This is a genomic window from Cupriavidus sp. DL-D2 (assembly GCF_039710735.1).
In the GTDB taxonomy this organism is placed as follows: Bacteria; Pseudomonadota; Gammaproteobacteria; order Burkholderiales; family Burkholderiaceae; genus Cupriavidus.
The window spans coordinates 1-91,279 of the sequence record NZ_JBDKXK010000036.1 but is presented as its reverse complement, the minus strand read 5'-3'; the positions used below and the strand labels follow the sequence as shown (position 1 = coordinate 91,279).

The 91,279-nt window shown below is 64.0% G+C and carries 74 protein-coding genes, 1 tRNA gene and 2 riboswitches; of the genes, 21 read left to right on the top strand and 54 right to left on the bottom strand.

Features of this window, described 5'->3' with window-relative positions:
- Positions 1-299: 299 nt before the first annotated feature.
- Both ABDB81_RS19380 and ABDB81_RS19375 read right to left on the bottom strand, forming a co-directional pair.
- Positions 300-1,550: a M20/M25/M40 family metallo-hydrolase gene (locus tag ABDB81_RS19380; protein ID WP_249359756.1), complete on the bottom strand. Its 1,251-nt coding sequence runs from the start codon at positions 1,548-1,550 to the stop codon at positions 300-302.
- Between the two features lie 48 nt (positions 1,551-1,598).
- Entirely contained in the window at positions 1,599-2,855 is a 1,257-nt protein-coding gene (locus ABDB81_RS19375; protein WP_346812946.1) for an allantoate amidohydrolase, read from the bottom strand.
- Positions 2,856-3,271: 416 nt separating this feature from the next.
- Here ABDB81_RS19375 and ABDB81_RS19370 point away from each other — a divergent pair, with 416 nt between their 5' ends.
- Both ABDB81_RS19370 and ABDB81_RS19365 read left to right on the top strand, forming a co-directional pair.
- The gene (locus ABDB81_RS19370) at positions 3,272-4,675 is read left to right on the top strand and encodes a C4-dicarboxylate transporter DctA (protein WP_346812945.1); all 1,404 of its coding nucleotides are present in this window, start codon (positions 3,272-3,274) and stop codon (positions 4,673-4,675) included.
- Positions 4,676-4,727: 52 nt separating this feature from the next.
- The gene (locus ABDB81_RS19365; protein WP_137928359.1) at positions 4,728-5,420 is read left to right on the top strand and encodes a GntR family transcriptional regulator; all 693 of its coding nucleotides are present in this window, start codon (positions 4,728-4,730) and stop codon (positions 5,418-5,420) included.
- Positions 5,421-5,634: 214 nt separating this feature from the next.
- Here the strand turns inward: ABDB81_RS19365 and ABDB81_RS19360 are convergent, their stop codons facing one another.
- A complete protein-coding gene (locus ABDB81_RS19360; RefSeq protein ID WP_346812944.1) occupies positions 5,635-6,546 on the bottom strand; it encodes a LysR family transcriptional regulator in 912 nt (303 codons plus the stop codon).
- 112 nt (positions 6,547-6,658) lie between these two features.
- Complete coding sequence (locus tag ABDB81_RS19355) at positions 6,659-7,339, bottom strand: hypothetical protein (RefSeq protein WP_346812943.1); 681 nt, start codon at positions 7,337-7,339, stop codon at positions 6,659-6,661.
- A 305-nt stretch (positions 7,340-7,644) separates the two neighbouring features.
- Between ABDB81_RS19355 and gcl the strand changes: the two genes are divergently transcribed.
- The 6 genes from gcl (at position 7,645) to ABDB81_RS19325 (ending at position 15,494) form a co-directional block, all read left to right on the top strand.
- Positions 7,645-9,429, top strand: a complete 1,785-nt coding sequence (gene gcl, locus ABDB81_RS19350) for a glyoxylate carboligase (RefSeq protein ID WP_346812942.1) — start codon at positions 7,645-7,647, stop codon at positions 9,427-9,429.
- Positions 9,430-9,540: 111 nt separating this feature from the next.
- Positions 9,541-10,320, top strand: a complete 780-nt coding sequence (gene hyi / locus ABDB81_RS19345; protein ID WP_346812941.1) for a hydroxypyruvate isomerase — start codon at positions 9,541-9,543, stop codon at positions 10,318-10,320.
- 195 nt (positions 10,321-10,515) lie between these two features.
- On the top strand, positions 10,516-11,439 hold the full coding sequence (glxR, locus tag ABDB81_RS19340; protein WP_137928354.1) for a 2-hydroxy-3-oxopropionate reductase: 924 nt from the start codon (positions 10,516-10,518) through the stop codon (positions 11,437-11,439).
- 87 nt (positions 11,440-11,526) lie between these two features.
- Positions 11,527-12,858: a glycerate kinase gene (locus ABDB81_RS19335; RefSeq protein WP_346812940.1), complete on the top strand. Its 1,332-nt coding sequence runs from the start codon at positions 11,527-11,529 to the stop codon at positions 12,856-12,858.
- 60 nt (positions 12,859-12,918) lie between these two features.
- On the top strand, positions 12,919-14,385 hold the full coding sequence (pyk, locus tag ABDB81_RS19330; protein ID WP_346812939.1) for a pyruvate kinase: 1,467 nt from the start codon (positions 12,919-12,921) through the stop codon (positions 14,383-14,385).
- Positions 14,386-14,621: 236 nt separating this feature from the next.
- Positions 14,622-15,494, top strand: a complete 873-nt coding sequence (locus ABDB81_RS19325) for a neutral zinc metallopeptidase (RefSeq protein ID WP_137928440.1) — start codon at positions 14,622-14,624, stop codon at positions 15,492-15,494.
- A 160-nt stretch (positions 15,495-15,654) separates the two neighbouring features.
- Here ABDB81_RS19325 and ABDB81_RS19320 read toward each other — a convergent pair whose 3' ends face one another.
- From ABDB81_RS19320 to ABDB81_RS19280, 9 genes are all read right to left on the bottom strand, one after another.
- The gene (locus tag ABDB81_RS19320; RefSeq protein WP_137928439.1) at positions 15,655-15,999 is read right to left on the bottom strand and encodes a hypothetical protein; all 345 of its coding nucleotides are present in this window, start codon (positions 15,997-15,999) and stop codon (positions 15,655-15,657) included.
- Between the two features lie 380 nt (positions 16,000-16,379).
- A complete protein-coding gene (rnk, locus tag ABDB81_RS19315; RefSeq protein ID WP_346812938.1) occupies positions 16,380-16,793 on the bottom strand; it encodes a nucleoside diphosphate kinase regulator in 414 nt (137 codons plus the stop codon).
- Between the two features lie 124 nt (positions 16,794-16,917).
- Positions 16,918-17,055, bottom strand: coding sequence for a hypothetical protein (locus ABDB81_RS19310; RefSeq protein WP_212745281.1), 138 nt, complete (start codon positions 17,053-17,055; stop codon positions 16,918-16,920).
- A gap of 130 nt (positions 17,056-17,185) precedes the next feature.
- On the bottom strand, positions 17,186-17,620 hold the full coding sequence (locus ABDB81_RS19305) for a Cd(II)/Pb(II)-responsive transcriptional regulator (RefSeq protein ID WP_137928437.1): 435 nt from the start codon (positions 17,618-17,620) through the stop codon (positions 17,186-17,188).
- Positions 17,621-17,665: 45 nt separating this feature from the next.
- On the bottom strand, positions 17,666-18,061 hold the full coding sequence (gene speD, locus ABDB81_RS19300) for an adenosylmethionine decarboxylase (RefSeq protein WP_137928436.1): 396 nt from the start codon (positions 18,059-18,061) through the stop codon (positions 17,666-17,668).
- A gap of 17 nt (positions 18,062-18,078) precedes the next feature.
- Positions 18,079-18,228: a hypothetical protein gene (locus ABDB81_RS19295; RefSeq protein ID WP_202126706.1), complete on the bottom strand. Its 150-nt coding sequence runs from the start codon at positions 18,226-18,228 to the stop codon at positions 18,079-18,081.
- A 14-nt stretch (positions 18,229-18,242) separates the two neighbouring features.
- The gene (locus ABDB81_RS19290; protein ID WP_346812937.1) at positions 18,243-19,778 is read right to left on the bottom strand and encodes a DUF4178 domain-containing protein; all 1,536 of its coding nucleotides are present in this window, start codon (positions 19,776-19,778) and stop codon (positions 18,243-18,245) included.
- 6 nt (positions 19,779-19,784) lie between these two features.
- Positions 19,785-20,831 (bottom strand): SPFH domain-containing protein, encoded by a 1,047-nt coding sequence (locus ABDB81_RS19285; protein WP_137928434.1) that lies wholly within the window; start codon positions 20,829-20,831, stop codon positions 19,785-19,787.
- A 34-nt stretch (positions 20,832-20,865) separates the two neighbouring features.
- Positions 20,866-21,252, bottom strand: a complete 387-nt coding sequence (locus tag ABDB81_RS19280; RefSeq protein ID WP_137928433.1) for a DUF350 domain-containing protein — start codon at positions 21,250-21,252, stop codon at positions 20,866-20,868.
- A 137-nt stretch (positions 21,253-21,389) separates the two neighbouring features.
- Between ABDB81_RS19280 and ABDB81_RS19275 the strand changes: the two genes are divergently transcribed.
- The 4 genes from ABDB81_RS19275 to htpX all read left to right on the top strand — a co-directional run bounded on the left by ABDB81_RS19275 (position 21,390) and on the right by htpX (position 26,055).
- A complete protein-coding gene (locus tag ABDB81_RS19275) occupies positions 21,390-22,901 on the top strand; it encodes a polyamine aminopropyltransferase (protein ID WP_346812936.1) in 1,512 nt (503 codons plus the stop codon).
- A gap of 18 nt (positions 22,902-22,919) precedes the next feature.
- Positions 22,920-24,599 (top strand): FAD-dependent oxidoreductase, encoded by a 1,680-nt coding sequence (locus ABDB81_RS19270; RefSeq protein ID WP_346812935.1) that lies wholly within the window; start codon positions 22,920-22,922, stop codon positions 24,597-24,599.
- A gap of 106 nt (positions 24,600-24,705) precedes the next feature.
- Positions 24,706-25,074: a hypothetical protein gene (locus ABDB81_RS19265; protein WP_346812934.1), complete on the top strand. Its 369-nt coding sequence runs from the start codon at positions 24,706-24,708 to the stop codon at positions 25,072-25,074.
- 102 nt (positions 25,075-25,176) lie between these two features.
- Positions 25,177-26,055 carry a protease HtpX gene (htpX, locus tag ABDB81_RS19260; protein ID WP_137928430.1) on the top strand — a complete coding sequence of 293 codons (879 nt, stop codon included), beginning with the start codon at positions 25,177-25,179 and terminating at the stop codon, positions 26,053-26,055.
- 161 nt (positions 26,056-26,216) lie between these two features.
- On the opposite strand, the gene ABDB81_RS19255 is transcribed toward htpX, so the two are convergent.
- From ABDB81_RS19255 to ABDB81_RS19240, 4 genes are all read right to left on the bottom strand, one after another.
- Positions 26,217-29,411 (bottom strand): cytochrome P450, encoded by a 3,195-nt coding sequence (locus tag ABDB81_RS19255; protein WP_346812933.1) that lies wholly within the window; start codon positions 29,409-29,411, stop codon positions 26,217-26,219.
- A gap of 150 nt (positions 29,412-29,561) precedes the next feature.
- Complete coding sequence (gene arfB / locus ABDB81_RS19250) at positions 29,562-29,966, bottom strand: alternative ribosome rescue aminoacyl-tRNA hydrolase ArfB (protein WP_137927957.1); 405 nt, start codon at positions 29,964-29,966, stop codon at positions 29,562-29,564.
- A 55-nt stretch (positions 29,967-30,021) separates the two neighbouring features.
- A complete protein-coding gene (locus ABDB81_RS19245) occupies positions 30,022-31,398 on the bottom strand; it encodes a methyl-accepting chemotaxis protein (RefSeq protein WP_346812932.1) in 1,377 nt (458 codons plus the stop codon).
- A 320-nt stretch (positions 31,399-31,718) separates the two neighbouring features.
- Positions 31,719-31,794, bottom strand: a tRNA-Arg gene (locus tag ABDB81_RS19240).
- Between the two features lie 324 nt (positions 31,795-32,118).
- Here ABDB81_RS19240 and ABDB81_RS19235 point away from each other — a divergent pair.
- Positions 32,119-33,006 carry a c-type cytochrome gene (locus ABDB81_RS19235; protein ID WP_346812931.1) on the top strand — a complete coding sequence of 296 codons (888 nt, stop codon included), beginning with the start codon at positions 32,119-32,121 and terminating at the stop codon, positions 33,004-33,006.
- 77 nt (positions 33,007-33,083) lie between these two features.
- Here ABDB81_RS19235 and hemN read toward each other — a convergent pair whose 3' ends face one another.
- Positions 33,084-34,568: an oxygen-independent coproporphyrinogen III oxidase gene (gene hemN, locus ABDB81_RS19230; protein WP_346812930.1), complete on the bottom strand. Its 1,485-nt coding sequence runs from the start codon at positions 34,566-34,568 to the stop codon at positions 33,084-33,086.
- A gap of 250 nt (positions 34,569-34,818) precedes the next feature.
- Here hemN and ABDB81_RS19225 point away from each other — a divergent pair, with 250 nt between their 5' ends.
- On the top strand, positions 34,819-35,976 hold the full coding sequence (locus tag ABDB81_RS19225; protein ID WP_249359721.1) for an ABC transporter substrate-binding protein: 1,158 nt from the start codon (positions 34,819-34,821) through the stop codon (positions 35,974-35,976).
- 18 nt (positions 35,977-35,994) lie between these two features.
- Here the strand turns inward: ABDB81_RS19225 and ABDB81_RS19220 are convergent, their stop codons facing one another.
- The 3 genes from ABDB81_RS19220 to ABDB81_RS19210 form a co-directional block, all read right to left on the bottom strand.
- The gene (locus ABDB81_RS19220; RefSeq protein WP_249359722.1) at positions 35,995-37,353 is read right to left on the bottom strand and encodes an ATP-binding protein; all 1,359 of its coding nucleotides are present in this window, start codon (positions 37,351-37,353) and stop codon (positions 35,995-35,997) included.
- A 5-nt stretch (positions 37,354-37,358) separates the two neighbouring features.
- The gene (locus tag ABDB81_RS19215; protein WP_137927962.1) at positions 37,359-38,090 is read right to left on the bottom strand and encodes a response regulator transcription factor; all 732 of its coding nucleotides are present in this window, start codon (positions 38,088-38,090) and stop codon (positions 37,359-37,361) included.
- Between the two features lie 371 nt (positions 38,091-38,461).
- Positions 38,462-40,546, bottom strand: coding sequence for a UvrD-helicase domain-containing protein (locus ABDB81_RS19210; protein ID WP_346812929.1), 2,085 nt, complete (start codon positions 40,544-40,546; stop codon positions 38,462-38,464).
- Between the two features lie 312 nt (positions 40,547-40,858).
- Between ABDB81_RS19210 and ABDB81_RS19205 the strand changes: the two genes are divergently transcribed.
- The 6 genes from ABDB81_RS19205 to ABDB81_RS19180 all read left to right on the top strand — a co-directional run bounded on the left by ABDB81_RS19205 (position 40,859) and on the right by ABDB81_RS19180 (position 48,428).
- Positions 40,859-41,083: a glycine zipper 2TM domain-containing protein gene (locus ABDB81_RS19205; protein ID WP_137927964.1), complete on the top strand. Its 225-nt coding sequence runs from the start codon at positions 40,859-40,861 to the stop codon at positions 41,081-41,083.
- A 67-nt stretch (positions 41,084-41,150) separates the two neighbouring features.
- Positions 41,151-41,241: riboswitch (glycine riboswitch) on the top strand.
- Between the two features lie 21 nt (positions 41,242-41,262).
- Positions 41,263-41,382: riboswitch (glycine riboswitch) on the top strand.
- 85 nt (positions 41,383-41,467) lie between these two features.
- Complete coding sequence (gene gcvT / locus ABDB81_RS19200; protein WP_137927965.1) at positions 41,468-42,595, top strand: glycine cleavage system aminomethyltransferase GcvT; 1,128 nt, start codon at positions 41,468-41,470, stop codon at positions 42,593-42,595.
- A gap of 113 nt (positions 42,596-42,708) precedes the next feature.
- Positions 42,709-43,089: a glycine cleavage system protein GcvH gene (gene gcvH / locus ABDB81_RS19195; RefSeq protein ID WP_137927966.1), complete on the top strand. Its 381-nt coding sequence runs from the start codon at positions 42,709-42,711 to the stop codon at positions 43,087-43,089.
- Between the two features lie 76 nt (positions 43,090-43,165).
- Positions 43,166-46,093: an aminomethyl-transferring glycine dehydrogenase gene (gcvP, locus tag ABDB81_RS19190; protein ID WP_346812928.1), complete on the top strand. Its 2,928-nt coding sequence runs from the start codon at positions 43,166-43,168 to the stop codon at positions 46,091-46,093.
- A 114-nt stretch (positions 46,094-46,207) separates the two neighbouring features.
- Complete coding sequence (locus ABDB81_RS19185; protein WP_346812927.1) at positions 46,208-47,584, top strand: L-serine ammonia-lyase; 1,377 nt, start codon at positions 46,208-46,210, stop codon at positions 47,582-47,584.
- Between the two features lie 97 nt (positions 47,585-47,681).
- Positions 47,682-48,428 (top strand): MBL fold metallo-hydrolase, encoded by a 747-nt coding sequence (locus ABDB81_RS19180; protein ID WP_346812926.1) that lies wholly within the window; start codon positions 47,682-47,684, stop codon positions 48,426-48,428.
- Between the two features lie 18 nt (positions 48,429-48,446).
- On the opposite strand, the gene ABDB81_RS19175 is transcribed toward ABDB81_RS19180, so the two are convergent.
- The 23 genes from ABDB81_RS19175 to ABDB81_RS19065 all read right to left on the bottom strand — a co-directional run bounded on the left by ABDB81_RS19175 (position 48,447) and on the right by ABDB81_RS19065 (position 78,939).
- Positions 48,447-49,562, bottom strand: a complete 1,116-nt coding sequence (locus tag ABDB81_RS19175) for a YbdK family carboxylate-amine ligase (RefSeq protein WP_160473128.1) — start codon at positions 49,560-49,562, stop codon at positions 48,447-48,449.
- On the bottom strand, positions 49,562-50,785 hold the full coding sequence (locus ABDB81_RS19170; RefSeq protein WP_171020511.1) for a cation:proton antiporter: 1,224 nt from the start codon (positions 50,783-50,785) through the stop codon (positions 49,562-49,564). Before ABDB81_RS19170 ends, ABDB81_RS19175 begins: the two co-directional genes overlap by 1 nt.
- A gap of 190 nt (positions 50,786-50,975) precedes the next feature.
- Positions 50,976-52,943 (bottom strand): hypothetical protein, encoded by a 1,968-nt coding sequence (locus tag ABDB81_RS19165; RefSeq protein ID WP_346812925.1) that lies wholly within the window; start codon positions 52,941-52,943, stop codon positions 50,976-50,978.
- Positions 52,944-53,164: 221 nt separating this feature from the next.
- Complete coding sequence (locus tag ABDB81_RS19160; protein ID WP_137928551.1) at positions 53,165-54,316, bottom strand: branched-chain amino acid ABC transporter substrate-binding protein; 1,152 nt, start codon at positions 54,314-54,316, stop codon at positions 53,165-53,167.
- A gap of 158 nt (positions 54,317-54,474) precedes the next feature.
- Complete coding sequence (gene putA / locus ABDB81_RS19155; protein WP_346812924.1) at positions 54,475-58,434, bottom strand: trifunctional transcriptional regulator/proline dehydrogenase/L-glutamate gamma-semialdehyde dehydrogenase; 3,960 nt, start codon at positions 58,432-58,434, stop codon at positions 54,475-54,477.
- Positions 58,435-58,629: 195 nt separating this feature from the next.
- Positions 58,630-60,906, bottom strand: a complete 2,277-nt coding sequence (locus ABDB81_RS19150) for a primosomal protein N' (RefSeq protein WP_346812949.1) — start codon at positions 60,904-60,906, stop codon at positions 58,630-58,632.
- 541 nt (positions 60,907-61,447) lie between these two features.
- On the bottom strand, positions 61,448-62,542 hold the full coding sequence (gene hemE / locus ABDB81_RS19145) for a uroporphyrinogen decarboxylase (RefSeq protein WP_346812923.1): 1,095 nt from the start codon (positions 62,540-62,542) through the stop codon (positions 61,448-61,450).
- 99 nt (positions 62,543-62,641) lie between these two features.
- Positions 62,642-63,598, bottom strand: a complete 957-nt coding sequence (locus ABDB81_RS19140; protein ID WP_346812922.1) for an alpha/beta hydrolase — start codon at positions 63,596-63,598, stop codon at positions 62,642-62,644.
- Between the two features lie 809 nt (positions 63,599-64,407).
- On the bottom strand, positions 64,408-64,824 hold the full coding sequence (locus ABDB81_RS19135) for a F0F1 ATP synthase subunit epsilon (protein WP_137926242.1): 417 nt from the start codon (positions 64,822-64,824) through the stop codon (positions 64,408-64,410).
- Between the two features lie 120 nt (positions 64,825-64,944).
- Positions 64,945-66,348: a F0F1 ATP synthase subunit beta gene (gene atpD / locus ABDB81_RS19130; RefSeq protein ID WP_029051300.1), complete on the bottom strand. Its 1,404-nt coding sequence runs from the start codon at positions 66,346-66,348 to the stop codon at positions 64,945-64,947.
- A 33-nt stretch (positions 66,349-66,381) separates the two neighbouring features.
- Positions 66,382-67,257 (bottom strand): F0F1 ATP synthase subunit gamma, encoded by an 876-nt coding sequence (gene atpG / locus ABDB81_RS19125; protein ID WP_137926241.1) that lies wholly within the window; start codon positions 67,255-67,257, stop codon positions 66,382-66,384.
- Positions 67,258-67,328: 71 nt separating this feature from the next.
- Positions 67,329-68,870, bottom strand: coding sequence for a F0F1 ATP synthase subunit alpha (gene atpA, locus ABDB81_RS19120; RefSeq protein WP_137926240.1), 1,542 nt, complete (start codon positions 68,868-68,870; stop codon positions 67,329-67,331).
- Positions 68,871-68,909: 39 nt separating this feature from the next.
- Positions 68,910-69,452 carry a F0F1 ATP synthase subunit delta gene (locus ABDB81_RS19115; RefSeq protein WP_137926239.1) on the bottom strand — a complete coding sequence of 181 codons (543 nt, stop codon included), beginning with the start codon at positions 69,450-69,452 and terminating at the stop codon, positions 68,910-68,912.
- A gap of 2 nt (positions 69,453-69,454) precedes the next feature.
- On the bottom strand, positions 69,455-69,925 hold the full coding sequence (locus tag ABDB81_RS19110) for a F0F1 ATP synthase subunit B (RefSeq protein WP_137926238.1): 471 nt from the start codon (positions 69,923-69,925) through the stop codon (positions 69,455-69,457).
- Positions 69,926-70,030: 105 nt separating this feature from the next.
- Positions 70,031-70,297, bottom strand: coding sequence for a F0F1 ATP synthase subunit C (atpE, locus tag ABDB81_RS19105; RefSeq protein WP_092138471.1), 267 nt, complete (start codon positions 70,295-70,297; stop codon positions 70,031-70,033).
- A 61-nt stretch (positions 70,298-70,358) separates the two neighbouring features.
- Positions 70,359-71,222 carry a F0F1 ATP synthase subunit A gene (gene atpB / locus ABDB81_RS19100; protein WP_137926237.1) on the bottom strand — a complete coding sequence of 288 codons (864 nt, stop codon included), beginning with the start codon at positions 71,220-71,222 and terminating at the stop codon, positions 70,359-70,361.
- Between the two features lie 293 nt (positions 71,223-71,515).
- Positions 71,516-72,010 carry an ATP synthase subunit I gene (locus tag ABDB81_RS19095; protein WP_137926247.1) on the bottom strand — a complete coding sequence of 165 codons (495 nt, stop codon included), beginning with the start codon at positions 72,008-72,010 and terminating at the stop codon, positions 71,516-71,518.
- Between the two features lie 373 nt (positions 72,011-72,383).
- Entirely contained in the window at positions 72,384-73,277 is an 894-nt protein-coding gene (locus tag ABDB81_RS19090) for a ParB/RepB/Spo0J family partition protein (protein ID WP_137926236.1), read from the bottom strand.
- Positions 73,278-73,311: 34 nt separating this feature from the next.
- Positions 73,312-74,085, bottom strand: a complete 774-nt coding sequence (locus ABDB81_RS19085) for a ParA family protein (RefSeq protein WP_137926235.1) — start codon at positions 74,083-74,085, stop codon at positions 73,312-73,314.
- Between the two features lie 75 nt (positions 74,086-74,160).
- The gene (rsmG, locus tag ABDB81_RS19080) at positions 74,161-74,847 is read right to left on the bottom strand and encodes a 16S rRNA (guanine(527)-N(7))-methyltransferase RsmG (protein WP_346812948.1); all 687 of its coding nucleotides are present in this window, start codon (positions 74,845-74,847) and stop codon (positions 74,161-74,163) included.
- Between the two features lie 21 nt (positions 74,848-74,868).
- Positions 74,869-76,824, bottom strand: coding sequence for a tRNA uridine-5-carboxymethylaminomethyl(34) synthesis enzyme MnmG (gene mnmG / locus ABDB81_RS19075; protein ID WP_346812920.1), 1,956 nt, complete (start codon positions 76,822-76,824; stop codon positions 74,869-74,871).
- A gap of 213 nt (positions 76,825-77,037) precedes the next feature.
- Entirely contained in the window at positions 77,038-77,919 is an 882-nt protein-coding gene (locus ABDB81_RS19070; RefSeq protein ID WP_346812919.1) for an N-formylglutamate amidohydrolase, read from the bottom strand.
- A 3-nt stretch (positions 77,920-77,922) separates the two neighbouring features.
- A complete protein-coding gene (locus ABDB81_RS19065) occupies positions 77,923-78,939 on the bottom strand; it encodes a tripartite tricarboxylate transporter substrate binding protein BugE (protein ID WP_346812918.1) in 1,017 nt (338 codons plus the stop codon).
- 127 nt (positions 78,940-79,066) lie between these two features.
- Between ABDB81_RS19065 and ABDB81_RS19060 the strand changes: the two genes are divergently transcribed.
- Complete coding sequence (locus ABDB81_RS19060; protein WP_160473138.1) at positions 79,067-79,990, top strand: LysR substrate-binding domain-containing protein; 924 nt, start codon at positions 79,067-79,069, stop codon at positions 79,988-79,990.
- Between the two features lie 110 nt (positions 79,991-80,100).
- Here ABDB81_RS19060 and ABDB81_RS19055 read toward each other — a convergent pair whose 3' ends face one another.
- The 10 genes from ABDB81_RS19055 to ABDB81_RS19010 form a co-directional block, all read right to left on the bottom strand.
- On the bottom strand, positions 80,101-80,844 hold the full coding sequence (locus ABDB81_RS19055) for an ABC transporter ATP-binding protein (protein ID WP_346812917.1): 744 nt from the start codon (positions 80,842-80,844) through the stop codon (positions 80,101-80,103).
- 21 nt (positions 80,845-80,865) lie between these two features.
- Positions 80,866-82,689: a branched-chain amino acid ABC transporter ATP-binding protein/permease gene (locus ABDB81_RS19050; RefSeq protein WP_346812947.1), complete on the bottom strand. Its 1,824-nt coding sequence runs from the start codon at positions 82,687-82,689 to the stop codon at positions 80,866-80,868.
- Positions 82,690-82,728: 39 nt separating this feature from the next.
- Positions 82,729-83,781: a branched-chain amino acid ABC transporter permease gene (locus ABDB81_RS19045; protein WP_137926228.1), complete on the bottom strand. Its 1,053-nt coding sequence runs from the start codon at positions 83,779-83,781 to the stop codon at positions 82,729-82,731.
- A 192-nt stretch (positions 83,782-83,973) separates the two neighbouring features.
- A complete protein-coding gene (locus ABDB81_RS19040) occupies positions 83,974-85,122 on the bottom strand; it encodes an ABC transporter substrate-binding protein (RefSeq protein WP_346812916.1) in 1,149 nt (382 codons plus the stop codon).
- A 317-nt stretch (positions 85,123-85,439) separates the two neighbouring features.
- The gene (locus ABDB81_RS19035) at positions 85,440-86,198 is read right to left on the bottom strand and encodes a TSUP family transporter (protein WP_346812915.1); all 759 of its coding nucleotides are present in this window, start codon (positions 86,196-86,198) and stop codon (positions 85,440-85,442) included.
- Between the two features lie 42 nt (positions 86,199-86,240).
- The gene (locus ABDB81_RS19030) at positions 86,241-86,756 is read right to left on the bottom strand and encodes a hypothetical protein (RefSeq protein ID WP_346812914.1); all 516 of its coding nucleotides are present in this window, start codon (positions 86,754-86,756) and stop codon (positions 86,241-86,243) included.
- A gap of 377 nt (positions 86,757-87,133) precedes the next feature.
- Positions 87,134-88,168: a branched-chain amino acid ABC transporter permease gene (locus ABDB81_RS19025; RefSeq protein WP_137926224.1), complete on the bottom strand. Its 1,035-nt coding sequence runs from the start codon at positions 88,166-88,168 to the stop codon at positions 87,134-87,136.
- Entirely contained in the window at positions 88,168-89,052 is an 885-nt protein-coding gene (locus ABDB81_RS19020) for a branched-chain amino acid ABC transporter permease (RefSeq protein WP_137926223.1), read from the bottom strand. Before ABDB81_RS19020 ends, ABDB81_RS19025 begins: the two co-directional genes overlap by 1 nt.
- Before the next feature lie 173 nt (positions 89,053-89,225).
- Entirely contained in the window at positions 89,226-90,434 is a 1,209-nt protein-coding gene (locus tag ABDB81_RS19015; RefSeq protein ID WP_137926222.1) for an ABC transporter substrate-binding protein, read from the bottom strand.
- Positions 90,435-90,537: 103 nt separating this feature from the next.
- Positions 90,538-91,263 (bottom strand): ABC transporter ATP-binding protein, encoded by a 726-nt coding sequence (locus ABDB81_RS19010; RefSeq protein WP_137926221.1) that lies wholly within the window; start codon positions 91,261-91,263, stop codon positions 90,538-90,540.
- Positions 91,264-91,279: the final 16 nt, after the last annotated feature.

Genomic DNA, 91,279 nt, shown 5'->3' with positions numbered 1-91,279 from the left:
TGGGTGCAAGACGCGCGCGAGCGAGGTAGACCGTGAATTGCGGGCGAATCTGACAGCCGAAGAGGAGCAGATTGTGCGGCGGTGGCTGGTGAGCCAGGCGGTGGTGGGGGGTGTGGCGGAGTAAGTCAAACTCCGGTGTGTTCTCCCCTCTCCCGCGAGCGGGAGAGGGGCGGGGGAGAGGGCCGGCGTTTCAAGCTCCGATCAGCGACCTCGATGCACAAGCGCTTGCCCTCTCCCCCAACCCCTCTCCCACGTTGTGGGAGAGGGGAGCAAAACCTAGAGCGGGAGATAGGTCCCGATCAGCCCAGCAAATCCGACAACGCCAGCGCCACCACCTTCGTTGCACGATTCAGATCGTTCAGACGCAGGTTTTCATCGGAGTTGTGGCCGCGGGCTTCCATCAGCGTGCGGGGGCCCGCGCCGTACAGCACGGTGGGGATGCCGTGCTTCGTGTAGTGGCGGGCGTCGGTATAGAGCGGCACGCCCTGCACCGGGATCTCCACGCCGAACACGGATTCGGCGCGCGTCTTCAATGCACCGATCAGCTTTTCCACGCCCGGCAGTTCCGACAGCGGCTCGGCCAGGATGATGCGCTCGACCTTCACCTCGATGCCCGGACGCTCCTTTGCAGCCTTCTCCACCACGGCGCGCAGTTCGCCTTCGGCATCAAAGCCGATCTCTTCCGGAATCATGCGGCGGTCCACGCGGAACGTGACCAGATCAGGCACCACGTTGGTGTTGATGCCGCCCTTGATCAGGCCCACGTTCAGCGTAGCGGTGTCGATGCCCGGCGTCTTGCTCTTGCGCGTCGCCAGTTCGGCGCGCAGGCCGTAGATGGCTTGCAGGATGTGCGTGGCGGCTTCGATCGCGTCCACGCCAGTGTGCGGCATCGCGGCGTGGCCCTGCTTGCCCTTCACCGTCACCTCGACGTGCAGGCAGCCGTTATGCGCCGACGTGATGCCATACGAGAAGCCTGCCGAAATCGCGTAATCGGGCTTGGTCAGTCCTTCATCCAGCAGGAACTTCGGGCCGATGTCGCCGCCGGTTTCCTCGTCGTACGTAAATTGCAGTTCCACCGTGCCGTTGAGCTTGGCGCCCTGCTTCTCGGCTTCGATCAGTGCCAGCACGGCATACGCGTACGTGGCGAAGTCCGACTTCGACACTGCAACGCCTCGGCCATACATCACCGGACCGTGTTCGCTGTCGGCGATCTCGCCGCCGTACGGGTCCTTGGTCCAGCCCAGACCCGGAGGCACCACGTCGCCGTGCGCGTTCATCGCGATGGTCGGGCCGCCGTTGCCGAACGTCTTGCGCACCAGCAGGTTGGTGGCGCTGATCATGCCTGCGGCCTTCACCTGCGCTTCGGGCACCTTGTGCGCATCCACCTTGAAGCCGAGTCCTTCGAGCAATTCCTTGGCGCGCAGGCCATGGGCCTCGCAGTCGCCCGCCGGGTTGTCCGACGGCACCTTGACCAGCTCGGCCAGGAACGCCTCCTGCTGCGGGCGCTGCGTGTCGATGTACTGGGTGAGCGTGGTCTCGATCGGGTTCATGTTGTCTCGTGCGGTCATCTTCGTATCTTTCGGAGTTGTCTGGTGGTCTTATTGGGTGCGCTGGAAATGCTCGACGAAATCGGCGAACACACGTGCGGCAATCTGTGCGTCCTCGGCGGTCATCGTTTCCGTGGGGTGATGGCTGATGCCGCCGTTGCCGCAGCGCACGAACAGCATCGCCACGTCAGCAATGGCGGCGATGGCCATGGCGTCATGGCCCGCGCCCGATGGCAGGTGGCGCACCGGCACGCCCTGGCGCTCCACAGCGGCGGCCCATTGCGATTGCAGCCACGGTGCGCACGGCACGCTGTTGGCCTCGTGGGTCTTGCGCATCTGCACACGTACGTTGCGGCGTGCGCAGACCCGTTCGATCTCGGCCAGCACGTCATTCACGGCAGCCTCGCGCTCGGCATCCACGCCGGCGCGGATATCGATGGAGAACACGGCGCGGCCCGGCACCACGTTGGTCGCACCATTCGGCACGTTGAACTGGCCCACCGTCCCCACCAGCCCCGGCTTGCCGCCGCAGCGCTTCTCGATATACAGGCCGATCTCAGCGCCAGCCATGGCGGCATCGCGGCGCATGTCCATCGGCACCGTGCCAGCATGGCCGGCGAGTCCTTCGAGTTCAACGATGTAGCGCGTGGCGCCCGAGATCGCCGTCACCACGCCAACCGGCAGCCCTTCGTTGAGCAGCACCGGACCTTGTTCGATATGCACCTCAATGAAGCCGAGCACCTTGTTGCGATCATGCTGGGCGCCAGGCAGTTGCGCGGCATCGAAACCAGCGGCGCGCATCACGTCGCGCATGGTCTGGCCCGAGTCATCGACGTTGTCGAGCACGTTGGTGTCGAACGTACCGGCGATAGCGCGGCTGCCCAGTAGCGTGGCCTTGAAGCGCACGCCCTCTTCCTCGGCAAACCCGACCACTTCGAGCGCAAACGGGAAGCGGCGACCCTGGCGGTTCCACTCGGCCACGCAGGCAATCGGCAGGATCACGCCGAGGTTGCCGTCGTAGCGGCCCGCGTCGCGCACGGTGTCGAAATGCGACCCCGTCAGCAGCGCCGGCGCATTGGGCTCGGTGCCTTCGTAGCGGCCGATCACGTTGCCGGCCACGTCGCGGCGCACGGTCATGCCGGCGGCCTGCATCCATTCGGTCAACTGGGCGGCGGCGCCGTGGTGGGCGTCCGTCAGGTAGGTGCGGGTGAGCATACCGGGCTGATCGGTATGCACGGCCAGGGTGTCGGCCCAGGCCATGATGCGCGAGCCGGTGTCGGCGGCCAGCGTCGTCGGGATTGCTGCCATGTGCGTGTCTCTCCTGCTGTTGTTGCCTGAGCCCGGATTGAAGGAATGCCGGCCATGTTGCAAGTGCTGGGCCAGCCGGGCGGGCGCCCGTACCGTAGCTCTATTCTGTGCGATTCATGTTAGCACAGTGAATTCAAAAATTGCATACAAAAATGATATGCACTATATTGGCCTCCACGCACCGACAATCCGCCCCGGACAATCCAGTCCCGACAAGTGGATGGCGTGGATTCCGCCTCAACAGGGGGGCTTTCCATGTGGCATCAGGCTTAGCGGTTCGCCTGATCCCGGCGCAGCCATACCGGCCGTCACGCACGCATCGCCTGACATGTGACGGCTGGCAATCCTGAACCAGATCAGGGCAGGCCGATGGCGCCATCGATGGCGACACGGACCCGCCCGGCACGGAGACAACGATGCAGCATGCCGTACCCCCGCAGCGCGCCGCCGGCGCTCGCCTGCACACGCGCTTTACCCGCTCCCTGTTTGGCCAGGTGCTGATCGCCCTGGTGCTCGGCACCCTCCTCGGACTGGCTTTTCCCGAATTCGCCGCCAAGCTCAAGCCGCTCGGCGATGGCTTCATCAAGCTCATCAAGATGCTGATCGGACCCGTGGTGTTCTGCGTGGTCGTGGCCGGCATCTGTGGCGCGGGCGAACTCAAGAAGGTGGGCCGCGTCGGCCTCAAGGCCGTGGTCTATTTCGAGATTGTCACCACCATCGCGCTGACACTGGGCATCGCACTGGCCTACCTGTTCCAGCCCGGCGTGGGCATGAACGTGGACCCGCGATCGCTCGATCCCTCGGCGATGGCCGCGTACATGGATTCGGCCGACAAGGTGAAGAGCGCCGGCACGGTGGACTTCCTGATGAAGCTGATCCCCAACACGATCCTCGGCGCGTTCACCAGTGGTGACGTGCTGCAGGTGCTGCTGGTGTCGGTGCTGTTCGGCTGCGCGCTGTCGGTGGTGGGTGAGCCGGCACGGCCGCTGGTGAAGCTGATCGACAACTTCTCCGCCACGCTGTTCAAGATGATGGGCTTCATCATCAAGCTGGCGCCGCTGGGTGTGCTGGGTGCGGTGGCGTTCACGGTGGGCAAGTACGGCATCGGCTCGCTCAAGCAGCTCGGCTTCCTCGTCATCCTGTTCTACGGCGCGGTGATCCTGTTCGTGACCGTGGTGCTGGGTACGGTGATGCGCTTGTGCGGCTTCTCGGTGCTGAAGCTGATTCGCTATCTGCGCGCCGAATTGCTCGTGGTGCTGGGTACGGCCTCGTCGGATAGCGTGCTGCCGCAGGTGATGAAGAAGCTCGAATACATGGGCATCCGCAAGTCCGTGGTGGGGCTGGTGATTCCCACGGGCTACTCGTTCAACCTCGATGCGTTCTCGATCTACCTGACGCTGGCCGCCGTGTTCATCGCGCAGGCCACCAATACGCCGCTGGCGATGGGCGACCTGCTCGGCATCCTGGCCGTGGCGCTGATCACGTCGAAGGGCGCGCATGGCATTCCCGGCTCGGCCATCGTGATCCTGGCAGCCACGCTGTCCGCGCATCCGGCGATTCCCGCCATCGGTCTGGTGCTGGTGCTGTCAGTGGACTGGTTCATCGGCATCGCCCGCGCGGTGGGCAACCTGATCGGCAACTGTGTGGCGACGGTTGTGGTGGCCTCCTGGGAGCGCGATATCGACCGCGAACGGGCGCATGGCGTGCTCAATGGGACCATCCCGCCGGGCGAGTTGGACGAGGGATTGTCGGCCTCGGTGGAAGCCTCCACGGAGGCTATCGGTCCCGCATCGCTGCCGGGGACGGTGCCGGGGCGCTAGAATCACGCCATTCCAGCCAACGCGCAGGTCCGGCAAGAGACGCGCGCACACCATGCCCGAGCACATCGATCCAGATATGACCGCCGAGGCGATCGCCGACGATATCGTCGGTGCCATCGTCTCGCACCGGCTCCCGCCCGGCACCAAGCTGCGCGAAGAGGCACTTGCCAGCGTCTACCGCGTCAGCCGCACCAAGGTGCGGGCGGCGTTGCTGATGCTGTCCAAGGACAAGGTCATCCAGATTGTTCCGGACAAGGGTGCCTTCGTGGCCAAGCCCAGCGCCGAAGAAGCGCGCGAGGTCTTTGCCGTGCGTCGCATCCTGGAGGCGGCGCTGGCGCGCGAGTTCGTGGCGCGCGCCACGGCGGCGGACTACAAACGGATCGAGAAACATCTGGCGGCGGAGCGCAAGTCACTCGGCGGCAACGATGCGCAGACCCGCACGCGCCTGCTCGGGGATTTCCACATCGTGCTGGCGGAGGTGGCCGGCAACAACGTGCTGACGGAAATCATGCGCGAGTTGTCGATGCGCAGCGCGGTGATCACGATGCTGTACCAGAGCCGTCGCGATGCCACGTGCTCGTCGGACGAGCATCGCGCGTTCATCGAGGCCGCACGCGCCGGCGATGCGGACCGCGCGGTGCAGTTGATGGTGGAGCACCTGAACCACGTGGAAAGCGCGCTGCACTTCGAGGAAGTCCCGGCTGCGGCGCGCAGCAAGGATCTCGTGGCGGCGCTGCTGGCCTGATCCTTCCGTGGTTGCGTTCGGGTTGATCGCCATCAACGACGAAGGGAGGGTGAGAGGCGCATCATTCCTCTCGCCATGGAGTTGCGGGGGCGCACTTCATGAGCTCTCCCCGTCCTTCGCAAGAAGGACTGCCCGCAGACCGCAATGGCTGCGGGCTTTTTCATTTGGCGGGCTGGATTGTTCCAGCCTGCCACCCCTCCTCTTCCTTTTCCCCTCAGCTTCTTCCCGTCCAATACCCCGGCTTGGCAAACGCCTGCTTCAGGTGCTCGATGAAGAAGCGGATCTTTGCCGGCACCGGACGCTGCTGCGGGTACACGGCCAGGATGTCGTAGTCGGGCAGCGCGTACTCGTCGAGTACCGTGATCAGCTCGCCGCTGTCCAGTTGGGGCAGGATTTCCCACGTGGAGCGCCAGCCCAGCCCCAGGCTCTCGCCGGTCCAGCGATGCAGCAGTTCACCGTCATTGCAGTCGAGGTTGCCGTTGACGCGCACCGTCACCGTCTTGCCGTTCTGCTGGAAGTACCAGCCGCGCTGCTGGCCGCCCTGCAGGTTGAACGCCAGGCAGTTGTGCTTCTCCAGATCCTCCAGCGTGAGCGGTACGCCGTACTTCGCAAAGTAGGCCGGCGTGCCGCAGACCACGCGCTTGTTGGTCGCCAGCTTGATCGCCACGAAGTTGGGGTCGATGGCGCCACCGATGCGGATGCCCACGTCATAGCCTTCCCGAACGAGGTCCACCACGCGGTCGGTCAGGTTGAACGAGACCTGCACGTCGGGATTGGCGGCCAGGAAGGCCGGGGCGTGCGGTGCCACATGCTTGCGCCCGAACGCTGCCGGCGCCGACACGATCAGGTGCCCCGTGGCCTTGTGCTTGCCTTCGGCAATCAGCATCTCGGCGCGATCCAGGTCCGACAGCGCCTTCTTGCACTGCTCCATGAATGCCGCGCCCTGTTCGGTCACGACGATGCGGCGCGTGGAGCGATGCAGCAGCTTGACGCCGATGCGGGATTCCAGCGCGTTGATGCGACGGCCGATCATCACGGGCGTGACGTTCTGCGTCAGCGCCGCCGCCGCCATGCTGCCGTGCTCGACCACGGCGATGAATGCTTCGATTTGTTTGAGTTTGTCCATTGCGCCCGGCTTAGCCAGTTGTCTCCTGCCGGGATTGTGAGGCATGACGGGCTTGCTGCGCATCCCCGCCCCGCGATGCTGCGCATGCGCAACGTTCGATGAGACAGGCCGATCACGGCTGGCGCGAGCGGCCCAGGGCCTCGTTGATCTCGGCGGCTTCACCCAGCACATGGGCCAGCCGGCGCAGTGGCGCGCTGCATTGCAACTGGGCGAACAGCGCGAACGCCGCACCCACTACCAGCACCACGCCATAGATGGCCGTCAGCGTCGGCCCGTGTCCCGGCGCCATCACGGCGACGCCATCGGCCAGCACCACGGCGGCGGGACCAAGGGCAAGGACCAGCGCCACGGTCCGTGCGCCGCCTTCCCAGATCCGCGCATGCAGGCCGATGCGACGCTGCCGCGCCCGCAGTTGCAGCGCCGGAATCCGGCCCAGCCGCAGCAGCAGCGCGTTTTCCACCTCGCTCTGGGTATCGACTCGGCGCGACATCCAGCGCAGCGGATGCTGCAATGCATCACGACCGCCCAGCAGCCGCGCGGCCCACGCCGCCACGTAGAACGCGCCGCTGATCGCCAGCAGCACGTGGAACGCCTGCGGTAGCCATGCCGGCGGCACCTGCACGAGGATCTGGTGCCACCAGACCAGTGCGCCGCCCGATACCAGCGAAGGCACGAGCGCGAGCACGAAACCCGCCCACAGCACCGTGCCCAGGCGGCCATCGGGCCGCTTCGGGCCGGGGGCCGTCTGCAGGGCTTCCAACAATTCGTAGGTGGGCGGCAGCCGCGTGTACATGGCGAAGCAGTGGCAATTCCAAACCCGCTATTCTGGCCCGCCCCGCTTAAGGGCGATACCCCGAAAAGGTACGAGATCGCCCCAGTTCCGCATCGTATCTGCCTTTCCGTCCCGTTCGACGACCTCATGGAACGCGGCTTTCGAAGTATCGATTGCGCCGCATTCCATCCAGCTTTGCTGCGCGATTCCATACCGCTGATATCGAATCAAGTGATCGTCGTTCCGTTTATCGATGACCCACTGCGGGCATAGCATCAACCCCAGAACGACATTCACCCATGTTTTTGAGCGTATTGGAGACAGACATGCCGAAGATGAGAGCAGTCGACGCGGCCATTGCCGTGCTGGAAAAGGAAGGCATCACCACCGCGTTTGGCGTGCCTGGCGCCGCCATCAACCCGTTCTATTCGGCCATGCGCAAAGCCGGCACGATCAAGCATCTGCTGGCGCGCCACGTGGAAGGCGCCTCGCACATGGCCGAGGGCTACACCCGTGCCGAACCGGGCAACATCGGCCTGTGCGTGGGCACCTCGGGCCCCGCCGGCACTGACATGATCACGGGCCTGTACTCGGCCTGGGCGGATTCGATCCCCATCCTCTGCATTACCGGCCAGGCCCCGCGTGCCCGCCTCTACAAGGAAGACTTCCAGGCCGTCGATATCGAATCGATCGCCAAGCCCGTGACCAAGTGGGCCGTGACCGTGCGCGAGCCGGCGCTGGTGCCGCAGGTGTTCCAGCAGGCGTTCCACCTGATGCGCTCGGGCCGTCCCGGTCCCGTGCTGATCGATCTGCCGTTCGACGTGCAAGTGGCAGAGATCGAATTCGATATCGAGACGTACGAGCCGATGAAGCCGTACAAGCCGGCCGCAACGCGTGCGCAGATCGAGAAAGCCATCTCGATGCTGAACCAGGCCGAGCGTCCGCTGATCGTCTGCGGCGGCGGCGTCATCAACGCCAATGCCAACGAACTGCTCGTCGAGTTTGCCGAACTGGTCAACGTGCCGGTGGTGCCGACGCTGATGGGCTGGGGCGTGCTGGCCGACGACCATCCGCTGCAGGCTGGCATGGTGGGTCTGCAGACCTCGCACCGCTATGGCAACGCCACGCTGCTGGCCTCCGATTTCGTGATGGGCATCGGCAACCGCTGGGCCAATCGCCATACGGGCAGCATCGATGTCTACACGAAGGGCCGCAAGTTCGTGCACGTCGATATCGAGCCTACGCAGATCGGTCGCGTATTCGGTCCGGATCTTGGCATCGTGTCCGACGCCAAGGCTGCGCTGGAACTGTTCGTGGAAGTGGCGCGCGAAATGAAGATGGCTGGCCGCCTGCCATGCCGCAAGAGCTGGGTGGCCGATGTGCAGAAGCGTCGCCGCACCATGCAGCGCAAGAGCGATTTCGACAACGTGCCGGTCAAGCCGCAGCGCGTGTATCGCGAGATGAACCAGTACTTCCCGCGCGACGTGCGCTATGTGACGACGATCGGTCTCTCGCAGATCGCCGCCGCGCAGTTCCTGTCCGTGAACCAGCCGCGCCACTGGATCAACTGCGGCCAGGCCGGCCCGCTGGGCTGGACCATTCCCGCCGCCATCGGCGTGAAGACTGCCTCGCCGGATTCCGATGTCGTGGCCATCTCGGGCGACTACGACTTCCAGTTCATGATCGAGGAACTGGCCGTGGCCGCGCAGTTCAAGGTGCCGTACATCCACGTGGTGGTGAACAACTCCTACCTCGGTCTGATCCGTCAGGCGCAGCGCAACTTCGAGATGGACTACTGCGTGCAGCTGGCCTTCGACAACATCAACGCGCCGGAACTGGAAGGCTATGGCGTGGACCACGTCAAGGTGGTGGAAGGCCTGGGCTGCAAGGCGATTCGCGTGTTCAAGCCTGAAGACATCGCACCGGCCTTTGCCGAAGCGCGCGACCTGATGGCCGAGTTCTCGGTGCCGGTGGTCGTCGAGGTAATCCTGGAACGCGTGACCAACATCGCGATGGGCACCGAGATCGACAACATCAACGAGTTCGAACCGATCGAGGACATCGAGGACGCCGACGAGGCCATCCTCAAGGAAGAGACGGTCACGGCCTGACCATCCCTCGCTCATCGTTTCAAAAGTTTCTGCTTTCCCGTAGCAAGCCGCCCTGCCCTGGCCCTGGGGCAGGTGCGGCGTTTTTTCCCCGACACCGAGAGAGACATCACAATGCCAAAGCTCGCAGCCAACCTGACGATGCTGTTCAATGAAGTGGGCTTCCTCGACCGCTTCGAGGCCGCCGCCCGCGCGGGCTTCCGCGGCGTGGAGTTCCTGTTTCCCTATGCCTTCCATGCCGATCAGATTGCCGATCGGCTGAACCGCTTCCAGCTCGACCTCGTGCTGCACAACCTGCCGGCCGGCAAGTGGGAAGCTGGCGAGCGCGGCATCGCGTGCCACCCCGACCGCGTGAGCGAATTCCAGGACGGCGTGGGCGAAGCCATCAAGTACGCCAAGGTGCTGGGCGTGCGACAACTGAACTGCCTGGTGGGCATCCTGCCGCAGAACGTGAAGCGCGAGCAGGCCAACGAGACCCTCGTCGAAAACCTGCGCTTTGCCGCCAGTGCATTGCAGAAAGAGCAGATCGACCTGCTGATCGAGCCGATCAACACCTTCGACATCCCCGGCTTCTTCCTGTCGCGCACGCAGCAGGCCGTGGACCTGATCGGCCAGGTGAACGCGCCCAACCTCTACGTGCAGTACGACATCTATCACATGCAACGCATGGAGGGCGAGATCGCCAACACGATCAAAGCCAACCTGCCGAAGATCCGCCACGTCCAACTCGCCGACAACCCCGGCCGCAACGAACCGGGCACTGGCGAACTGAACTACCCCTACCTGTTCCGCTTCCTCGACGAGATCGGCTACGCCGGCTGGATCGGCTGCGAGTACAAGCCGAAGACGACCACCGAGGAAGGCCTGGGGTGGAGGAAGGGGATGGGGGTTTAAGTCGCCTCCTCTACCTGCTTGTTTTCCTCCCCTCTCCCGCACAGCGGGAGAGGGGTTGGGGGAGAGGGCCAGGGGTTCTGCTTGCCGACGCACTCGCAATCTGACCCGCCTGCCCTCTCCCCCGCCCCTCTCCCAAAGGGAGAGGGGAGAACACCGAATCGAACTCATCTCATCTTGAAAACCCTGGAGACAACAATGGCAAACCAGAAAAACATCGGCTTTATCGGACTCGGCATCATGGGTGCCCCGATGGCGGGCCACCTGCGCGCAGCAGGCCACACGCTGTTCGTGCATGACGTGAACCCCGCACCGCAAGGGCTGGTCGATGCCGGCGTCACGGTTTGCACGAGCGCGGAAGAAGTGGCCAAGCGCGCGGACATCGTCATCATCATGGTGCCCGATACCCCGCACGTGGAAGCCGTGCTGTTTGCCGAAAAAGGCGTGGCGGCTGCATTCAAGGCAGCGGGCAAGGAAGCCACCTACGGCAAGATCGTGGTGGACATGAGCTCGATCTCGCCGATTGCCACCAAGGACTTTGCGGCGCGCATCAACAAGCTGGGTGCCTCGTACCTGGACGCACCGGTGTCGGGTGGCGAAGTGGGTGCCAAGGCTGCGTCGCTGACGATCATGGTCGGCGGCCCGTCCGAAGCCTTCGATCAGGTGAAGCCGCTGTTCGACCTGATGGGCAAGAACATCACGCTGGTGGGCGGCAATGGCGACGGCCAGACCACCAAGGTGGCCAACCAGATCATCGTGGCGCTGAACATCCAGGCCGTGTCCGAAGCACTGCTGTTTGCATCGAAGGCTGGCGCCGATCCGGCCAAGGTGCGCCAGGCACTGATGGGCGGCTTCGCGGCCTCGCGCATTCTGGAAGTGCACGGCGAGCGCATGGTCAAGCGCACTTTCGATCCGGGCTTCCGCATCGAACTGCACCAGAAGGATCTGAACCTCGCACTGCAGGGCGCGAAGGCACTGGGCGTGGCGCTGCCGAACACGGCCACCGCGCAGGAACTGTTCAACACGTGCGCAGCCAATGGCTTCGGCAAGCAGGATCATTCGGCGCTGTGCCGTGCGATCGAGATCATGTCGAACCACGAGATCGCCAAGGGCGCAAAGTAAGTACGGAAGCAAGCTTTACCGCGTTGCTGCAGCCGTCTTCGTGCGAAGGCGGCTGCTTCGAATGATCGAAGATTTTTCAGGACCCGCATGTTCGCCACCGACGCCTCAGACGCCACGGCTGCGTTGCTTTCCGCCAAACGCCCATCCGATTATCGCCATCCCACCGAGGCGCGCGCGCTGTTGCGCGACCTGTTCGATACGGCAGTGGCCGCCGTCAGCGCCAGCCACTGCCTGCCGCCGCATCTGCCGCAACCGCCCAGGGGCCGCACGGTAGTGATCGGCGCCGGCAAGGCTGCTGCTGCGATGGCGCAGGCTGTGGAGTCGCACTGGCAGGGCGAACTGTCGGGTCTGGTGGTCACACGCTATGGCCACGGCGCACCATGCCGCCGCATCGAGGTGGTGGAAGCCGCGCATCCCGTACCCGATGCAGCGGGCCAGCAGGCCGCGCAACGGATGGTGGAACTGGTGCAGGGCCTGACCGCCAATGACCTCGTGCTGTGCCTGATTTCCGGCGGTGGGTCGGCATTGCTCGCCGCACCGGCGCCGGGGCTGACGTTGGCCGACAAGCAAGCCGTGAACAAGGCGCTGCTGCGTAGCGGCGCGAGCATCGGCGAGATGAACTGCGTGCGCAAGCATCTTTCCGCGCTCAAGGGAGGACGACTGGCGCTGGCATGCGCACCGGCACGCGTCGAAACCCTGCTGATTTCCGATATCCCCGGTGACGATCCCACGTTGATCGCCAGCGGCCCCACGCTACCTGATGCCACCACATGTGCCGATGCGCTCGCCGTGATCGCCAAGTACGGCATCGAAGTTCCGGACGCCGTGCGCGCGCATCTGGAGAGCGGTGCCGGCGAAACGCCGAAGCCGGGCGATGCACGCTTTGCCGGCCATCGCAGCGTCACGCTCGCCAGTGCGCAGCAATCGCTCGAAGCCGCCGCTGCGCGCGCTCGTGAACTCGGCCTGACGCCGCACATTCTTTCGGACAGCATCGAAGGCGAAGCGCGCGACGTGGCCGAAGTGCATGCCGCCATCGCGCGTCAGATCGTCGCGCACGGGCAGCCGTTCCAGAAGCCGTGCGTGATTCTCTCCGGTGGCGAGACCACCGTGACGGTACGCGGCAATGGCCGAGGTGGCCGTAACGCGGAGTTCCTGCTGGCGCTGGCCGTGGCACTTGATGGATTGCCGGGCGTGCACGCACTCGCTGGCGATACCGATGGCATCGATGGCTCCGAAGACAATGCCGGCGCACTGCTCTCTCCGGACACGCTGACGCGCGCCGCGGCGCAGGGCGCATCGGCACGCGCGCATCTCGACAACAACGACGGATACGGATTCTTCGCCGCGCTCGACGACCTGATCGTCACCGGCCCGACCCGCACCAACGTCAACGATTTCCGCGCGATCCTGATCGTCTGACTGGATCAGCGCGAACCCCACAAGCAAGACACGCAACGCAAGAGGATGGAGAGAGACACTATGAGACGCCAGCGCAAAGCCAAGATCGTTGCAACCCTCGGCCCGGCCAGCTCGGACATCGCGGTCATCCGCCAACTGTTCGATGCCGGGGCCGATGTGTTCCGGCTCAACTTCAGCCACGGCAATCACGAGGATCATCGTGCCCGCTACGACGCCGTGCGTCAGGTGGAAGCCGAGACCGGCCGCCCCATCGCGATCCTGGCGGACCTGCAGGGTCCGAAGCTGCGCATCGGCACCTTCGCAGCCGGCAAGGTGGCCGTGCGTGCAGGCGACGTGTTCGTGCTCGACAGCGACCCCACGCCCGGCGATGGCACGCGCGTGTATCTGCCCCACCCCGAGCTGTTCAAGGCGGCCAGCGCCGGGCAGTCGCTGCTGATCGACGATGGCAAGGTGCGGCTCAATATCGAGAACGTGTCGAGCGGCAGCATCACCACGCGCGTGGCCAACAACGGCACGCTGTCCGACCGCAAGGGCGTGAACGTGCCCGATGCCGTGATCCCGATTCCCGCACTGACCGAGAAGGACCGGCGCGACCTGGACTTCGCACTGGAACTTGGCGCTGACTGGATCGCGCTGTCGTTCGTGCAGCGTCCTTCGGACATCGTGGAAGCGCGCGAGATCATTGGCACGCGTGCGGGTGTGCTGTCGAAGATCGAGAAGCCAGCGGCGCTGCAGCAACTCGAAGAAATCGTGCGCGTGTCGGACTCCGTGATGGTGGCGCGTGGCGACCTCGGCGTGGAACTGCCGCCCGAGCGTGTGCCCGGCGTACAGAAGCGCATCCTGCGCATCTGCCGCCAACTGGGCAGGCCCGTCGTCATCGCCACGCAGATGCTGGAGTCGATGATCGACTCGCCGGTACCGACGCGCGCCGAAGCCTCGGATGTGGCGAGCGCGATCTACGATGGCGCCGATGCCGTGATGCTCTCGGCCGAATCCGCCAATGGTCGCCATCCGGTGCCGGCCGTGGCCATGATGGACCGGATCATCACCGAGGTGGAACGCGATCCGCTCTACCGCAACATGCTCGATGCGCAGCACGAAGCACCGTTGAACACGCGCCAGGATGCCATCTGCGCCGCGCTGCGTGAAGTGACCAACATCATCGGCGCCAAGGCCACGGTCACCTACACGTCGTCGGGCGCCACGGCATTGCGCGCCGCGCGCGAGCGTCCCGCTGCACCCATCGTCAGCATCACGCCGAACCTCGACATCGCGCGACGCCTGGCGATGACGTGGGGCGTGCATTCGACGGTCAGCCCCGACGTGCAGAGCGTGGACGAAATGGTGCAGGCCGCGGCACGCGCCGCACTCGTGGAAGGCTACGCCGCACCGGGCGATCAGATCACGATTGCTGCGGGGATGCCCTTCGGGCAGGGCGGCACGACGAACCTGCTGCGCGTGGCGGAAGTGGGGACGGAGGTGGAGGGGTTGGATATTGGGCGGGTGCCGGCGGCTGAGACGGTGTAATTCCCTGATGGTTTGCTCCCCTCTCCCGCCTTGCGGGAGAGGGGCGGGGGAGAGGGCCGGCCTTTCAAGCTCCGATCAGCCATCTCGGTACGCAAGCGCTTGCCCTCTCCCCGCCCCCTCTCCCAGAGGGAGAGGGGAGAAAACCCAGAGGGGAGCAAACACCGCAGCGCTCAACACCGTCAGACACCATTGCTATACTCCAGCGGCATCACACACCAGCCGATGGAGCCCCCGATATGCGTCTCGACGACGAAGCCGAAAGCCAGAATGTGGAAGACCGCCGGGGCGGTGGCGGCGGAGGATTTCCGCTGGGTGGCAAGTCGATTGGCATTGGCACGGTAGTCATCGCGCTGGCGGCGTCCTATTTCTTCGGCATCGATCCGATGCTGATCCTGCAGGGCGCGTCCAATCTCCAGCCGCAGCAGGCGCCGCAGTCGCAGGCACAGCGCGCGCCGGCCGCCGATCAGTTGAGCGTGTTCACGCGCAAGGTCCTTGGCAACACCGAGCGTACGTGGGACCACATCTTCCAGACCGATCTGAACCGCCGTTACGCTGCGCCCACGCTTGTGATGTTTTCGGGTGCCACGCCCACGGCGTGCGGTACGGGGCAATCCGCAATGGGACCGTTCTACTGCCCGGCCGACCAGAAGGTTTATATCGATCTCGCGTTCTATAACGAACTGCGCCAGCGCTTTGGTGCGGGTGGCGATTTCGCGCAGGCGTATGTGATCGCGCATGAGGTTGGGCATCACATCCAGAACCTGCTCGGCGTATCGGGCAAGGTCGATTCGGCGCGGCGACGCATGGGCGAGGCGCAGGCCAACCAGTTGTCGGTGCGCATGGAATTGCAGGCCGACTGCCTGGCAGGTGTCTGGGCCGCCACGGCGCAAAAGCTCAACCAGCAACTGCTGGAGCCCGGCGATATCGAGGAAGGATTGAAGGCCGCGGCAGCCATCGGCGACGACCGGCTGCAGAAACAGTCGCAAGGCTATGTGGTGCCCGAGGCGTTCACGCACGGCACCAGCGAGCAGCGTGTGAAATGGCTGCGCCAGGGGCTCAACACGGGCGATATCCGCAAATGCGATACGTTCGCCGCGAAGCAACTCTAGGCGAAGTCTGAAGGGATAGCGGGAAAGACAAGGCGGGGAAAAATCACCTGCGCAGCGGAGAGAGAAGGAGGAGGTCGGCTGCGCAGGTGGGAGAGAAACTGGAAATCAGGATCGGCGGCCCGCCATCAAGCGGGTCGCCGATTTGCTTTCTGCTGGGCTATCAAACCTTGTAGCCGTACAGATCGCCATTGCGCGAGTTGTCGAGCGCCGATCCGGAGATCTCGCCGCTGAATGCGCGCGAGCCTTCGCTGTAGCTGTCGAACTTGCCTTGCCGGGCGCCTTCGCTGAAGGTATCGAACTTGCCCTGACGGGCACCGTCCGTGAAGGTATCGTACTTGCCGATCTTCGATCCTTCGCTGAACGTGTCGAACTTGCCGGTGCGCGCGGCGTCGGCATACACGTCGAACTTGCCCACCTTCTTGGTGGCGGCGGGTGCGGCAAATGCGGTCGACGCGGCAAACACGGCGAGCAGCAGGGCACCGCCAAGGGTACGTCTGGCGTTCATCTGGGACTCCTTCAACTGATTCACTACTTTTTTATGGTCACTGCCGACAACTTGCCCGATGCGCTATCTATGTAGCGATGCGAGCACGGACTGAAGGTTAGTGGGTAGTAGATCAGCGAGAAATACCGCTGCGACGAATGGTGCGTTGCAAGCCGTGAAACGACGGGGTCGGGAGACGAGCGGGTGCTACCGGAGGGTAGGTTTGGAAGGGCTATCTGTGTTTTGCTCCCCTCTCCCGCACGGCGGGAGAGGGACGGGGGTGAGGGCTGGACTTTCAAGCTGCGATCAGGCATCTCGGTGTGCGAGCGCTTGCCCTCACCCCCAGCCCCTCTCCCACGTTGTGGGAGAGGGGAGAAACCAGCAGTGGGGAGATGCGATGTCTACAACGTGTACTGCCCACTAGCCTCCGGCTGAAACGCAATATCCACAATCGTCACGCGCTGCGCCATACCATTCGGCAACCGGTAATCCACCGTCTTCCCGGCGCGCGCACCCAGCAACGCCTGGCCAATCGGCGACAGCACGGACAAACGTCCCGCCGCCAGATCCGCATCGTCGGGGTAAGCCAGTGTCCACTCACGTGGCTGGGCATCACCCTCCAGCGTGCAGACCACGCGCGAGTTCATCGTCACAACGTCGCGAGGGATGGCATCGGGCGTGACGATGGCGGCGCGCTCCAGCAGTGCGTCGAGCATTTCATCGAGCTCGGCGGTGCCGGCGCGGCTGGCAATGGCTTCCAGGCGCGTGACGTCGAGTTCGGTCAGGTACAGCGTAGGTGCTTTGGTCTTTGCCATGGCAATGCCTCTCGCAAAAGCGGCGCCGGCGCAGCAAGTCTGCCCGGCAGGCCGTGGATGAATCGATAGGGAGAACGCGGTGCTGCGGCCCGGTTCGGCACCGGACCCTAAGCGGCGGGGTCAGTCAGGCCGGGAACCGGGCGGGATCAAGCGGGGCGTTGATCCGGCGGGTCTGGGTGATGGGCTGCATCATCAGACGTGCGCGCACCGGTCGCGCGGAGCGGACCATGGCAAGTGCGGCGAACGAAAGACGACGAGGCATCGTGAGAATTTTCTGAATTAGTTGAAGCAGGAAAAGCCGCTGCGCGTGGTGTCAGCGCAACGCGAACGGCCATGCTAGCACAGGCCCGTGCCGAGGGGCTCCCGGAAATAGCGGGGAAAACCTCAGCCGCTCAGTGGCGCGGGTGGCATTCGCATGCGGCGCCTTCGGCCGCCTGCTGCAGGTTCTGCAGGATGCCGCACTCACTGGCCGGATGAGGATTCGGGTTCTCGCACGTATGGCGCAGCGCGCGCAACTGGGTCTCCAGCGCCTCCAGTGCCACGCGCTGGGCGTGGATCTGATCGATCTGACGGTCGAGCAACGTGTCGATATCGTCGCAGGCCAGCGACGGATTACGCTGGAAATCCCGCAGCCGCCGCACATCGGCCAGGCTCATCCCCAGCGAACGGCAGTGGCGCACGAAATTGAGTTGCACGAGGTGCGGATCGCCATAGCGGCGATACCCGTTGTCTTCGCGGGCAGGTGCGTCCAGCAGCCCTTCCCGCTCGTAGTACCGGATGGTTTCCACGTCGCAGCCGCTGTGGCGCGACAGTTCGCCGATGCGCATATCCAGACCTCCATCCCTGTAGTTGTTACAGGGTTAGCCGCCAGTCTAGACCGGTTGCGCAGGCCGTGCAAAACCCGGACCGCGCGCATGGTCTCGCACCTGCCAATGCACGGGCCGCAGCATGTCGACAATGACATCGACACCGAGGGCGGGCTGCGCCGTGCCGCACATGAAGATATCCACCGCCGCGTAACCGTACTCCGGCCACGTATGGATGCTGATATGGGACTCCTTCAGCAGCAGTACCCCCGTCACGCCGAGACCGGGACCGAAGTGATGGAGCCGCGCATCCACCACCGTGGCGCCGGCCGCATGCGCCGCATCGCGCAGGACACGCTCGATGTGTACCGCATCGGTCAGCGCAGCCGCAAGTACGCCCTGCATGTCGAGCAGCAGGTGCTGGCCGAGCATGGGCGGGCAGATCAGTGTGGGCGCATTCATCGCGTATCGATCGCAGATTACTTGTGACCACCGCCGCCGGACGACCAGCCGCCGCCGGAACTGCCCCAGCTTCGGCTGCCCGATGACGATCCGCTCGTGGACCCTATCGTGTAGAACGTGACGCCGAACAGGATGATGATTCCGTAGACCAGAAACAGGAAACGCAAGTCAGCCCCTCTTTTTAATCGTCATCGTCATCCGCATCGGCATTGCCCCCAGACATGGAGGCAGCCACCCAGATCGGCGCCCACAGTAACAGCGTGCCGACAATCAGCGCGGCGAAGCTGGCCCGACCAAACAGCGCCAGCGGTCCATTCAGCAGCCACATGATGATGGCAACGCCCCAGGCCACCTTGCGGAAGTAAGCCAGGTCGCCGGTCTGCGCGGCGGCGCGCGGTGTGTCCTTGAGTGATTTCGCGGCGGCCAGCGCCTTGTTGCCCTTGAACCATTCCGCCACCTGCGTGCGGCTGACCGTGGTGGAGCGCGTCCACACGATCTCGGTTTCCGAGGCTTCGCGCGTCAGTCGGCGCACCGGCGGACCGAACTCGGTCAGCATCGTGGCGTCGCCGGCCTGCACACGCCAGTTGAACGTGCCCGCTGCGTACAGCACCGTGCTGCGGTAGTGGAAGCCGCGCTCGTACTTCTGTCCGCCGAGCTTCACCGATGCCGGCAACGATGTGCCCGGCCATTCGTCGAGCACCTGCACGCGGTCCCAGCCCGCATCCTGCTCGACGAGCCAGATAAAGCCAGACTGTTCGTTGAACAGCAGGTACTCGATCCACGTGGACGATTCGTCTTCGTCATCGTCCACGCACTGCAGCAGGCCCAGCACTGTGTACGGTTTGCCGTCGATGGTGCCGACCTCGCCGGGCGTCAGGCTCGTCTGTAATGCCTCGATCTCGGCGTGTTTCTCCAGCACGATGGCGGTCGACGTGGTGCAGTCCACCTCGCTATGGCAACTCGGACACACCACGAAGTTCGCCACGCCCATGCGCCAGCTGATCGGGCTCCCGCAGTTGGGGCAGGACAGTGGTACGGCCTTGCCGCGATAGCGGTCGGCGGTACGGCCGATGGCATCGGCCTCACGCAGGAACTGGGCCTTCAATTGCGGCAACATCACCGCCTGGCCCGTGTACACGGCAGGCGGATAGCCATCCGCGTAGTCGAGCGTCAGGAATTTGTCGGCGACCCGGAAGTCCGCCACCTGGGCCGTCCATCCGGATGCCACCTGGAACGGCAGTTCGCCCTCGCCACCCGTGCAGCGTGCGGTGCGCACGTCGCTGGCCTCGAAACGATGGTTGCCATAGAACAGATGCGTGCCGGGACGCAGCGCATCGAAACGCGGCATTTTGCTGACCGATGCACGCTTCGCCTCGTCGTCCGGTACGCGTCGCGTGAGCATGTACTGGCCCGACGCATCGGCCAGCCAGCCGTCCGTACCATCGTCGAACAGCACGTACCACTCGTTCCACAGCCCCGCGTCGTAGCGCAACTGGATGCGGCCCACCAGCGTGAAGCCCTGCCCCTGCCACGTACCGCTGGTGTGGATCTGCAGCGGCGTGTAGTCCTCCAGCACGGCGGACATCTTGCCGATGTCGCGCACCTGGTCGGCCTCGCGCAGCAAGGTGCTCTTGCAGTACTCGCAGACCGCCATGACGGCGGCGGACGAACGAAAGCTGACCTCCGCGCCGCAGCCCGGACAGTTGACCGTTTGCATGCAGGCTTAGCCGATCAGCTTCTTCAGGATCTCAGCCTTGGCCGTATCGAACTCCGCCTGCGAGATCAGGCTCTTGTCGAGCAACTCCTTGAGCTTCTGCAGGCGCGCGGCGGGGTCATCGGCAGCGGGTGCAGCAGCCGATGCAGCAGCCACAGGCGGAACCGCAGGCGCGGGTACGCCGGGTGCGCCGGCCACACCGCCAACCAGGCCACCCGCCATGGCCTGGCCCATCACCGCACCGGCCGCGAGTCCAGCGCCAATGCCGGCGATACCACCTTCGTTCTGCGCCGCGAGCGGGATCGAGCTGGCCACCTGGTACTGCGTGTACTTGGCCATATCGCCCATCATGCCCATCGAGATCCGCGTGTCGATGGCCTTCTGCAATTCCTCCGGCAGCGACACGTTGGTCACGGCGAAGTTGTCGAGCGCCACGCCGTAGCGCGCGAACTCTGGCACCAGTTTCTCGCGGATGGTCTGCGCCATCAGCGGCTGGTTGGCGGCCATGTCGAGGAACGGGATCGACGACGCGCCCAGCGTGCCGGTCATCGTCGCAATCAGCAGGTTGCGCAGTTGCTCCTCCACCTCGTCACGCGTGTACTCGGCGCGCGTGCCGCTGATTTCGGTATAGAACAGCTTTGGATCGACGATCTTGTACGAGTACAGCCCAAACGCGCGCAGCCGCACCATGCCGAAGTCTGCATCGCGGATCGTGATCGGCTGGGCCGTGCCCCACTTGCGACCGATCTGGAGCCGCGTGCTGAAGAAGTAGACGTCGGACTTGAAGGGCGACTCGAACAGCTTGTCCCAGTTCTTCAGGTACGTGAGCACCGGCAGCGTCTGGGTGGTCAGCTTGTACATGCCCGGCCCGAACACGTCCGCGATCTTGCCTTCGTTGACGAAGACCGCCATCTGGCTCTCGCGCACGGTCAGGCTGCCGCCGTACTGGATTTCCATGTCCTCCATCGGATGGCGCCACGCCAGCACGCCGTCTGTATCCTCCGTCCACTGGAGGATGTCGATGAACTGCTTCTTGATGAATGACCCGATGCTCATGGCTGCGCCTCGCTAAAGGGAAGGTTGCGGCGGTTCAGGACAGGCAGGCGGCGTTGAGCACGCCGACCGATACCGACATCGTGCCCATGAGCCCGCCCATGGCGATGTTGTTCGATTCGATGGCCGCGTCCATGTCGGGCAGCGCGCGGGCCAGCGCGGCATAGACCACGGCCTGCGCGAGCATCGCGCCGAACGACCAGACCAGGAACATCAGGAACGTGTCGTTGTGCTGGATGCTCGATGACAGCGTGAAGCAGAATCCAAGCACGCTGCCACCCAGTGACAACGCCGCCGCGATGTTGCCCTGGCGGATCAGCGTGAACTCGTGGAACGGGGTGATCCTGGTGTAGACTCCGACGAACACTACCAGCAGCACAAGGCTTGCCAGCAGGTGCTCCGCGTAGGCGTAGATGGGTTGCATGTCCGGGTTGTCCGTATCGTGCTGCTGCCGCAGGAAGTTGCGGCAAAGTATATCCGCAGTCCCATTTCTTCCACTACCAATTCCGTGACAATCTGGGCGTGTGTTGCGCGCCCGCCGACCCCTTGCGACCGCCTTCCATGCGCGACCGTACCCTTGTCCTGTCGGTGTTGATCGTAGCCTCCTGCGGGCTGGGCTACGAACTGATCGCCGGCGCATTGTCCAGCTACTTGCTGGGCGATTCCATCCTCCAGTTCTCTTCCATCATAGGCTGCTACCTGTTCGCCATGGGCGTGGGGTCGTGGCTGTCGCGCTATGTGAAAGACGAGGATGTCCTCACGCGATTCATCGATATCGAGATCCTCGTCGGGCTACTTGGCGGCATCTCGGCGGCGCTGCTGTTCGTGGTGTTCGCGTGGCTGTCGGCACCGTTCCGCACCGCGCTCTACGCGCTGGTGTTCGTGATCGGCGTGCTGGTGGGCATGGAGATTCCACTCGTCATGCGCATCCTCAACGCGCGCAAGGCGCAGTTCAGCGATCTGGTCAGCCGCGTGCTCACGTTCGACTATCTCGGCGCGCTGGCGGTATCGCTCGTGTTCCCGCTGGTGCTGGCGCCCCGGCTCGGGCTGTCGCGCACGGGATTCCTGTTCGGCATGCTCAACGTGGGCGTGGCGCTGTTCACGCTGCATATCTTCCGCAACGAAATTTCGCGCGTGGTCATGCGGGCGATGCGCGCCGGCATCGTGCTGGCGGTGCTGACTGCCGGGTTCATTGGCTCCACGCAACTGACGCAATGGGCCGAGCGCGGACAGTTCGGCGACGAGATCATCCACAGCGAAAGCACGCCGTACCAGCGGCTGGTGATCACGCGCTGGAAGGACGACCTGCGCCTGTACATCAATGGCAATCTGCAGTTCTCCTCGCGCGATGAACACCGCTATCACGAAGCGCTGGTGCATCCGGTGCTACAGGCGCTGCCCTGGGCACGGCGCGTGCTGGTGATCGGTGGCGGCGACGGGCTGGCGATGCGCGAAATCCTCAAGTATCCGCATATCGAACATGCCACGCTGGTCGACCTCGATCCGGCGATGACCACGTTATTCTCGCGGAGCGAACCGCTGCGCGCGCTGAACCAGGGCTCGCTCACCGACAAGCGCGTGACCATCGTCAACGCCGATGCCGCGCAGTGGCTGGAGACCAACCGCGAGAGTTTCGACGCGATCATCGTCGACCTGCCCGACCCGTCGAACTTCGGCCTCGGCAAGCTCTACTCCGTGCCGATGTATCGCCTGCTATCGCGCCATCTGGCCGAGAAGGGTTACGCGGTGGTGCAATCCACCTCGCCCTACTACGCCCCGCGCTCGTTCTGGGATATCGACGCCACGCTGCGCGAAGCCGGCCTGCATACCTGGCCGTATCACACCTATGTGCCGTCGTTCGGCGAGTGGGGCTTCATCCTGGCCGGCAAGCGCGACGACTACACGCCGCCCACGCGCTATGACGTGCCGATGAAGTTTCTCGATGCCGCCAGCACCGCGCTGATGTTCAGCTCCCCCGCCGATATGGCGCCGCGCCAGGGTAATGCCAACCGGCTCAACGAGCAGACGCTGGTCCACGATTTCGAGAAGGACTGGCGCAATGTCATTCGATAGCGTGACGCGCATCGCAGCATGGATCGACGACGTTTCCTGATCGCAGCATCCACGGCTGCATTGGCAGGTTGCGAGCGGCTCGGCGATGAAGCCTCGCGCTTCCTTGCGGGCGTGGGGCTGCGCGAACCCGAGCCGCTCGTGCTGCGTCCCGGCATGGCGGAAGGTCACGCGCTGCGCGACATGCGCAACATACGCGAATGGCCCGCGCCCGATAGCGAGCAACGCGTGGACGTGGCGATTCTCGGCAGTGGCATCGGTGGGGTGTCGGCAGCGTGGCAGTTGTCGCGCGCCGGCCATCGCAACTTCATCATGCTCGATGGTCCCGAGTTCGGCGGCAATGCTGCGGGCGGAAACTTTGGCGAGATCGGCTTTCCGCGCGGTGCACATTACCTGCCGCTGCCTTCCGCCGAATCGACCCATGTGCGCGAGATGCTGGCAGACCTCGGCGTCATCGAGCGCGATCCCTTCGATGCACGACCACGCTTCGACGAACGCTTTGTCGTCCACGCGCCTGAGGAACGACTGTATTTCGAAGGCGCGTGGCACGATGGCCTGCTGCCCGATAGCGATACCTTCCACAATCAGCACACGCGTTTTCTCGCTCGCATCGATGCGTTGCGCACGACGACGGGCACAGATGGCCGCAAGGTGTTCGCGATCCCGCTAGCCGAGTCGTCGCGTGATCCTGCGTGGCGCGCACTCGATCGGCAGACCTTCCGGACATGGCTGGACGCCGAAGGTTTTACGGCACCTACGCTGCACTGGTATGCGGACTACTGCTGCCGCGATGACTACGGCGCGGGTTCGGACGTCGTGTCGGCCTGGGCGGGCCTGCACTACTTTGCGAGCCGGGGCGGCCATGCGAGCAATGCCACCGATGGCGCCGTGCTGACCTACCCCGATGGGCTGCACGGACTTGTCACGCGGCTTGTGACGAAGATCGACCGCCGCGTGGGCCAGCAACGGCCCTGGCGACAACCGGGCATGGCCGTTCGCATCGAGCCGGATGGCAAAGGCGTGCGCGTGCTGACCGTGCAATGGCCGGATGGCATCACCCAGCCGCCGAGACTGCGCCACATCCGCGCACGCCGCGTGATCTGCGCGATGCCGCTTCACGTGGCCGCACGCATCATGCCGCTGGGCCCGCTCGGCTTCGATCCCGCCGTGCATCTGCAGCATCACGCGCCGTGGCTGGTGTCGTCGTTTCGCTTGCGCGGCTTTCCGCAGGAAGCGGCGGGTGTGCCGCTGGCCTGGGACAACGTCGTGCATGGATCGCGCGGACTGGGCTATGTGGTCGCCACCCATCAATGGATCAGGCAAGCCCGTCCGGCGCAGACTGCTTTCACCGCGTATTGTCCGCTCGATGCTGCGGCAGGCGTACCGGCTGGTGCCGATCCCGATAACGTGCGCCGCTGGCTGGCCGACGCCTCGCCCGCAGCGCTGATGGAGATCGCCAGCGCCGATCTGCGTCACGTCTATGACCGCGAGTTCTGGCGCCATGCCGATGCCGTGGAGATTACCGCACGCGGCCACGCGATGGCCACGCCGGTACCCGGCTTCCTTGGCAACCCCGGCCTTGCCGCGTTGCGTGCGGCGGATGGTCCGGTGCTGTTCGCGCATGCCGATCTGTCCGGGCTGTCGGTCTTCGAGGAAGCCGCGTGGTGGGGCACGCGGGCGGCACTTCATGTCGTCGGGTGATCGGTCGGATAGATAAGCCGCGTAGCTCGGGGCGCACCCTGCGCACCGGTTCGCCATCCTGTAGAATCGACAGCAACATTTTCTGTCTCCTGCGTCACCCGCCCCCGTGCAACCGCTTCGCTTCCTGTTGATGATCGTGCTGCTTGCCTTCCTGCCCCTGCAGGCATGGGCCGGCATTGGCATGTCGGCATCGGCCAGCGGCATCGACATGGTGCAACCCGCGCCGCTCGCGCAAGCGAACTTCGCGGTGGCGGCTGATCAGGCCGACCTCGCCGCGCCTCTTGCGCCCGATTCTTCCTATCCCTCGGATACCGCCGAACCGACGCCACCCGGCGCCGATTTTGCCGAGCAGTTGCTGCCCGCGCCCGTGCCGCGCGTGATGGCCTCTGCTGCACGCGGCACCGTGCCCCGCTACGCGGTGGCGCGATTGCCCGATCCCGACCTGCCTCTGCTGCCGCGCCCACCGCGCGGCTGACCCCGTTTCGCGCGGAGTCTCTTCCGCGCCCTTACGTTGCATGGCACGCTACCCGTGCCGTGCGCGCTTGCGGCCCCGCCGCGTCTTGTTATCCCCACATCCATGAAACGAATATTCCTGTTCCTGGCGACCAACCTCGCCGTCATGCTCGTCCTCAGCTTCACGGCCAGCCTGCTGGGCGTGAACCGCTTCCTGACTTCCAACGGACTGAATCTCGGCACCCTGCTGGCGTTTGCCGCGCTGATGGGCTTCGGCGGCTCGTTCATCTCGCTGCTGATGTCCAAGACCATCGCCAAGTGGTCTACGGGTGCGCAGGTCATCACGCATCCGAGCACCAGCACCGAGCTGTGGCTTGTGCAGACCGTGCAGAAGCTCGCCACGCGCGCCAACCTGCCAATGCCTGAAGTGGCAATCTACGATGGCGAGCCCAACGCGTTTGCGACCGGTGCCTCGAAGAAGAACTCGCTCGTGGCGGTGTCCACCGGCCTGCTGCAATCGATGTCGCATGACGAGGTGGAGGCTGTGCTCGCGCACGAAGTGGCGCACATCGCCAATGGCGACATGGTCACGCTGACGCTGATCCAGGGCGTGGTGAACACGTTCGTGATCTTCATGGCACGCGTGGTGGGCTACTTCGTCGACTCGTGGCTGCGCCGCAACGACGAGGAGTCGAGCGGCCCCGGCATCGGCTACATGATCACCGTCGTGGTCTGCGAGATCGTGTTCGGTATCCTCGCCAGCATCATCGTCGCCGCGTTCTCGCGTCATCGCGAATACCGCGCCGATGCAGGCGCTGCGCAACTGATGGGCTCGCCGTCGCCGATGGTGTCCGCACTGCGTCGCCTCGGTGGTCTCGATGCCGATGGCCTGCCGCAGAACATGCAGGCGATGGGCATCTCGGGCGGCAAGTCGTGGCTGGCGCTGTTCTCGAGCCACCCGCCGATTGAAGCGCGGATCGCGGCGTTGCAGTCCGCCCGCTGATTTCGCGTTGGTGTTCTCCCCTCTCCCTCTGGGAGAGGGGTAGGGGAGAGGGCAAGCGGTGAAAATCGCGAGGTGTCGGCAAGCAGAACTTCTGGCCCTCTCCCCCAACCCCTCTCCCGCTCTGCGGGAGAGGGGAGCAAACCGACAGGGAAGCAATTACCTCAATTAAAAACATCCTGCCGATATCTCCCCCGCTCCACCATCCCCGCCAACCACGCCGACGCTTCATCGGCCGCCATCCCGCCCTGCTCCCCCGCTATCTCGATCAGCACCTTGCGTACCGCAGGCGCCATGCGTCGGCCATCGCCGCAGACATAGATCGTTGCACCGGCCTGAGCGCGTTGCCACACATCGGCACGCCGTTCCCACAGCAGATCCTGCACATAGCGCGCAGCACCCGGCACTACCGAGTACGCCGTGTGAATCTCCACCACACCCGCCTCGGCCCATCGTGCGAAGTCTTCCCGATAGAGCCAGTCATGCTCCGGGTGACGACATCCGAAATACAACTGCACCGGCGCGACCGTTGCGCCAGCCACCTGCTGTGCGGCGCGCTCTTCGATAAAGCCACGGAACGGCGCGATGCCAGTACCGGGTCCGATCAGCAGCATCGGCACTGACGGATCTGGCTGGGGTGCGAACGATGGATTCGGTGTGCGGATCGATGCGGCAATGCACGTACCGTTCGTCAGCCCTTGCAGCCATGTCGAGGCCACACCACGAAACTGTCCACGTCCCGACAGTGCCGGCGCCCACACCGTGCCCACGAGCAGCGTGGCGATATCGGGCGAAGCCAGCGGCGATGAGGCGATCGAATAGAAGCGCGGGCGCATCGGCACCGTGCAGGCCAGCAGTTGCGGCAATGTCAGCGAGATAGCCGGATGCGCGTCGAGTACATCGAGAATGCCGAGTCGGCGCGCAGCCACCTTTTCCGCATAGCCTTCGTCCGATGCGAGTTGTTCCAGCGACTGTCGCGTATGCGGACAGCGCGTGGCCTGCGCCAGTGCGCGCAGCGTCTGGCGCGACACCACATCCTGCAGTTCGATGAAATGCGTCAGCAACTGACGTAGCGGCAGCGCCTGCCCGACTGGCAATCCACGTCCACTCCCTTGCGGCGCAGACAGCGTGACGATGGCTTCGGGATCGAGGTCGAGCCGTTCGCATAGCGCGGTGACGAGTGCCGATTCGTTCTGCGGCCAGACAGCGAGGTGATCGCCCGTCTGATACGACACACCCGGCGGCAGTCGCAGCGTGATGCTGCGCGTGGAAGTACGTGGCGCTTCGATGGAGAAATCCCACAGTCCATCCGGTGCATCGATCAACTCGATGTTGTCGATCACCGTGAACGCCTGCGTCCCGGCCGGCAACGTCTCCGCACGAATCGCTGCAACGCTGCGCATCTGCACATCCACCGCGATGCCGCCGGCTTGCGCGCCATCGGCCTGCAATGCCTGCCACAGTTGCGCGAGCCACCGCTCGGCCGCCTGATCGAAATCGGCGTTGCCGTCGGCTTCTCCACGGCGCAACAGTGGCACTGCGCCAGCATCCGTGAAGAACTCGAACACGCGACGCGGAAACGCCTGATACGTGGCCCATTGCGAGTTACCGCAACCGAGCATCGCCAGCCGAATATCCTGCGCGCGATAGCCCGTCACGCCACCGGCATCGAGCATCGATTCGAACTTGCGCCCAGAGTCTGGCGCGCGGCCGTTGTACGTGGCGGCCACGACGACGACGAGTCCCGATGTCGGCAACGCATCCACCACATCGTCGAGATCGGCGAGCGTGCTGGCGAACCCTGCGGCGATCGCACCACCGTGAATCTGTTCGGCCAGTTCGCGCGCCGTGCCCAGGCTCGATGCACACAGCACGGTCATCGCCTGACCATTGCCACGCACCTCGGCCTGCGCCGTATCCGCGACGACAGACACCGCATGGCTCGTCACCATCCGTTCATGCGGACGACGACGGCGTGCGCGCAGCACAAGGTTGTCCGGTTTGATCGTCAGTGTTTCCTTGAGCCGGAACTGGTAGTCGTAGGGATCGTGGAAGACGAAGTTGCGCAGCATCAGCGCCAGCGCCAACTTGGCTTCCGTCAGTGCAAACTGCCGGCCGATGCACGCGCGTTCGCCGCTGCCGAAAGGCATATAGGCGTGCGGCGGCAACTTGGCTTCGCTCTCGGGCAGGAAGCGGTCGATATCGAATCGCTCGGGATGCGCCCACACTTTCGGATCGCGGTGCAGCGCCGTGAGCACCACCGAGATGCGTCGATCCTTGCGCAGCCGATAGCGCCCGCCGATGACCTCATCGGCAAACGGCGCCACCGCGAATGCCGGCGCAGTAGGCCACAGCCGCAGCGTCTCCTTGAGGATGCGATCGAGCACCGGCATGCGCGCGAGATCGGCATACACGGGCGGCGCGTCACCGGGCAGCACCGCATCCACTTCGGCATAGGCTTGCGCGAGCACGCCGGGGTTGCGCATCAGTTCGTACAGCGTGAACGTCAGCAGACCGCTCGTCGTCTCATGCCCGGCGATCAGGAACGTGATGACCTGGTTGCGGATGTTGGCGTCGTCGAGCCGCTGGTCGGTCTCGGGATCGCGCGCTTCCAGCATCAGGTTCAGCAGGTCCATGCCCGGCATCGGTGCCGCGCGACGCTGGCGGATCACATCGTCCACGAGGTTGCGCATGTACGCGGTATCGGCAGCAAACTGGCGATGCGCGCGGCCCATGAATCGATCCTGGATCGGCAGCCTGGTCAGCTTCTGCATCGCCTCTTCCAGCGCGCCGACCATGGCCACGATAAACGGATCGAGTTGCTCGCTCGCGAACGACTCGAAGTCATAGCCGAAGCCGGACAACGCGATGGTATCGAGCGTGAGCCGCGTCATGTCATCGGCCACGGCGATATCGGCGTCAGTGCCCTTGCGATCCCATTTCTCCACGAGCCGATTCGCCACACGCAACATCACGTCGAAGTACCCCTTCATCGCGCGCTGGCTGAAGGCCGGCATCAGGATGCGATGCGCGCACCCCCAGTTCGGCTCGTCGCTATGTGCGGTGAACAGGCCATCGCCGGCCATGTCGCGCAGATAGGACAGCGGCGGGCCGATGATCTTGCGGAAGCGCGCCGGATCGCACACATCTGCCGCGAGTTCCACGGACGACACGAACGGTACACGCCGCCCCGCAAAATCCAGTTCGAAGATGCCGTCGTGATGGCGGCTGCGCGCCAGCAGATGCTGCCCGATCTCGCCGGGCGTGATCTGGAAGAGATTGCCGACGATGGGCCAGCCGGGATCGCGCGGAATGGGTGCCAGCGTGACGTCCGGTGCGGCAGTGGTGACAGATGACATGGGGCGGCAGATGAGAGTCAGGGTCGGTCATGAAATCGGAAACCCGAGCATGCCTGCCTATGGGCGCGTTGTCCCAGCCCTCTGTCGTCCGTTTGAAATATTTGTTCGATTCAAACTGTCGATATATGGGAGGTGGTAGGGCGGTGGTCTCTAATCGATCACCTTGCCACGCAATGCCTTGACCTGTCCGCGCTGGACCTTGGCATCGACCCGGCGTACCCGCGAAGCACGCGTCGGCCGAGTGGCCCGACGAACGCGCGGTGGTGTGGCCACGCTCTGCACGAGTTCATGCAGCCGGCGCACCGCTTCCTCTCGGTTCATCTCAAGGCTCCGATGCTGCTGCGCCTTGATCACGATCACCCCATCGCGCGTGATGCGGTGGTCGTGCAGCGCCAGCAGGCGCTCCTTGTGGTCCTCCGCCAGCGACGACGCGCGCACGTCGTAGCGCAGATGCACCGCATTGGACACCTTGTTGATGTTCTGCCCGCCCGCGCCTTGGGCGCGGATCGCGGTGATCTCGTACTCGTGATGGGAAATGAACAGGTCTTCGGCCATGCGGCGCATCATAGCAATGCGCAGGGCCGAAGTGGCGTGTCCCTCATCCGCCGGCCTATGCGGGCCGTCCGTTGCCAAGCAGATGGAACTGGTCCACCACCGCATTGAGTCGCGACGCCTGGTCCTTCAGGCTCTCTGCCGCTGCGGCGCTTTCTTCCACGAGCGCCGCGTTCTGGCGCGTCATGCTATCGATCTGCGCCACGGCCTCGCCCACTTGCCCCATGCCGGCGGCCTGCTGATCGGTGGCGCTGGAGATGCTGCGGATCAGGTCATTGACGCGTCGCGCCTTGGCCACGATATCGCCCATGCCGCCATGCGCCGTGGCTACCTGCTGCCGGCCCTGCGCCACGCGCGCGCTGCTTTCGCCGATCAACTCGCGGATCTGGCGCGCAGCCGTCGAAGTCCGATGCGCCAATTGCTGCACCTCGGTGGCCACCACGGCAAACCCGCGCCCGCTCTCGCCGGACCGCGCCGCTTCCACCGAAGCATTGAGCGACAGGATGTGGGTCTGCAGCGCGATGCTGTCGATCAGCCCCGTGATTTCCGCGATGCGGTCCGCCGAGGCCGAGATGCCATCCATCGTCTCCACCACGCGCCCCACCGCCTCGCCGCCATCCACCACGGCATCCGAAGTCTCGCCTGCCAGTGAACTGGCCTCGCCCGCCGTCTGCGCGGCACTCTGCACCGCCGTGTGGATTTCCTGCATCGACGCCGAGGTCTGCTGCACGTCCCACGCCTGCCGCTCGGTCCGCGTGCTGAGATCCATGCTGCCGCTGGCGATCTCCGATGCGGCGTCTTCCACGGACATCGCCGCGGTGCGGACCTCGATCATCGCGGCTCCCATCCGTGTGATGGCCGCCTTCAGCGCCAGCGCTGTCGGCACACTGACCGCCACGCTTTCCACATCCAGGGAGATCCGATCGCCGCCATCGACTTGCGCCACCAGCGCCGACAACTCGGCACCTTCCACCGCCGCGCGTCGCAACTGCAGCGCCAGCACGATCTCGATCGCGGTCTGCACCACCACATAGATGGCATGCATCGACACCCGCGCAAAATCAGCTTCGCCCGTGCAATAGAACGGATAGCTCAACGCCTGCAGCCGATCGAACACCACGTGGTGCACCGCAAACAGCGCCGCCGCAAACACCAGCGGACGCCAGTCGCGATAGACCAGCAGCAGCCCCAGCAGCACGAACACGCCAAAGTGAAACTCGGTCAGTCCATGCGACAACTGGATATGCAGCACGACCATCGCCACGTTGGCGGCCACCAGCACATACCCGCTGAACTGCGTCCCACGCGCCATGAGGTAAGTCAGAGACCCCAGCACCACCAGAGCCCCGCCAGCACCAATCGCCAGCGTCAATGCGTAGTAATGCACCCCAATCGCCAATGCTGCCGCACCCGAGCACAGCAGTGTCGACAACATGACAAGATCCGCCCAGCGAGCAATCCCGCCCAACGCGGCCTGCCGGGAGGTGAGCGATGGTTGCGATACGAAAGATCCACCCCGCCCGGCACGCCCGGCAGGATATGCGACAGCAAACGACATGATTTCCCCGTTCCTTCAGAGTTCTGATGGCGCTCGCTCCAGCCAATTCACCCATCGCTGCGCTTGCGCTCGGGACGGTTAACGGGCGGAAATGGGGGAAGCTTGAGGAATCAACCGGACTGGCGTCGAGCGGACTGGAGGATGGCGCTGGGTCAGAACGACCTGGAGAAAACCTGGGGAATCAATCAGAAAAACCGTGGTGCGCCCGGCTGGGATCGAACCAGCAACCCCTGCCTTCGGAGGGCAGTACTCTATCCATTGAGCTACGGGCGCGATGTGTCTGGCTTGGCGTCGGACGGATGCCGGCGCCGGAAAGTCGCATAGGATACCCGACTTGGCAGTGGCCGTCCATGAGGGATGCGCCGATGGGTGTCGGGGGAGGGGTTATCACGGGTCTCTGAATCGCCGCTTTTGACACCTGCACCAAGGTCTTGGGTCTATAATCGGCAGCTATTTGCGTCGTAACAGAGACGTAGCGGGGCAGGAGATGGCCCCGGGCGCGATAGCCGACAGATTCACCCCCGAAACAGGGTCCAGACAAGCAAGCCGCCCCCAACGAGCTGTGCAAACGGTTTCCCGCAAAATCGAGAGTTCTGTATGAGTGACGTCCATCAAGAAAACGACCACCACGAGTCGCCAATCAAGACACCCAAGCAACTAGTCGCTGTTGTGATCGCCGCCTTCCTGGTGCCGATCATCGTCATCATCCTGTTAGTGAATTTTGTGGGCCATGGCACCCTCGAGGGCGCCGGCTCGACCCAGACTGCAGAAGCGGTCAATACCCGCATTGCCCCCGTCGCGTCGCTGGAAATCAAGGACCCCAGCGCGCCGCGCGTCTTCAAGACGGGCGAACAGGTCTACAAGGAAGTCTGCGCAGCCTGCCACGCCACCGGCGCTGCGGGCGCACCGAAGTTCGGCGTGGCCGGCGACTGGACCGCGCGCATCGGCCAAGGCTTCGACGGCCTGATGAAGGCCGTGGTCAACGGCAAGGGGGCGATGCCTCCGCGTGCCGGCACATCGCCGGACGATTTCAGCGACTACGAACTGGCTCGCGCCGTGGTCTACATGGCCGATGCTGGCGGCGCCAAATTCCCGGAACCCGCCGCACCGGCCCAGGGCGCACCCGCGCAAGCCGCTGCTTCCGCACCCGAGGCCCCTGCCGCCGCCGCGCCTGCTGCTGCCGCAGCCCCGGCCCCCGCTCCTGCCGCTGCCGCTGCCGCTCCGGCTGCCCCAGCCGCGGCTTCCGCCGAGGTTGGCAAGAAGGTCTACGAGCAAGTCTGTGCGGCCTGCCATGCCGCCGGCGTCGCCGGTGCACCCAAGTTCGGTGACAAGGCTGCCTGGGCGCCGCGCCTCAAGGAAGGCATGGATGTCGTGCACAACTATGCACTCAAGGGCAAGGGCATCATGCCGCCGAAGGGTGGCTATGCCGGCCCCGACGCAGACGTGATCGCTGCATCGGACTACATGGCGAACGCCGCCAAGTAATCCGCCGCACCGGCAGAAAAAAAAGCCCGCGAATTGCTTCGCGGGCTTTTTGCTTTCTGGCCTGTGCGGATCGGGATTCAGACCACGCGCGAATAGCGCTGGATCGGAACGGCCTTGGCATCATTCGCGGCCGGTGCAGGCCGGGGATGTCGGGCATCCTGCCGCAGGTACTGGTCGAACACCATGGCCACGCGACGCACCAGCAGACGGCCCAGTGTGGTGATGTCGATACGGTCCGATGTGCGGCGCACCAGGTTCTCCACGGCCAATCGGTCGAGTTCGGCCAACTCGACTGCGAACTTGGTGGCGAAGTCGATATCGTGCTCGGCCTCGATTGCGGCAATGTCGAGCGTGCCGTTGCACATCAGCGCGCCGATGATCTTGCGGCGCAGATGGTCCTCGGCCGACGTCTCGAAGCCGCGCACGATCGGCAGGCGGCCCGCGTCCAGCGCGGCGTAGTAGTCGTCGGTGGTCCGGGCATTCTGCACGTAGTGCCCCGCCACCGCACCGATGGCCGACACACCGAGCCCAAGCTGGTCATAGCCCGCGTGCGTGGCGTAGCCCTGGAAATTGCGCTGCAGCCGCCCTTCCCGCTGCGCGACGGCGAGGTCATCTCCGGGCAACGCGAAATGGTCCATGCCGATATAGACGTAGCCGGCTGCGGTCAGGAGTTCGATGGTCGAGACGAGGATATCGAGCTTTTCGCCGGCTGGCGGCAGTGCATTTTGGTCAATACGGCGTTGCGGTTTGAATACATGTGGCAGATGCGCGTAGCTGTAAACGGACAGCCGGTCGGGGCGCAGCTCGAGGGTGCGATCCACCGTGGCGTTGAAGCGCGCGGTGGTCTGGTGTGGCAGCCCATAGATCAGGTCCATGCTGACAGACTGGAATCCCAACCGCCGCGCCGCCAGCACCACATCGCGCGTTTCCTCGAAAGACTGCACCCGATGGATGGCCTGCTGCACTTCGGGATCGAAATCCTGCACCCCAAGACTGATGCGGTTGAACCCCAGTTCCGCGAGCAGCGCCATGCGGTCGTCTGTCACACGGCGCGGATCGATTTCGATCGAGTGCTCGCCTTCGGGCAGCAGTTCGAAGTGTCGATGCAAGGCAGCCATCACGGCGCGCATTTCGGCAGGATCGAGGAAGGTCGGCGTGCCGCCGCCCCAGTGCGACTGCATCACCCCGCGTCGTTCGCCGAGATGTGCCGCCACCATCGCCATCTCGCGCGCCAGGTAGTCCACGTAGCGTGCGCTGCGGCTGTGATCCTTCGTGATGATCTTGTTGCAGCCGCAGTAGTAGCAGATGTTCTCGCAGAACGGGATGTGCAGATATAGCGACAACGGCGCGGGAGCATCGGCGCGGCAGGCGTCGAGCGCGCGCAGATAGCCAGCGTCACCCACTTCAGCATGGAAGCGGTCAGCGGTGGGATACGAGGTATAGCGGGGACCGTTGCCGTCGATGCGCCCGGCCAGGCTGCGGAAGTCGGCAAGCGCGCGACGATCGAAGGCCGTGCTGTTGGAATGACTGGTGGAGTTTGAGGCAGAGGTGGGGGCGGACATTTTCGAGTTCTCGGTAAAGGCACGGCTAACCGACCGATGCTATGCCCGCCAATCCCTATCAACTTTGACGCCAATCAAGACAACGGACCTGCTGCGCCGGCCACCCCCGAATAGGTGGGGGCTTCTGTCGGGAAAAAGTCACGCAAGCGTCATCAACGGCCGATAGTCTCGGCCCCGGCCTCGATGTCTCGTAGCCCATCCCCCACTCTCCTTTGCTCCCGCTGCCATGCGCCCAGCCTTGCCGCAGTCGATGTCGTCGCGCCCGCCCGAACCCGAACCAGCGATCACGGGCCGGCGTCGCACCTTACTCGCACTTGGCGCGTTGTCCACCGCAGCCCTGCTGCCCAATGCAATGGCGCAACCCGCCACACCCGTGGCAAGGCGCCAACTGGTGGTCGGGCATCTGGTCGATCGTATCGGACCGCAGGCCGATCTCGCGCGTGACTACCTGGCCGGGGCCAAGGTCCTGTTCGATGCGTTCAATGCCGCGGCGACACCGGGCGCGCCACGCATCGTGCATGTCATCCGGGATGCCGATCCGAATCCGCGCCATGCCATCGCGCAAGCCGTGGCATTGGCCGATAACGAACGTGCGGACGTGCTGTTCGGCACAGGAGACGCCCTGTTGCCATCGCTGGCGAATGCCTCGGAACTGACGCGGCGCGGCGTGCAACTCGTTGCGCCGTTGTCCGGACTGGCCATGACCGCCGAGAACATCTGGTTCACACGCGCCGACTATCAGGCCGAGGTCGATGCCGCCGTGCGCCAGTTGCACAGTTACGGATTGCGCAACATCGCACTGGCCGTGTCGCCGGACTTCGCGGCCGGTGCCTTGGGCACCGGTACGCCGTGGCTGGCACGCCTGGAGAAAGACATCGCCACGCGCGCGGTGCCGCTGGGTAGCAACATCGAGGACAGCGCGCGCCGCATCGCCGCCGCACGTCCCGGCGCGGTGATCGTGGCGGGCGATACCCTCGCGTACGGCAGCCTTGGCCGCGCGCTCGCCGCGCAGAACTGGTTTGGCTTTCTGGTGGGATTGTCTGCGGTCAGCCCGTCATCCGCGCGCGAGATTCTGGGCGCTAGCTACGCCGGCGGCATGGTGGTAACGCAGATCGCGCCGGGGCCGCAGGAATCCACGCTGCGTGTGGTCAAGGAGCACGTCGCGCGCATGAAGCAGTATCTCGACGAGCCGCCCTCGCCTGCCACGCTCGCGGGATACATCGGCGCCGCGTGGCTGACGCGCGCCGCCACGGGTATGAAAGCACCGGGCCCGGCCGAGTTGCGACGCGCCTTGCAGGCACGTATCGACGTGGGCGACTTCACGCTCGATTTCACGCGCGGGCTGCGTGGCTCGCAATACGTGCAACTCGCGGCCATCGGCAAGAGCGGCCTGCCGCAGCGGGCCTGATGATTTCCCGCTGCTGCGTTATACGCGCGGCAGCGTGATGCTGACACGCAGGCCGCCTTCGGTCCGGTTCGACAACTTCAACTCGCCGCCGTGGCGGGTCACGATGTCGTGCGCGATCGACAGCCCCATGCCCACGCCGCCCGTGGCGCGGCTGCGTGACGATTCCACGCGATAGAACGGTTCGAGCACGCGCGACAACTCGGCGGGTGGAATGCCGGGACCGTTATCGCACACGTCGATCGTGACCCGTTCCGGACTATCGGCCAGCACGATATGCGCGGCGCCGCCATAGCGATGCGCATTCTCCACGAGGTTCACCACCGCGCGGCGCAGTTCTGCGGGATAGGCGAGCATCGGCGCGGCCTCGCCCGAGAGTCGCACGTCCTGCCCGATCTCCTGCGCATCGTCGACCACTGCCTGCACCAGCGCCTGCACATCCACGCGCTGACGCGGACCCGTCGCACCATCGCGCTCGCGCAAGTAGTACAACGTGGCATCGATCAGCCCGTTCATCTCGGTCAGATCCTGACGCAAGCGATATCGCACGTCATTGCTTTCGATGCGTTCGATGCGCAGGCTCATGCGCGTCAGCGGCGTGCGCAAATCGTGCGATACCGCAGCGAGGAAGCGCGATTGCTGGGCCAGTTGCGTGCGGATGCGTTGCTGCATCAGGTTCAGCGCGCGCGTGGCATCGCGTGCTTCGGCGGGTCCGCGTTCTTCATCGAGCGGTGGCGCGTGGACATCCTGCGCCAGCCGATTCGCACCACTCGCCAGTTGCTGCACCGGTCGTGCCAGCAGCCGCGCCCCGACCCACGAAGCGATCAAAATCGCGGCGAGCTGGAACAGCAGGCCAAGATGCGGTGGCCAGATACCGCGAATGTGAAAACCCTGCGGCGGACCGGGCATGCGCTCGCCCGGCTTGGGTGTGCGGAATGCGTCCAGATGCAATGGCGGCCCATCGAAATCGAACGGCTCGTTGCCGCGTGGACCGCCGAAGCGGCCCCCGAAACCACCTTGCGGACCGGGCCCGAAATGGGGATCGAACGGCGGACCGAAACCCGGACCGTGATCGAGGAAGCCCGGACCACCCGGCGGCGCGAAGATGCCTTCGAGCGGATGCTTCGGCACGCCATCCGTCGTCAGCGTGCCATTGGCTTCCGCCTCGGCCACTGCGCGACGCATGCGCTCCATATAGCGTTCGGAGCCGGGACGCGGGAACAGGCTCTCGATCACGGTGACGCCCAGCACATGCACGCCGAGCATGATCGCGGTCATCACGAAGAAGACCCGCAGGAACATCGAATCGAAACGACGACGACGCGCACGCGGCGGCGTGGCATCGCCGGCATTTGGCGGCGAAGTCGGGTCCACGGCCATGCTGTTCAATGCTCCACGTTGACGGTGAAGACATACCCCTCGCCGCGCACGGTGCGGATCAGCGCCGAGTCGCGCGGATCGTCGCGCAGCTTCTGGCGCAGGCGCGATACCAGCAGGTCGATGCTGCGATCAAACACGTCGAGGTCGCGGCCGCGCGCGTTGTTGATCAGCATCTCGCGGTCGAGCACACGGTTCGGATTCTCGATGAACGTCAGCAGCAGCCGGAATTCCGCATTCGACAGCGGCACGACCGTTTCCTCCGCATCCACCAACTGGCGCAGCGTAGTGTTCAGGCGCCACACGCCGAAGCGCATTTCGTGTCCCGTGGACGCCGGTGCGGGCCGCCGCGATTCGCTGCGGCTGCGCCGGAGCACGGTGTGAATACGCGCCACCAGTTCGCGCATTTCGAACGGCTTGGTCACATAATCGTCGGCCCCGACTTCGAGCCCGACCACGCGATCCGCGAGTTCGGCGCGCGCCGTCAGCATGATCACCGGCACATTGCTCGTATCGCGAATCTCGCGGCACAACGTCAGGCCGTTCTCGCCCGGCAGCGACAGGTCCAGGATGACGAGGTCGAACTGCTGGTTCGCCAGCGCGGTGCGCATGGCGGCGCCACCCTCCGCGCCCTGGGCTTCCATGCCGAACGTGGCCAGGTACTCGGCAAGCATGGTGCGGATCTGGGGATCGTCGTCAACGATCAGCAGGCGGGTGGTCAGGGCGGGAGAAAAATCCATGGCGAACGTGCAGGTGGGAGGGGGCTTGCGGACCCGCGAAGACGCCGGCCCGGATGAGAGTTGCCAATGTACCAGCCAGGCTATTACATCCGATGCCGGTTTTGTATCAGGATTGATACGTGCGCCGCGCGCCACCCCGAAGAAAAAAACGCCCCCGGTGCTGCCGCAGCCGGGAGCGTTCAACAGGGAAGAAGCCGGGCTCGCATGTGCCCAGCCACACCGCTACCGAAGGGCGGGCGCGGTGTCGCGCATGGAACGCCGAGATGTTGCATGCGCGGTGGCTATCGTAGGGAGGGCTCGCTGCCGCGTCTTGTCGGCCTTGTATCAACGACCGGACATGTCGATGGCCTTGGCGATGCCGATCAGCCCGCTCAGCCAGTGACAGCGGGCTTGCCAAGCAGCGCCTTCAACCCTGCCAGCCGATCCTTCGGACTCATGGCCGGCGTCTCGTCCACGATTGCTGGGGCCTCTTCCAGTTTCATCTCACCGATAAAGCGCGACGGCTCCACGGAATACGTTTCGCGCGCACGCTTGCGCTTCTTGCACCAGCTGATCTGCAGGCTGCGCTGGGCGCGCGTGATGCCGACGTACATCAGGCGGCGCTCTTCCTCGATCTTCTCGTCGCCCATCTCCTCGTCCTCGCGCGAATGGGGCAGGATGCCCTCCTCCACGCCCACCAGGAACACGTGCGGATATTCGAGTCCCTTCGATGCATGCAGCGTGGAGAGCCGAACAGCGTCGGGATCTTCGTCGCGGCCTTCGAGCATGCTCATCAGCGCCACCGTCTGCGTCAGTTCGAGCAGGTTCTTGCCCTCGTCGGCAAAACCGTCGGCGGTATCGAAACCCGTCGCTTCGCCTTCCACCTCTGGACGCGTGCCCTTGCGCTTGAGCCAGTCGAGGAATTCGAGCGTATTGGTCCAGCGCGATTGCGCCTGACGTTCGTCGAAGGTGTCGTACAGATACGCCTCGTAGTGGATGCCTTCCATCAGGTCATCGAGCACCACCGTGGCCGGATCGTTTGCAGCACGATCTGCCAGCCGCACCATCGATTCGCAGAACAGCCGCAGCGGTTCCAGCTGGCGCGGCTGCAGCTTGCCCTCGATGCCACCCATCATCGCTGCTTCGAACAAGGACACCTTGGCCTGCCCCGCAAACGTGCCGAGCACTTCGAGCGTGGTATTGCCTACGCCACGACGCGGCGTAGTGATGGCGCGGATGAATGCGGGATCGTCATCGGGATTCGCGATCAATCGCAGATACGCGCAGATGTCCTTGATCTCGGCCTTGTCGAAGAAACTCTGTCCACCTGACAGCACATACGGAATGCGCTCGCGCCGCAGGATCTGCTCGAACAGCCGCGCCTGATGGTTGCCGCGATACAGGATGGCGTAGTCGCGAAACTGCGCGCGCCGCTCGAACTTGTGTGCCGACAGCCGGAACACTACGGACTCGGCCTCGTGCTCTTCATCGTTCATCGGATGCACGGCGATGGGGTCGCCCATGCCGTGCTCCGACCACAGTTTCTTGTCGAACAGTTTCGGATTGTTGGCGATGACCGCGTTGGCCGCTTCCAGGATGCGCACCGTCGAGCGGTAGTTCTGTTCGAGCTTCACGACCTTGAGGTCGGGGAAATCGGTCTGCAGCAGCTTCAGGTTGTCGAGCGTGGCGCCGCGCCAGCCATAGATCGCCTGATCGTCATCCCCCACTGCAGTGAACGCCGGCGCGCGCAGATGCGACCCACCGGCCAGTAGCTTCAGCAACTGGTACTGGCACGCGTTGGTGTCCTGGTATTCGTCCACGAGGAAGTAGCGCAGCCGGTTCTGCCATTTCAGACGCACGGCTTCATCGCGCGCGAACAGTTCGGCCGGGAGCCGGATCAGATCGTCGAAGTCCACCGCCTGGTACGCATGCAGCGTCGCCACGTACGCGCGATAGACCATGGCGGCCTGGTGCTCGTCGGCCGTGGCGGCCTGCGCGAGCGCGGTCTCGGGATCGACCATGCCGTTCTTCCACAGCGAAATCGTGTTCTGCACGCTGCGGATCAGTTTCTTGTCGGTGGTACTCAACTGCTCCTGCACGAGTCCGAAGCAGTCGTCCGAATCCATGATCGAGAATTGCGGCTTCAGGCCCACATGCTCGGCTTCCATGCGCAGAATTTGCACGCCGAGCGAGTGAAACGTACAAACGGTCAGCTGCTTGAGTGGAATACGCTTCCCTTCGCGCGTGGTCTTTCCCTCCATGAGCTTGCTGATGCGCTCCTGCATCTCCTTGGCCGCCTTGTTCGTGAACGTGACGGCAGCAATGTGACGCGGCTCGAACCCCTTGTCCTCGATCAGATGCGCAATTTTCTGCGTGATCACGCGCGTCTTGCCGGAACCCGCCCCGGCCAGCACAAGGCAAGGGCCGTCCAGATAGCGAACGGCTTCGGATTGCGCGGCGTTGAGTCCGTGGGTCATGGGGCGGGAAGAGGAAAGCGGGGACGAGAACCGGGAAGGGCGGAAATGCCGAACTCGGCACGCGGTCAGCCACGCGCCGAAGGCGACGATGCTACCACGCGGCAAGGTGGCTGACAGGGCCTGTCGGAGGGTGTCCGACGGCACCCGTTTCACGCTGGTAACAATCGTAAATCGGGCGGGCCCTGCCTGGTGACGGGGCATGGAGTTTGCCTCTCTCCCGTACGGCCGAGCAGGTTGGCAGTCACAACGGTGCGCGGCAAACCTTCCGGATATCGGAACGTATCGGAATCCATTCGAATCAAGGAGCCAATCATGAACACCCTTCGCACGCTCTCGAAAGTCGCGCTGATCGGCGCTACGCTGGTCGGCTTTGCCGGTTGCGCGGACATGACGCCGAAGCAACGGAATACCGCCATCGGCGCCGGTGCGGGCGCGCTCGGCGGCGCGGTGCTGACCAACGGCAGCGCCTTGGGTACGATCGGCGGCGCGGCTGCCGGTGGCGTCATCGGCAATGTCGTAACCAAGGACAACCGCTGACCGAACGGGGGACCGCAGCGCGCGACGGGACGGTTTGACAAAGCCAGACCGCTCCCGTACATTCACGCGCATCTGACCGGGAGAGCGCGCATCACGCATTGCGCCGCCGAAGGGGAATCACCCGAAAACTCTCAGGCACCATGGACCGGTCGGATCGGCATGCAACATGCACACGATGCATGCCGCACTCTGGAGAGCGACATCCGCCGCGGCTGGAAGGCCGGCGAGCATGTCCACCGAAGGGGCGCACGGAGCCACGGCTTCGTAATCTCTCAGGTATCGAGGACAGAGGGGTCATCCGCCGCAGCGGACTGGTTGCACATTGGTGCGGCCGGCATGCGGCGGGTGACCCTTTTTTCGTTTTCGAATTGCCCGAGGATATCCATGACGCTCCAGGCCACGCCCCTCAACGCCATTCATCGCGCCCTCGGCGCCCGCATGGTCGATTTTGGCGGTTGGGACATGCCGGTCAACTACGGCTCCCAGATCGAGGAACACAACGCAGTCCGCTCGGACGCCGGCATGTTCGACGTCTCGCACATGTGCGTGGTCGATCTCCATGGCGCGAACACCCGCACCTTCCTGCGCGGCCTGCTGGCCAACAACGTCGACAAGCTCCAGACACCGGGCAAGGCCCTGTATTCCTGCATGCTCGACGAGAAAGGCGGTGTCATCGACGACCTGATCGTCTACTTCTTTGCCGAGGATTATTTCCGGCTCGTGGTCAATGCGAGCACGGCCGTCGGCGATATCGAATGGATCCGTTCGCGCAACAGCGAGACCGGCAGCGGCGTGACTATCAACCCGCGCCGTGGTGACGTGGCACCAGCAGGGTCCAGCGCACTGGCCATCGTCGCCGTGCAGGGTCCGAACGCACGCGCCAAAGTCTATGCAGCCTTCCCCTCCACCCAGCCCGCCGATGCCCTCAAGCCATTCAACGCGCTGGTCGTGCAGGACCCGGCCATGGGCGAACTGATGGTGGCGCGCACGGGCTATACCGGCGAAGACGGCTTCGAACTGGTGGTGCCGGCCGAGAACGTCGCCGGTATCTGGGAAAAACTCGTGGCAGCCGGTGTGAAGCCTGCCGGCCTGGGCGCACGCGACACCCTGCGCCTGGAAGCCGGCATGAACCTGTACGGCCAGGACATGGACATCCATACGTCGCCGCTCGACGCCGGGCTGTCGTGGACGGTCGATCTGCAAAGCGAACGCGACTTCACCGGCAAGGCTGCGCTGACCGCTGGCGGCCAGAAACGCGCGTTCCTGGGCCTGATCCTGCGCGACAAGGGCGGCGTGCTGCGCGCGCACCAGAAAGTCGTCACCGCATCCGGCGACGGCGAAATCACCAGCGGCACATTCAGCCCGTCGCTGTCCCAGTCCATTGCCTTTGCCAGTCTGCCGAAGGACATCGTGCCGGGTGCGGAAGTCCAGGTAGAGATCCGCGACCGCAAACTGACCGCGACTGTGGTTAAACTGCCGTTTGTGCGCAATGGCAAGGCACTCGTGAGCTGAGGCATCGGCCCCCGCTTCACACCAACGGTCGCCCTTCCACCCGTTCCGCTCGAGCCCACATGCCGCGGGCGGGTGAATGAAACAAGAAACACACTGTATCCCGGAGAACCCTCATGAATTTCCCCGCTGACCTGAAGTACACCGAGTCGCACGAATGGGTGCGCGTCGAAGCCGACGGCACGCTGACCATCGGCATCACCGACCACGCACAAGACGCGCTGGGCGACATCGTTTTCCTGGAACTGCCCGAAGTGGGCAAGTCGGTTGGCGCAGGCGACGCGCTGGCCGTGGTGGAGTCCGTGAAGGCGGCTTCCGACATCTACGCCCCGGTGGCCGGCGAAGTCATCGCCATTAACGACGCGGCTTCGGCATCGCCGGAATCGGTCAATGCCAACGCCTTCGACGCGTGGCTGTTCAAGATCAAGCCGGCCAACGGCGACGATGTGAACGGCCTGATGAACGTCGACGCCTACAAGGCCAGCGTCGGCGCCTGATCGCGCTGATTGTCCGATGCCGCGCGTGGCGGCAGGCTGACCACCTGCCCCGCGCGCTCCACGAGATTTCCTTGCCATGAACGCCCCGTTTCCCATGAACGCTGCCGCCCAAGCTGCACGGCCCACGCTGGCCGAACTGGAGGCGCGCGACGCCTTCGCCGCCCGCCATATCGGGCCCGATACCGCCGAACAGCAGCACATGCTCAAGCTGCTCGGTTTCCACAGCACCGCCGCGCTGATCGATGCCGTGGTGCCTGCCGCCATCCGTCGCCGCGATGGCATGTCGCTGGGCGAATTCACCGCCCCGCTGACCGAGGAAACCGCGCTGGCCAAGCTGCGCGGCCTGGCCAGCAAGAACCGCGTGCTCAAGAGCTTCATCGGGCAGGGGTACTACAACACGCTCACGCCCGGGGTCATCCTGCGCAACGTGTTTGAAAACCCGGCGTGGTACACCGCCTACACCCCGTACCAGCCTGAGATCTCGCAGGGCCGTCTCGAAGCCCTGCTGAACTTCCAGCAGATGCTGACGGACCTGACCGGCATGGACATCGCCAATGCGTCGATGCTGGACGAAGGCACCGCCGCCGCCGAAGCCATGACGCTGCTGCAGCGCGTCAACAAGCATGCATCGAACACGTTCTTCGTGGCCGACGACGTGCTGCCGCAGACGCTGGAAGTGGTACGCACCCGCGCCGAGCCGATGGGCATCGAAATCAAGGTTGGCCCCGCAGCCGAAGCCGCGAAGGCGGAGGCGTTCGGCGTGCTGCTGCAGTACCCTGGCGTGAACGGCGACGTGGCCGACTACCGCGCGATTGCCGAAGCCGTGCATGCCTCCGGCGCGCGCGTGGTAGCCGCCGCCGACCTGCTGGCGCTGACGCTGCTCGCCGCACCGGGCGAATGGGGCGCGGACGTGGCCGTGGGCAACACGCAGCGCTTTGGCGTGCCGCTCGGTTTCGGCGGCCCGCACGCCGGCTATATGGCCGTGCGCGACGAATTCAAGCGTTCGATGCCGGGCCGCCTCGTCGGCGTGACCATCGACGCGCAAGGCAACAAGGCATACCGCCTGGCGCTGCAGACGCGCGAGCAGCACATCCGCCGCGAGAAGGCCACGTCGAATATCTGCACGGCGCAGGCACTGCTGGCCATCATGGCGTCGATGTACGCGGTCTACCATGGTCCACAGGGTCTCAAGCGCATCGCGCAACGCGTGCATCGCCTGACCGCCACGCTGGCTGCCGGCCTCAAGGCACTCGGCCACACGCCGCTGAACACGACGTTCTTCGACACGATCACGCTCGACACCGGCTTCAACACCGACGCATTCCACGCGTCCGCCACGCAGCGCGGCATCAACCTGCGTCATGCAGGCGGCACGCGCATCGGCATCTCGTTCGACGAAACCGCGTCGCGCGATGACGTGGTGGCGCTGTGGGAAATCTTCGCGCATGGCAAGACCGTGCCGAAGTTCGATGACGTAGAAGCAACGGTGGCCGACGGCTTCCCGGCCGCACTCTCGCGCCAGAGCGCTTACCTGACGCACCCGGTGTTCAACACGCACCACGCCGAGCACGAAATGCTGCGTTACCTGCGCTCGCTGGCCGACAAGGACCTGGCGCTGGACCGCACGATGATTCCGCTGGGCTCCTGCACGATGAAGCTCAACGCCACCAGCGAAATGCTGCCGGTGACGTGGCCCGAGTTCAGCAACATCCACCCGTTCGCACCGCTCGACCAGACCGTGGGCTATCGCGAGATGATCGACCAGCTCGAAGCCATGCTCTGCGCCGCCACGGGCTACGCCGCCGTGAGCCTGCAGCCGAACGCGGGCTCGCAAGGCGAGTACGCTGGCCTGCTGATCATCCACGCCTACCACGCAAGCCGTGGCGAGAGCCATCGCGACATCTGCCTGATCCCCTCCTCCGCGCACGGCACGAACCCGGCATCGGCACAGATGGCCGGCATGAAGGTGGTGGTTGTGGCCTGTGACGAGAACGGCAACGTCGACCTCGTGGATCTGGCGAAGAAGGCCGAACAGCACAGCAAGAACCTCGCTGCGATCATGATCACGTACCCGTCCACGCACGGCGTGTTCGAACAGGGCGTGCAGCAGATCTGCGACATCGTGCACAAGCACGGCGGCCAGGTCTACGTGGATGGCGCGAACATGAACGCAATGGTCGGCGTGGCCGCACCGGGACAGTTCGGCGGTGACGTCTCCCACCTGAACCTGCACAAGACGTTCTGCATTCCGCACGGCGGTGGCGGACCGGGCGTGGGTCCGGTGGCAGTGGGCGCGCACCTTGCCGACTTCCTGCCGAACCAGGACAGCGTTGGCTATCGCCGCGACGACAACGGCATCGGCGGAGTCTCCGCCGCGCCGTTCGGCTCGGCCAGCATCCTGCCGATTTCGTGGATGTACGTGGCGATGATGGGCTCGACCGGCCTGACCGCCGCCACCGAGAACGCGATCCTGACGGCCAACTACGTGGCCAAGCGTCTGTCGCCGCACTATCCGGTGTTGTACGCGGGTCAGGGTGGTCTGGTGGCGCACGAGTGCATTCTCGACCTGCGTCCGCTGCAGAAGAGCACGGGCATCTCGAACGAAGACGTCGCCAAACGGCTGATGGACTACGGCTTCCATGCCCCGACCATGAGCTTCCCGGTGCCGGGCACGCTGATGATCGAGCCGACCGAAAGCGAGGCCCTGTCCGAACTCGACCGCTTCATCGACGCCATGATTGCCATCCGTGGCGAAATTGCGCGCGTCGAGGACGGCAGCTTCGACCGTGAAGACAATCCGCTCAAGCACGCGCCGCACACGGCCAACGTGATCACGGCCAACGAGTGGACGCGCAAGTACACGCGCGAGGAAGCCGCCTATCCGGTGGCGTCGCTGCGCACGCAGAAGTACTGGCCGCCGGTTGGCCGTGCGGACAACGTGTATGGCGACCGCAATCTGTTCTGCTCGTGCGTGCCGATGAGCGAGTACGCTGAAGAGGCGTAAGCACTCCGGCTCGATAAGAAAAGTTGAAAAGTCCCCTGCCGCCCTGATTTCCGAATCGTGGGCGGCCCCTGACGGCGTGCCGGCGGCGCGCCGTCTTCGCATCTGGAGTCAGCCGTGGCAGTCAGTGTTTTCGATCTGTTCAAGGTAGGCATCGGCCCGTCGAGTTCCCACACCGTGGGACCGATGCGCGCCGCGCTGATGTTCGCGCATGGTCTGGAGCGCGATGGGTTGTTGCCGCAAGTAGCGAGCGTGCGTGCCGAACTGTATGGCTCGCTGGGCGCCACCGGCAAGGGACACGGCACCGACAAGGGCGTGATTCTCGGGCTCATGGGCGAGGCGCCCGATACCGTCGATCCCGAAGGCATCGACGAGAAGCTCTCCGCGATGCGCCGCAGCAAGCTGCTGACGCTGCTGGGCAAGCACACGGTACCGTTCGTGGAACGCGAGCACATCGTGTTCTATCGACGCGAAGCGATGGCCGAGCATCCGAACGGCATGAAGTTCCACGCCTACGATGCCGAGGGCAACCCGCTACGTGAAGCGCGCTACCTGTCAGTGGGCGGTGGCTTTGTCGTCACGGCCGGCGCACCCAATACGCAGTTGCAGACTGCGGAGAATCAGTTGCCGCATCCGTTCCGCAGTGGCAAGGCGATGCTCGAGATGGCGCATGCGAGCGGCAAGTCCATCGCACAACTCATGCTGGAGAACGAACTGACGTGGCGCTCGCACACCGAGGTCACCGATGGCCTGCTGCATATCTGGGACGTCATGCAGCAATGCGTGGCGCGCGGTTGCCGCACCGAGGGCGAACTGCCCGGTCCGTTCAAGGTGAAGCGGCGTGCGCCCGAGTTGTATCGCAACCTGACGTTGCGCGCGGAGCGTACGTTGTCCGATCCGCTCACCGTCATGGACTGGGTCAACCTCTACGCGATGGCCGTCAACGAGGAAAACGCAGCGGGTGGACGTGTCGTGACCGCACCCACGAATGGCGCCGCAGGCATCATCCCCGCCGTGCTGCACTACTACGATCGCTTCGTGCCCGGCGCGAGTCCTCAGGGCGCGGCGGATTTCCTGCTGACCGCTGGTGCCATCGGCCTGCTCTACAAACTCAACGCGTCGATCTCCGGTGCGGAAGTGGGCTGCCAGGGCGAGGTTGGCGTAGCGTGCTCGATGGCGGCCGGTGCGCTGGCTGCGGTACTTGGCGGCACACCGGAACAGGTGGAGAACGCCGCCGAGATCGGCATGGAGCACAACCTCGGATTGACGTGCGATCCCGTGGGCGGACTGGTGCAGATCCCGTGCATCGAACGCAACGCGATGGCGTCCGTCAAGGCCGTGAACGCCGCGCGCATGGCGCTGCGGGGCGATGGCACACACTATGTGTCGCTCGACTCGGTCATCAAGACGATGCGCGAGACCGGCGCAGACATGAAAACGAAGTACAAGGAAACGGCGCGCGGCGGGCTGGCGGTGAATATCGTCGAATGCTGACGATCATAGTGAATGGCAGGCCGCCGTATATGATGGAAGCACTTTCGGGTTGCCGACAAGATTTGCCAATAACATCAGTCTCCAAAAGAAAGCGGCCATGCAGACCTTTCACCAGTTGTTCGACGACGTCTCCTGCACGTTCACCTACCTGCTGATCGATGCCGCCACGCATGAGGCGGTCCTGATCGATCCGGTCGATTGCCAGTCCGAACGCGACCTTGCCGTGCTGAAAGACACCGGCGCCAAGGTCGTCTGGATTATCGAAACCCATGCGCATGCCGATCACATCACGTCCGCCGGGCAACTGGCCGCGCTGACCGGCGCCAGCACCGCAGCGCCGTCCGGTTGCGACATCAAGCCCGCCAGCAAGCAATTGATCGATGGCGACTCCATTTCGTTCGGCAGTCAGGTGTTGCGCGCGATCCATACGCCGGGACATACGGCTGGCAGCATGAGTTACCTGTGGGAAGAAACGACGGCCGATGGCGTGGTGCGCCGGATCTTTACCGGCGATGCCTTGTTGATCGACGGCTGCGGCCGCACGGATTTCCAGTCGGGCGATGCAGGCACCTTGTTCGACAGCCTGACACAGAAACTCTTCCGCCTGCCCGACGATACGCAGGTCTATCCCGCGCATGACTACAAGGGCCGCACGGCATCCACGATCGGTCAGGAGCGCGCGAGCAACAGCCGCATCGCGGGCCGATCGCGCGAGGAGTTCATCGCCATGATGCGTGAACTGAATCTACCGCGACCGAAGCTGATCGATATCGCGGTGCCTGCCAACCAGCAACTCGGACTCGTGGCCGGCCGCGACGGCACAAGCGTGCCGCACGGCGCCTGACGCATCAGACTGCGCGAGTTACGATTCCCACCGCTCGCACGTATGCCGTACGGTATCGCGCAGGCTGTGGGCTTCGTCGTTGATCACGCGTACCGAATGCGCATCGTTGTCGCGTGAAGCGGCCAGTGCGCGGATGTTCGACAGCGCCTGCAGCGAACCGAGTGCCTCCGCATGCGGCTCCAGCGCATCGCAGATCGACAGGATGTGGTCTGCAATCGGCATCCGCGTCAGTTCGTTCGGATGCACGTATTCGCCTTCCATCCCAAAGCGGCACGCCTGAAAACGGTTGAAGGTGTAGACGAGGTAATCGTCTTCCTGCGGCATGAACGGACGCGACAGCAGCAGATATCGCGCAAGCGCCTGGATGTACGCGGCGATATCGCACGCGCGCTGCACGGTGAGGGGCGTATCCATGACGCGCACTTCGATCGTGCCGAACTCCGGCTTGGGACGGATATCCCAATAGAAGTCCTTCATGCTCTCGATCACGCCCGTCGCGCGCATCTTGTTGAAGTAGGCTTCGAAGCCATCCCACGTCAACACGTGCGGCGCCCGACCGCTCATCGGAAACGCGGCAACAGAATTCAATCGAGCGGATGCAAATCCAGTATCGACCCCCTGCACATAAGGCGACGACGCCGCCAGCGCAATGAAGTGCGGCACATACCGCCCGATGGCATGGAGCAGGAACAGCGATTCGTCCGCACTCGGGCAGCCGATGTGCACGTGCTGCCCGAACACCGTGAACTGCTTGGCCAGGTAGCCATATAGCTCCGAGATGTACTGATAGCGCGGGGAGTCCGAGATGGTGCGCTCGGACCACACCTGGAACGGATGCGTGCCGCCGCCGCAGATGCCGAGGTTAAGGCCGCGCGACGCATTGATCATCAGGTCGCGCATGACAGTCAGCTCTTCCAGCGCCTGCGCGTAGCTGTGGCAAATGCCCGTGCTCATCTCGATCATTGACGGACTGATCTCGGGCTTGATGTCCCCCGCATGCTGCGCGCCCTTGAGTGCCCGAAGCAGGTCCGGTGCGAATGGCGCCAGATCATAGTCATGGCGATTGACGAGCTGGAGCTCCAGCTCCACGCCAAAGGTCAGCGGCTCGGAATGCTTGAACGGTTCGAGCGACATCAGCGCCCTCCTCCATTGTCCCTTGCCTCGCCCGCGTAACGCAGCGCCCACGCCGCGATGATCGGGCCCAGCACCTGCTCGATGGCGAGCGCGCAAAGGATGATCGATGCGAGCGGCACGCCGGTGCCCGGATACAGGCGGGCAATGTCGCTCATCAGAAGATAGGCCAGCCCCGACATCGGTGCCAGCGCAAGGCCCAGCGCCATGGCCTGCCGCAGGCTCAGCCCCGAAAACGAACCCAGTGATACCACGCCAACCAGCTTGGCCACGTGACGCAGCACAACCAGCGCCACGGCCATCGTCCCGCCGATGATCCAGTCCTGCGCCGTCAGCGGCAGGCCCAGCGATACCACCATCACGATGATCAGGAGGCTGCCCGCGCTACCGAAGTGCGTGGGCCAGACGTGCGGCTGGCGGTCCTGGTGCTTGAAGACCACGCCGGCAAGCATCAGCGTGAGCGGCATCGAAAGCTTGAGCACGCGCGTCAGCGCCAGCGTGAACAGCACCAGCCCCACCAGCACCAGGAAACTGTAGTGATCGTCGGAAGACATCCGCGCGTAGATGGCATGCCCCACCTTGCCAACTACCCATGCCAGCAGGCACGAGCCCACCAGCAGGTACAGCGGATGCAGCAGCGCAGCGCCCAGGTTGCCGTACTCCGAATGCAGCCAGCCCGTCGCCACCTGCACAATGGCCGCCGCGTAGATCGAGTTCAGCGCGGCCATGGCCATCAGCCGCTCGGTCACCTGCCCTTCGGCGCGCAGTTCGTTCTTGAGTTGCAGCACGATGGTCGGCGAGGTGCTGACCGCGATACCACCGGCCAGGATCGCAACGCCGGGCGACGCGCCCAGCCATTGCAGCACGGTGGCGACGAGGCCCCACGTCAGCAGGCTTTCGGCGGCGCTCGTGAACAGCAACCAGCGGTTGGCGCGCAGCCATGACAGCGACAGCCGGTGGCCGAGTTCGAACAGCGCCAGTGCCAGCGCCATATCGATCAGCACCCGGGTCTGGGCGATCATGTTGTCGTCCACGATGCTGCGGCCGAGCATGCCGGCGAACAGCCCGACCATGGCGTATCCGACGATGCGCGGAATGCCCAGCCAGCGGCGGCAGACCTCTCCGGCCAGCCCCGCACCAACGAGTGCGAGACCTACCCAGAACAGGCCGCCCGGCGCCAGCGGCAGCGAGGGGAAAAGTTGGCTCAGTCCATTCATGCGCGTCATGGTAATGGAAGGACACGTTTCAAAGTGTCAGTGCTTGTCCGACACTTTTCCCATCTTGCCGATAAAACCCATCTTCCACAAACAAAAAGCGCGATCTTCATCGATCGCGCTTTTGTAGGTCTTTCAAATTGAGAATTGTCTTGTGCGGTGGGTCACCTAGTGGGATGCCACGCGACCCTCCCGCCCCGCGTTACAGCCCCCATACCTTCCACTTCGGCCGGGTGGATTTCAGCGCCGCCTCGGTCTTGCCGAAGAGCCCACGCGTGGTGCCCACGCCAGCCCCCGCCGCCTTGGCCTTTTCGAACCACTCCAGTGCCGTCTCGCGGTGGCCCTGCGCCACGGCCGCCTGCACGGCCAGCAGCCACGCGTCGGCATCCCAGTCGTCACGCGCAGCAAACGCCATATGGAAATCCGTCAGGGCCTCCGCCTTCCGGTCCAGTTCCACGAGGAGTCTGGCACGCTGTACCCGCGCCTGCGCTTCTGCCTGGGCATTGCCAGCCCCAAGTGCTACGGCCTGTTCGATCAATGGCAAGGCGCGCTCGTTGTCGCCGAGGTCGCGCCAGATCTGGCCAAAGCGGCCATAGAGCCAGCCGTCTTCCACCAGTAGCGAGCGGCGCTGGAGCGCTTCGAGTTCCGCCAGTGCATCGGCACGGTCGTGTTCGTCCATCCCCGCCATACCCTTGGCCAGCAACGCGCCGTAGTGCGCGCGGGCATGGGCCATGGCGTGCGCCCCTTCGCTGCGTGCCTCGACGGGCAGCGCATCGAGACGGGCATCCATATGGGTCAGCGCGGCATTGGCCGATTCCGTGGCTTCACGCCCGCCCAGTGCCGCCCACGCGGCCACGAGCCGGCTGAACGCCCAACTCACGTCCGCAGGGTTGCGCTCCACCGGATGACGATTCATCACTTCACCGGCCAGATCCACCACCTTCTGGTGCTCGCCCGCCGCCGCGTAGGCGTCGAGCATGTCGATCCAGTGGTCGATGAAGTCGCTGGCCGCCATGCCCTTCTGGTGCAGCGACACCTTTTCTTCCAGATGCGTCGCATCGGCCGGCAGCGTGCGCGCCAGCAGGCGGCACAGCAGGGAATACAGGTGAGGATCGGCGTTGCCGCCATGGCCCTGCGCATCGCCCTCGCCCGTCTCGAAATATGCCTCGAAACAGCCCAGTCCCTTGCGGCACGCGGCCTCCAGCATCGGCTTCAGCACGGCTTGTGACGCAGGCACCTCGTCGATGAACGCGCCGAGCGCCGCAGCCGCGTGGAAGTACATGGCACCATCGTCGGCATTGGCCGTCATGGCAAAGCCAGTCCAGGCGGGCTGCGCCGGGGTGCTGGCACTTGCCTTGGCTTGCGACTGGTGCCGCCACGTCAGCGCGCGCACCTGCGCGAGCGGGTCCGGACGCTGACGCAGGTACGTATCCAGGTCATCGAGTGCCGCCGCCGGGTCCACGCCCAGCCGCAACGGCGCGCGCAACCGGCGTGCTTCGGGATGATCGGGCTCGGCGGCCAGCACCGTTTCGGCCTGTGCCGCGGCCAGGGCATCGCCCTGCGCTGGCGTCAGATCGAGCAGCTCCGGGGAATCCAGTGCGATCCGGCCCAGGCAGATCCGCAGCAGCGGCTCCCCAAGTTGCTGCGCGGCATCGCTGCGCGCGACATAGTCCTGCACCAGCGGCAGGATATCGCCAGCCCCGAGATCGGGCGAGCGATACAGCAGGTCGTGCCAGTAGCGGCCCGCCAGCGCGAAATCGTTGAGGCGAAACGCGACAAAGCCCGCATAGAAATGCGCAGCCCACTCGCCCGTGGCCAGCCCGTTGCGGCGCGCGGCCTCGTGCAGCCACGGCTGCGCCTCGGTGTCGCGCCCTTCACGCATCAGCAACGTGCCATACATATGCGCCAGCGCCCCGCGCGAGGCCCAGCGATGCATCGGCGCCAGCGAGAGCTCGGGCAGCCGGGTCATGGCCTCGTCGAGCGCGGCCAACGCCGCCGCCACATCGCCACGATCCGACTGGATCTGCGCGCGCAGCGCGGCATAGTCCACAACTTCGGGATGCGCCGCCCAGAGCTGGTCGGCTACCTGTACAGCTTCGTCATGGCGCCCGGCATTTGCCAGCGCGATGGCGTGGTCGTAACGGACATCCTGCAAGGTCCGCTCCTTCATCAGAAATCAGCAAAGCGGAATTATGCGCTATTGGCGTGACACACTTCGGAGAGGAGAGGGGGAGATTGGGGGTTGATTGGGGTTGACCGAAAGAAAAAGCCGCTCCCCAACAAAAAACGCCACCGCGGGCATCTGCCCGGGTGGCGTCAGTTCTGCCACGCGCCAGCCGTAGGAAAGCCGTCCGGCGCGCGTAATGCTAAAAGCTACTCGGCGAGCGGCGATTACTTGCCGCCCACGGTTTCCAGCACGGTCCACTTGCCGCCTTGCACCTTGTAGACGGTGATGCCGCCGTCCTTCAGGTCGCCGCGTGCATCGTAGGCCAGCGTCTTGGTGGTCACGCCCTGCATGCTGGTAGCGGCCAGCACGGGCAGGTAGCGCGTCGGGTCGGCGGAGCCGGCCTTGATCATGGCGGTCATCAGCGCGGTGGCGCCGTCATAGGCGTACGGCGAGTACGTCTGGACCTTCGAGCCGAAGCGCTTCTCGTACTTCTTCTCGTACGCAGCGCCGCCCGGCATCTGTTCCAGCGGCAGGCCGGCCAGCGACACCACGGTGCCATCGGCGGCGTTGCCGGCCAGCTTCAGGAAGTTGTCGGTCTTGGACATTTCGCCCGAGACCAGCGGGGCCTTCATGCCCAGTTCCTTGACCTGCTTGGCCATCGGGGCCGATTGGGTTTCGGCACCGCCGTAGAAGATGATGTCCGGGTTGCTGCGCTTGATGTTGGTCAGCACAGCCTTGAAGTCCACGGCCTTGTCGTTCGTGAACTCGCGGCGCACGATCTTGCCGCCGGCGGCCTTGGCGGCCTTCTCGAACTCGTCAGCCAGACCCTGGCCGTAGGCCGTGCGGTCGTCGACGATGGCGATGTTCTTGGCGCCCAGCTTCTTCACCACATAAGCGCCGATCACCGAACCCTGCTGGGTGTCGGACGTCATCATGCGGAACGTGGTCTTGAAGCCCTGGCGGGTGTATTCGGGTGCCGTGGCCATGGCGATCTGCGGAATGCCTGCACGGTTGTAGACCATCGACGCCGGGATGCTGGTGCCCGAATTGAAGTGGCCGAGCATGCCCTGGATGCCGGCGTCCACCAGCTTCTGCGCCACCACCGAACCGGTCTTCGGATCGGCCTGGTCGTCCTCGGAGATCAGCACGAACTTGACTTCCTTGCCGCCGATCTTGGGCTTGGTGGCATTCATGTCATCGATCGCCAGGACGATGCCGTTCTGCATGTCCTTGCCGTATTGGGCCTGGCCGCCGGTCAGCGGACCGGCGTAGCCCAGTTTGATTTCCTGGGCCTGGGCAAAAGCAGCCGAAGCGGCAGTCAGGCCGGCAACGGCCATGGCGACGGTCATGGCCGTCTTGCGGAATGTCGAGCTCATCAGTTCTCCTTGGGTCCCAAACGGGTGCCATATGGTGCCGTTGTCGGCATATGTCGGAACGGCGTTGGCAGCACCGTTCCATTCTAAGTGGCGCAGCAAGGTCGGGATCACCGGCCCTCGCCGCACGCCTCTGATGGGTGACCGGAAGAGGACGTGCCTCAGCCGATCGTCATCAAGCTTGCATTGCCGCCCGCAGCCGCCGTATTGACGGACAGCGAACGTTCGATCAACAAACGCTCGAGCGCGATATTCGGTTCACCCTGGGCCAGGCCCTGGACGCCGACAATCGGACCCGGACGCGTAGCGACCTGTTCACAGACGGTGCGCAACTGGTCGGAATCGCCGTGATGCAGCACCGCGTCGAAGTCGGTGTCCGATGATTTCCAGTCGGAAACCATACGGACGCGCGATTGTACTGCGGCCGGCAGCCGTGCCAACAGCGACTTTGCGACCGGTGTGTCAACCCACAACGCCTGGGCGCCAACCGCCAGCACGGCGCCCAGTTGCAGCGCCAGGTCCGACTCCGTCTGCGCCAGGCACAGCACGCGCTCGCGCGGCAGCAGCGAGTACGTATTGCGCTCGCCCGTGGGGCCCGGCAGCGTGGCCGAGATACCCGATGCCGAAGCGGCAGCGAACTGGCCGCAGGCGGCGGCGACTTCGGGCAGGCTGCCTTGCGCCCAGCCCTTCAGTGCGGCCAGCTCGGCGGATACCGGAGCAGCCTGCGCGGCATCGGCCACGTCCGAGGCGCGCACGACGCGCACCACGGCATCCTGCGGGCACACCGACAGCAGGCGATGCAGATACAGCGGGCCGCCAGCCTTCGGACCCGTGCCCGACAGACCCTCGCCGCCAAACGGCTGCACGCCCACCACGGCGCCGACGATATTGCGGTTCACATAGAGATTACCGACATGCGCACGGTCCACGATATGCGCGATGGTCTCGTCGATCCGGGTGTGGATGCCGAGCGTCAGGCCATAGCCGGTGTTGTTGATCTGGTCGATCATCGTATTCAGCGCGGCGCGCGGGTAGCGCACCACGTGCAGCACCGGGCCGAAGACCTCGCGCTTCAGTTCCTCGATCGAGTCGAGTTCGATCAGCGTCGGCGGCACGAACGTACCGTTACGGCAGGCGGCGGACTGCACGGCGTTCGGATCTGCCTGATGCACGCGGCGGCCCTTGGCGCGCATGGCTTCCACGTGACGCACGATGTTGCCGCGCGCCTCCTCGTCGATCACCGGACCCACGTCGGTGGACAGACGATCCGGGTTGGCCAGCGTCAGTTCGCCCATGGCGCCCTTGAGCATTTCCAGGATGCGGTCGGCCACGTCTTCCTGCAGGCACAGCACGCGCAGCGCCGAGCAGCGCTGGCCTGCCGAGTCGAAGGCCGAGTTCACGACGTCGCCCACCACCTGTTCGGCCAGGGCCGAGGAGTCCACGATCATCGCGTTCTGGCCGCCCGTTTCGGCGATTAGCGGAATCGGACGGCCCGCCGCATCGAGGCGACCCGCAACATTACGTTGCAGCAGGCGTGCCACTTCGGTGGAGCCGGTGAACATCACGCCCTTCACGCGCGCATCGCCCACGAGCGCAGCGCCCACGGTCTCGCCACGGCCCGGCAGCAGTTGCACGGCACCAGCCGGCACACCGGCTTCGCGCAGCAGACGCACAGCAGCGGCGGCGATCAGCGGGGTCTGTTCGGCAGGCTTGGCCAGCACCGGGTTGCCGGCAGCCAGTGCGGCAGCAACCTGACCCGTGAAGATCGCCAGCGGGAAGTTCCACGGGCTGATACAGACCACGGGGCCGAGCGGGCGGTGCGTGTCGTTCGAGAACGTCTCGCGCACCTGCACCGCGTAGTAGCGCAGGAAGTCGACCGCTTCGCGGACTTCGGCGATGGCGTTCGAGAACGTCTTGCCGGCCTCGCGCATGATGACGCCCATCAACTGCTGCATCTGGGCTTCCATCAGGTCGGCGGCGCGCTCCAGCGCAGCGGCGCGCACCTCCGGCGGCGTGGCCTGCCAGATCGGTGCCACATTCACGGCGGCAGCCAGCGCGGCCTCCACTTCGAACGGCGTGGCTTCGCTGGTGTGGCCCACCACGTCGCGGTGGTCGGCCGGGTTCAGCACGGGGTCGAGCTTGGCGTCGCCGCGCGGGATGTCGGCACCGAGCAGCGGTTCGGCACGGTGGACTTCGCTGGCGCCGGCCAGCAGTGCCGACGACAGCGAGGCCAGGCGATGCTCGTTCGACAGATCGATGCCCGCCGAATTGGCGCGCGCGTCGCCATACAGTTCACGCGGATGCGGGATGCGCGGGTGCGAGAGGCCCAGCGTACCTTCCGTCTTGTGCATCGATTCGACCACGGTCACCGGATCGGCCACCAGTTCGTCCAGCGGGATGGATTCATCGGCGATGCGGTTCACGAACGACGTGTTCGCGCCGTTCTCCAGCAGGCGGCGCACCAGGTACGCCAGCAGCGTTTCATGGGTGCCAACCGGTGCGTAGATGCGGCACGGACGGTTGAACTTGCCGTCCGACTTCGGGCCGACGATCTGGTCGTACAGCGGCTCGCCCATGCCATGCAGGCACTGGAATTCATACTGGCCGGGGTAGTAGCTCTGACCGGCGATCTGGTAGATGGCCGACAGCGTATGCGCGTTGTGCGTGGCGAACTGCGGATAGATTGCGTCCGGCACCGACAGCAGCTTGCGGGCGCATGCCACGTAGGCCACGTCCGTGTACACCTTGCGCGTGTAGACCGGGTAGCCTTCCAGCCCATCCACCTGGGCGCGCTTGATCTCGCTGTCCCAGTACGCGCCCTTCACCAGGCGGATCATCAGGCGGTGGCGGCTGCGGCGTGCCAGGTCGATCAGGAAATCGATCACGAACGGGCAGCGTTTCTGGTAACCCTGCACCACGAAGCCGATACCGTTCCAACCGGCCAGTTCCGGTTCGAAGCACAGGCGCTCCAGCAAATCGAGCGAGATTTCCAGGCGGTCAGCTTCTTCGGCGTCGATATTGATGCCGATGTCGTACTGGCGGGCCAGCAGCGTCAGGCTCTTCAGGCGGCCATACAGTTCGGAAATCACGCGTTCGTGCTGCGCGCGGCTGTAGCGCGGATGCAGCGCCGACAGCTTGATCGAGATGCCCGGGCCTTCATAGATGCCCCGGCCGCGCGACGCCTGGCCGATTGCGTGGATGGCCTGCTCGTACGATGCCAGGTAGCGCTGCGCGTCGGCCTCGGTCATCGCAGCCTCGCCAAGCATGTCGTACGAATAACGGAAGCCTTCGGCCTCATACTTGCGCGCGTTGGCCAGCGCCTCGGAAATCGTCTCGCCAGTGACGAACTGCTCGCCCATCAGGCGCATGGCCATGTCCACGCCCTTGCGGATCAGCGGCTCGCCGCCCTTGCCGATGATGCGCGTCAGCGCCTTCGACAATCCGGCTTCGGTGTGCGTGGCCACCAGCCGGCCAGTCAGCAGCAGGCCCCAGGTGGCGGCGTTCACGAACAGCGACGGGCTTTGGCCCAGGTGCGACTGCCAGTTCGCGCCGCTGATCTTGTCGCGAATCAGAGCGTCGCGCGTGGCCTTGTCGGGGATGCGCAGCAGTGCCTCGGCCAGGCACATCAGCGCTACGCCTTCCTGCGACGACAACGAGAACTCCTGGATCAGGCCCTGCACCAGACCCTCACGGCCCGTACCCACCTTTTGCTCGCGCAGCTTCTGCGCCAGCGTGCGCGCCATCTTGATGGCGGCGTCGGCCTCGGCCTTCGGCAGGCGGGCCTGCTCCAGCAGCACCGGCACGCATTCGGTTTCCGGACGGCGATACGCAGACGTAATCGCCGCGCGCAACACCGACTGCGGCTGGATGCTCTGCGCAAATTCCAGGAACGGCTGGGCCATGGCCTCGCCCTGCGCCACATCGCCAGCATCACCATCCGTGTCATGCGACGTGCCGTTGGCGCCTTCGTGCGGCAGATGGCCGCGCTCGATCTGCTCCAGATACGTGAAGATGGCCTGCTTGATCAGCCAGTGGGGGGTACGGTCGATCGATTGGGCAACGCGTTTCAGGCGTTCACGCGAAGCATCGTCGAGCTTCACGCCGAGGGTGGTGGTGGCCATGCGGGCAGTTCTCCAGCGGATCTTAAGAAGGCGGTGGCGGCCGTGGCGATACGCATGGGCGTAACGCGCCAGCCTGCCGATTGGCGCGATCTTACTCTCGTAGAATTACGAGGTGCAACCTAGTGCAACCACCTAGTTCGTCCCGCCTGGAAAAGGTTGCACCCACGCAACATGACAGACCTCGCAAGGCCGGCCTCAGATCCTCAACGGATCGATTTCCAACTGCCAGCGCACGCCCTTCACCTGCGCACCCACCTCCTGAAAAGTGGGCAGCCACTCACTCAAAAACCGTTGCAGCACGGGGCGCGATCCGGCTTCGACCAGCATCTGGGCACGCTCCTTGTTGAAGATGCGCACCATCGACATCGGCACCGGGTCATGGAGTTGCACCTCGGGCGCCATCGGGCATGCATCGGCATGGTCCCGCGCGGCTTTCAGGAAGGTCAACGCACGTTCCAGCTCGCCGTGTTCCGCCGTGATGAGCGCCTGGTAGGCGAACGGGGGCAACCCGGCCTGCCGGCGCTCGCGCAACTGGCTGGCTGCGAATCCATCATAGTCATGGCGCGCCAGGGCCTGCAATGCGGGGGCGTCCGGATAACGCGTCTGAATCATCACTTCGCCGCCCAGTCCCGCCCTGCCCGCCCGTCCGGCCACCTGCATCAAGGACGCAAACAGATGCTCGGCCGCGCGGAAGTCGTGACTGAACATGGCGGCGTCGGGGTGGACCACGCCGACCAGCGTCACGCGCTGGAAGTCGTGGCCCTTGGCCACCATCTGGGTGCCCACGAGGATATCGACCTCGCCCGCATGAACCTCATCGAACATGGCCTGCGCGCTGCCCTTCTTGCGCGTGGAATCGGCATCGATGCGCGCGATGCGAGCCTGTGGAAAACGTGTGGATAACGCTTCCTCGATTCGCTGCGTACCACGCCCGAGCGGCGCCACATCGACATTGCCGCAGTCCGGGCAATGGTGTGGCACCGGCGACTCCAACCCGCAGTGGTGGCAGCGCAGCCGTCGTTCCGGTCGATGCAGCACCAGGTACGCCGAGCAGCGCGGGCAACCCGACAGCCAGCCGCAGCTATCGCAGGCCAGCACCGGTGCATAACCTCGCCGGTTGAGGAACAGCAGGCTCTGCTGGCCGCGATCGAGCCGATGCTGGATCGCATCGAGCAACGGCACCGACAGCCCCTCGAACAGTTCGCGCTGACGCTGACGCTCGTGATTCAGATCGATCAGCCGAACGGTCGGCAACGCGGCATCGGTCTGGGCGCGTTCGCGCAACACCAGCTTGCGATACGCGCCCTGCTCGGCACGCTGCCAGGATTCCATCGAAGGCGTAGCCGACCCCAGCACGATCGGCACCTTGAGCTGGTTCGCCCGCCAGACCGCGAGGTCGCGCGCCGAGTAGCGCAACCCTTCCTGCTGCTTGTAGGACGTATCGTGTTCTTCGTCGACAACGATCAGCTTGAGGTTCGGCATCGACGCCATCACCGCCATCCGGGTGCCCAGCACGATGCGCGCCTCACCCCGGTGCGCCGCCAGCCACTGGAGGCTGCGCTCCTGATCGGCGAGGCCGCTGTGAAGCACGGCCAGCGGCAAGTCCGGAAAGCGCTCGGCGATCCGGGATTGCAGCTGTGGCGTGAGGTTGATTTCGGGGACCAGCATTAGCACCTGCGCCGAGGGGTCCGCTGCGAGCCGATCCGCCATCGCGTGCAGATACACCTCGGTCTTGCCGCTGCCGGTCACACCGTGCAGCAGGAAGGCCGCGAAGCCCGCGGCGCCCGCGATGGCATCCACCGCCCGGCGCTGCTCGTCATGGAGTGCCGGCGCAGGCGATGGCGCAAGGTCTGCACGCGTCTCCAGCAGGATCTGCGGCGCGTGCGCGCACTCGACCCAGCCTGCGGCCTCCCATTCAGCCAAGCGCGCCGGTGCCGCCGCGCAGATTTCCCTCGCATCGGGCAGGCGTACCCAGTCCTGCGCGGCGATCAGCAGTTCAGCCAGGGCACGCACGGTGCGGGCGCGAGTGGGAGCGGCCTCACGCAACGCGTCGGCACACCCGGGCCGCAGCCGGTACTGCACGGTCTGGGCGCGCACGCCAAGCCGCTCCCACGTCTCCGCGTCGCGCAGCGACGGCGGCAGCGATGGCAGCATCACCTCGCCCAGACAACGGTGGTAGTAGCGCGCGGCGAACCGGGCCAGGGCGAGCCACTCGTCGTTGAGCGGGGGCAGCCAGCCGATTCGCTGCGTAATGGGCCGGAGCTTGTCCGAAGGCACATCCGAATCGTCTGCGAGTGCAACGGCGACGCCCACCACCATGCGCTTGCCAAACGGCACGACCACCAGCTCCCCGGGTGCGGCCGCGCCATCGGAGAGATAGTCGAAGCAGTCATCGGCCGGCGTATCGAGTGCCACGCGGACGATTCGGGGATACGACAACGTGGGAGCAGTTGTCTGTAAGGTATCCGCCACAGTTACCGTGCCTGGCGAGTTGGGGCTGATCACACGCACCCTCCCGACTGGTGCATGGCGATGGCGCGAATCCGGTGCATGCCAGTCGAGAACTTTACGTTGGAGGAAGTCTGTGTGCGGCGCAACATCAACTTAAAGTAAAACTTGAAATGTGACCCTAAGTCGATGATCCATGGAAGGTTTTGCCGCTGCCAGAAAATGCCTGTGGATAACTTTGTTGAAAAGTCGCGCCGACCACCCGCTAAGGCGCGTACGGCAAGGGTTCCATCGCTCCGGCCAGCCCGTTTGGAGAAGATTCAAAGCCTTATAAATCAAGGGCTTGCAAACCTCCCCCAAGTGAGTTAAGGACTTACCCGCTCGTGCAGCGCCGCAAACCTATCGGTGTGCATAAGTCAAGCCTTGACAACAAGCCCCTGGCACCTTTTTGGCGATAAAAATCAAAATAGTTTACTTGACAGCCCGCCTTTAGCGCCGCCTGCGCCACAAATGGGATTTTACCCATCACATCGTTGCGACGCGGGGAAACTGACTGCACAGAGAATCAGGCTGACCGCGTAGCGCGCAGTTTGCGGCTGTGAGCGTGGACCTCATCGACGAGGATCGAAACGTTCTCAGGCGGCGTGAACTGCGAAATACCGTGTCCCAGGTTGAAGACGTGGCCATCGCTACCACCACCTGCCGCGAAGCTGTCGAGTACGTTGCGCACCTGTTCGCGAATCGCCGCTTCCGGGGCAAAGAGGACGGTCGGATCGATGTTGCCCTGGAGCGCCACACGGTTACCGGTGCGCTGGCGAGCCTGCGTCAGGTTGACGGTCCAGTCCAGGCCGATGGCGTCCGGGCCGATATCAGCGATCTGCTCCAGCCAGATACCGCCGCCCTTGGTAAAGACGATCACGGGAATCTGCTCGCCGTTGTGCTCGCGCTTAAGGCCCTGCAGCACCCGACGCATATAGGCCAGCGAGAACGTCTGGTACATGCCGTCGGCCAGTGCACCGCCCCAGGTATCGAACACCATCACGGCCTGCGCGCCGGCTTCGATCTGCGCGTTCAGGTAGGCGGAAACAGCCTGGGCATTGATTTCCAGGATGCGATGCATCAAGTCTGGCCGGCCATACATCATGGCCTTCACAGTGCGGAAATCGTCGGAGCCTCCGCCTTCCACCATGTAGCAGGCCAGGGTCCATGGGCTGCCCGAGAAACCGATCAGCGGCACGCGCTGGCGACCGTCCTGCACAAGCGCGCGGCGGATCTCGCTGACTGCATCGAACACGTATTGCAGTGACGACATATCCGGCACGGCCAGCTTCGCCACATCGGCTTCGGTACGCAGCGGATGTGCAAAACGCGGGCCTTCGCCCTGAGCGAAGGACAGGCCGAGGCCCATCGCGTCCGGGACGGTCAGGATGTCGGAGAACAGAATGGCCGCGTCCAGCGAATACCGGTCCAACGGCTGCAGCGTCACCTCGGTCGCATATGCCGGATTCTTGGCGAGTCCCAGGAAACTGCCTGCGCGCGCGCGCGTGGCATTATATTCAGGCAGGTAGCGGCCCGCCTGGCGCATCAGCCACAGCGGTGTGTGTTCGGTGGGCTGCCGGCGCAATGCGCGCAGGAAGGTATCGTTCTGCAATGCGGTCATGGTCATCCTCGTAAGACCGCCATTCTACGGGAACGCAGCGGTCTTCCCACGGCTGGTGCCGTGATGCCCGTCATGTCCGGCGGGCTCGGTGCAGCAGACTCAGAGTTCGTCGAAGGTGCCGACGAATGCCTGCGCCGCGCGCCGCATCCACTCGCGAGCACGCGGCGCCTCCGGCTGCAGACGCGCAAAGCCATGCGTCATGCCGCTCGCCTCGATCGTGGTCACCGGTGCGTCATGACGCACCAGGAAATCCGCGTAGGCCAGGCCATCGTCGCGCAGCACGTCGTTGGCGGCGACCATCACCACAGTGGCTGGCGGCAACTGGGCAGGTGGCGAAGCCATCAAATGAATGCGCGGATCGGACTCTTCCGGTCCCCGCGCCAACGCGGCGTCACCGATGTACTGGGTCCAGAACCATGACATCTCGTCGCGCGTCAGGCCCGGCCCTTCGGCAAAGGCGCGGTAGCTTTCCGTCGTCAGCACAGGCGCGGCCACCGGATAGATCAGCAACTGGGCGTTCACCACTGGCGCACCGGCCTCCTCGTTGACGACACGCGCCGCCGCGGCGGCCAGATGACCACCGGCGCTATCGCCGGCGACGGCCAGAAAGTCTGGCGTCGCGCCGAGTGCTTCGCGTTGTGCCGCGAGCCATCGCACGGCGGCCACGGCGTCGTCGCATGGTGTCGGAAACGCATACTCGGGCGCCAGGCGGTAATCGACACTCGCCACGATGCACCCCGTATCGGTGGCCAGCAAGGCGGCAACCGTGTGATGGGTCACCGGCGAGCCAACCACCCAGCCTCCCCCATGGAAATAGACAATCAGGCGTGCCGGGGCGCTGGCCGCGGGTCGAAATATGCGGACAGGCAGTGCCGCACCGTCGACCGGGATCTCCAGGTTGCTGACTTGCATGTCTTCCGGATCTGGCAGGATGGACAGCGCCGCCACCTCCTCGAAGCGCGCACGACGCGCCACGGCATCCGCCGCAAGAGGTTGTCCCGCATACCGTTCAGCCATGCGAAGGTAGTACGCCTGCAATTGGGGATCGATGGCCATGGAGAAATCGGGAATAACGAAGGATCGTCAGTGTAGCGGCAGTTGCGGCGGCTCCACCGCTTCGGAAAACGGCAATACGAACCGTTTCGAATCGTAACGCTGAATGCGGCATCGCACAGAGCGTTGGCAGCGAAATGGCAGCCACCCTACCAAGGAGGGATGCCAATTAAGCACGGCCCTAAAAAACGTAATGCATTCAGTACACTAGCCCCGAAATGTATTTACATTTTCCCAAGGGAGAGCGCGCCGTTCAGGTGATGAAAACGGTTTCAAATTTGCGCAAAAGTGTTTAAAACGCCGGGAAATATCGCAGCCAGCTTTCAACTTCTTGCAAACCGATACATTTTGTTACTGCCATGCCCAGAAGTTTCCCCCACAATGCATTGACAGACCAGCGCTTGGTGTGAGGCACCCCCGCCGCTAAGCTCTTGAATAATAAGGGGTGTAGAAGAAAGCCTAGCAGTAACCCGAATTATCCAGACCAGCCTCTTCTCAGAAGTGGCTGATCCGGACAACCAGGAAAGCTGGCAGCGCGAGGCTTGAGATTCCAGAGTGGGAAACTCGCCGATCATGCGGAGACGAAAGTTCCGCTGCGCTTGTAAGTAAAACTCCTGGACCGAACCCGTTCCTTCGAATTGACCCCTCGAAGGGATTTTCCCGTCCGCGCGGTGCCTCCCCGGCCCGCGCGCTTTTTTTTGCCGTCCTGGCTCGAAAATATAGCGCGCGCACTTAAAAAAAGGCAGCCAACTGGCTGCCTTTTTTACTGACCACGCTCAAAAAACAACGACGCGGCGTTAGTCAGGTAATGCTTACTTCTTACGACGCAGGCGGGCGATTGCAGCCAGCTGTGCGGCGGCCACGGCCAGTTCGCTTTGCGCACGAGCCAGGTCGAGATCGCTGCTCTGGTTCTGCATCAGCTCCTCGGCAGCGCGCTTCGCTTCCTGGGCCTTGGCTTCGTCCAGATCGCCACCGCGGATGGCGGTGTCGGCCAGCACGGTCACGTGCTGAGGCTGGACTTCCAGAATGCCGCCGGCAACGAACACGAATTCCTCGCTGCCGTCTTCCTTCTCGATGCGAACCGCACCGGGTTGGATACGCGTGATCAGCGGCGTGTGGCCCGGCAGAATACCGAGTTCACCCGACTCGCCCGGCAGCGCAACGAACTTCGCCTGACCGGAAAAGATCGACGACTCCGCGCTGACGACGTCTACAAGAATGGTTGCCATATATGATCCTTTCTCCAGAAGGCGTTTGCTTCCCGCAAACAGGAAGCGGTGATTCGCCTTCAGCCCGGGTGGCTGCCTTTCGGCGATGCCACCCCGACCGGTGAAGGCGAAAGACCTCGCTTACTGAAGCTTCTTGGCCTTTTCGAAGGCTTCGTCGATCGAGCCAACCATGTAGAACGCCTGCTCGGGCAGGTGATCGCACTCGCCATCCACCAGCATCTTGAAACCACGGATGGTTTCCTTCAGCGGCACGTACTTGCCCGGCGAACCCGTGAACACTTCGGCCACGTGGAACGGCTGCGACAGGAAACGCTGGATCTTACGCGCACGCGACACGGCGAGCTTGTCTTCCGGCGACAGTTCGTCCATGCCCAGAATCGCGATAATGTCGCGCAGTTCCTTGTAGCGCTGCAGGGTCTGCTGGACGCGGCGGGCCACTTCGTAGTGTTCCGTACCCACGACTTGCGGATCCAGCTGGCGCGAGGTCGAATCGAGCGGATCGACGGCGGGGTAGATACCCAGCGCGGCGATGTCACGCGACAGCACGACGGTCGAGTCCAGGTGCAGGAAGGTGGTAGCCGGCGACGGATCGGTCAAGTCATCCGCAGGCACGTACACGGCCTGAATCGACGTGATCGAACCCGTCTTGGTCGACGTGATCCGTTCCTGCAGCTTGCCCATTTCTTCAGCCAGCGTAGGCTGGTAGCCCACGGCCGAAGGCATACGGCCCAGCAGTGCCGACACTTCCGTACCGGCCAGCGTGTAGCGGTAGATGTTGTCGACGAAGAACAGGATGTCGCGGCCTTCGTCGCGGAAGCGCTCGGCCATGGTCAGGCCGGTCAGCGCCACGCGCAGACGGTTGCCCGGCGGCTCGTTCATCTGGCCGAACACCATGGCCACCTTGTCGAGCACGTTCGAGTCCTTCATTTCGTGGTAGAAGTCGTTCCCTTCACGGGTACGCTCGCCCACGCCGGCAAACACCGACAAACCGCTGTGCTGCTTGGCGATGTTGTTGATGAGCTCCATCATGTTCACGGTCTTGCCGACGCCGGCGCCACCGAACAGGCCCACCTTGCCGCCCTTTGCAAACGGGCACACCAGGTCGATCACCTTGATGCCCGTTTCCAGCAGGTCAACCGAAGGCGACAGTTCGTCGAACTTCGGTGCCTTCTGGTGAATCGCGCGCTTTTCGTCAGCGGCGATCGGACCGGCTTCGTCGATCGGGCGACCCAGCACGTCCATGATGCGGCCCAGCGTACCGTGGCCAACCGGCACGGAGATGGGGGCGCCGGTGCTCTTCACCGACATGCCACGGCGCAGGCCGTCCGAGGAACCCAGGGCAATGGTACGCACCACGCCGTCGCCCAGCTGCTGCTGCACTTCGAAGGTCAGACCCTTCTCGGCGAACGACTTGTCGTTGCCCTCTTCGAGCACGAGTGCGTCGTACACCTTCGGCATTGCGTCACGCGGGAACTCGATGTCCACCACGGCGCCAATGCACTGCACAATATTTCCGATACTCATTTCGTATCTCCGATAGCTTGAATACTTGACGCCTTAGACCGCTGCCGCGCCGCTGACGATTTCCGACAGTTCCTTCGTGATCGCTGCCTGACGGGTCTTGTTGTAGACCAGTTGCAGTTCGCCAATCACGTTCTTGGCATTGTCGGATGCCGCCTTCATGGCCACCATGCGCGCGGATTGTTCCGACGCCATGTTCTCGGCCACGGCCTGGTACACCAGCGCTTCGACGTAGCGGACGAGCAACTCTTCCACAACCGTCTGGGCGTCGGGCTCGTAGATGTAATCCCACGAGTAGGCGCGCTTCTCATCTTCGGTCTGGCTCAGCTTGTCTGCCGCCAGGGGCAGCAGTTGCTCGACCATCGGCTCCTGCTTCATCGTGTTGATGAACCTGGTATAGGCCAGGTACACCGCATCGACTTCGCCGTTGGTGAAGGCATCCAGCTGGACCTTGATCGCGCCGATCAGCTTTTCCAGGTGCGGGGTGTCACCGAGCTGCGTCACGTTCGAGACCACCTTGGCGCCGATGCGACCCAGGAACTGCATGCCCTTGGTACCGATGGCGGTCGCTTGCACGTCCACGCCCCGGCCCTGCAGGTCCTTCAGTTCGTTGGTCACAGCTCGCAGCACGTTCGTGTTCATGCCGCCGCACAGACCCTTGTCGGTCGTCACCACGATCATGCCGACGCGCTTCACATCGCGCGCCACCATGAACGGGTGCTTGAACTCGGGGTTGGCAGCGGAAAGGTGCGCTGCGATATTGCGCACTTTTTCAGCGTAAGGGCGGGCGTTACGCATCCGTTCCTGCGCCTTGCGCATTTTGGATGCGGCGACCATCTCCATCGCCTTGGTGATCTTTCGCGTGTTCTGCACGCTCTTGATCTTGGTTCGAATCTCTTTCGTTCCGGCCATATCTTTCCTCTCCATTCATGCCGCGCCCGCTGCCTTGCGGCAGCGGCGGCGCAGCGCATGGAATCACGCGGTTAGAACGCGGCGGACTTCCTGAAATCCTCGATCGCGGCACGCAGGGCGGCTTCGTCGTCCTTCGACAGATCCTTGGTATCTTCGATGCGGTTGACGAGGTCGGCGAACTTGGTCTTCAGGTGGTCGTGCAGGCCCTTCTCGAACGGCAGGATGTCCTTCACGTCGACGTTGTCGAGGAAGCCATTGTTCGCGGCGTACAGCGACGCGGCCAGTTGCCACACTTGCAGCGGCTGGTATTGCGGCTGCTTCAGCAGTTCCGTCACGCGGCGGCCGCGCTCCAGCTGCTTGCGGGTGGCATCGTCCAGGTCCGAGGCAAACTGCGCGAACGCAGCCAGTTCACGGTACTGGGCCAGGTCGGTACGGATACCGCCGGACAGCTTCTTGACGACCTTGGTCTGCGCTGCACCACCCACGCGCGACACCGAAATACCGGCGTTGATAGCGGGGCGGACACCGGCGTTGAACAGGTCGGTTTCCAGGAAGATCTGACCGTCGGTAATCGAGATCACGTTGGTCGGCACGAAGGCGGACACGTCGCCAGCCTGCGTTTCGATCACGGGCAGCGCGGTCAGCGAACCGGTCTTGCCGGTGACGGCGCCGTTCGTGAACTTGGCCACGTAGTCTTCGTTCACGCGGGCAGCACGCTCGAGCAGACGCGAGTGCAGGTAGAACACGTCGCCAGGGTAGGCTTCGCGGCCCGGCGGGCGGCGCAGCAGCAGCGACACCTGACGGTAGGCCCATGCCTGCTTGGTCAGATCGTCATAGACGATCAGTGCGTCTTCACCGCGGTCGCGGAAGTATTCGCCCATCGTGCAGCCGGCGTAGGCAGCCAGGTACTGCATGGCGGCCGAGTCCGAAGCCGATGCGGCCACGACGATCGTGTATTCCATGGCGCCCAGCTCTTCGAGCTTGCGCACCACGTTCGAGATCGTCGAAGCCTTCTGGCCGATTGCCACGTACACGCAGAAGACGCCCTTGCCCTTCTGGTTGATGATGGCGTCGACGGCCACGGCGGTCTTGCCGGTCTGGCGGTCGCCAATGATCAGCTCGCGCTGGCCACGGCCGATGGGCACCATCGCGTCGATCGACTTCAGGCCGGTCTGGACCGGTTGGCTCACCGACTGACGTGCGATCACGCCCGGTGCCACCTTCTCGATCACGTCCGTTTCCTTGGCGTTGATCGGGCCCTTGCCGTCGATCGGCTGGCCCAGCGTGTTGACCACGCGGCCCAGCAGTTCCTTGCCAACCGGCACTTCCAGAATGCGGCCGGTGCACTTGACCGTATCGCCTTCCGAAATGTGTTCGTAATCACCCAGCACCACGGCACCCACCGAGTCACGCTCGAGGTTCAGTGCCAGGCCAAAGGTGTTACCCGGGAATTCCAGCATCTCGCCCTGCATCACGCCAGACAGGCCGTGCACGCGGCAGATACCATCGGTCACGGAAATTACCGTGCCGGTGTTGCGCACTTCAGCGTCGGCGCCAAGACCCGAGATGCGGGACTTGATCAGCTCGCTGATTTCTGAGGGGTTCAGTTGCATCACAATGCTCCTAATTCTTCAATCCGTCGGCCGTTGCGGTCAGGCGGTCAGCGTGGCTTGCATGGCAGCCAGGCGCGTACGCACGGAGGTGTCGAGCACTTCGTCGCCGACCTTGACGCTCACGCCGCCGATCAGCGATGGGTCGACCACCACGTTCGCGTACAGCTTGCGGCCGAATTTGCGTTCGAGTGCGGCGACCAGGTCGTTCTTCTGCGAGTCATCCAGCGGGAAAGCGCTGGTGATTTCCACATCGGACGACCCCTCGCGGGCGTTCTTGAGCACATGGAACTGTTCGGCGATCTCCGGCAGCACCGTCAGGCGGCTGTTTTCTACCAGCAGCTTGACGAAGCGCTTTGCCTCGTCGTTCACCGGGCTCTTCAGCACCGACAGGAACACTTCCTCGAGCTTGGCGCCCGGGACGTTCGGATCGGTGGCGAGGGCCTGCATGTCGGGATTGGCGGCAACCTGCCCCATTTCCGACACCAGTTCGGACCATGCACCCAGGTTGCCTGCACCGGCTTCGCTCGCGACGCGGAACAGCGCCTCGGCGTAGGGACGGGCAATGGTTGCGGTTTCAGCCATGATTAGAGCTCAGCCTTGAGTTGATTGAGCAGGTCTGCGTGGACCTGCGCGTTCACTTCACGCTTGAGGATCTGCTCGGCACCCTTCACGGCCAGCACGGCAACCTGGTCGCGCAGCGTCTCGCGAGCGCGGGTAACCTGCTGTTCCGCCTCGGCCTTGGCCTGGGCGATGATACGTGCGGCTTCCGCCTGGGCGTTTTGCTTGATCTCGTCGGCGGCTGCCTGGGCGCGCTTTTCAGCGTCGGCCACGCGTTGCGCGCCTTCGGTGCGGGCTTCGGCCATGGCCTGGTCCACACGCTTGTTGGCGATTTCAAGCTCCGCCTTGCCCTTTTCGGCAGCGGCGAGGCCATCGGCGATCTTCTTTGCGCGTTCGTCGAGCGCCTTCACCAGCGGCGGCCAAATGAATTTGGCAACAACCCACCACAGGATGAAGAACACGACCATCTGCGCAAGAAACGTTGCGTTCAGATTCATGGTGTGTTCCTTTCGGTAATCAAACTACAGATAAATGCACAAGGGCGGCCAGGCCATCGGACTGAGGCCTGCGCCGCCCGTCAGCATCATGCAGACCGAAAAGACTTACTGAATGACAGCCAGCAGCGGGTTCGCGAACGCGAACAGCATTGCAACACCCACGCCGATCAGGAATGCAGCGTCGATCAGGCCGGCCAGCAGGAACATCTTGGTTTGCAGCGGGTTCATCAGTTCAGGCTGACGTGCGCATGCTTCGATGTACTTGCCGCCCATCAGGGCGATACCCAGGCAGGCACCGATAGCGCCCAGACCGATGATGATGCCGATACCGATTGCGGTCAGACCCTGGATGTTGGCGAGATATGCTTGCATGATGACTCCTTTAATTGAGAGAGACTTAGAACCAAAAAACTAAAAAACGAAGAACCTGAAATCAGTGGTGATCGTGAGCCTGGCCGATGTACACCAGCGTCAGCATCATGAAAATAAAGGCCTGGAGCAGCACGATCAGGATGTGGAAGATGGCCCATACGGTGCCGGCAACCACGTGCCCGATGAAGCCCAGCGCGGACAGGTCCGCACCGAACGTCCAGATGGAACCCAGCAGTGCGATCAGCAGGAACACCAGTTCGCCGGCGTACATGTTGCCGAACAACCGCATGCCCAGCGACACGGCCTTGGCCAGGAATTCGATGATGTTCAGGATCAGGTTGAACGGGGCCAGGTACCACTTGGCGCCGAACGGGGCCGAGAACAGTTCGTGCATGAAGCCGCCTGCGCCCTTGATCTTGAAGCTGTAGTAGATCATCAGCACCAGCACCGAGCACGACATGCCCAGCGTACCGTTCAGGTCGGCCGTGGCCACTGCGCGGTGGTGCGGGAGATGGATGTGGAAGATGCCCAGCAGGTTGTTCAGGCCGGTGACCCAGTCGACGGGGATCAGGTCGATGGCGTTCATCAGGGTGATCCAGCAGAACACCATCAGCGCCAGCGGGGCGATCCACGAACGGTCGCCGTGGATGATGCCCTTGGCCTGGTCGTCGACCATCTCGACGATCATTTCCACGAAAGCCTGGAAGCGGCCCGGCACGGCCGGCGTGACGCGGCGTGCGGCAACGTAGAGGAACAGCACGGCGATAGCGCCGCACAGCACGGACCAGAACACGGTGTCATAGTTGATGACACTGAAATCGACGACGGCGTGCTGCTTTCCGCCGATCGAATTCAAGTTTTGCAAGTGTTCGGCGATATAGCCTGAGGGTGTGAGCGTGTGCCCAGCGGTAGCTTCAGCTGACATGTCGAAACGAAAGGTATATTGCGAAATTGGTCTGTCCGGCGCCAACTCATCGGCCCACCGGTATGCGTCTTGCATGGCCTTCGGTCACATGACCGGTCACCGCCCGTGCAAGCTCGCCGCTTTGTTCTGGCAAAACTTCTGGCAAAACCTTACTCACGCTGCGCTTCACCTTCGTGACGCGCGGCGCATGAAACCTCTTGATAATCCGGATGGGTGCCTCATCTGAGACGCAAGCCCCACGCCGCGGCGCTGCCTGTGCAGTGCCAAGGGCGACGGGATTCGCGTTCATCCGCTTAGCGGATCGCGAGCGCCACCCAATAAGTCTTGAGTGCCAACAGGAACGTGACCAGCAAAGGTACCCAGTGCAAATCACGGTACAGCACGATCACCAGCACCAGGAGTGCCACGGTGCCGAAGATCTTGATCGCCTCGCCGGCCACCAGGCCGCCAACCGATGGCTGCTTGCGCGAAACGTACAAGCGCAGCGCGAAGAAGCCGCTGGGTACGAAACACGCCATGCCACCGAAGAAAGCGGACCAGCCTGAGGCCATGCCACCCTGCGCAAACATCGACCAGGCAAGTGCCGAAAGCAGCGTCACGATTACCTGAGCCACTACCACCTTGCCTGGCGTCATGCGGGACGGACGCAACGCGCGCTCGCCCAGCAGCTTCACCGCCTCGGCACGCGACAGCGGATCGACAGCTTCGTCCTCATCCCGGGCGTTATCATCCCACTCGTCACGAAGGTCTCGCACCACCACCTGCCCAGTCTCGGCCCAACCCGGAATTTTTCCGGCCCGGCCAGATTTCAAACCGCACGATTCTATTAGGAATCGCCAACTTGAGTCAATCTGCTTTCAGTTAGCTTGCATTGAATTTCGCACAACGGTTGCTATCACGTCTTCATGATGGCGGGTGCGAAATTGCGCGGCAATGATGCGAAACGTAATTGGATTGCGCTCGTCCTTGCGCGAATCATGGTGTTTTGGCCCCCGTTGACGCCGTGCGGCTGCGCACCGCAATGAATCATCGCTGCGGGGGCGTTCGGTTATCGCGCAGATTGTCTGCCGCAGGCTGGTGCACGCGATGTGCAGGTGTCGCGCCGGGCCGACAGCGCGAAATATCCACCAGTAAAACATTGCCGAATGACGGGTAAACCGGTTATGCGCTGGCTTCAGGTTCGCGCAGCCGTGTCAGTACCCCATCGAGCGCGTCGTTGCTCGGGAAGTGGATCGTCAACTGACCCTTGCCGCGCGCACCGAGCTTGATCTGGACGGCCAGCCCCAGCGTGTCGGACAACTCCTCTTCCAGCCGTGCCACGTCGCGCGTGCCGTTGCCCTGCTTCTGCTTGAGTGATTTGAGATCAAACGGCTTCAGCGTCGAGGCCACCAGCTTCTCGGTTTCACGTACCGACAGCCGTTTGTTCACGATCTGATTGGCCAGCGTGATCTGGTTGGCACCATCCACGGCCAGCAGTGCGCGGGCGTGCCCCATGTCGAGATCACCGGCCATCAGCATGGTCTGCACCGGCGAGGCCAGGTTCAGCAGGCGCAGCAGGTTGGACACCGCGCTGCGCGAGCGTCCCACCGATTCCGCGGCCTGCTCGTGCGTGAAACTGAATTCGCGGATCAGGCGCATGATGCCTTGCGCTTCTTCCAGCGGGTTCAGGTCTTCGCGCTGAATGTTCTCGATCAGCGCCATCGCGGCGGCGGCTTCGTCGGCCACGTCCTTGACGAGCACCGGCACCTTGTCGAGGCCGGCCAGCTTCGATGCGCGGTAACGTCGCTCGCCCGCGATGATCTCGTAGCGGTCGGGTTCGGCCACGCGGCGCACCAGGATCGGTTGCATCAGACCCTGCGCGCGGATGCTGGCGGCCAGTTCCTGCAGCGCGCCTTCGTCCATGCGCGTACGCGGCTGGTATTTGCCGGGCTGCAACTGATCCACGCGCAGCACCGACGGCGCGCCGGTTTCCTTCGCGGCTTCGACAATCTCGGCCGGGCCGCCGAGCAATGCTTCCAGTCCCCTGCCCAGGCCCTTCTTCTTTGCGGTCACCATGCTCGCCACCTTCCTGTCCAATGCTTGTTGCCGCTCAACCGAGCTGACGCACGCGCGCGATCATCTCCGCGCCGAAATCGAGATAGGCCTTGGCGCCCTTCGAGGTCGCATCGAAGGCCACGCCGGGCATGCCATATGACGGCGCTTCGGCCAATCGCACGTTGCGCGGAATCATGGTCTTGAACACCTTGTCGCCGAAGTGGGCTTCGAGCTGCGCCGAGACCTGCTGCTGCAGCGTGACGCGCGGGTCGAACATGACGCGCAGCAGACCAATCACCTTGAGGTCGCGATTCAGATTCGCATGCACCTGCTTGATCGTGTTGACGAGGTCCGACAGTCCTTCGAGCGCGAAGTACTCGCACTGCATCGGCACGATGACCCCGTGCGCCGCGCACAGTCCGTTCAGTGTCAGCAGTGACAGGGACGGCGGGCAATCGATCAGGACAAAGTCATACTGGTCATCGACTTCCGCAAGGGCCTGCTTGAGCCGGCGTTCGCGCTGGTCGAGCTCGACGAGTTCGACTTCCGCTCCAGCCAGTTCGCGGTTGGCCGGCAGTACATCGTAGCCACCCGACTCGGAGCGTTGGCGCGCCTGCGACACCGAGGCCAATCCCACCAGTACCTGATACACGCTATGTTCGAGCGCCTGCTTGTCGATACCCGAACCCATCGAGGCATTACCCTGCGGGTCCAGATCCACCAGCAGCACACGCTGATCCTGCGCAACCAGTCCGGCAGCAAGGTTCACCGTGGTGGTGGTCTTGCCGACGCCGCCCTTCTGGTTTGCGATCACGAATACCTTGGCCATATGCGCAGAAGCTCCTCGTTGCACCACTCTTATTCGTTGAAAGAATAGTGCGTTTTAATACTAGATCAGGCTAATTCAACGCCTTGATAACACTACCAAATGCCGCTCGGCATCGAGTTCGGGCACGTGCAAACGCGGTACGTCGTCGATTTGCCACGCTTCCATCAGTCCTGCCGCGTCCATCCGATCGAACTCGGCCTGCGGATACACCCCCTTCATGGCGAGCAGCTTGCCGCCTGGTGCCAGCAAATGTCCGGACAGATTCACGAAGTCAGTCAGCTCGGCGAATGCGCGCGACGTGATCACCGCATATCCGTTTGTGTCCTCGATCTTTTCGACCGGCCCCCAATGCGCGGCGGCATTGGTCAGTTGCAACTGGGCGCGGCACTGCGTCAGGAAGGCCGTTTTTTTCTGGACGATATCGACCATCAACACCGACACGTCCGCGCAAGCGATGGCCAGCGGCAATCCCGGCATGCCACCGCCAGAGCCCACGTCGAGCACCCTGCCCCGCGCAGCGTCAGGTACGGTGATGCTGCGCGCAGCTTCGGCCAAGGCGGGCACCGCCGCCAGGGAATCGAACAGATGGTGCGTCAGCATCTCGTCGGGGTGACGGATGGCGGTAAGGTTGTAGACGCTGTTCCACTTGCGTAGCAGCGTCAGATACGACAGCAGCGTTTCAATCTGCGCCGCAGACAGCTGCAAACCAATGGTCGTCAGCGCCGCTTCGAGTCGCGCGCGCTGCGCGGCCTCGTCGATCACAGGAGTCCGATAACCCGCCACTCAGGCTGCCTCCTGCCCGCTAGCCGTCGACGGACTCGTCGGCGGCGTGCGTCCCATGCCCTTCTTCTTCAGATGCACGAGCAGCAGCGAGATCGCGGCCGGCGTGACGCCGGAAATCCGCGACGCCTGGCCCAACGTTTCCGGACGATGCTGGTTCAGCTTCTGACTCACTTCAAAGCCCAGTCCGCGCACTTCGGTGTAGTCGAAGTTCGGCGGGAGCTTGGTGGATTCGTTGGCTTCGAGCTTGTCGACTTCGGCGGCCTGCCGCGCGATGTAGCCGTGATACTTGATCCCGATCTCGATCTGTTCGCGAATCTGCTCGGCCAGCATCGCATCGTCGGCCAGTGGTGTAGACGGTGCATAGCGTCCGTCCTGCAACGTCACCAGTGCTTCGTAGCGGACTTCGGGACGACGGAGCAAATCGGCCAGCGAATACTCGTGCTCGATGGCCTTGCCGAGCAGCGGCACGGCGTCGGCGGCGGGCAGCAGCGTGGGGTTCACCCACGTACTCTTCAATCGCTCTGTTTCACGTGAAACAGCGTCGCGCTTCCGGTTAAAGGCATCCCAGCGCGCGTCATCGACCACACCCAGTTCACGTCCAACTTCGGTCAGGCGCATGTCGGCGTTGTCTTCGCGCAGACTCAGGCGGAACTCGGCACGGCTCGTGAACATGCGATACGGCTCAGTCACGCCACGCGTGATCAGATCATCCACCAGCACACCCAGATATGCTTGGTCACGGCGCGGCGTCCAGGCATCGCGCTCGCGCACAAAGCATCCGGCGTTGATGCCGGCCAGCAACCCTTGCGCCGCGGCCTCTTCGTAACCGGTCGTGCCATTGATCTGGCCCGCGAAGAACAAGCCGTCGATGGCCTTGCTTTCCAGCGACGCCTTCAGGCCACGCGGATCGAAGTAGTCATATTCGATGGCGTAGCCGGGACGCAGGATGTGCGCGTTCTCCATGCCGCGAATCGAATGCACGAGATCGAGCTGTACATCGAACGGAAGGCTGGTCGAGATACCGTTCGGATAGAACTCGTTCGTGGTCAGCCCTTCCGGCTCCAGGAAGATCTGATGGCTTTCCTTGGACGAAAAGCGATGGATCTTGTCCTCGATACTCGGGCAATATCGCGGCCCTACCCCCTCGATCACACCGGTGTACATCGGCGAACGATCAAGGCCACCGCGGATGATGTCGTGCGTACGGCTGTTGGTATGTGTAATCCAGCAAGGCAACTGCTGCGGATGCTGTTCTGCGCGACCCAGGAACGAGAATACCGGCACCGGATCGAGATCGCCCGGCTGCTCTTCCATGAGCGAAAAATCGATCGTGCGGCCATCGATACGCGGCGGCGTGCCGGTCTTGAGGCGGCCTTGGGGCAGCTTCAATTCCTTGAGACGCGCCGACAACGACACGGCCGCCGGATCGCCCGCACGCCCGCCCGTGTAGTTGTCCAGTCCGACGTGAATCTTGCCATCGAGAAACGTACCGGCTGTCAGCACCACGGCGCGCGCGCGGAAGTCGATACCGGCCTGGGTGCGAGCGCCGACGACGCGGTCGCCCTCCACCATCAGATCATCCACAGCCTGCTGGAACAGCATCAAGTTCGGCTGATTCTCCAGCCGGGAACGGATCGCGGCACGGTACAGCACGCGATCAGCCTGCGCACGCGTGGCGCGAACGGCCGGGCCCTTGCTGGAGTTGAGAATCCGGAACTGGATGCCGGATTCGTCCGTCGCGGCAGCCATCGCGCCGCCCATGGCGTCCACTTCCTTGACCAGATGGCCTTTGCCAATGCCGCCAATGGACGGATTGCAGCTCATCTGACCAAGGGTCTCGATGTTGTGGGTCAGAAGCAGCGTCTGGCAGCCCATTCGCGCGGCGGCGAGAGCGGCTTCGGTGCCGGCGTGACCACCACCGACAACAATGACATCGAATTCTTTTGGGTAAAGCATGGGACACCTCCTCCGGGAGGCTGGGCGGGAAAAATGCGGGATGCCGAATTATAGCGGCAATCAACTGGCCGTCCCGTGCCCTGCCCCGATGTTTCACGTGAAACATAAGGCCATGGGAGCTAGCCGTCGCAAATGTGTTGTTTCACGTGGAACATCGAATGTAAAAAGCCCCGCACACGGCGGGGCTTCAAAGTATGTTTCACGTGAAACGTACTACGTCAGATGGCTTCGGATATAGGCCGCCACGGTCTGACAGAGACGGGAAAGATCTCGCTGCAGCGACCCGAAACTCGCATTGGGTTGCTTGGTTGCTTCGTCCATGTAGAGCGGGCGGCGGATCTCGATCTGCAAACTGTTGCGCCGCTCCGCCGGTCGGCCGATCTGGGCAATCAACTGGACACCCTTGTAGGGATCGTTGCGCGCCACCGTGTAGCCCATGCCGCGCAGTTCCCGCTCGATCAGTTCAACAATCCCCGGCTCGCACGTCGTGCCATCCCGATCCCCAAGGACAAAGTCCGCCAGCGGATGCGGGCTTTTGATCTTCAGACGCTCGTAGGCATTATTTGGCATCGAGTGCAGGTTCAGATGCCAGAGTGCGCCAAATTGCTCGTACGCGGACTCCACTGCCCGATCCAATGCGGCATGGTATGGCTGGTAGTACCGGGAAATTCGATTCTGCACCTCGGCAACGGAAAGCTGGCGATCATAGATCGGCGTGTCCGCATCGATCCTCCGCCAAACCAGGCCGTACCCCAGCTTCGTTTTCGGTCCCGGTGCAAGCGGCTTGGGCCATGCCGATGCCAGCAGCTCCGGGTCCAGGTCGTCCAGGGTGCGGTTGGGATCGATATAGACCCGGGGAAACGTAGCCGCAATCAATGTGCCGCCAACCTTAGGCACGCCCTGCCAGAGCGCATCGATATGGGTATCCTCGCCACCACGCAGGCGCTGCAGAGGCACCGCAGCGCCGAAGTCGCCCGGGTAGTGGACGCCACTATGCGGAGAGTCGCAGACCAGCGGCAGTGCGTCGCCCTGCGGCAAAGCCAGCGTGAAAGGACCGTCCGATGCGTCGCCGTGAATGGCTTCAAAAGGCTGCATGGTTTAGTCCAGCTTGATATTGGCGGCCTTGGCCACTCGCGCATAGCGAGCCAGCGCCTGCTGGATCTGCGCCTTGAACTGGTCCGGCGTGGTCGGCATCAGCGTGCCGCCCGACTCGTCCACCCGGCGCTTGAACTCAGGCTGCTGCATGGCCTTGTGGATGGCGGAATTGAGCTTGTCGATGATCGGCTGCGGCGTCCCGGCCGGCGCCACGATACCGAACCAGCCACCCTCGCCCATGTCCTTGTAGCCAAGTTCGGCATAGGTCGGCACGTTAGGCAGCTGCGGCGAGCGCTGCGCGCCGAGCAGTGCCAGGGCACGCAGGCGGCCCGCTTTCACGTGAGGCAGCGTGGTCGAGAGGTTGTCGGTAATGGCGTTGACCTGCCCTGCCACCGCATCGTTGAGCGCCAGACCGGCGCCCTTGTACGGCACGTGCAGCAGATCGATCTTGGCCAGCGTCATGAAGTTCTCGATGTTGACATGACCGAGCGATCCGGCGCCCGGCGAGGCGAACGTATACTTGCCGGGATTGGCCTTGGCCAGTGCCACGAACTCTTGCATCGTCTTGGCCGGTACGCTGGGATGTACCGCAAAAATGCTCGGAATCGCCACGACATTGGTCACGGGCGCGAAGTCCTTGATCGGGTCGTAGCCCAGCTTCGGATAAACGGCTGGGTTCGAGCCATGGGTGCTGACCGTGGCCATGCCGATGGTGTACCCGTCCGGCGCCGAACGCGCGACCTGCTCCATCCCGATCGAGCCCCCTGCCCCGCCCTTGTTGTCGACCACGATGGTCTGACCCAACTCGCGTCCAGCGAACTCGGCTACGAGGCGCGCCGACAGGTCGGTGGTGCCGCCCGCCGCGAACGGCACGACGAGCCGGATCGGCTTGTTCGGGTAGCCGGACTGTGCGGCGGCCGGCAGTGCAAGCGTGCCCAAGGCACCTGCGACGGCTGTGGACAACACTGTGGACAACACTAGACGGCGACGCGCGCCGTGGGCTTTGTGGGCTCGGTTCATCTGTGCAAACTCCTCTTTTCTGGCTCTCGATTCGGGGTCCCGAGCGGCCAGTGTCGTTGAGTTTACCGAGCTCGCACAAACGACTATATTGCACGCTTCCATTACCAAAGATCATCTTCGGAGCGCCATGCGTATACGCTCGCCTTCGATGTCCGAGTTGCATGCCTTCGTCACGGCCGCCCGGCTCGGTAGCTTCACGCGCGCTGCGGATACGCTCTGCGTCACGCAAGGCGCCATCAGCCGCGCCATCGCCCGTCTGGAGGCCCACTTCGGCCAGCCGCTCGTGTATCGGAATGCGCACCGCCTGACGTTGACCGAGGCGGGTCGCAGCTACCTGGAGGGGATTGCGGAGCCTCTGGCAGCACTGGAAACCGCCAGCGCGGCGATGTTTGGCGAGGACCGCCGCCATCATCTGACGCTCTCGGCCGTGCCCACGCTGGCCAGCGTCTGGCTGGTGCCGCGCCTGCCGGACTTCCACCGCAAGCATCCGGACATCCGACTGGACTTCGTGCCCTATCGCCGCGACGAGGATTTCTCGGGCGCGAAACCCGATGCCGCATTGCTGACGGGCGAGGCCAGTACGTGGCCGAACTGGCAGGCGGACTATGTGATCGGTCGGGAAATGGTGCCGATCTGCCACCCTGCGCGCGCTCACGCCAGACAGTCTGCCAATCTGTGGAAAACTCCTGCCGACCTGATGGGCGAACCGCTACTTTTCCACACAACTGCCCCCAGGAACTGGCAACACTGGTTGCAGGCCGCAGGCGTACCTGATGCTGCGCCAACACTGGCGCGCGGATTCGATCAGGTGTCGATTCTTCTGGAGGCGGTGAAGGCCGACATGGGCATCGCGGTTCTCCAGCGATGCCTTGTCAGGGATGCGTTGCAGGCCGGTCAGGTGGTCGCACCGTTCGACCTGCCGGTGACCTTGAACCGGGGTTACTTCCTCTGCGCGCCACGCGAAAAGCGCGACCATCCAGCGCTCAGGATCTTCCGCGAATGGCTGCTGGAACTGGCCAAAAGCGATATCGCTGCCTTGGTCCGAACGTAGATATCCACACTGTGGATATCTTTGTGAACAACATCGTTCTGACGAATGAAAAATGGCGCCACAAGGGCGCCATTATTTTCCATACGTATACGTAGCCGTCGAAATCGAGGTTAGGCGGCCTTCTTCGCCAGCCCCAGATAGGTCTCGATGACCTTCGGGTTGCTGGCGAGATCCGAGGCTTCTCCTTCCATCGCCATGTCGCCGGTCTCGATCACATACCCGTAGTCGGCCACCTGCAGCGCCGCGCGCGCATTCTGCTCGATCAGCAGCGTGGCAACGCCTGTCTGACGCAGATTACTGATGATGTGGAAGATCTCCTTCACGATCAGCGGCGCCAGACCCAGGCTCGGCTCGTCGAGCATCAGCAGCTTCGGTTTTGCCATGAGCGCGCGCCCTACCGCCAGCATCTGGCGCTCGCCACCGGACAGCGTGCCGGCTTCCTGCTTCGCGCGCTCCTTGAGGCGCGGGAACAGGCCGTACACGACTTCCATCTGGTCGAGGTAGTTGCGCTCCCCTGCGCGCTTGCGTCGGAAGGCGCCAAGCTGGAGGTTGTCTTCCACGCTCATCGTGGCGAACAGCTCGCGCTTCTCCGGCACCAGGCACATGCCGCGCGCCACGCGCCCTTCCACCGGGATGCCGGTCATGTCGTGATCCAGGTAGCGCACCGAGCCGCTGGAGGAACCCGTCACCGGCAACGCACCCATGACCGCATTGAGCATCGTCGACTTGCCCGCACCATTGGGACCGATCACCGTGACGATCTTGCCGGCCTTCACCTTCAGGTTCACGCCATGCACGGCCTCCACCTTGCCGTAGCGCACGTGCAGGTCTTTCACTTCAAGAATCAGACTCATCTCAATTCCTCACGCTACGCTTCACTCGACGCCGCCGAGATAGGCTTCCAATACCGCCGGATTCTTCTGGACCTCTTCAGGTACGCCTTCCGCGATGCGCGTGCCGAATTCCATCACCACGAGGCGATCGGTCAGGTTCATCACGAAGTCCATGTCGTGCTCGACGAGCAGCACGCTCATGCCCTCGCCCTTGAGCTTGCGCAGCAGATCGGCCAGCGCCTGCTTCTCCTTGTAGCGCAGACCCGCGGCGGGTTCATCGAGCAGCAGCAGCGCAGGGTCGCAGCACAGCGCCCGTGCGATTTCGAGAATGCGTTGCTGCCCCAGTGCGAGACTGCCTGCTTCCATGTACATGCAGTCGGCGAGACCCACGCGTTCGAGTTGCCGTTTCGCTTCGGCGAGGAGTTTCTGTTCCTCCGTGCGATTCAGCCGCAGGATCGCCGCCATCACGCCCCCTTGCGGACGGAAGTCACCGCGCAGGTGTGCGCCGATGGCCACGTTCTCCAGCACCGTCATGGTCGGTTGCAGATGAACGTGCTGGAACGTGCGGCCCACGCCGCGCTTCACGATCTCGCGCGACGGCAGGCCCGAGATCACCTCGCCGCGATAACGCACTTCGCCAGCGGTCAGCGGGAGCACACCCGTGACAAGGTTGAACGTAGTGGACTTGCCTGCGCCGTTGGGTCCGATCAATCCGATGATCTCGCCCGCACGCACCTGGAAGCTCACATCGTTCACGGCAACGAGTCCGCCGAACTGTTTGCGTGCGCGCGTGACATCAAGCACCAGTTCGCCGGCTTCGGGCTTCTGACGCACGGGCAACGGTGCAGCGTGATCGGGTGCCGCAACGGGCGGACCCGATGGCACGAGCCTGCGCAGGAACGGCCAGATGCCATCGCGTGCGTACTGCAGCAGCAGCACCATCAGCACGCCGAAGACGATGATCTCGAAGTTGCCGGTGCTGCCAAGCAAGCGCGGCAACAGTCCCTGCAATACATCCTTGAGGATGGTGAGAATGCCCGCGCCAAGCACCGCGCCCCATACGTGGCCCACGCCACCCACCACGGCCATGAACAGGTACTCGATGCCGTAGTTGAGACCGAACGGCGTGGGGTTCACCGCGCGCTGCAGATGCGCGTAGAGGAAGCCCGAGATGCACGCGAGAATCGCCGCCACGACAAAGATCACCACCTTCATCCAGGCGGTGTTCACGCCCATCGCCTCGGCCATCGTACCGCCGCCCTTGAGCGCGCGAATGGCGCGGCCGGGGCGCGAGTTCAGCAGGTTCTGCATCGCGAAGACGGACAGCAGCACCACCACCCAGATCAGGTAGAACATCGAGCGGCCCGACTGCAGGTCGATGCCGAAGAATGACAGCACCGGAATACCGTTCAGGCCATCGTACTTGCCGAGGAATTCGAGATTGCCGAACAGGAAGAACAGCGATAGTCCCCACGCAATCGTCGCAAGCGGCAGGTAGTGGCCTGACATCCGCATCGTGATGAGTCCGATCACGTAGGCCGAGGCCATCGTGATGACCAGCCCCACGAGCAGGCCGAACCACGGCGAGAGTCCGAACTGCGTGGTCAGGTACGCCGTGCTGTACGCGCCCAGCCCCACGAATGCGGCCTGCCCGAACGATGTCATGCCCCCCACGCCCGTGAGCAGCACCAGCCCGATCGCCACGATGCTGTAGAGGCCGATGTAGTTGCCGAGCGTGATCCAGAACTCAGGTGTCGGCAGCACGGGCAACAGCGCGAGCACAAGCACGAAGGCGACGACGAAGATGCGATTGCGCAGCGCGCCGCGCGTCACCGCTGCATGGCCCGATGCCGGTGCGTCACGCATGGTTTTCTCCAGCGGTTTGTCAGTGAGCATCGTCATCGCTTACTCCTCTTCCTCGACGTGCTTGCTCGTCAACGAACGCCACAGCAGCACGGGAATGATCAGGGTGAATACGATGACCTCCTTGAACGCACTCGCCCAGAACGACGAGTAGGATTCGAGCAGCCCCACAAGCAGCGCGCCGAGCGCCGCCACGGGATAACTCGCCAGCCCGCCGACGATGGCGCCGACGAAGCCTTTCAGGCCCACCAGAAAGCCCGATTCGTAATACACAGTAGTGAGCGGCGCGATCAGCACGCCGCACAGCGCACCCATCGCTGCGGCCAGCGTGAATGACAGCCGCCCCGCCTGCGTGGTGCCGATACCGACGAGACGCGCGCCGAGACGGTTCACGGCGGTCGCGCGCAGTGCCTTGCCCTGCAGCGTGCGCTCGAAATAGAAATACAGCGCGGCGATCAATGCGCCTGACACGGCCACTACCCAGAGACTCTGTCCAGAGACCGTGAGCGTGCCCACTTCAAAGCGTGCATCCGAGAACGGCGTCGTGCGCGAGCCTTCGGCACCGAACATCACGAGACCCAATCCCACCAGCGCAAAGTGCACACCCACCGAGACAATCAGCAGCACCAGTGTGCTGGCTTCCGCCAACGGTTGATAGGCCAGCCGATACAGCATGGGTCCGAGCGGAATCACGATCAGCAGCGTGAGCGCAACCTGCGCGGCCATCGGCAATGACTGGCTGCTGTACTGCTGCACGAGCAGATGCACGGCTGCGGGGAAAAGCACGTACTTGCCTGCGAGGATCGCGATACGACGCACGGCGGTAGCGCGCAGGTCGGGGCTACGCATCACGGTCACGCACTCGTAGATGAACGTGAGCACGCCCATCGCCAGCAACAGCCATGTGGTCTGCGGTGCGTGGCCGGCCTGTATCGCAGCAAGCGTCAGGGCACCGTAGGCGACGAACTCGCCCTGGGGAATGAAGATGACGCGCGTCACCGAGAACACCAGCACCAGTGCCAGTGCCAGCAGCGCGTAGATCGCGCCCGAGGTGATGCCGTCCTGCGCCAGAATGGCCGCAATCGAAAGGTCCATTGTCTCCCCGTTTTTCGTGGGTGTTTATATGCCGTGAATCTACGTGGATCCGCGCCGTCAGCATAGCGGCCGTCACGCATGAATACTGTGAATTCAGCGAGGCAAGAGAAAAAAAGGGCGCATGGTTGTCCATGCGCCCCCGTTGCTGCGCCTACCCCGCGCGTGCTCCTGCCAGACGTCTGGTTCGCCGGCTTACTTCTGCAGCTTCCACTTGCCGTCGACGATCTGCACCATCACGCGTGCGCGCTGGTCCATGCCGAGGTGGTCGGTGGGGCTCATGTTGATGATGCCGTGCGAGACGGGCAGATTCCTGGTTTGCTCCAGTGCATCGCGCAGTGCCTTGCGGAATTCCTTCGTGCCGGGCTGGCCCTTCTTGAGCGCTTCGGGAATCGCGTTCTGCAGCAGCAGGCCCGCATCCCATGCATGGCCGCCGAACGTGGACACCTGTCCGCCGAATGCCTTCTCGTAGGCGGTCTTGTAGGTCATGGCCGGCTTCTTCACCGGATTGCTGTCGGGCAGTTGCTCGGCCACGAGCAGCGGACCAGCGGGCAGCAGCGTGCCTTCGCAATCCTTGCCGCAGACGCGCAGGAAGTCGGGGTTGGCTACACCGTGGGTCTGGTAGATACGGCCCTTGAACCCACGCTCCTTGAGCGCCTTGGCGGGCAGCGCTGCGGGTGTGCCCGAACCCGCGATCAGCACGGCATCGGCATTGGCGCCCATCAGCTTGAGTACCTGGCCCGTCACCGAGTTGTCAGTGCGCGCAAAGCGTTCGTTGGCCACCACCTTGATCTTGCGCATCTCCGCCACCTTGGCGAATTCTTGCGCCCAGCTTTCGCCGTAGGCATCCGCAAAGCCGATGAACGCCACCGTCTTCACGTTGTTGTTCGTCATGTCCTCGGCGATAGCCGTTGCCATGTGGGAGTCATTCTGCGGCGTCTTGAAGACCCACGCGCGCTTGGCATCCATCGGCTCGATGATGCGGGCCGAGGCGGCCATCGAGATCATCGGCGTTTCGCTCTCGGCCGCAATGTCCACCATCGCCAGCGAGTTCGGCGTGACGGTGGAACCCACCACCACGTCCACCTTGTCCTCGCTGATCAGCTTGCGCGTGTTCTTGACCGCCGTGGTCGTGTCCGTGGCATCGTCGAGCACGATGTACTCGATCTTCTTGCCCGCGATTTCCTTCGGCAGCAGCGTGAACGTGTTCTTCTCCGGGATGCCGAGCGATGCGGCCGGCCCCGTGGCCGATACCGTGACCCCGACCTTCACCTGGGCGCTGGCCGTGCCTGCAAAAAGGCTGGCGGCGGCAAGAGCCAGCAAGCTGGCGCGCTTGAACGTCATTGCATGTCTCCTTCTGTTCCAAAACGGAAAAAGGCATCCGTCGGCTTCCGGCCGGCGGATGCCCTCAGTTTTTGTAGCGGCCCTGCTTGCTTGCGCGCGGGCTCTTTTGTCGGATGCAGCGCTGGCATCCGTATGCCGGAACATCGTCTCGTCCCGTGTTTTCCCGTCCTGCGCGTGTTACCCCGGATGGCGCAGTGTCATTCCCCGACCGCGCGGTCGGGAATGCGAATCGAGTCTAACACAGCGATTTACGTCGAAAAGCGGGATTAACCCGCAGCAGCACGGGCGCAACACCAAGGGTTCGGAGACAGGTCTTCTTAACGCAGGAACGCGTCGTAGGCCGTCTTGAGGATCAGTGCGCTGACCACCACGATGAAGACCTTGCGCACGAAGCGGCTGCCGTGGCGCAGCGCCAGCTTGCTGCCCACCTGACTGCCCGCCACGTTGGCAATCGCCATGACAATGCCGAGCTGCCACCACACGTGGCCCTTTGACGCCAGCAGCAGCAATGCTGCCAGATTCGTGGCGAGGTTGACCACCTTCGACGATGCCGAGGCATGCAGGAAGTCGTACCCGAACACGCGTACGAAGATGATCATCAGGAAGCTGCCGGTACCGGGACCGAACACCCCGTCATAGAAACCGATGGCCGCACCCGTCAGCAGCGCGGCCAGGCGCTCGCGCCCGCCGGTCAGCGCAGGCGCGTGCTCCGTGCCGAGGTCCTTCTTCGCCACCGTGTAGGCCAGCAGTACCAGCAGCACGAATGGCAGCGCGCGTCGCAGCGGCTCGGCGGGAATCATGGTGAGCGTCCATGCACCCGCCATCGAGAAGATGAATGCGGCAACCAGCGCCGGGCCTGTGGCCCCCCAGTAGATCTTCACCTGGCGTGCGTAGCGGACCGTGGCATTGAAGGTGCCGGCCATCGAGGCCACCTTGGTCGTGCCAATCAGCGTGGCCGGCGACATGTTCGGGTAGGTGGAAAACAGCGCAGGCACCTGCACGAGCCCGCCGCCGCCCGCCACGGCATCGATGAGGCCGGCCAGGAAGGCGGCCACGGCCAGAAAAGCAAACTCCATGGTGAAACCGTCAGAGAGTAGTTGGGTAAAGAAGAACGCGCTCTAGCCGAGCCGTTTTGCCGTCGGCACGAGGTTGCGTACCCACATCCCCGAGGCATCCGGTCCGAAGCCTTCAGCGGGCCGAGTGGCATCGCTGGTGAGTCCCGGTGCTACGGCGATGGCTCGGATGCCATGCGCACGGCACCATTCAGCGAGTTCGGCCAGGCAGGCCGCCAGCCAGGCGTCCGCCGCCGTGGCGGGAGCCCACCACTCGGCGACCATCGCCACGCGTCCACCCACTCCGCCCACCGACAAACTGTTGACCAGCGAGACCGGCAGCAGGCAATCGAAAGTGTCTTGCACCACATCAGTGCCGCCAAGCAGACATATTCCCTGCCCGCCCTGTGCGAGCAATGCGTCGAGCGAGAGCCGCCGCGCGCGGGCCTCGGGAACCGTCAGCGGCGCACGGGTCGCCAGCCAGGCTTCGATGGCGGAGGTGTCGGCGCCGACACCCGGGCGTACCCAGTGCTGCGCGGGGAGCTTATCGGGAAAATCAGGGGATGCGGAGGGATCGGACATGGCAGGCCAGGAAGCAGGCCGGCATTGTCGCATGGGGGCTGGCGGGCGGTCATGCCGGAGATGCATGGGCTGCGCCTGGCACACCTGCACGCGGCGGACACATGATCTCGGACAGACGATTTCGATCGACTTCCGACGGGTTCTTGAACGCCAAAAATGAAAAAGGCGTTGCCGGGGATCACCCAACAACGCCTTTTTATCTATTTGGCTGCTGCTACCCGACACCGGGTGCGCGCCTGTCGTCTCCTCGCTTCCGCCTCCAAGTAACCTGCGAAAACCGTATATGCAATGTAACGAACCGGTGCGTATGAAACAAGTCAGCAATAACCCTAGCCCCAAAATCGGGCATGTCGCCCGATCTCCACTCCGGAGCCTTGCTACTTCTTGCGGCTCGTGAGCGCAATCAGTTCGCCCATGATGCCTCGGCGGAACGTCAGCACGCAGATCACAAAGATGACGCCCGTCACCATCGTCACCGATTCGCCCAGTCCGTTGAACCAGCCGATGCCGGTCACGTTTGCCAGGAAGGTACCGATATCGCCAAGCTTGTTCTCCAGCGCCACGATCACGAACGCGCCGACCAGCGGACCCGACAACGTACCCAGGCCGCCCACCAGCGTCATCAGGATCACCGAGCCCGACATCGACCAGTGCACATCGGTCAGCGTGCCGAAGCCCAGCACCAGCGCCTTGATCGAACCGGCCAGCCCCGACAGCGCGGCCGAGATCACGAAGGCCAGCAGCTTGAAGCGGTCCACGTCGTAGCCGAGCGAGATCGCACGCGGCTCGTTCTCGCGGATGGCCTTGAGGATCTGCCCGAACGGCGAATGCACCGTGCGCACGATCAGCGCAAAGGCGAGCACCACGATGACCAGCGCCACGTAGTACAGCGTCATGTCATCGGCCAGCGACAGCACGCCAAACAGCTTGCCGCGCGGAATGCCCTGCAGCCCGTCTTCGCCTCCCGTGAATTTCGCCTGGAGGAAGAAGAAGAACAGCATCTGCGCCAGCGCCAGCGTGATCATCGAGAAGTAGATGCCCTGCCGACGAATGGCCAGCGACCCCACCACGTATCCGATGGCCGCGCCCGACAGCGTGCCAAACAGCAATCCCAGCTCCGGCGTCACGCCCCAGACCTTCATCGCGTGTCCTGCCGCGTAGCCCGCGCCGCCGAAGAAGGCAGCGTGGCCGAACGAGAGCAGACCCGTGAAGCCGATCAGCAGGTTGAAGGCGCACGCGAACAGCGCGAAGCACAGCACCTTGAGCACGAACACCGGATAGGCACCCGCCAGCGGTGCCACGATCAGCCCGAGCAGCAACAGGCCATACAGCACCTTCTTCTGCATGCCCGTGCCTTCCTTGAATCCCTTTGCTTCCACTGCCACGGCAGTTTGTCCCGTCGGTCCGCTCATCACTTTTCCCTCCCGAACAGCCCTGCCGGGCGCAGCATCAGCACGATCACCATGATGACGAACACCACCGTTGCCGATGCTTCAGGATAAAACACCTTGGTCAGCCCTTCGACCACCCCGAGCCCCAGGCCCGTGAGGATCGATCCCATGATCGAACCCATGCCGCCGATCACCACCACCGCGAACACCACGATGATCAGGTTCTGGCCCATCAGCGGCGAGACCTGGATCACGGGTGCGGCCAGCACGCCGGCAAACGCGGCCAGCGCCACGCCGAAACCGTAGGTCAGCGTCACCATCAACGGCACGTTGACACCGAACGCCTCCACCATCTTGGGGTTCTCGGTGCCGGCGCGCAGGTAGGCGCCGAGCTTGGTCTTCTCGATGACGAACCACGTGGCCAGGCACACCACGATCGACGCCACCACCACCCAGGCGCGATAGTTCGGCAGGATCATGAAGCCCAGGTCCGTGGCACCCTGCAGCGCGTCGGGCGGCGAGTACGGCAGGCCCGAGACACCGTAGATCGAGCGGAACACACCTTCGATCACCAGCGTGATACCCAGCGTGAGCAGCAGGCCGTAGATGTGATCGAGCTTGTAGATCCAGCGCAGCATCGTCTTCTCGATGACGATGCCCACCACGCCCACAACCAGCGGCGAGAGCAGCAGCATCACCCAGTAATTGAGTCCGGCGTATTCCATCCCCGCCCAGGCGAGCACCGCCCCGAGCATGAACAGTGCACCGTGCGCGAAGTTGATCACGTTGAGCAGGCCAAAAATGACGGCCAGCCCCAGGCTCAGCATCGCGTAGAAAGCGCCATTGACCAGCCCCAGCAGCAGCTGGGACAACATGGCGGGTAGTGGGATTCCAAAGATATCCATGGACGTCGATTGCCTGTTGGTGTCTCCCCTCTTCCACTGAGTGGGGAGGGGTTGGGGAAGCGGGCCGGCGGTTCAAATTGCCGCCATCGGCGTTTGTGACGCTGGCCCTCTCCCCCTGCCCCTCTCCCGTCGCGCGGGAGAGGGGAGCAAACCATCGCGGTTCGCTTGCTGCCTTACTTCTTCAACATCGCGCACTTCGATTCGGCCACCGTCGTGAAGGCCTGGTCACCCGGGATCGTTGCAGCGACCTTCAGGTAGTCCCACGGCTTCTTCGAATCGGCCGGTGCCTTCACCTGCATCAGGTACATGTCGTGCACGTAGCGGCCATCGCCACGGATCTGACCCTTGCTGTAGAAGTCGGAGAGCTTCATCGACTTGAGTTGCGCCATGACCTTGTCTGCGTCGTCGGTCTTGGCGGCTTCCACGGCCTTCAGGTAGTTGCTGACGGCGGAGTAGTCGGCGGCCTGCAAGCTGCTCGGCATCTTCTTCATCTTGCCGAAGAAGCGATTCGCGAACTTGCGCGTGTCGTCGTTCATGTCCCAGTACCAGCTGTCGGTCATCAGCAGGCCCTCGGTGTTCTTCAGGCCCAGGCTGTGCACGTCGTTGATGAACATGAGCAGACCGGCGATCTTCATCGTCTTGGTGATGCCGAATTCCTTGGCCGCCTTGATCGAGTTGATCGTGTCGCCGCCGGCATTCGCCAGGCCCAGGATGTCGGCCTTCGAGGCTTGCGCCTGCAGCAGGAACGACGAGAAGTCAGATGCCGACAGCGGGTGGCGCACCTGGCCCACCACCGTGCCGCCATTGGCCTTGACCACGGCGGCGGTGTCGGTTTCGAGCGAGTGGCCGAACGCGTAGTCAGCGGTCAGGAAGAACCACTTCTTGCCGCCCTGCTTCACCACCGCGCTGCCGGTGCCCTTGGCCAGCGCCACCGTGTCGTACGCGTAGTGCACCGTGTACGGCGAGCACTCTTCGTTGGTCAGGCGAGCCGTGCCCGCGCCGATGTTGATGTAGACGCGCTTCTTCTCCTGCGCCACCTTGTTCATGGCCAGTGCGGTGGCCGAGTTGGTGCCGCCCAGCAGCATGTCCAGGCCCTGCTGGTCCATCCACTCGCGCGCCTTTGACGCAGCGATGTCGGCCTTGTTCTGGTGATCGGCGGAGACCAGTTCGATCGGCTTGCCGAGCACCTTGCCACCGTGATCCTCGATGGCCATCTTGACCGCTTCGAGGCCGCCGGGGCCGTCGATGTCGGCGTACAGGCCCGACAGGTCGGTGATGTAGCCAATCTTCACCGTGTCATTCGTTACCTGCGCCGAAGCGCCCCCTGCAAACGCACCAAAGACAGTTGCCGTCACTGCGACAGCCAGCTGGGTCATCTTCATGTTTTGTCTCCTGAGTTGTGGCGGCGCGCTCACGCCATCCATTGCTGCATGTCGTCGACAGTGCGACTAAAAGTGCGATCGCTTCACCGGGCGGTGTTGCGAATCAGACCCCAAGCAGTTCATTGAGCACCGGCATCTTGGCCTGCAGCTCGTTGGCGGCAAAGCGCTCGACGATGGTGCCGTGCTCCATCACGTAGAAGCGGTCGGCCAGCGGCGCAGCAAAGCGGAAGTTCTGCTCTACCATCACCACCGTGTAGCCCTTCTTCTTGAGCATCAGGATCATGCGCGCCAGTGCCTGCACGATGACCGGTGCCAGACCTTCCGAGATTTCATCGAGCAGCAGCAGGTTCGCGCCGGTGCGCAGGATGCGGCCGACAGCCAGCATCTGTTGCTCGCCGCCGGAAAGACGCGTGCCCTGGCTCTGCTTGCGCTCCTTCAGGTTCGGGAACATCTCGTAGATCTCGGCCTCGCTCATGCCCTGGCTGGATCCTTTCAGCACCGGCGGCAGCAGCAGGTTTTCTTCGCACGAGAGCGACGAGAAGATCGCGCGCTCTTCGGGGCAGTAACCAATGCCGTAGTGCGCAATCTTGTGCGTGGGCAGGTTGATGGTTTCCTTGCCATCGACCTTGATCGATCCCTTGCGCGCGCCGGTCAAGCCCATGATCGCGCGCATGGTGGTGGTGCGGCCTGCGCCATTGCGGCCCAGCAGCGTTACCACTTCGCCACGATTCACAGTGAGGTCCACACCATGCAGGATGTGCGATTCGCCGTACCAGGCGTGCAGGTCCTTGATCTCAAGCGCGGGAACGTTGGATGCGTTCGTGGACATATCAGTGCGCTCCCTG

Bases quoted from the DNA above. Each gene is read 5' to 3' on its own strand.
- ABDB81_RS19380 (WP_249359756.1), bottom strand. From the start codon at position 1,550: ATGAACCCGATCGAGACCACGCTCACCCAGTACATCGACACGCAGCGC.
- ABDB81_RS19375 (WP_346812946.1), bottom strand. From the start codon at position 2,855: ATGGCAGCAATCCCGACGACGCTGGCCGCCGACACCGGCTCGCGCATC.
- ABDB81_RS19370 (WP_346812945.1), top strand. From the start codon at position 3,272: ATGCAGCATGCCGTACCCCCGCAGCGCGCCGCCGGCGCTCGCCTGCAC.
- ABDB81_RS19365 (WP_137928359.1), top strand. From the start codon at position 4,728: ATGCCCGAGCACATCGATCCAGATATGACCGCCGAGGCGATCGCCGAC.
- ABDB81_RS19360 (WP_346812944.1), bottom strand. From the start codon at position 6,546: ATGGACAAACTCAAACAAATCGAAGCATTCATCGCCGTGGTCGAGCAC.
- ABDB81_RS19355 (WP_346812943.1), bottom strand. From the start codon at position 7,339: ATGTACACGCGGCTGCCGCCCACCTACGAATTGTTGGAAGCCCTGCAG.
- gcl (WP_346812942.1), top strand. From the start codon at position 7,645: ATGCCGAAGATGAGAGCAGTCGACGCGGCCATTGCCGTGCTGGAAAAG.
- hyi (WP_346812941.1), top strand. From the start codon at position 9,541: ATGCCAAAGCTCGCAGCCAACCTGACGATGCTGTTCAATGAAGTGGGC.
- glxR (WP_137928354.1), top strand. From the start codon at position 10,516: ATGGCAAACCAGAAAAACATCGGCTTTATCGGACTCGGCATCATGGGT.
- ABDB81_RS19335 (WP_346812940.1), top strand. From the start codon at position 11,527: ATGTTCGCCACCGACGCCTCAGACGCCACGGCTGCGTTGCTTTCCGCC.
- pyk (WP_346812939.1), top strand. From the start codon at position 12,919: ATGAGACGCCAGCGCAAAGCCAAGATCGTTGCAACCCTCGGCCCGGCC.
- ABDB81_RS19325 (WP_137928440.1), top strand. From the start codon at position 14,622: ATGCGTCTCGACGACGAAGCCGAAAGCCAGAATGTGGAAGACCGCCGG.
- ABDB81_RS19320 (WP_137928439.1), bottom strand. From the start codon at position 15,999: ATGAACGCCAGACGTACCCTTGGCGGTGCCCTGCTGCTCGCCGTGTTT.
- rnk (WP_346812938.1), bottom strand. From the start codon at position 16,793: ATGGCAAAGACCAAAGCACCTACGCTGTACCTGACCGAACTCGACGTC.
- ABDB81_RS19310 (WP_212745281.1), bottom strand. From the start codon at position 17,055: ATGCCTCGTCGTCTTTCGTTCGCCGCACTTGCCATGGTCCGCTCCGCG.
- ABDB81_RS19305 (WP_137928437.1), bottom strand. From the start codon at position 17,620: ATGCGCATCGGCGAACTGTCGCGCCACAGCGGCTGCGACGTGGAAACC.
- speD (WP_137928436.1), bottom strand. From the start codon at position 18,061: ATGAATGCGCCCACACTGATCTGCCCGCCCATGCTCGGCCAGCACCTG.
- ABDB81_RS19290 (WP_346812937.1), bottom strand. From the start codon at position 19,778: ATGCAAACGGTCAACTGTCCGGGCTGCGGCGCGGAGGTCAGCTTTCGT.
- ABDB81_RS19285 (WP_137928434.1), bottom strand. From the start codon at position 20,831: ATGAGCATCGGGTCATTCATCAAGAAGCAGTTCATCGACATCCTCCAG.
- ABDB81_RS19280 (WP_137928433.1), bottom strand. From the start codon at position 21,252: ATGCAACCCATCTACGCCTACGCGGAGCACCTGCTGGCAAGCCTTGTG.
- ABDB81_RS19275 (WP_346812936.1), top strand. From the start codon at position 21,390: ATGCGCGACCGTACCCTTGTCCTGTCGGTGTTGATCGTAGCCTCCTGC.
- ABDB81_RS19270 (WP_346812935.1), top strand. From the start codon at position 22,920: ATGGATCGACGACGTTTCCTGATCGCAGCATCCACGGCTGCATTGGCA.
- htpX (WP_137928430.1), top strand. From the start codon at position 25,177: ATGAAACGAATATTCCTGTTCCTGGCGACCAACCTCGCCGTCATGCTC.
- ABDB81_RS19255 (WP_346812933.1), bottom strand. From the start codon at position 29,411: ATGTCATCTGTCACCACTGCCGCACCGGACGTCACGCTGGCACCCATT.
- arfB (WP_137927957.1), bottom strand. From the start codon at position 29,966: ATGGCCGAAGACCTGTTCATTTCCCATCACGAGTACGAGATCACCGCG.
- ABDB81_RS19245 (WP_346812932.1), bottom strand. From the start codon at position 31,398: ATGTTGTCGACACTGCTGTGCTCGGGTGCGGCAGCATTGGCGATTGGG.
- ABDB81_RS19235 (WP_346812931.1), top strand. From the start codon at position 32,119: ATGAGTGACGTCCATCAAGAAAACGACCACCACGAGTCGCCAATCAAG.
- hemN (WP_346812930.1), bottom strand. From the start codon at position 34,568: ATGTCCGCCCCCACCTCTGCCTCAAACTCCACCAGTCATTCCAACAGC.
- ABDB81_RS19225 (WP_249359721.1), top strand. From the start codon at position 34,819: ATGTCGTCGCGCCCGCCCGAACCCGAACCAGCGATCACGGGCCGGCGT.
- ABDB81_RS19220 (WP_249359722.1), bottom strand. From the start codon at position 37,353: ATGGCCGTGGACCCGACTTCGCCGCCAAATGCCGGCGATGCCACGCCG.
- ABDB81_RS19215 (WP_137927962.1), bottom strand. From the start codon at position 38,090: ATGGATTTTTCTCCCGCCCTGACCACCCGCCTGCTGATCGTTGACGAC.
- ABDB81_RS19210 (WP_346812929.1), bottom strand. From the start codon at position 40,546: ATGACCCACGGACTCAACGCCGCGCAATCCGAAGCCGTTCGCTATCTG.
- ABDB81_RS19205 (WP_137927964.1), top strand. From the start codon at position 40,859: ATGAACACCCTTCGCACGCTCTCGAAAGTCGCGCTGATCGGCGCTACG.
- gcvT (WP_137927965.1), top strand. From the start codon at position 41,468: ATGACGCTCCAGGCCACGCCCCTCAACGCCATTCATCGCGCCCTCGGC.
- gcvH (WP_137927966.1), top strand. From the start codon at position 42,709: ATGAATTTCCCCGCTGACCTGAAGTACACCGAGTCGCACGAATGGGTG.
- gcvP (WP_346812928.1), top strand. From the start codon at position 43,166: ATGAACGCCCCGTTTCCCATGAACGCTGCCGCCCAAGCTGCACGGCCC.
- ABDB81_RS19180 (WP_346812926.1), top strand. From the start codon at position 47,682: ATGCAGACCTTTCACCAGTTGTTCGACGACGTCTCCTGCACGTTCACC.
- ABDB81_RS19175 (WP_160473128.1), bottom strand. From the start codon at position 49,562: ATGTCGCTCGAACCGTTCAAGCATTCCGAGCCGCTGACCTTTGGCGTG.
- ABDB81_RS19170 (WP_171020511.1), bottom strand. From the start codon at position 50,785: ATGACGCGCATGAATGGACTGAGCCAACTTTTCCCCTCGCTGCCGCTG.
- ABDB81_RS19165 (WP_346812925.1), bottom strand. From the start codon at position 52,943: ATGAAGGAGCGGACCTTGCAGGATGTCCGTTACGACCACGCCATCGCG.
- ABDB81_RS19160 (WP_137928551.1), bottom strand. From the start codon at position 54,316: ATGAGCTCGACATTCCGCAAGACGGCCATGACCGTCGCCATGGCCGTT.
- putA (WP_346812924.1), bottom strand. From the start codon at position 58,434: ATGGCCACCACCACCCTCGGCGTGAAGCTCGACGATGCTTCGCGTGAA.
- hemE (WP_346812923.1), bottom strand. From the start codon at position 62,542: ATGACCGCATTGCAGAACGATACCTTCCTGCGCGCATTGCGCCGGCAG.
- ABDB81_RS19140 (WP_346812922.1), bottom strand. From the start codon at position 63,598: ATGGCCATCGATCCCCAATTGCAGGCGTACTACCTTCGCATGGCTGAA.
- ABDB81_RS19135 (WP_137926242.1), bottom strand. From the start codon at position 64,824: ATGGCAACCATTCTTGTAGACGTCGTCAGCGCGGAGTCGTCGATCTTT.
- atpD (WP_029051300.1), bottom strand. From the start codon at position 66,348: ATGAGTATCGGAAATATTGTGCAGTGCATTGGCGCCGTGGTGGACATC.
- atpG (WP_137926241.1), bottom strand. From the start codon at position 67,257: ATGGCCGGAACGAAAGAGATTCGAACCAAGATCAAGAGCGTGCAGAAC.
- atpA (WP_137926240.1), bottom strand. From the start codon at position 68,870: ATGCAACTGAACCCCTCAGAAATCAGCGAGCTGATCAAGTCCCGCATC.
- ABDB81_RS19115 (WP_137926239.1), bottom strand. From the start codon at position 69,452: ATGGCTGAAACCGCAACCATTGCCCGTCCCTACGCCGAGGCGCTGTTC.
- ABDB81_RS19110 (WP_137926238.1), bottom strand. From the start codon at position 69,925: ATGAATCTGAACGCAACGTTTCTTGCGCAGATGGTCGTGTTCTTCATC.
- atpE (WP_092138471.1), bottom strand. From the start codon at position 70,297: ATGCAAGCATATCTCGCCAACATCCAGGGTCTGACCGCAATCGGTATC.
- atpB (WP_137926237.1), bottom strand. From the start codon at position 71,222: ATGTCAGCTGAAGCTACCGCTGGGCACACGCTCACACCCTCAGGCTAT.
- ABDB81_RS19090 (WP_137926236.1), bottom strand. From the start codon at position 73,277: ATGGTGACCGCAAAGAAGAAGGGCCTGGGCAGGGGACTGGAAGCATTG.
- ABDB81_RS19085 (WP_137926235.1), bottom strand. From the start codon at position 74,085: ATGGCCAAGGTATTCGTGATCGCAAACCAGAAGGGCGGCGTCGGCAAG.
- mnmG (WP_346812920.1), bottom strand. From the start codon at position 76,824: ATGCTTTACCCAAAAGAATTCGATGTCATTGTTGTCGGTGGTGGTCAC.
- ABDB81_RS19070 (WP_346812919.1), bottom strand. From the start codon at position 77,919: ATGCAGCCTTTTGAAGCCATTCACGGCGACGCATCGGACGGTCCTTTC.
- ABDB81_RS19065 (WP_346812918.1), bottom strand. From the start codon at position 78,939: ATGAACCGAGCCCACAAAGCCCACGGCGCGCGTCGCCGTCTAGTGTTG.
- ABDB81_RS19060 (WP_160473138.1), top strand. From the start codon at position 79,067: ATGCGTATACGCTCGCCTTCGATGTCCGAGTTGCATGCCTTCGTCACG.
- ABDB81_RS19055 (WP_346812917.1), bottom strand. From the start codon at position 80,844: ATGAGTCTGATTCTTGAAGTGAAAGACCTGCACGTGCGCTACGGCAAG.
- ABDB81_RS19050 (WP_346812947.1), bottom strand. From the start codon at position 82,689: ATGCGTGACGCACCGGCATCGGGCCATGCAGCGGTGACGCGCGGCGCG.
- ABDB81_RS19045 (WP_137926228.1), bottom strand. From the start codon at position 83,781: ATGGACCTTTCGATTGCGGCCATTCTGGCGCAGGACGGCATCACCTCG.
- ABDB81_RS19040 (WP_346812916.1), bottom strand. From the start codon at position 85,122: ATGACGTTCAAGCGCGCCAGCTTGCTGGCTCTTGCCGCCGCCAGCCTT.
- ABDB81_RS19035 (WP_346812915.1), bottom strand. From the start codon at position 86,198: ATGGAGTTTGCTTTTCTGGCCGTGGCCGCCTTCCTGGCCGGCCTCATC.
- ABDB81_RS19030 (WP_346812914.1), bottom strand. From the start codon at position 86,756: ATGTCCGATCCCTCCGCATCCCCTGATTTTCCCGATAAGCTCCCCGCG.
- ABDB81_RS19025 (WP_137926224.1), bottom strand. From the start codon at position 88,168: ATGAGCGGACCGACGGGACAAACTGCCGTGGCAGTGGAAGCAAAGGGA.
- ABDB81_RS19020 (WP_137926223.1), bottom strand. From the start codon at position 89,052: ATGGATATCTTTGGAATCCCACTACCCGCCATGTTGTCCCAGCTGCTG.
- ABDB81_RS19015 (WP_137926222.1), bottom strand. From the start codon at position 90,434: ATGAAGATGACCCAGCTGGCTGTCGCAGTGACGGCAACTGTCTTTGGT.
- ABDB81_RS19010 (WP_137926221.1), bottom strand. From the start codon at position 91,263: ATGTCCACGAACGCATCCAACGTTCCCGCGCTTGAGATCAAGGACCTG.